At 45.4% G+C, this 114,344-nt stretch carries 108 protein-coding genes and 5 tRNA genes (2 of these 113 cut by a window edge); 73 read left to right on the top strand and 40 right to left on the bottom strand.

Going from position 1 to position 114,344, the window contains the following annotated elements; translation table 11 throughout:
- The 3 genes in view from phnC to ACLWOR_RS03395 are tightly spaced (at most 24 nt apart) and all read left to right on the top strand, a layout consistent with a single transcriptional unit that may run on beyond the window.
- A protein-coding gene (gene phnC / locus ACLWOR_RS03405) for a phosphonate ABC transporter ATP-binding protein (protein ID WP_413939262.1) crosses the window boundary here: on the top strand, positions 1-231 show its end. The gene continues 543 nt to the left of window position 1, outside the view; only the last 231 of its 774 coding nucleotides appear in the window; its start codon lies off the left edge, out of view; the stop codon is at positions 229-231.
- Positions 206-1,216, top strand: a complete 1,011-nt coding sequence (gene phnE / locus ACLWOR_RS03400) for a phosphonate ABC transporter, permease protein PhnE (RefSeq protein ID WP_413939261.1) — start codon at positions 206-208, stop codon at positions 1,214-1,216. The genes phnC and phnE overlap by 26 nt, the downstream gene beginning before the upstream one ends.
- Positions 1,217-1,240: 24 nt before the next feature.
- The gene (locus tag ACLWOR_RS03395; protein ID WP_413939260.1) at positions 1,241-1,648 is read left to right on the top strand and encodes an acyl-CoA thioesterase; all 408 of its coding nucleotides are present in this window, start codon (positions 1,241-1,243) and stop codon (positions 1,646-1,648) included.
- Here ACLWOR_RS03395 and ACLWOR_RS03390 read toward each other — a convergent pair.
- Positions 1,645-1,998, bottom strand: a complete 354-nt coding sequence (locus ACLWOR_RS03390; RefSeq protein WP_413939259.1) for a hypothetical protein — start codon at positions 1,996-1,998, stop codon at positions 1,645-1,647. The two genes, ACLWOR_RS03395 and ACLWOR_RS03390, sit on opposite strands and share 4 nt — an antisense overlap.
- 239 nt (positions 1,999-2,237) lie before the next feature.
- Here ACLWOR_RS03390 and ACLWOR_RS03385 point away from each other — a divergent pair, with 239 nt between their 5' ends.
- Positions 2,238-2,651 carry a DUF2388 domain-containing protein gene (locus tag ACLWOR_RS03385; RefSeq protein WP_413939258.1) on the top strand — a complete coding sequence of 138 codons (414 nt, stop codon included), beginning with the start codon at positions 2,238-2,240 and terminating at the stop codon, positions 2,649-2,651.
- Positions 2,652-2,744: 93 nt separating this feature from the next.
- Here the strand turns inward: ACLWOR_RS03385 and ACLWOR_RS03380 are convergent, their stop codons facing one another.
- Together ACLWOR_RS03380 and ACLWOR_RS03375 are read right to left on the bottom strand one after the other, a co-directional pair.
- Positions 2,745-3,023, bottom strand: coding sequence for a hypothetical protein (locus ACLWOR_RS03380; protein ID WP_413939257.1), 279 nt, complete (start codon positions 3,021-3,023; stop codon positions 2,745-2,747).
- 160 nt (positions 3,024-3,183) lie between these two features.
- Complete coding sequence (locus tag ACLWOR_RS03375) at positions 3,184-4,104, bottom strand: chemotaxis protein CheX (protein ID WP_413939256.1); 921 nt, start codon at positions 4,102-4,104, stop codon at positions 3,184-3,186.
- Between the two features lie 229 nt (positions 4,105-4,333).
- On the opposite strand from ACLWOR_RS03375, the gene ACLWOR_RS03370 reads away from it, so the two are divergent.
- Positions 4,334-5,122 (top strand): GYF domain-containing protein, encoded by a 789-nt coding sequence (locus tag ACLWOR_RS03370; RefSeq protein ID WP_413939255.1) that lies wholly within the window; start codon positions 4,334-4,336, stop codon positions 5,120-5,122.
- On the opposite strand, the gene ACLWOR_RS03365 is transcribed toward ACLWOR_RS03370, so the two are convergent.
- From ACLWOR_RS03365 to ACLWOR_RS03355, 3 genes are all read right to left on the bottom strand, one after another.
- Positions 5,103-6,884, bottom strand: coding sequence for an ABC transporter ATP-binding protein (locus tag ACLWOR_RS03365; protein WP_413939254.1), 1,782 nt, complete (start codon positions 6,882-6,884; stop codon positions 5,103-5,105). The genes ACLWOR_RS03370 and ACLWOR_RS03365 overlap by 20 nt on opposite strands.
- On the bottom strand, positions 6,877-8,547 hold the full coding sequence (locus ACLWOR_RS03360) for an ABC transporter ATP-binding protein (RefSeq protein ID WP_413939253.1): 1,671 nt from the start codon (positions 8,545-8,547) through the stop codon (positions 6,877-6,879). The genes ACLWOR_RS03365 and ACLWOR_RS03360 overlap by 8 nt, the downstream gene beginning before the upstream one ends.
- A 103-nt stretch (positions 8,548-8,650) precedes the next feature.
- A complete protein-coding gene (locus ACLWOR_RS03355; RefSeq protein WP_413939252.1) occupies positions 8,651-8,791 on the bottom strand; it encodes a hypothetical protein in 141 nt (46 codons plus the stop codon).
- Positions 8,792-8,893: 102 nt separating this feature from the next.
- Between ACLWOR_RS03355 and ACLWOR_RS03350 the strand changes: the two genes are divergently transcribed.
- A complete protein-coding gene (locus ACLWOR_RS03350) occupies positions 8,894-9,646 on the top strand; it encodes a helix-turn-helix domain-containing protein (protein WP_413939251.1) in 753 nt (250 codons plus the stop codon).
- 68 nt (positions 9,647-9,714) lie between these two features.
- On the opposite strand, the gene ACLWOR_RS03345 is transcribed toward ACLWOR_RS03350, so the two are convergent.
- Entirely contained in the window at positions 9,715-10,629 is a 915-nt protein-coding gene (locus tag ACLWOR_RS03345) for an HNH endonuclease (RefSeq protein WP_413939250.1), read from the bottom strand.
- 947 nt (positions 10,630-11,576) lie between these two features.
- Between ACLWOR_RS03345 and purF the strand changes: the two genes are divergently transcribed.
- From purF to purM, 9 genes are read left to right on the top strand one after another with little or no spacing between them, the layout of a single operon-like run.
- Positions 11,577-13,046, top strand: coding sequence for an amidophosphoribosyltransferase (gene purF, locus ACLWOR_RS03340; RefSeq protein ID WP_413939249.1), 1,470 nt, complete (start codon positions 11,577-11,579; stop codon positions 13,044-13,046).
- Positions 13,043-13,747, top strand: a complete 705-nt coding sequence (locus ACLWOR_RS03335) for an AIR carboxylase family protein (protein ID WP_413939248.1) — start codon at positions 13,043-13,045, stop codon at positions 13,745-13,747. The genes purF and ACLWOR_RS03335 overlap by 4 nt, the downstream gene beginning before the upstream one ends.
- Positions 13,744-14,769 carry a phosphoribosylaminoimidazolesuccinocarboxamide synthase gene (locus ACLWOR_RS03330; RefSeq protein ID WP_413939247.1) on the top strand — a complete coding sequence of 342 codons (1,026 nt, stop codon included), beginning with the start codon at positions 13,744-13,746 and terminating at the stop codon, positions 14,767-14,769. The genes ACLWOR_RS03335 and ACLWOR_RS03330 overlap by 4 nt, the downstream gene beginning before the upstream one ends.
- Positions 14,751-15,986 (top strand): phosphoribosylamine--glycine ligase, encoded by a 1,236-nt coding sequence (gene purD / locus ACLWOR_RS03325; protein ID WP_413939246.1) that lies wholly within the window; start codon positions 14,751-14,753, stop codon positions 15,984-15,986. The genes ACLWOR_RS03330 and purD overlap by 19 nt, the downstream gene beginning before the upstream one ends.
- Positions 15,983-16,591 (top strand): phosphoribosylglycinamide formyltransferase, encoded by a 609-nt coding sequence (purN, locus tag ACLWOR_RS03320; RefSeq protein WP_413939245.1) that lies wholly within the window; start codon positions 15,983-15,985, stop codon positions 16,589-16,591. Before purD ends, purN begins: the two co-directional genes overlap by 4 nt.
- Complete coding sequence (locus ACLWOR_RS03315; RefSeq protein ID WP_413939244.1) at positions 16,588-19,623, top strand: phosphoribosylformylglycinamidine synthase subunit PurL; 3,036 nt, start codon at positions 16,588-16,590, stop codon at positions 19,621-19,623. Before purN ends, ACLWOR_RS03315 begins: the two co-directional genes overlap by 4 nt.
- The gene (locus ACLWOR_RS03310) at positions 19,607-20,353 is read left to right on the top strand and encodes a phosphoribosylformylglycinamidine synthase subunit PurQ (RefSeq protein WP_413939243.1); all 747 of its coding nucleotides are present in this window, start codon (positions 19,607-19,609) and stop codon (positions 20,351-20,353) included. Before ACLWOR_RS03315 ends, ACLWOR_RS03310 begins: the two co-directional genes overlap by 17 nt.
- Positions 20,340-21,863: a bifunctional phosphoribosylaminoimidazolecarboxamide formyltransferase/IMP cyclohydrolase gene (purH, locus tag ACLWOR_RS03305; protein ID WP_413939242.1), complete on the top strand. Its 1,524-nt coding sequence runs from the start codon at positions 20,340-20,342 to the stop codon at positions 21,861-21,863. The genes ACLWOR_RS03310 and purH overlap by 14 nt, the downstream gene beginning before the upstream one ends.
- Positions 21,864-21,873: 10 nt before the next feature.
- Positions 21,874-22,872 (top strand): phosphoribosylformylglycinamidine cyclo-ligase, encoded by a 999-nt coding sequence (gene purM / locus ACLWOR_RS03300; RefSeq protein WP_413939241.1) that lies wholly within the window; start codon positions 21,874-21,876, stop codon positions 22,870-22,872.
- Here purM and ACLWOR_RS03295 read toward each other — a convergent pair.
- Positions 22,869-23,900 carry a matrixin family metalloprotease gene (locus ACLWOR_RS03295; protein WP_413939240.1) on the bottom strand — a complete coding sequence of 344 codons (1,032 nt, stop codon included), beginning with the start codon at positions 23,898-23,900 and terminating at the stop codon, positions 22,869-22,871. The two genes, purM and ACLWOR_RS03295, sit on opposite strands and share 4 nt — an antisense overlap.
- Positions 23,901-24,185: 285 nt before the next feature.
- Here ACLWOR_RS03295 and ACLWOR_RS03290 point away from each other — a divergent pair, with 285 nt between their 5' ends.
- Positions 24,186-24,935: a murein L,D-transpeptidase catalytic domain-containing protein gene (locus ACLWOR_RS03290; RefSeq protein ID WP_413939239.1), complete on the top strand. Its 750-nt coding sequence runs from the start codon at positions 24,186-24,188 to the stop codon at positions 24,933-24,935.
- Here ACLWOR_RS03290 and ACLWOR_RS03285 read toward each other — a convergent pair.
- The 4 genes from ACLWOR_RS03285 to ACLWOR_RS03270 all read right to left on the bottom strand — a co-directional run bounded on the left by ACLWOR_RS03285 (position 24,932) and on the right by ACLWOR_RS03270 (position 28,279).
- Entirely contained in the window at positions 24,932-25,699 is a 768-nt protein-coding gene (locus ACLWOR_RS03285; protein ID WP_413939238.1) for a putative DNA-binding domain-containing protein, read from the bottom strand. The two genes, ACLWOR_RS03290 and ACLWOR_RS03285, sit on opposite strands and share 4 nt — an antisense overlap.
- On the bottom strand, positions 25,668-26,522 hold the full coding sequence (locus ACLWOR_RS03280) for a DUF692 domain-containing protein (protein ID WP_413939237.1): 855 nt from the start codon (positions 26,520-26,522) through the stop codon (positions 25,668-25,670). Before ACLWOR_RS03280 ends, ACLWOR_RS03285 begins: the two co-directional genes overlap by 32 nt.
- A gap of 21 nt (positions 26,523-26,543) precedes the next feature.
- Positions 26,544-27,134, bottom strand: coding sequence for a YceI family protein (locus tag ACLWOR_RS03275; protein ID WP_413939236.1), 591 nt, complete (start codon positions 27,132-27,134; stop codon positions 26,544-26,546).
- 110 nt (positions 27,135-27,244) lie between these two features.
- Positions 27,245-28,279, bottom strand: a complete 1,035-nt coding sequence (locus tag ACLWOR_RS03270) for a putative zinc-binding metallopeptidase (protein ID WP_413939235.1) — start codon at positions 28,277-28,279, stop codon at positions 27,245-27,247.
- 136 nt (positions 28,280-28,415) lie between these two features.
- Here ACLWOR_RS03270 and ACLWOR_RS03265 point away from each other — a divergent pair, with 136 nt between their 5' ends.
- Entirely contained in the window at positions 28,416-28,922 is a 507-nt protein-coding gene (locus tag ACLWOR_RS03265; protein WP_413939234.1) for a hypothetical protein, read from the top strand.
- 2 nt (positions 28,923-28,924) lie between these two features.
- Here ACLWOR_RS03265 and ACLWOR_RS03260 read toward each other — a convergent pair whose 3' ends face one another.
- The 3 genes from ACLWOR_RS03260 to ACLWOR_RS03250 are packed head-to-tail and all read right to left on the bottom strand — an operon-like array spanning position 28,925 to position 30,795.
- Positions 28,925-29,842: a hypothetical protein gene (locus ACLWOR_RS03260; protein WP_413939233.1), complete on the bottom strand. Its 918-nt coding sequence runs from the start codon at positions 29,840-29,842 to the stop codon at positions 28,925-28,927.
- On the bottom strand, positions 29,805-30,245 hold the full coding sequence (locus ACLWOR_RS03255) for a FixH family protein (protein WP_413939232.1): 441 nt from the start codon (positions 30,243-30,245) through the stop codon (positions 29,805-29,807). Before ACLWOR_RS03255 ends, ACLWOR_RS03260 begins: the two co-directional genes overlap by 38 nt.
- On the bottom strand, positions 30,235-30,795 hold the full coding sequence (locus ACLWOR_RS03250) for a redoxin family protein (RefSeq protein ID WP_413939231.1): 561 nt from the start codon (positions 30,793-30,795) through the stop codon (positions 30,235-30,237). Before ACLWOR_RS03250 ends, ACLWOR_RS03255 begins: the two co-directional genes overlap by 11 nt.
- Positions 30,796-30,899: 104 nt before the next feature.
- Here ACLWOR_RS03250 and ACLWOR_RS03245 point away from each other — a divergent pair, with 104 nt between their 5' ends.
- From ACLWOR_RS03245 to ACLWOR_RS03235, 3 genes are all read left to right on the top strand, one after another.
- Positions 30,900-32,195 carry a sensor histidine kinase gene (locus tag ACLWOR_RS03245; protein ID WP_413939230.1) on the top strand — a complete coding sequence of 432 codons (1,296 nt, stop codon included), beginning with the start codon at positions 30,900-30,902 and terminating at the stop codon, positions 32,193-32,195.
- Positions 32,192-32,701 carry a response regulator transcription factor gene (locus ACLWOR_RS03240; RefSeq protein WP_413939229.1) on the top strand — a complete coding sequence of 170 codons (510 nt, stop codon included), beginning with the start codon at positions 32,192-32,194 and terminating at the stop codon, positions 32,699-32,701. The genes ACLWOR_RS03245 and ACLWOR_RS03240 overlap by 4 nt, the downstream gene beginning before the upstream one ends.
- A gap of 125 nt (positions 32,702-32,826) precedes the next feature.
- Positions 32,827-33,558, top strand: coding sequence for a class I SAM-dependent methyltransferase (locus ACLWOR_RS03235; RefSeq protein ID WP_413939228.1), 732 nt, complete (start codon positions 32,827-32,829; stop codon positions 33,556-33,558).
- A gap of 30 nt (positions 33,559-33,588) precedes the next feature.
- Here ACLWOR_RS03235 and ACLWOR_RS03230 read toward each other — a convergent pair whose 3' ends face one another.
- From ACLWOR_RS03230 to ACLWOR_RS03215, 4 genes are all read right to left on the bottom strand, one after another.
- Entirely contained in the window at positions 33,589-34,581 is a 993-nt protein-coding gene (locus tag ACLWOR_RS03230) for a BtrH N-terminal domain-containing protein (RefSeq protein WP_413939227.1), read from the bottom strand.
- A 67-nt stretch (positions 34,582-34,648) separates the two neighbouring features.
- Entirely contained in the window at positions 34,649-34,858 is a 210-nt protein-coding gene (locus tag ACLWOR_RS03225) for a hypothetical protein (protein WP_413939226.1), read from the bottom strand.
- Positions 34,855-36,294 (bottom strand): catalase, encoded by a 1,440-nt coding sequence (locus ACLWOR_RS03220; protein WP_413939225.1) that lies wholly within the window; start codon positions 36,292-36,294, stop codon positions 34,855-34,857. The genes ACLWOR_RS03225 and ACLWOR_RS03220 overlap by 4 nt, the downstream gene beginning before the upstream one ends.
- 2 nt (positions 36,295-36,296) lie before the next feature.
- Positions 36,297-36,803 carry an ankyrin repeat domain-containing protein gene (locus ACLWOR_RS03215; RefSeq protein WP_413939224.1) on the bottom strand — a complete coding sequence of 169 codons (507 nt, stop codon included), beginning with the start codon at positions 36,801-36,803 and terminating at the stop codon, positions 36,297-36,299.
- A gap of 384 nt (positions 36,804-37,187) precedes the next feature.
- Here ACLWOR_RS03215 and ACLWOR_RS03210 point away from each other — a divergent pair, with 384 nt between their 5' ends.
- A complete protein-coding gene (locus ACLWOR_RS03210; RefSeq protein WP_413939223.1) occupies positions 37,188-40,187 on the top strand; it encodes a hypothetical protein in 3,000 nt (999 codons plus the stop codon).
- A gap of 36 nt (positions 40,188-40,223) precedes the next feature.
- On the opposite strand, the gene ACLWOR_RS03205 is transcribed toward ACLWOR_RS03210, so the two are convergent.
- From ACLWOR_RS03205 to ACLWOR_RS03195, 3 genes are all read right to left on the bottom strand, one after another.
- Entirely contained in the window at positions 40,224-40,709 is a 486-nt protein-coding gene (locus tag ACLWOR_RS03205; protein WP_413939222.1) for a Dps family protein, read from the bottom strand.
- Positions 40,710-41,070: 361 nt separating this feature from the next.
- Positions 41,071-41,736, bottom strand: a complete 666-nt coding sequence (locus ACLWOR_RS03200; protein WP_413939221.1) for a hypothetical protein — start codon at positions 41,734-41,736, stop codon at positions 41,071-41,073.
- Between the two features lie 111 nt (positions 41,737-41,847).
- On the bottom strand, positions 41,848-43,275 hold the full coding sequence (locus ACLWOR_RS03195; RefSeq protein ID WP_413939220.1) for a S8 family peptidase: 1,428 nt from the start codon (positions 43,273-43,275) through the stop codon (positions 41,848-41,850).
- A 283-nt stretch (positions 43,276-43,558) separates the two neighbouring features.
- On the opposite strand from ACLWOR_RS03195, the gene ACLWOR_RS03190 reads away from it, so the two are divergent.
- Genes ACLWOR_RS03190 through ACLWOR_RS03165 form a run of 6 tightly spaced genes read left to right on the top strand, consistent with a single transcriptional unit; the run spans position 43,559 to position 49,617 of the window.
- Positions 43,559-44,080 carry an NADH-quinone oxidoreductase subunit B gene (locus ACLWOR_RS03190; RefSeq protein ID WP_413940746.1) on the top strand — a complete coding sequence of 174 codons (522 nt, stop codon included), beginning with the start codon at positions 43,559-43,561 and terminating at the stop codon, positions 44,078-44,080.
- The gene (gene nuoD / locus ACLWOR_RS03185) at positions 44,067-45,749 is read left to right on the top strand and encodes an NADH dehydrogenase (quinone) subunit D (protein WP_413939219.1); all 1,683 of its coding nucleotides are present in this window, start codon (positions 44,067-44,069) and stop codon (positions 45,747-45,749) included. Before ACLWOR_RS03190 ends, nuoD begins: the two co-directional genes overlap by 14 nt.
- Positions 45,750-45,766: 17 nt before the next feature.
- On the top strand, positions 45,767-46,240 hold the full coding sequence (nuoE, locus tag ACLWOR_RS03180; RefSeq protein WP_413939218.1) for an NADH-quinone oxidoreductase subunit NuoE: 474 nt from the start codon (positions 45,767-45,769) through the stop codon (positions 46,238-46,240).
- Positions 46,240-47,532, top strand: a complete 1,293-nt coding sequence (nuoF, locus tag ACLWOR_RS03175) for an NADH-quinone oxidoreductase subunit NuoF (protein ID WP_413939217.1) — start codon at positions 46,240-46,242, stop codon at positions 47,530-47,532. Before nuoE ends, nuoF begins: the two co-directional genes overlap by 1 nt.
- A complete protein-coding gene (locus ACLWOR_RS03170) occupies positions 47,513-49,096 on the top strand; it encodes a 2Fe-2S iron-sulfur cluster-binding protein (RefSeq protein WP_413939216.1) in 1,584 nt (527 codons plus the stop codon). Before nuoF ends, ACLWOR_RS03170 begins: the two co-directional genes overlap by 20 nt.
- Positions 49,093-49,617: a NuoI/complex I 23 kDa subunit family protein gene (locus ACLWOR_RS03165; protein WP_413939215.1), complete on the top strand. Its 525-nt coding sequence runs from the start codon at positions 49,093-49,095 to the stop codon at positions 49,615-49,617. Before ACLWOR_RS03170 ends, ACLWOR_RS03165 begins: the two co-directional genes overlap by 4 nt.
- A 262-nt stretch (positions 49,618-49,879) precedes the next feature.
- Here ACLWOR_RS03165 and ACLWOR_RS03160 read toward each other — a convergent pair whose 3' ends face one another.
- Complete coding sequence (locus ACLWOR_RS03160; RefSeq protein WP_413939214.1) at positions 49,880-50,593, bottom strand: hypothetical protein; 714 nt, start codon at positions 50,591-50,593, stop codon at positions 49,880-49,882.
- A 176-nt stretch (positions 50,594-50,769) separates the two neighbouring features.
- On the opposite strand from ACLWOR_RS03160, the gene ACLWOR_RS03155 reads away from it, so the two are divergent.
- The 3 genes from ACLWOR_RS03155 to ACLWOR_RS03145 all read left to right on the top strand — a co-directional run bounded on the left by ACLWOR_RS03155 (position 50,770) and on the right by ACLWOR_RS03145 (position 54,615).
- Positions 50,770-51,594, top strand: a complete 825-nt coding sequence (locus ACLWOR_RS03155) for a GNAT family N-acetyltransferase (protein ID WP_413939213.1) — start codon at positions 50,770-50,772, stop codon at positions 51,592-51,594.
- An 80-nt stretch (positions 51,595-51,674) separates the two neighbouring features.
- Positions 51,675-52,019 carry a DUF3995 domain-containing protein gene (locus ACLWOR_RS03150; protein ID WP_413939212.1) on the top strand — a complete coding sequence of 115 codons (345 nt, stop codon included), beginning with the start codon at positions 51,675-51,677 and terminating at the stop codon, positions 52,017-52,019.
- A 136-nt stretch (positions 52,020-52,155) separates the two neighbouring features.
- Complete coding sequence (locus ACLWOR_RS03145; RefSeq protein ID WP_413939211.1) at positions 52,156-54,615, top strand: alpha/beta hydrolase family protein; 2,460 nt, start codon at positions 52,156-52,158, stop codon at positions 54,613-54,615.
- A gap of 63 nt (positions 54,616-54,678) precedes the next feature.
- On the opposite strand, the gene ACLWOR_RS03140 is transcribed toward ACLWOR_RS03145, so the two are convergent.
- Together ACLWOR_RS03140 and ACLWOR_RS03135 are read right to left on the bottom strand one after the other, a co-directional pair.
- Complete coding sequence (locus ACLWOR_RS03140; RefSeq protein ID WP_413939210.1) at positions 54,679-55,500, bottom strand: hypothetical protein; 822 nt, start codon at positions 55,498-55,500, stop codon at positions 54,679-54,681.
- Positions 55,501-55,631: 131 nt separating this feature from the next.
- Positions 55,632-56,063 (bottom strand): hypothetical protein, encoded by a 432-nt coding sequence (locus tag ACLWOR_RS03135; RefSeq protein ID WP_413939209.1) that lies wholly within the window; start codon positions 56,061-56,063, stop codon positions 55,632-55,634.
- Positions 56,064-56,326: 263 nt separating this feature from the next.
- On the opposite strand from ACLWOR_RS03135, the gene ACLWOR_RS03130 reads away from it, so the two are divergent.
- Complete coding sequence (locus tag ACLWOR_RS03130; RefSeq protein ID WP_413939208.1) at positions 56,327-57,925, top strand: hypothetical protein; 1,599 nt, start codon at positions 56,327-56,329, stop codon at positions 57,923-57,925.
- 80 nt (positions 57,926-58,005) lie between these two features.
- Positions 58,006-58,566, top strand: coding sequence for a hypothetical protein (locus ACLWOR_RS03125; RefSeq protein WP_413939207.1), 561 nt, complete (start codon positions 58,006-58,008; stop codon positions 58,564-58,566).
- Here the strand turns inward: ACLWOR_RS03125 and ACLWOR_RS03120 are convergent.
- On the bottom strand, positions 58,563-59,315 hold the full coding sequence (locus ACLWOR_RS03120; RefSeq protein WP_413939206.1) for a hypothetical protein: 753 nt from the start codon (positions 59,313-59,315) through the stop codon (positions 58,563-58,565). The two genes, ACLWOR_RS03125 and ACLWOR_RS03120, sit on opposite strands and share 4 nt — an antisense overlap.
- A 150-nt stretch (positions 59,316-59,465) precedes the next feature.
- On the opposite strand from ACLWOR_RS03120, the gene ACLWOR_RS03115 reads away from it, so the two are divergent.
- Positions 59,466-59,852 (top strand): hypothetical protein, encoded by a 387-nt coding sequence (locus tag ACLWOR_RS03115; RefSeq protein WP_413939205.1) that lies wholly within the window; start codon positions 59,466-59,468, stop codon positions 59,850-59,852.
- Here the strand turns inward: ACLWOR_RS03115 and thpR are convergent, their stop codons facing one another.
- Both thpR and ACLWOR_RS03105 read right to left on the bottom strand, forming a co-directional pair.
- Positions 59,853-60,458, bottom strand: a complete 606-nt coding sequence (gene thpR / locus ACLWOR_RS03110; protein WP_413939204.1) for an RNA 2',3'-cyclic phosphodiesterase — start codon at positions 60,456-60,458, stop codon at positions 59,853-59,855.
- A 78-nt stretch (positions 60,459-60,536) separates the two neighbouring features.
- Positions 60,537-61,514 (bottom strand): TerC family protein, encoded by a 978-nt coding sequence (locus ACLWOR_RS03105; RefSeq protein ID WP_413939203.1) that lies wholly within the window; start codon positions 61,512-61,514, stop codon positions 60,537-60,539.
- An 81-nt stretch (positions 61,515-61,595) separates the two neighbouring features.
- Between ACLWOR_RS03105 and ACLWOR_RS03100 the strand changes: the two genes are divergently transcribed.
- Positions 61,596-62,480: a LysR family transcriptional regulator gene (locus tag ACLWOR_RS03100; RefSeq protein WP_413939202.1), complete on the top strand. Its 885-nt coding sequence runs from the start codon at positions 61,596-61,598 to the stop codon at positions 62,478-62,480.
- Here ACLWOR_RS03100 and ACLWOR_RS03095 read toward each other — a convergent pair.
- The 3 genes from ACLWOR_RS03095 to ACLWOR_RS03085 form a co-directional block, all read right to left on the bottom strand.
- Positions 62,477-62,845: a hypothetical protein gene (locus tag ACLWOR_RS03095; protein WP_413939201.1), complete on the bottom strand. Its 369-nt coding sequence runs from the start codon at positions 62,843-62,845 to the stop codon at positions 62,477-62,479. The two genes, ACLWOR_RS03100 and ACLWOR_RS03095, sit on opposite strands and share 4 nt — an antisense overlap.
- A 141-nt stretch (positions 62,846-62,986) precedes the next feature.
- Entirely contained in the window at positions 62,987-63,376 is a 390-nt protein-coding gene (locus ACLWOR_RS03090) for a hypothetical protein (protein WP_413939200.1), read from the bottom strand.
- Positions 63,364-64,710 (bottom strand): hypothetical protein, encoded by a 1,347-nt coding sequence (locus ACLWOR_RS03085; protein ID WP_413939199.1) that lies wholly within the window; start codon positions 64,708-64,710, stop codon positions 63,364-63,366. Before ACLWOR_RS03085 ends, ACLWOR_RS03090 begins: the two co-directional genes overlap by 13 nt.
- A 221-nt stretch (positions 64,711-64,931) precedes the next feature.
- On the opposite strand from ACLWOR_RS03085, the gene ACLWOR_RS03080 reads away from it, so the two are divergent.
- Positions 64,932-66,467, top strand: a complete 1,536-nt coding sequence (locus ACLWOR_RS03080) for a YiiX/YebB-like N1pC/P60 family cysteine hydrolase (RefSeq protein ID WP_413939198.1) — start codon at positions 64,932-64,934, stop codon at positions 66,465-66,467.
- 103 nt (positions 66,468-66,570) lie between these two features.
- On the opposite strand, the gene ACLWOR_RS03075 is transcribed toward ACLWOR_RS03080, so the two are convergent.
- Positions 66,571-67,677 (bottom strand): fatty acid desaturase, encoded by a 1,107-nt coding sequence (locus tag ACLWOR_RS03075; protein WP_413939197.1) that lies wholly within the window; start codon positions 67,675-67,677, stop codon positions 66,571-66,573.
- Between the two features lie 155 nt (positions 67,678-67,832).
- Between ACLWOR_RS03075 and ACLWOR_RS03070 the strand changes: the two genes are divergently transcribed.
- Positions 67,833-68,822: a hypothetical protein gene (locus ACLWOR_RS03070; RefSeq protein ID WP_413939196.1), complete on the top strand. Its 990-nt coding sequence runs from the start codon at positions 67,833-67,835 to the stop codon at positions 68,820-68,822.
- Here ACLWOR_RS03070 and ACLWOR_RS03065 read toward each other — a convergent pair whose 3' ends face one another.
- Entirely contained in the window at positions 68,823-69,638 is an 816-nt protein-coding gene (locus ACLWOR_RS03065) for a hypothetical protein (protein WP_413939195.1), read from the bottom strand.
- A 100-nt stretch (positions 69,639-69,738) separates the two neighbouring features.
- Between ACLWOR_RS03065 and recO the strand changes: the two genes are divergently transcribed.
- A complete protein-coding gene (recO, locus tag ACLWOR_RS03060) occupies positions 69,739-70,341 on the top strand; it encodes a DNA repair protein RecO (protein WP_413939194.1) in 603 nt (200 codons plus the stop codon).
- A 33-nt stretch (positions 70,342-70,374) separates the two neighbouring features.
- Here recO and ACLWOR_RS03055 read toward each other — a convergent pair whose 3' ends face one another.
- Positions 70,375-71,271 carry a tyrosine-type recombinase/integrase gene (locus ACLWOR_RS03055; protein ID WP_413939193.1) on the bottom strand — a complete coding sequence of 299 codons (897 nt, stop codon included), beginning with the start codon at positions 71,269-71,271 and terminating at the stop codon, positions 70,375-70,377.
- Between the two features lie 193 nt (positions 71,272-71,464).
- Between ACLWOR_RS03055 and ACLWOR_RS03050 the strand changes: the two genes are divergently transcribed.
- From ACLWOR_RS03050 to ACLWOR_RS03040, 3 genes are all read left to right on the top strand, one after another.
- On the top strand, positions 71,465-72,523 hold the full coding sequence (locus ACLWOR_RS03050; protein ID WP_413939192.1) for a sigma-54 interaction domain-containing protein: 1,059 nt from the start codon (positions 71,465-71,467) through the stop codon (positions 72,521-72,523).
- A gap of 75 nt (positions 72,524-72,598) precedes the next feature.
- Positions 72,599-73,735, top strand: a complete 1,137-nt coding sequence (locus tag ACLWOR_RS03045; RefSeq protein WP_413939191.1) for a hypothetical protein — start codon at positions 72,599-72,601, stop codon at positions 73,733-73,735.
- Between the two features lie 22 nt (positions 73,736-73,757).
- Complete coding sequence (locus tag ACLWOR_RS03040) at positions 73,758-74,222, top strand: helicase (protein WP_413939190.1); 465 nt, start codon at positions 73,758-73,760, stop codon at positions 74,220-74,222.
- Here the strand turns inward: ACLWOR_RS03040 and ACLWOR_RS03035 are convergent.
- From ACLWOR_RS03035 to ACLWOR_RS03020, 4 genes are all read right to left on the bottom strand, one after another.
- Positions 74,219-75,367: an aminotransferase class V-fold PLP-dependent enzyme gene (locus ACLWOR_RS03035; protein WP_413939189.1), complete on the bottom strand. Its 1,149-nt coding sequence runs from the start codon at positions 75,365-75,367 to the stop codon at positions 74,219-74,221. The two genes, ACLWOR_RS03040 and ACLWOR_RS03035, sit on opposite strands and share 4 nt — an antisense overlap.
- An 89-nt stretch (positions 75,368-75,456) precedes the next feature.
- Positions 75,457-76,035 carry a hypothetical protein gene (locus ACLWOR_RS03030; protein ID WP_413939188.1) on the bottom strand — a complete coding sequence of 193 codons (579 nt, stop codon included), beginning with the start codon at positions 76,033-76,035 and terminating at the stop codon, positions 75,457-75,459.
- Positions 76,036-76,358: 323 nt separating this feature from the next.
- Complete coding sequence (locus tag ACLWOR_RS03025) at positions 76,359-77,192, bottom strand: flagellin (RefSeq protein ID WP_413939187.1); 834 nt, start codon at positions 77,190-77,192, stop codon at positions 76,359-76,361.
- A gap of 536 nt (positions 77,193-77,728) precedes the next feature.
- Positions 77,729-77,989 carry a hypothetical protein gene (locus ACLWOR_RS03020; protein ID WP_413939186.1) on the bottom strand — a complete coding sequence of 87 codons (261 nt, stop codon included), beginning with the start codon at positions 77,987-77,989 and terminating at the stop codon, positions 77,729-77,731.
- A gap of 66 nt (positions 77,990-78,055) precedes the next feature.
- On the opposite strand from ACLWOR_RS03020, the gene clpB reads away from it, so the two are divergent.
- The 13 genes from clpB to ACLWOR_RS02955 all read left to right on the top strand — a co-directional run bounded on the left by clpB (position 78,056) and on the right by ACLWOR_RS02955 (position 92,650).
- Positions 78,056-80,641: an ATP-dependent chaperone ClpB gene (gene clpB / locus ACLWOR_RS03015; protein WP_413939185.1), complete on the top strand. Its 2,586-nt coding sequence runs from the start codon at positions 78,056-78,058 to the stop codon at positions 80,639-80,641.
- A gap of 115 nt (positions 80,642-80,756) precedes the next feature.
- Complete coding sequence (locus ACLWOR_RS03010; protein WP_413939184.1) at positions 80,757-81,476, top strand: substrate-binding periplasmic protein; 720 nt, start codon at positions 80,757-80,759, stop codon at positions 81,474-81,476.
- 103 nt (positions 81,477-81,579) lie between these two features.
- Entirely contained in the window at positions 81,580-81,918 is a 339-nt protein-coding gene (locus tag ACLWOR_RS03005) for a hypothetical protein (protein WP_413939183.1), read from the top strand.
- 86 nt (positions 81,919-82,004) lie between these two features.
- Positions 82,005-82,505 carry a hypothetical protein gene (locus ACLWOR_RS03000; protein ID WP_413939182.1) on the top strand — a complete coding sequence of 167 codons (501 nt, stop codon included), beginning with the start codon at positions 82,005-82,007 and terminating at the stop codon, positions 82,503-82,505.
- A gap of 106 nt (positions 82,506-82,611) precedes the next feature.
- Complete coding sequence (locus tag ACLWOR_RS02995) at positions 82,612-83,679, top strand: hypothetical protein (RefSeq protein WP_413939181.1); 1,068 nt, start codon at positions 82,612-82,614, stop codon at positions 83,677-83,679.
- Positions 83,680-83,746: 67 nt separating this feature from the next.
- Positions 83,747-84,346, top strand: coding sequence for a riboflavin synthase (locus tag ACLWOR_RS02990; protein ID WP_413939180.1), 600 nt, complete (start codon positions 83,747-83,749; stop codon positions 84,344-84,346).
- Between the two features lie 2 nt (positions 84,347-84,348).
- Positions 84,349-85,473, top strand: coding sequence for a 3,4-dihydroxy-2-butanone-4-phosphate synthase (gene ribB / locus ACLWOR_RS02985; protein ID WP_413939179.1), 1,125 nt, complete (start codon positions 84,349-84,351; stop codon positions 85,471-85,473).
- A gap of 3 nt (positions 85,474-85,476) precedes the next feature.
- A complete protein-coding gene (ribH, locus tag ACLWOR_RS02980) occupies positions 85,477-86,019 on the top strand; it encodes a 6,7-dimethyl-8-ribityllumazine synthase (protein WP_413939178.1) in 543 nt (180 codons plus the stop codon).
- On the top strand, positions 86,016-88,226 hold the full coding sequence (locus tag ACLWOR_RS02975; RefSeq protein WP_413939177.1) for an ATP-binding protein: 2,211 nt from the start codon (positions 86,016-86,018) through the stop codon (positions 88,224-88,226). The genes ribH and ACLWOR_RS02975 overlap by 4 nt, the downstream gene beginning before the upstream one ends.
- Positions 88,227-88,240: 14 nt before the next feature.
- Positions 88,241-89,608, top strand: coding sequence for a sigma-54-dependent transcriptional regulator (locus tag ACLWOR_RS02970; RefSeq protein WP_413939176.1), 1,368 nt, complete (start codon positions 88,241-88,243; stop codon positions 89,606-89,608).
- Between the two features lie 64 nt (positions 89,609-89,672).
- Positions 89,673-91,172, top strand: coding sequence for a proline--tRNA ligase (gene proS, locus ACLWOR_RS02965; RefSeq protein WP_413939175.1), 1,500 nt, complete (start codon positions 89,673-89,675; stop codon positions 91,170-91,172).
- Positions 91,173-91,420: 248 nt separating this feature from the next.
- Positions 91,421-92,116: a L,D-transpeptidase gene (locus ACLWOR_RS02960; protein WP_413939174.1), complete on the top strand. Its 696-nt coding sequence runs from the start codon at positions 91,421-91,423 to the stop codon at positions 92,114-92,116.
- Between the two features lie 66 nt (positions 92,117-92,182).
- Positions 92,183-92,650 carry an SRPBCC domain-containing protein gene (locus tag ACLWOR_RS02955; protein WP_413939173.1) on the top strand — a complete coding sequence of 156 codons (468 nt, stop codon included), beginning with the start codon at positions 92,183-92,185 and terminating at the stop codon, positions 92,648-92,650.
- Here ACLWOR_RS02955 and ACLWOR_RS02950 read toward each other — a convergent pair.
- Positions 92,647-93,747 (bottom strand): NADH:flavin oxidoreductase, encoded by a 1,101-nt coding sequence (locus ACLWOR_RS02950; protein ID WP_413939172.1) that lies wholly within the window; start codon positions 93,745-93,747, stop codon positions 92,647-92,649. The genes ACLWOR_RS02955 and ACLWOR_RS02950 overlap by 4 nt on opposite strands.
- A 174-nt stretch (positions 93,748-93,921) precedes the next feature.
- Here ACLWOR_RS02950 and ACLWOR_RS02945 point away from each other — a divergent pair, with 174 nt between their 5' ends.
- The 15 genes from ACLWOR_RS02945 to rplL all read left to right on the top strand — a co-directional run bounded on the left by ACLWOR_RS02945 (position 93,922) and on the right by rplL (position 102,049).
- Positions 93,922-94,941, top strand: coding sequence for an alpha/beta hydrolase (locus tag ACLWOR_RS02945; RefSeq protein ID WP_413939171.1), 1,020 nt, complete (start codon positions 93,922-93,924; stop codon positions 94,939-94,941).
- A 109-nt stretch (positions 94,942-95,050) separates the two neighbouring features.
- Positions 95,051-95,770, top strand: coding sequence for an orotidine-5'-phosphate decarboxylase (pyrF, locus tag ACLWOR_RS02940; protein ID WP_413939170.1), 720 nt, complete (start codon positions 95,051-95,053; stop codon positions 95,768-95,770).
- Positions 95,757-96,644, top strand: coding sequence for a TrmH family RNA methyltransferase (locus ACLWOR_RS02935; RefSeq protein WP_413939169.1), 888 nt, complete (start codon positions 95,757-95,759; stop codon positions 96,642-96,644). Before pyrF ends, ACLWOR_RS02935 begins: the two co-directional genes overlap by 14 nt.
- A gap of 57 nt (positions 96,645-96,701) precedes the next feature.
- A tRNA-Thr gene (locus tag ACLWOR_RS02930) sits at positions 96,702-96,777 on the top strand.
- 23 nt (positions 96,778-96,800) lie between these two features.
- Positions 96,801-96,886 (top strand) — tRNA-Tyr (locus ACLWOR_RS02925).
- A gap of 70 nt (positions 96,887-96,956) precedes the next feature.
- A tRNA-Gly gene (locus ACLWOR_RS02920) sits at positions 96,957-97,033 on the top strand.
- An 18-nt stretch (positions 97,034-97,051) separates the two neighbouring features.
- Positions 97,052-97,126 (top strand) — tRNA-Thr (locus ACLWOR_RS02915).
- A gap of 80 nt (positions 97,127-97,206) precedes the next feature.
- Positions 97,207-98,397 carry an elongation factor Tu gene (gene tuf, locus ACLWOR_RS02910; protein WP_413939168.1) on the top strand — a complete coding sequence of 397 codons (1,191 nt, stop codon included), beginning with the start codon at positions 97,207-97,209 and terminating at the stop codon, positions 98,395-98,397.
- Positions 98,398-98,661: 264 nt separating this feature from the next.
- Positions 98,662-98,737, top strand: a tRNA-Trp gene (locus ACLWOR_RS02905).
- Between the two features lie 47 nt (positions 98,738-98,784).
- Positions 98,785-99,162, top strand: a complete 378-nt coding sequence (gene secE, locus ACLWOR_RS02900) for a preprotein translocase subunit SecE (protein ID WP_413939167.1) — start codon at positions 98,785-98,787, stop codon at positions 99,160-99,162.
- 11 nt (positions 99,163-99,173) lie between these two features.
- Entirely contained in the window at positions 99,174-99,707 is a 534-nt protein-coding gene (gene nusG / locus ACLWOR_RS02895) for a transcription termination/antitermination protein NusG (protein WP_413939166.1), read from the top strand.
- Positions 99,708-99,775: 68 nt separating this feature from the next.
- A complete protein-coding gene (gene rplK / locus ACLWOR_RS02890) occupies positions 99,776-100,201 on the top strand; it encodes a 50S ribosomal protein L11 (RefSeq protein WP_413939165.1) in 426 nt (141 codons plus the stop codon).
- A 7-nt stretch (positions 100,202-100,208) separates the two neighbouring features.
- On the top strand, positions 100,209-100,919 hold the full coding sequence (gene rplA / locus ACLWOR_RS02885) for a 50S ribosomal protein L1 (RefSeq protein ID WP_413939164.1): 711 nt from the start codon (positions 100,209-100,211) through the stop codon (positions 100,917-100,919).
- A 180-nt stretch (positions 100,920-101,099) separates the two neighbouring features.
- Positions 101,100-101,627 (top strand): 50S ribosomal protein L10, encoded by a 528-nt coding sequence (rplJ, locus tag ACLWOR_RS02880; RefSeq protein WP_413939163.1) that lies wholly within the window; start codon positions 101,100-101,102, stop codon positions 101,625-101,627.
- 50 nt (positions 101,628-101,677) lie between these two features.
- On the top strand, positions 101,678-102,049 hold the full coding sequence (gene rplL / locus ACLWOR_RS02875; protein WP_413939162.1) for a 50S ribosomal protein L7/L12: 372 nt from the start codon (positions 101,678-101,680) through the stop codon (positions 102,047-102,049).
- Positions 102,050-102,115: 66 nt separating this feature from the next.
- Here the strand turns inward: rplL and ACLWOR_RS02870 are convergent, their stop codons facing one another.
- Positions 102,116-102,859 (bottom strand): hypothetical protein, encoded by a 744-nt coding sequence (locus ACLWOR_RS02870; RefSeq protein WP_413939161.1) that lies wholly within the window; start codon positions 102,857-102,859, stop codon positions 102,116-102,118.
- Positions 102,860-103,138: 279 nt separating this feature from the next.
- On the opposite strand from ACLWOR_RS02870, the gene rpoB reads away from it, so the two are divergent.
- From rpoB to fusA, 5 genes are all read left to right on the top strand, one after another.
- Positions 103,139-107,332 (top strand): DNA-directed RNA polymerase subunit beta, encoded by a 4,194-nt coding sequence (rpoB, locus tag ACLWOR_RS02865; RefSeq protein WP_413939160.1) that lies wholly within the window; start codon positions 103,139-103,141, stop codon positions 107,330-107,332.
- 28 nt (positions 107,333-107,360) lie between these two features.
- Complete coding sequence (rpoC, locus tag ACLWOR_RS02860; RefSeq protein ID WP_413939159.1) at positions 107,361-111,488, top strand: DNA-directed RNA polymerase subunit beta'; 4,128 nt, start codon at positions 107,361-107,363, stop codon at positions 111,486-111,488.
- A 141-nt stretch (positions 111,489-111,629) separates the two neighbouring features.
- On the top strand, positions 111,630-112,004 hold the full coding sequence (gene rpsL / locus ACLWOR_RS02855; protein WP_413939158.1) for a 30S ribosomal protein S12: 375 nt from the start codon (positions 111,630-111,632) through the stop codon (positions 112,002-112,004).
- Positions 112,005-112,017: 13 nt separating this feature from the next.
- Complete coding sequence (rpsG, locus tag ACLWOR_RS02850) at positions 112,018-112,491, top strand: 30S ribosomal protein S7 (RefSeq protein ID WP_413939157.1); 474 nt, start codon at positions 112,018-112,020, stop codon at positions 112,489-112,491.
- A 9-nt stretch (positions 112,492-112,500) separates the two neighbouring features.
- Positions 112,501-114,344, top strand: partial view of an elongation factor G gene (gene fusA / locus ACLWOR_RS02845; protein ID WP_413939156.1) — the 5' portion only. Its footprint extends 262 nt past the window's final position; only the first 1,844 of its 2,106 coding nucleotides appear in the window; it begins with the start codon at positions 112,501-112,503; its stop codon lies off the right edge, out of view.

Genomic DNA, 114,344 nt, shown 5'->3' with positions numbered 1-114,344 from the left:
GCTACCTGTCATGTGGTGATGAATTATCTTAAAAAGATTCAGAAAGAAATGGGAATCACAGTTATCGCGAATCTGCACTTCTTAGATTTAGTCAGACAATATGCCACACGCGTGATTGCTCTTCGTGACGGAGAAATTGTCTTCACAGGAAGACCTGGGGAAATCACGGAAGAATGGTTCAAACGTATTTATGGTGAGGAGGCTTATGCTTTGGCGCAGAACACTCCTTGATATTTTTAGCGGCAGTTTTTTGTTTTCGTCTCTCGCTATTCTTGTATTGGGATGGGGCGAAGAAGACTTGATCGCGAGTCCGACAAGTCTGTGGTATTTGCTTTGCTTTATCATTGTCAGTGCCGGTTTGAGTTTTCTTTTAAATTATAAAAAAATCCGTACCTGGGGCGAAGTCTTGTTTGGTCCGACGGTTTCTCAAGAGAGCCCTCCTTGGTATCGCACTTTTTGGGCTTGGCAGTTTCTGATTACCTTTGTTGCCGCCTTAATTGTCGCTTCGATTAAAACGGATTTTTCTTTTATCGAGATTTTGGATCAACAAGGATTCTCTGGCGCGATTCGATTATTTCAAGGCATGCTTGATCCAAACTGGAGTTTGCTCCCACGTGCGATTTTAAACATTATCGAGACAATTTTTATGGCGTTTCTCGCGACGACGCTGGCGATTCCATTTGCTTTCATTTTAAGTTTCTTTTGTGCTCGCAATATCATGCGTGGCCCTATGGCATTTTCGATTTACTTTGTTCTGCGAACCTTTCTCAATGTCGTACGCTCGATTGAGGCTTTGATCTGGGCGATTATTTTTTCAGTCTGGGTCGGTATAGGCCCGTTTGCGGGAATGTTGGCGTTGATGATTCACTCGATTGCTTCTTTAGCGAAACAATATTCTGAAATGGTAGAGTCCGTTGAAGAAGGTCCCATTGAGGCAATTGAGTCTACGGGAGCCAATAAACTCCAATGCATTTGGTTTGCGATTGTTCCTCAAGTGCTTCTGCCTTATATTTCATTTACGGTGTATCGCTGGGACATCAACGTGCGGATGGCAACCGTGATCGGCCTTGTCGGAGGCGGCGGTATTGGAACAATGTTGATTCAATATCAAGGTCAGGCGATGTGGCGCGAAGTAGGTTGTATTATCTTTGTGATTGCCGTGGTGGTGTGGGCGCTGGATCAAGCGTCTGCGTATATTCGTGAAGCCCTGAAATAGGTTTTCAAGCAGAAGGATTTTCTTATGTCGTCAGAGTTAACGCCTTATAAATTAATGATCAAAGAACATCACGTCGATTCCTTGGGGCATATGAACAATGCAACTTATTTGGCATTGTACGAAGAAGCTCGTTGGGAACAAATCACAGCACGGGGTTATGGCTTTAAAGAAGTTCAGCAACTGCAGCAAGGTCCTGTGATCATGGAAATTAAAATCCAGTTCCTAAGAGAGATCCGCTTGCGCGAAAATATTTCGATCACCACAAAAATGGTCAGCCAACAGGGTAAGATCAGTACATTGTTACAACAGATGATTAAGGAAGATGGAACCGTTGCCAGTGAAGCGACGTTTGTCTTTGGATTATTTGATATGAAAACGCGTCGTTTGATTGAGCCTACTCCGCAATGGAAGCAGGCTCTCGGAATGGACTAAAGAGGGAAGAACACCTGCTCTTTGCATACGAGAGTCTCGGGCTCTCGTCCTTCAACGTAAAGCGTTCCGGTTAAGTCGTTGCGATCGACTTTCAGAAGAATTGAAGTGCCATCGCTGGTTTCACCTTTAAACGTTTTAGGCTTCCAAAACTTTCTTGATGCTGTGACGTTTGCTTGCAGCGGTCTTGCATCCGCCACTAAGTAGTGAACTGTAAGGAAAAGATTTTCCTGATTGAGGAAATAAGCTGTATTAACAACTGTTTTACCGTTCGTGCATTGCAAGATATCATTCATCGCAAAAGCAGAGTTCACTGATAATAAAGTCATCGCAAATAGAAGCATTTTTTTCATAATTACCTCGCGCAATCGATGTCCTATATGCACCCTACGTTCCATATATGGATGCGTTTTATTGCGAGCTGAATGGTCTTTTGCTGTCGACGATGTAGACAACGTGACCAATCAGGGCGCCAGAAATTGTCATTGCAGGCGCATAATGCTTATAAAATCGAGGAGAGTCGGGGACAGCGTGGCCCCCGCTTTGCAATAAGGGCCTTCGTTAGAATTTTTAACTGACTAAGGAGATTCTCATGAAAAAATCTTTGATCGTACTTTCTGTAGTTGCTTTGGGTCTCAATGCATTCGCTCAAGAACAAGGTGGCGGCATTGAAGCGGCAGGTTCTTTCTCTCGCCCGACACAAACTATTTCAAACCTTCCTTGGGCAACTGAGCAAGCGATGAATGAACTTAAATTGGATCCAACTCTTGCACTAACAGCTCCTACATTGACGACTTTGATCGCTACTCACCGTGATACTGAACTTCAAAAAGTAGTTAAAATGGCTGGTGACGATGCGGCTTCTTACGTAGCTTCTGAAGGCCGTGTTAAAGGTGCTTACCTTGAGCAAGCTTTGAAAGTGATCCGCGAAATGTCGAACACAAAAGAATCTGACGCTGTTTTGGCAAAAGAGATTCTTCTTGTGAACGTTGCTATCGGTAGATAATTAATTTTAAAATTCGTACGTGCTCTCTCTTCTTCTTAGGCTGTGGCGCTTCTTCTCGCCACAGCCTTTTTTATTTCAAAATTTGAATAGCAGCTATTCTCTGCGTGGTTGATCCAGTGTGCCTGGGTTACCACCGGCAGGAGTGGTGCCTTCTTGTTTGGTGACGTCAGGTGTGTTTCTGCTGGTACGAATGCTATCGACATCTTGGTTCGATGCTCTTGCATCATAGTTCGGATTTCTGAGGCGTTCTTGCTCTTGAGTTCGTGTTCCATAAGGGTCATAAGTATTTCGGTCATTTGAATTCGGCATCGAAGATTGAGCCATCGCACCTGTTGATGCCAGAAGCACAGCCGCAAGCATGAGTGATTTCATATATCCTCCAAGTAATTCGGTTAGTCATTGCTCTCTTGGTTCTATTTTATACTCTGGCGTTTATTTTGGGATTTGCATTTCTGCACGGATCGATCGAAGGATGAATGTAATAGAACAGTAGATAGGATGAAGATCGAGGTTAAGCCGTATAGTTTTTAAACTATGCGGCTTTGGCGACGGGGAAGGCTGCAACAGTGATATAGAATTTTCCACGCGACGTGGAGAAAGGAATCAACATGCCCGCAGATCCTTTTTCACAGGCAATAACTTGGTTTGCTCCAATCAAAACCTTAGGTACAGTTAACTGCACACCAAAGTTCGACATTTCACTTTTTGCGTTACCAAAAATAATGTTATTGATCTCACCCACGGCATCTTGATTGTCGGGAGTAAGTTCTGTTTGTTCTTCCATTAACATGGTCGAAACAACTTCAAGGTAACTGCCTTTATCAAATGAAACGGCAAGGAATCCTTGGAATGCCGCACTTTTAATATCAACAATTGAAGACACTTCACCTAAAAGAGGATCGTGCGGAGATTTCGGTCCCGCTTTTTCCATCTTGACAGAGGTCACACCAAATTGACCCAATACACTCATCGTTGCTTTGATCACAGCGTTGATCACGCGCACGTCGACGGCATATTTAACTGCCGCTGCTTGGGTGGCAGCGGGTTCTTTGTTGGTCGCTCCATGGTGTTGAGCGTTCAAAACATCAATCATCGCACTGATCAGTTCTTGCGGTGAGACGGGCTTTTTAAAGTGTTTTGAATTTTTCAACGAGTCGGGAAGTTCAGTGAGATCGCGATTGGAAACGACGATTAAATCTGCATCTTGAGTATTCTTATATGACAGTAGTCCGTACACAAATCCTCCGTCCATCAGACGGGGGACTTCGGTATCAATAAGAACGACATCGAACTTTTGATTCTCAGATTTAATAGCGGCTTCTGCACCATCTTTGGCGCGGACAACGATCGGCGAGAGCTCTGAGTCCTTTAGTTCTTTCAACAGCGGACCCTTTACAATCTGCTCGAGTTCGCAGTTGTTATCTACAATGAGGATATTCTTGCGTAGTTTCATGTCCTTTTTCTGGGTAAACACCATATAATCAGTTTCTTCCGGTAAAATCCTAGGCGAACTCTTAACGCTCTGTAATTAACATATCGGGGAATTGTGAATCCGACTTAACGAGGAATTTTCGTTTAAAAGTTAGACGAAAAAATTGAAACAATGTTTAAGAAAATGTCTATTTTCCTACAGTTAAGTGTGGTCTAGCTCCTTCCGATAGAGATATTCGGGAGGCCCTAGGATGTCGAAACAGTACTATCTTTCCAATAGTGGAACACACATTGGTCCGTTCACACTTGAGACTGTCTTAAAAAAGGTCGAGAGTAATGAACATCAGTGGACTGATTATGTGTACGACGAAAGTATTGGGAAATGGTTGATGCTCATGGAACACCCTGAGTTTTCAGTGAGCTTCGGTCAAATGGGACAAATTATGGGAGACAAGAAGTCTCAGTTCGCAGAAGCGCAGCGTTTGCACGAAAAAGAATGGTTTATTCTGAGAGACGGAAACAACCTCGGTCCATTCTGTCGCCTGGAGGTCATCACGATGCTTCAGGAAAAAACTTTGTTCGAATACGACTTCATTTGGAAAAATAAAATGCAAACGTGGAAGCCTGTGGCCGAGGTCCCTGAGTTTTCGCCAGAAAAAATGCGCGAGCTCTGCGACTCTCAAGAAGTCTCTGTGAAGGAAGTCTTCTTCCGTCGTCGCCATCCGCGTGCTGCTTACGGAGCTTCGATCATCGTTCACAACAGCAAAATGGTTTTCAAGGGTCATGCTTTTGAGATCAGTGCGGGTGGTGCGGGGATCATGATTGAAAATAAAGAATTGCAACCAGGACAATCATTGTTCCTGCACTTTCAACCTGGCGACGGAGTGCCACCTTTTAATGCTGTCTGCCAGATCGTTAGCAAACAGCATGTCAGTGGCGTGAGTCGTGAAGAAGCACCGGTGAAATACGGTGTGAAGTTCACGAACCTCAGTCAGTCAGTTCGTGAAACGATTAAAAACTTTACGTCGAAGACGAGTTAAGTCCGAGTGAGACCAGTTGATGATAAAGTCCTTGCGACTTCATCAACTGGTTGTGAGATCCCACTTCTGCCAATTCCCCTTGATTTAAAACCGCAATACGATCGCAGTGTTCAATCGTTGAAAGGCGATGGGCAATAATGATGCTCGTGCGACCTTTGGTGATCTCGCGGGTGGCTTCTTGAATCAGATGTTCGCTTTCGGAATCAATATTCGCCGTCGCTTCATCTAAGATTAAAATGTCAGGATTAAATACCAAGATGCGCGCAAACGCGAGCAATTGGCGTTCACCGACAGATAAATTAGCCCCGCGTTCTTCAACCGGGCTTTGTGAGTGACGGCCTGTACGGGTCAATAGCTGCAAATAACCGGTTGTTTTAAGTGCCTGTTCAATTTGTTCTAAGCTGATACGCGGATCACGCAGACCTACGTTGTCGGCAATTGTTCCACGGAAAATAAAATTGTCTTGCTGAACGACGCCGACGTGACGACGGAGTTGTGGGCGTGGGATGTGTTCAATAGGGACGCCATCAATAAATAAACTCTCTGAAGGTGCATCGTAGAATCTTTGTAATAATGAGATAAATGTGGACTTACCGCTGCCGGTTCTTCCGACGAGGGCTAGTGATTCGCCGGAATGAATATGCAGAGAGATGTTTTTTAGAACGTCTGGCAATTGCTCTTCATAACGGAAGGTCAGATCGCGTAGTTCGACTTCTCCACGGAAAGGAGCAGGCACTTGCACATGACTGTCCTCTTTTTCAACGGGTTCATCCATTAAGGTAAAAATACGCTCGGCACTTGTCAGGGAATTTTGGAATTGTTGGTACTTTTCTAAAATCTCACGGAGTGGTGGGATAAAATCTTGGATGTTCATTAAGAACGCGACCAAGGCACCCAGTGCCAGGCTGTCTTGATGATTCAGCCAGCCACCAAAATACAATGCCGAAGTGATCGTCACCGCATTAAAGAGATTCATTATCGGCTGCATGAAAGCGTAAGCGCGGATCGAGCGCATATTCAGATCCCGATATTCGACCGACAAAGTCGCAAACCTTTTACGATTTTTTTGCACGCGATTATAGAGTTGAACAACCTTGATGCCATTGAGATTCTCTGCCAAGAAGGCATTGATCACAGACAGTTTCTTTTTCTGTTCACTTAACATTTCGCGAATGCGATTTGAAAGGTAAATCGAAGCACCAATAAAGATCGGCGCCCCGATAAGGCAGATCAGCGTCAATTTCCACGAGATTAACGCCATCGCTACGACGACGGAAATAACAATCACGCCTTCGGTAAAAACTGAAATCACGCCATCGGTGAAAAGTTCCCCGAGAGAGCCCACATCGTTCGTCAGGCGAGTGACGATACGACCGGTCGGTGTCTTATTGAAAAACTGCAACGGCAGCTTTTGCACGTGGCTCATTAAATGATCGCGCACGTGATAGAGCATGCGATTGCCGAAAACTTGGAAGATATATGCGTTGGCGAAAAAGAGCAGAGATCTGAGGATCTCAAGTCCTAAATAGACGAATGCGATGTTGGTAAAGACCAAGGCGTCTTTTTTTAGAACCCCGTGATCAATTGCATAGCCAATAAGAAGCGGGATCATCCGCGAAACAACCGCGACGCCCACGACTGCGAGCAAGGCTGTGATGAGCAGTCCTTTTTCTTTTCGTGCATAAGGCCACAGGCGTTTAAAGAGTTCGCGATAGGTAATCTTGGTTTTGACCAGATCTTCGCTCATGAATTTATCACTCATGGGAAGCCTCCTGTCCTTGGATGCGCACAATGGTTTGCAAGGTCGGACTTCGTTTTAAGCATTCGTCGAAAGTGCCAAAGGCTTCAACAGCGCCATCTTTAAGCACGAGCAACTTATCTGAATTGCGAACCGAAGACAGGCGGTGAGCCACGATGATACGAGTTAAGGTCGTGCGACTTTGACGAAGTTCAGATTCGATGGATCTTTCAGTCCGAGTATCCACTGCACTGAGAGAATCGTCCAAAATCAAAACCGGAGTTTTCATAATCAAGCCGCGCGCAATCGTCAGGCGTTGTTTTTGGCCACCAGACAAATTCACGCCGCGTTCGCCTAGTTGTGATTCGTATTTTGAAGGCAATGATTCGATCTCGTTATGCAGATCTACGATCTTTGTCATGCGTAAGACTTCTTCAGGGGAAATATTATCCGCAACCCCAAAGCCAATGTTGTCGGAAATAGAATCACTGAAGAGGAAAGGCTCTTGCGGGACAAGCAAGAAAATATTACGCAAAGACTCTTGCGTGTAAGTTTCAAGTGTTTGGCCGTTAATCAAAATGCGTCCCTCTGAGAGTGGATACAGACGAGTGAGTAAGTGTAGCAACGTGGTTTTGCCGGCGCCCACGGACCCCATGATGCCAAGGCTTTCGCCTGCGTGGATTTTGAAATTGATGTCTTTTAGTGTGTAAACACTGTTGCCAGGATATTTGAAAGACACATTCTGAAATTCTAAAGTTTCAAACTTATCCAGACGAACTGTGCCAGTGTTTGGAATGTCACTTTCAACCATCAAATGTTCTTTGATACGATCAAAAGAAGCATAACCCTTTTGGATCATCGAAAGTCCCATGCCGAGAGCTGACATCGGCCACACCATTTTTTGGATATACCGATGAAAGGCGACAAAGGTTCCGATCGAGATTGCTCCCGCAAGCAAATCATCACGTACAACAAACAAAAGAATCACGCTTCCCGATGTGACACCAAATTCCATCACCGGGCGGAAGAAGGCATCAACGCGCGCCACTTGATTGCCGGACTTCTCATAGGATTTGCTGACTTGGTTATAAAGAGCCAAACGTTGATCTTCTTGCGCAAAGCTTTTAATCACGCGCACGCCACCGATGGTTTCTTGTACAACTCCAGTCAGCTCGCTGAACCGCTCTTGCTGAATTTTGTAATTGGTGTGGATGAGCTTCATCACTTTCCAAATCAGGAAGGGAATCAGCGGAAGAAAAATCAAAGTTTTCCAAGTCCATTCCCAATTCAGAGAAATCATAATCGGCAAAACAACTGCGATGATGATCACTCCATCGGCCAAAATTAAAACTCCGGGGCCAATGGCTTGACGGAAGGATTGCACGTCATTGGTCACGAGACTCATCAATTCGCCAACTTGAGATTTTTGAAAGAAAGAAGGGCCTAGACCGGTGAGGTGGCGGAAAAGTTTTTGACGAATATGTTCAGCTGCATAGGTGTGGAACTTACCAAAATACACGCGCCAACCCAAGCGAGTGACCGCGAGGCTGGCCATGATAGCAAAGAACAAAACACAGGTGCGACCAATGGCTCCTAAATCCACTTGCGCTTCGATTTCGTCCAGCGCGCGTTTCATGATCAGTGGATAAAGCGCATCAAGGAAATTCGTCGCGAATAAAAAAATCATCCCCAGCGTAAAAGGCCGGGGATTGTTTTTAATATAGAACCAAAGTGGGTGCTTAAAGAGGGTCTTGTTTTCGGTGCTGTCTTGCATGCTGTCTCGACTCTAGTTAATCCCTATTGTGGCGGCAAGTGAATTGCGCCGTGAGAGAGCCTTGCTCGTGGTGTCTTTGAAATTTGCGTTCTTCCCACGCATAGTAGAAAGGTCTGCTATTAAAGATACGATCGAAGATATAACGGAACAGTGCCATGACGTCCTCCTTTACCTGTTTTCAGCATCGGATCTTTGGTGTTGCTATTCAATACCAGGTGTGAAAGTATTGAATGACGATACTTAGGTTTTGGGGGTTGGAATGTCACAGATTGACCAGTTTCTAACAGCTCTGAAAAGAGCTCTAAAAGCGAAGAATGTTCTCTATCGTGATCTCGCGAAAGCACTCGATTTGAGTGAGTCGAGTGTGAAGCGTATTCTCTCTAACAAAACACTCAGCCTCGATCGTCTTGAGGAAATCTGTCGTGTCGCTGATATCAGTTTCGCTGAGGTCGTAAAGTCGGCGCACTTAGAAGAAGGGGAGCAGGCGGTGCTGCTTTCGGATGAACAAGAAAGGGCGCTCGCTGAAAATCCACGACTGCTGCATTACTTTATGATGTTGCAAGACGGGAAGACCGCCCAAAAAATCGAACGCGAATACGACATCCAAAGTGGGGAGTCGAAAAAGTATCTGTTTCAACTGGATCGTTTGAATCTGATCGAACTGCATCCCCGCGATAAAGTAAAAATCAAACGCCAAGGTTTCTTGCGTTTCCGTCGTGATGGACCAATGGGGCGCGCTTTGTTTGAACAAACCAAAGCGAGTTACTTGAATTATGATTTCAGAAGCGAAGACTACATCCGCTTTACGATGTTGAAGATCAGTCCACCAACGCTTGCAAAGTATCGAGCAAAAATTGATCGTATCTTGCTTGAGATGCAAGAAGAGTCGCGCTTTGAAATCGAACACAACGTTCCAGTTGTCGATACCGGAATCTTGATGGCCTACCGCCCTTGGCAGTATTCCTATATGGGAGCAATCAAGAAAAAAGAAAAAGCCGAACTCGATTTCTAGAGTTCGGCTCTTGGCTTCTTGATTCTCCCCTGATGTCGCAACGACATCAGGGTGCGGCATCTCAAAATTTAGCACAAGCGGAGCTGAGCCTCTTTTCTGTATTTGAAGCGATTATGGTTGGCACAGAGGATTTGTAAATTTCCGAGCTCATGATTACCTCCCGCCCACTGAGACATCTTGTGGTCGGTTTGCAGTAAAAACCTGCTCCCACAGACTTGGCCAGTTTTTGGATCTTTAAATTGGCAACATTGGTCGCGCTCTAGAACTTCGCGCTTTGTTTTGGGGGTCAGAGTTTTATTTATCTTTGTGTTTTGGATCGAGGAATCAGCCGTCGGCTTAGGAGTATTTGCTGATATTTTTTTCTGCAAATAAAGGTCAGCTAAAATTTCAATAACTGACGCGAGCGTGTGATTCCCATATTGTTGCTGAATTTGATGCGACAAAAGATCACGACACTGATTAAGCTTCGCATGAAGCTCCTTCGAAGCAGTTAACTCTAGTCTGACGGATTCGTCTTTTTGCACTCGCTGAAATTCATAATCGCGGATTTGGATATCTAAAGCCTGCGCCAGTTGTTGCTGAGTTTCAGCGACAGATTTACCAGAAATCATCGCGACCAATTCTGTTTTTTGTGCTGCAGAGACTTTTTCCTGTGACGTACTTTCTTTTTCTTTGATAGCTCGATTCAGTTCACCAATCACACTCAAACAAAGAGATCCCTCCTGAATTTTTTCCGCCAGAGCAGGAACATCTTTTAGAATATTGGCAGCTTCCACACGTCGTCGTGCTGCGGGTTCGGAGTATCCGTACCTTTTCATGAGATATCTTTTTACATCCGGAAAGCCTTTTGCCAGATGCAACTCACGTCGAGAAACTTCTCGAATGTGATCAAGAATTATCTGCAAAGATTTGCGCTCACTCGTCACATGAAATTGAAGGCTAGATTCAAGTTCTTCGTCGCTCATCTTAGAAAAAGTATTCATGACAACTCCTTTAGAGAAGTTATAGCACGGCTTTTTTCAGAGGTAGATTTGCGAGATCGAACAGCGATGTAAAAGAGAGCGTTATAGTCTCTAGCGGGCTCTCTGTTGATTGATCAGTGAAAAGTTGATTTGTTCAAATAGAAGAGCCGTCGTTATTACGTCTAGCGCAGTCGTGCGAACACGAAAAGTTGGTCAAATAATTTATTGTTACAAATATTCTTTGCTGCACAAGGATGTCGTTCCGACATAAAGACGTTCGATTTCATTAATCTATGGTGGGCTATCCAGAGGGCAAAGACCACCAAACTACAAGATAGACTAGTTCTCGAAAAAGAAAAACTGGAGGGTGAGGCACATCAGTGATTGATGGCTTATCATTAATAAGAAAGACGTACTTAAATTGACAACGAAGATGGCTAAAAAGAATTCATCTCAGCAGAAGTTCAGTTAGAAAAAACATGCATTATCGAATATTTCGAACTCAGAAAAAAATATTGAATCCCAAACTACCAAAAAAACAAGCGAAGCGACGCTAAACGGACGAAGCAGATTTGCGGGAGAGGGGTGTGGTACTCTTGTGCGAACGACAACAAAGCCCGGACGGCGTGAAACAAATCATTCACCCGAAAACCCGAGCAGCGTGTTGAATTGTTAGGATTGTGTTAGGGGTCTTGACCGAGTTTTGATGAATTCGGTAGCGTCAGTTCATTCCGAACAATTGAGCCGAAGGACGCTGCATGATCCAGTTACAAAAATGGAGAGGCCTTTCGCCCGAAACAGGGCATCCGCCGGGGAAAGACCCGCATGAGGGTCTGTCGTGCAGTCGCAGTGTATCTGTGTACTCGAAGTGTCTCGTAAAATTGAATATTGCAAATCTAATTAAAGGCGTCCATGTGGCGCCTTTTTTATTTTCTGAATCAGTTCCTCCGTCTGAAAGGACAATATAAATGTGTGGTGTGGTTGGACTCATTGGAGAGAAGCAAGCCGGAGAAAAACTGTATCCCGCATTGTACGCTCTCCAACACCGTGGACAGGATGCGGCTGGTATCTTGAGTTATGACTTTGAGCGCACCGAGTATCATTTGGAGAAAGACCTAGGCTTGGTCTCCCAAGTATTTCCGGCAGATCGTTTGGCAAAACTGCGTGGGACGATGGCGTTGGGGCACACGCGCTACTCAACGATCGGGACGGTCGTTAAAGAAGACCTTCAACCATTAGTGTTCAGTTATCCAAGTGGCATCGGTATGGCCCACAACGGGAACGTGACTAATTATAATGAGATCTTAGAGTTCGTGCGTAATCGTCGCAGTCGCTGGACATTTACTCGCAATGATTTGGAAATCTTGCTGCATATGATGTCGATTGGTGTTTCGGATCGCATGTCACAAGGAATTTCCGGAACGACTCTGGCCGAGGCAGCTCGTGATGTTGTGACGAAGGTCAAAGGCGCCTATAGCGTGGTCGGCATGATGGCCGATCAAGGGATGTTCGCTTTTACCGATTCTCAGGGAATTCGCCCTCTATTAATAGGACGAAAATCAGTCGGGGAAAAATATAGTTACTGTTTTGCGTCTGAAAAACAGGTGTTCTTTGCTTTAGGTTATGAATACTGGCGCGATTTGAAACCTGGTGAGTTTATTTTTGTCGACCGGGATTTGAATTTACAAAGTTATGCGCTTTCAGAAAAGTCCGCTCGTCCTTGTATGTTTGAATGGATTTATTTCGCAGGAGCCGAGACTGAATGGCATGGACGTCCTGTCTATGAGGTGCGTTTAAGGCTTGGAGAGATTCTCGCTGAAGAAAGCCGTCGCATTCTTGCTGCAAAAAACTTGGATGTCGATGTGGTCGCTCCAGTTCCTGATACCTCTCGTGCAGCAGCTTTACGTTTGGCTGAAGTCCTTGGCACTCCTTACCGTGAAGTCCTCATGAAAAACCGCTACGTGCAAAGAAGTTTTATCGTCAACGAACCCGAACTTCGTCGTGCGATGGTAAATTTAAAACTCATGCCGGTAGAGAGTGAAATCCGCGGCAAAAAAATCCTTTTAGTCGATGACAGTATCGTGCGGGGAACAACTTCAGCCCGCATCATTCAGCTTTTACGTGAAGCGGGTGCTGAAAAAGTTTATTTAGCGAGTACTTGTCCGCCAATTCGCAACCCTTGTTTTTATGGAATCGATTTCCCAGAAGGCGAGTCGTTGGTTGCGCATAAAAAAACCGAAGATCAAGTCGCTGACCTCTTAGGTGTTGATGCCTTGATCTATTTGCCACTCACAAGGCTTAAAGAAGCCATCGGACTGCAAAGTCTGTGCAGTGCATGTCTCGACGGTGATTACCCAGTCCCAGTTTCAGAAAAAGATTTCTTAGAAGTGCGCGCCCGTAATATCGGTGGCGGCGGAAAAAATGAGGTGAACGTATGAAGATTCAAGTTCTATTCGGCAGTCAAAGTGATGAAAGAGTCTATGGACCCCTTTGCAGATCACTGGAAAGTGTTGCGGACGTCAAAATGGAAGTGGCGTCAGCCCACCGCCATCCTGCACGTGTGCGTGAAGTGATGACGACATCAGATGCGCAAGTTTTTATCGCCGGAGCAGGGTTGGCTGCGCACTTGCCAGGTGTGGTGGCATCTCTGACGCAAAAACCTGTGATTGGAATTGCGGTTAACGGTGCTTTTGGCGGTTTAGATGCCTTTATGTCAGTTGTGCAAATGCCAAAAGATATCCCCGTGATGGCAACGACTGAATCTCAGGTGGCGAAACTTCCAGCATTCCTTGCAAAAGTAAAAGCTTGGGAGAAAACATCTGAGCTGTTTCTTTCTTGGAATCAGAAAAAGACGGAACATCCACTTATAAAAAAGGCGCTTCAAGATATCGAAGAGAAAACGCAAAGAAAAATCCAATGGGTCGAGTCCACGGATCCTCGCAATCGTGGAAATCTGTGCCTTGCAACTGATGAAACAGTTTCCGAAGGTCTTTGCCTCTGGTTGATTGAAAAAGAAGAACTGCAAAAGCCAGAGCAGTCTTTGAACTTTTTCGCGCAAGCGCAAAAAGGTGGCTTCTGGGTCGGCGCTAATAATATTCAAAATTTCGTTCTACAAATTCAAAAAATGGAGGTCCTATGAATCTGATTTATCGTGGCTCCGTCAAAGACATCTATGAGAAGGGTCAATCGTTAGTTTTTAAATACAGCCATCGCTATTCCGTATTTGATTGGGGAGAAATGCCCAATGAAATCCCACAAAAAGGGGAAGCATTGGCAATAATGGCAGGACTTTTCTTTGAATACCTGAAATCTAAAAACGTTCATTCACACTTTGTGGCGCAAGAATCCTCAGACGCTATTTCTGTCAAACGCGTCGACGTAATCCGTCCCCTTTGGAGAAACGGTCGTTATGAATACACGGCCTATGCAAACCGTCCTCAACAGACCCTAGTACCTCTTGAAGTGATTTTCCGTTTCTTACTTGGGCAAGGTAACTCTCTGGAAGGTCGTCTTAAGAAAAACCCTGCTTATCTAGAAGATTTGGGTCTTGAGGATATTCCGAATTCAACACATAAGTTTTCGCCACCTTTAGTTGAGTTTTCAACAAAACTAGAAGCATCAGATCGCTATTTGACTCGCGCTGAAATTGAAAGTCTGCAAGTTGTCAGTCACGAAGAATTGTCTCGTATCCGCGCACTCACTCGCGAAGTGGCAACACATCTTGAATCTCTTTTCGCTTCATTCGGGGTAAAATTGTGGGACGGAAAATTCGAATATGCGTTCGGTCAACAAAGACCGGACGGCAATCGTGATTTATTCCTGGTGGATTCCATTGGTCCTGATGAATTGCGTCTGACATACGATGGACTCCCGCTATCAAAAGAATTCCTTCGTCAGATCTATACTAAAACTCCTTGGTACGATGCAGTTAAGAAAGCCAAAGAAATCGCGAATGAGCGTGGCACTGAAGAGTGGAAAGAAATCTGCATGAAAGAACTGGGTGAAAAACCACCAGCTCTAACGGCAGAACAAATTGAAACGGCTTCTTTGCTCTATAAATCGCTTGCGAATGAAGTGGCGATGGCAATGGGCCGTGAAAAACCGTTTGAAGCAATCGCAAATCTGAAAAACTGGAGTGCGAGATGCGCGTCCTTGTTGTAGGCAAAGGCGGGCGAGAGCACGCTATTGCAGACAAACTTTCAAAGTCTCCGCTTTTGCGGGGACTTTGGGTTGCGCCCGGGAATCCGGGTATGCAACTCCAAGGGCTCACCTGTGTGAATATTGAAAGCCCAGGTGCCCTTGTTGATTTTTCCGTTTCTAATAATATTGATTTGGTTGTCGTTGGTCCTGAGGCCATGATTCTCTCGGATCTCAAAGCCCGACTTGCAGAAAAAGCCATTCCCTGTTTTTCCCCTGATGCAACGGTGGCTCGTCTTGAAGCTTCCAAACTTTTCTGCAAAGAAGTGCTTATTCAAGCGGAAGTTCCCACCGCTCGGTTTAAATTAGCTCTGACTTTAGAAGAAGCACACGCCTTTATTTCGCAGCACAATTTTGAAAGTCCCCTGGTCGTTAAAGCCGATGGTCTTGCATCCGGTAAAGGTGTCAGTGTTTGTAAAACTCTCGACAGTACTCTACACGCGGCAAACGAACTTTCGCATGCCTATGGATTTCCGCTTCTTTTAGAAGAATGCTTAATCGGCCAAGAGCTTTCCGCATTTGCCCTCTGTGATGGCGAAGATTTTGTCGTTCTGGGAACGGCTTGCGATTACAAGCGAATCACTCCAGATCTTTTTAGCGCCAACACGGGCGGTATGGGCGCTTTCAGTCCCTGCGATTTCATTTCTGAAGAGGACACGCAAAAGATTGAATCGTATTTTGCTAGAACGCTGCAAGTTCTGAAAAAAAGAGGACAGCCTTACCAAGGTTTTCTTTTCGCCGGTCTTATGAAGACTCATAAAGACCTTTATGTTTTAGAATACAACGTCCGTATGGGCGATCCTGAAACTCAAGCTCTGCTTCCTCGTCTTGAAAGCGATCTCTTGGAAGTCATTTTAATGGCAACAAAACACCAGTTAAAAGATGTGAGACTTAAACATACGTCTCAATCTGCTGTGCATGTTGTAGTTGCAAGCCAGGGGTATCCTGACATTCGCATGAGTTTGGGACATAAAATCACGACTCCGACGACTTCTTCGCAAGCACAGCTGTATTTCGCGGGCGTGGCAAGTGACGGCAAGAATCTCATTAATAGTGGCGGCCGCGTTTTAGGAGTGACATCGCTCGGTGAAACTCGTCAGCAGGCACGTGAAAAAGCTTATTCGGTCGTTCAGCAAGTTCAGTTTCAAGGTCATTACTATCGACAGGATATTGGAGAATGAGAATAGCGATCTTTGCCTCAGGATCAGGTTCAAATGCAGAAGCTCTTATTCGCAAGGCTCAGGAGCTTTCTGATAAGATTTCTGTAGAATTCGTTCTTACCGATCGCCAAGACGCATTTGTTTTACAAAGAGCTCAAATTCACCAAGTTCGAAGCCACATCGTCGAACGAACTAGCACTCGAAAAGACCACGAGGATGCGATCCTCAAACATGTTGATGAGTATCGCATCGATTGGATTTTCCTAGCAGGCTACATGCGTCTCATTGGCGCGTCGTTTCTGCAAGCTTTACGTGAACGCCATCAAGGCGCCTCACAAATTCTCAATATCCATCCTTCATTGTTACCTGCTTATCCAGGCACGGATTCCATTGAACGCGCTTACAAAGACCAAGTTTCTAAGAGTGGCGTAACTATTCATCAAGTCGACGAGGGGATGGACACGGGCCCAATTATTTTACAACAAAGTTTGCCATTGCTCGCAGGTGAAAGTCTTGCTGACTTTAAAGCTCGCGTTCATCAATTGGAGCACAGTCTTTACACCCAAGTTTTGACCGACATTGCTTTTAATAAAATCCCGACTCAAAGATATATGAGGACATCATGAAAAGCCTAAGATTGGTTGTCTCAAATAAAATAGATAAAACTGCAGAGAATAATCTGCTTCAAGCCCTGCGCGTTCAAGGACCAGTCGAAAACCTTCGCCTCGAAAAGGTCTTCTGGCTTTTAGAAAGAGAAGCCGGTGTTTTTGATCGCCTGCAAATTGAAAAGCACACAGGAAAGATTTTTTTCGATCCGATCGCTGAGGATTTGTATATTGGACTCGGTGATATCGAAGAAGGCCAACAGTTTGCTGAAATTCGCTTTCTAGCGGGAGTGACAGACAATTGGGCACGCTCGGCGACTGAAGCTTTAGCTTTATTCTCAGACACCCCACAAATCCCCTGGCAGAACTTTGCAGTTGAAGTGCATAGCGGCTGGCAAGTCAAAATGACGTCGGACCTGGGGAAAGAACAAATCCAAAAAGTTTTATTCCAAGGACTTGCAAACCCTCTATTGCAGAAAGTTGAAATCACCCAATCCCTGACGAATGCTCATCATGGACAGTTCGAAAATTTCCAAGATTATTGGAAAGTTCCTAAGATGGCTGAGCGATCGCTGGCTCTTTTTGATTTGAACTTTGAGGTTCTGCAAAAAATCAATCTCGAACGGGGACTTGCTTTAAATGATGAGGAAATTAACACCATCATTCAGCATTTCAGTTCAACCAAAGATCGCCCGGCAAATTGGCAGGGGAAAATCACCGAAGTGGAGCTTGAGTGTCTGGCGCAAACGTGGAGTGAACACTGTAAGCATAAAATCTTTGCCGCTGAAGTGGATTACTCTGAAGACTCGTCTGAAGGTCCTTTGTTTGGTTCAAAGAAAATCACAAGCCTTTATAAGTCTTATATTCAAAAAGCCACCAAAGAACTCGAAGACTGCGGCTACTTGGTCTCAGTTTTTAAAGATAATGCGGGAATCGTCGATTTTGATAATAACATCAATGTGTGCGTAAAAGTTGAAACTCATAACAGTCCATCGGCATTAGATCCGTTCGGCGGCGCCATCACAGGAATTCTTGGAGTGAATAGAGACATTCTAGGATGTGGCCTGGGAGCAAAACCGGTGGCGAATATGGATGTGTTCTGTCTTTCGCACAAAAATCTGTTTCCAGGTGCCGACTCCGATAAACGTCCTTCACTTTTAAAAAATCCTGATGTGATTTTCCGAGGAGTGCATGCCGGAGTCGAAGAAGGTGGCAATCAAAGTGGCATTCCAACAATTAATGGCAGCTTCTGTTTTGCGAGTAACTTTTCAGCCAAACCTTTGATTTTCGTAGGCTCGGTTGGAGTTATGCCAAAAACGGTGAAAGGCGCACCCAGCGAAGTTAAAAATATCAAAGCAGGAGACAAGATTGTCGTGGCTGGCGGTCGCTTAGGTAAAGATGGAGTTCACGGTGCAACGTTTAGTTCTTTGGAACTTCACGATCAGGTCGCATCGAATGTCGTTCAAATCGGTGACAGTATCACACAAAAACGTCTTTTAGATTTTACGTTAATGGCCCGTGATCGCGGCTTGATCGCAGCCATTACGGACAACGGTGCTGGAGGAGTGAGCTCTTCAATCGGCGAGATGGCGACGATGTGTGGCGGTGCTCGTATGGATCTTTCGAAGCATCCCCTCAAATACCCCGGCCTTGAATACTGGGAAATGCTAGTCAGCGAGTCGCAAGAGCGTATGTCTTATGCGGTCGCACCGGAAAATCTCACAGAATTCCTTACTCTTGCGCAAAGCTTTAGCGTAGAAGCCACCTGCCTCGGAGAGTTTACGGATAGTGGTTACTTCGAAGTGCTGCACGGTCATACGGAATTAGCAAAACTGGATTTACATTTCCTACATGAGGGACTTTCTCGAATGAAACTCAAAGCTCATTTCGAGGGACCCAAACCCGAAAACGAATTCCATCGGGAAAAAATTAAACCAGCTGCTCCGAAAACAAATGCGGCTGGTATCACGGAAGCTTTAAAAAAGATCCTCTCTTCTCCGAATGTCGCTTCAAAAGAAGCTTTGGTTCGCTATTACGATCATGAAGTGCAAGCCGCGACCAGAGTAAAACCGTATAGCGGAAGCACTCAAAGCGCACCCAGCGACGCTGGTGTTTTAGATTTATCGATGCACGGAGGAGAAAAATACAATGGACTCGCAGTTTCAAATGGTCTGTGCCCTCAGTTCTCGGCGTACGACACATATTTAATGGCGCAACGAGCAGTCGACGAGGCTGTTCGCAATCTTGTCGCAACTGGAGCAAACCCTGAGAAGATGGCACTTGTCGATAATTTCTGTTGGCCAGACCCCACACCGAAAGCATCTAATCCAGACGCCAGTCACAAGATGGCCCAATTGGTTCGTGCCTGTGCGGGATTGTACGAAGCAGCCAAAATTTATCGCGCCCCACTGGTCAGTGGTAAAGACAGTATGAAAAATGATTTCATCGGAAAAACGCAAGGCGGAGAGACAGTTAAGATTTCAGTGCCTCCAACTCTTCTGATGACAGCTATTGCACAAGTTCCAGACACACGCTTGGTGACTCGTAGCTATTTCAATCAAGCCGGCGATCTGATTTATCTCTTGGGAAAAACAACGGAGAGCTTGTACGGTTCCGTCTTTGCAGATCAGTACCAAACACAAACTCAATCACCAGAATATCCAGATCTTCAAACGAACAAAGATCTTTATATCCGAATCTATGAAGCGCAAAAGAAAGGCCTTCTACAATCTTGCCATGATGTTTCGGACGGGGGATTGATTTCTGCCATCACCGAATGCTGCTTCGGAGAAATTCTCGGGGCAGATTTAAGCTTGAATTCATTCAAATGGGAAAATCTGTGGTCGGAAACAGGTTCAAACTTTGTTGTGAGTGTAAAACCAGAAAATCAAAAAACTTTCGAAGCTCACTTCACTGAAAGTGCAAGGCAACTGGGAACTGTTCAAAGTAAAACGACTTTGTCATGGACATTCAACGGAGAAAAAGCCGAAGCCACGCTAAAAGAGCTTTTCCAACTTTGGTCAGAAGGGGTGACGCATGTCTATCACGCCTAAGTTTCTTGTTTTATGGGGCGATGGTATTAACTGTGAAAACGAAACACAGAAAGCACTTATCGAAGCGGGAGCTGAGGCTGATAAAGTTCATATCAGTGAACTTGTCGCTGATGCCAAGCTTTTAAGAAGTTATCAGGGCCTGGTGATTCCCGGTGGTTTTTCATTCGGTGATCATCTTGGCAGCGGCCAGATCTTAGCTTTGAAACTTGAGCGTTTTGTCGGCGAAGAACTGCGAGAGTTTGTAAAGAAGTACCCGGTCATGGGAATTTGCAATGGCTTTCAAACTTTAGTTCGCTTGGGACTTTTGCCCGATGCCAATTTCCAAAAAACATGCTCACTGGTTAAAAACGAACAAGGTCATTTCATAAATAAATGGGTGGAGCTAGAAAGAAATCTTAATTCCCCGTGCGTTTGGACAAAAAACCTTCCAGAAAAAGTTTTCCTCCCAGCTCGGCATGGTGAGGGAAGATTTGTCTGTCAAAGTGATGATGTTCTGACAGGTTTAAAAGAAAAAAATCAAATCGTTTTCCAATATTCAGAAGACTTTAACGGAGCCACGGAACGAATCGCGGGAGTCTGCGATCCTTCGGGATTGGTGTTTGCCTTGATGCCCCACCCGGAAGCCGCCGTGCACGACTGGCAAATGCCGTTCGCAGGCAAATCTTATGGATTGGAATTTTTTAAAAGTGCTGTGCAGTATTTGAAAGGACAAGATCGTGCAACAAATTAAAAGAGCTCTCTTAAGCGTTTCAGATAAAACAGGTCTCGTAGATCTCGCAAAGGTTCTAGCAGCTAAAAACGTCGAACTCATTGCCAGCGGTGGAACAGCAAAATCACTTGAGCAGGCAGGCTTTAAAGTCACGCCGGTTGAAAAACTAAGCGGTAAGGGCGAGGCCTTTCAAGGCCGCATGAAAACGATCAGCTTTGAAATTGCCTCAGCTCTTCTGTTCCGCAGAGAAGATCCAAACGACGTCACGACCGCCAAAGAACTTGGCATTGATCCGATTGATTTGGTTGTCGTAAATCTTTATCCCTTCCATGAAACTTTGCAGAAAGGTGGAAGCTTCGCTGAATGCGTAGAAAACATTGATATCGGCGGTCCCACACTCTTAAGAGCTGCGGCAAAGAACCACGCTTCCGTTACGGTCCTCAATAATCCAGAAAAATATCAATCGTTCATACAAGAGTTCGCACAACATGACGGCGGAACTACTCCGGAGTTCCGTAAGCAGTGCGCACAAGAAGTGTTCGCGATGACAGCATTCTATGACCTCGCAATTGCCGGATACCTGCAACAACAATCGGGATCAGCTCTTCGCTATGGCGAAAATCCACATCAAAAAGCCAGCGTGCTCCCAGATCCTTTCACCAAAGGACTCGCGCACCGGAAATCACTTCAAGGCAAAGAGATGTCCTACAATAACTTCCTCGATGCTGACTTTGCTCTACAAACTCTGAAAGACACAGTCGCATGGCAGGGAAACTATGTTCATCCAACAGCAGTTGTCGTGAAACATAATACGCCTTGTGGGTTGGCGATCGCCGAGACTCCGCTTCGTGCAATCGATATGGCGTGGAAGGGTGACGAGAAAAGTTCCTTCGGTGGAATCTTGGCCTTCAGTTTCCCAGTCACCAAAGAGATAGCAGGATTTTTTGAAAATAAATTTATCGAAGTGATCTTGGCTCCGTCATTCGAGCCTGATGCCCAAATGATGCTTAAGAAAAACTGCCGATTGGTCGAAATCGATCTCACGCCCAAAAAATCCATACAAGTTCGCAGCATTGAAGGCGGGGTACTCCTTCAAGATAAAGATCAGTTCTCGACTGAAGGATTTAAAGTCGTGACTGATAAGACTTTCCCGATAGAAAAAGAAAAGCTGGCAGCTTTTGCAATGCTTTGTGTGAAAAATCTCAAAAGCAATGCCATCGCACTTTGCCGTCAAGAAGGATCCGAGTTTGAAATGGTCACTCTCGGAACAGGACAAACCAACCGTATCGACTGCATCGAAAAACTGGTGATCCCGCGCCTCCAAGACAAAGGCATCAAAGACGTTTCGCAAATGGTTCTAGCATCAGACGCCTTTTTTCCTTTCCCGGATTCCATCGAGGTCGCAGCGAAAGTCGGTGTGAAATACTTGGTTCAACCCGGTGGCTCCGTCAAAGATCCCGAAGTTATCGCCGAAGCCAACAAACGAGGCCTTGCGATGATGTTCACGGGTCGCAGACATTTTCTTCACTAAAGGAATGCATATGAATAAAGAATCACTCGATTATAAAAAAGCCGGTGTCGATATCGCAAAAGGGGACGCGTTTGTTGAGAGAATCAAAAAACTCGTTCCCACAACCTTTAATGAAAACGTGGTTGAAGGTATCGGTGGATTTGCGGCCCTTTATAAAGTTTCCCCGGATCGCCTATTAGCCTCATGTACAGACGGGGTGGGCACGAAACTAAAAATTGCACAAACGCTCGACAGCCACAAAGGTGTCGGTATTGATCTCGTCGCCATGTGTGTAAATGATCTTCTTTGTGTCGGCGCAAGGCCACTCTTTTTCCTCGACTACATGGCCTTTGGAAAACTCAATACAAGAATCAGTGAAGAACTGATCGAAGGCATGGTCGATGGTTGCAAACAATCAGGGATGGCTCTCATTGGTGGAGAAACCGCAGAAATGCCAGGCTTCTATCAAAACGATGAATATGACCTCGCAGGATTCTCTGTCGGAGACCTCACACCTGAAGAAATGTTCGATGAAAAAAACATGACAGCAGGGGATGTGCTTATCGGTTTGGCCTCAAGTGGTTTTCACTCAAATGGTTATTCACTTGTTAGAAAACTCGTGAAGCCCGAAGAAACAGAGCTGATGCAAGAACTCCTGACGCCTACAAAGATCTACGTCTCGATATTTCAAGCGATACGTAAGACCTTCCCACAAGCGCTCAAAGCCTGCGCTCACATCACAGGCGGAGGCATCCACAATATCCCGAGAATGAGCAGCAAATTCGATTATAAAATCGATTCGTGGCCAGCATTGAATGAAGTCGCGCCCGTGATTGGCAAAGTTACTGAGCGCGTGGATGCGACAAAGGAAGAACTTTATCGCACCTTTAATATGGGCATTGGTTTTGTGATGTTAGTGGAGAAGGCCGAAGCGGAACGCGTTCTTTCATTTCTGAAAGAACGCGGTGAAAAATCTTGGATCTTAGGTTCGATCCGTGAAGGCCGAGGAGAAGTGCTCGCTGCTTTCTAAGGGCACGGTGTTTTTGGAGTCGTGCCTGTTGTTCCGCCAGTCCCAGTTCCAGAGCCCGCTCCAGTTCCTGCACCAGAGCCCCCGCCTGTTGAAGGCGGCACTGTCGGAGTCGGTGAAGGACTTGGAGACGGACTTGGACTAGGCGATGGCGATGGTGACGGCGAAGGACTAGGTGATGGAGACGGCGTTGGCGTTGGTGCCGGCGTCGTTGGTGTCGACGCTACCGCTCCATACAGTCCTTTGCACCCATTGATATCATCATTTCTGAGAGTTAAAAGATAACTCACAGGATGATATGGATTTGCAAACATAATAGATTCAGAAATATTCGAGTGAGAAAGACCTAACATGTGGCCCAACTCGTGGTTCAACACACCTTCATAGGTGCGCGCATCACGCACATCATAGATGCTCATGTTGATATCAGATTCACCAAGTTCTAAGGCATTCGAGCCACGAACTGTTTTCCAGTAAGAGTAAGTCACGCCGGAAGCACCACCAGCGTCACCCCAACTGATCACATTCAATCCATCTTTTTGTCCTGCAGTCCACGGGGCATTGGATTCACCTAAATAAGTGAACTTAATTCCGCACACAGAAGTCCAACGACTGGTACTTGTTTTAATAAGGTTGATGACTTGTTCCTTCGTAAGAGTTGAAGGAGCATTGGCGTGATTATAGTAAAACTGAATCTCGCCGGTTCTCCATTTAGGTGCACCATTGGTGCTTGTGCTGTCATTAAGATAAACCGCAGTTTCGTGAACCAGACCTTCTGATTCCTCAACAATAGGAGTGTAGACAACGTGGTCTCCATCGACCAATTCATGAAGGTGACCGTCGTGATTTTCTTCCGACGCTTCATATTTGTTTGTGTCAACCGCACACTGTGAAGATCCAGTTGATGCGAGATCAACGCCGGTTTTTTCATCACCAAGTTGAACCATGTTACAGTTCACACAAAACAATAAAAAGAATCCGGAAAGTACAAGGCGTTCGGCTGTGCGACGCATACCTGATTGAGTAGTCACCCGTTCCCCCTTGCTAACAAAGGAACTGGAATTCAAGAAACAGTCCAGAGCTCAAATACAAATTATGGGCTGCTTATTTACAAAACGAGCTGAGATCGAATCTTGTGCTGTTCACCTGACAAGAATTCACCAAAGGTTCGACAGCAGCTAAAGTCGCTAAAACCTTTAAAGAAATTTGAACCCCGTTTTATGCCGAGACATGCAATGTCCAAGCATCTGACAATCACGGCGCGGGTTTCTGATTCGTAATTTGCCCCTCCTACGGTGATTCGAGACGCTGAACAGGTGAAAAAAATCGCTTCCATCTTAATATTGGTAACTGGAATTATTTGTGGGGGCTTGAGTGCCCATGCAGATTCACTCTTTGATCGGCGTCTCAACACGGGACAGCTTCTTTACGAAGCCCTTCTTGAAAAAGGAGTGGCTCGGCCGGCCTTGGATCTTCTCTTTCGCATGTTTGACTATAATGAAGGACGCATTCCCAACGTCGACTATGCGGTGATCGTTGATTATACAATGCGCTCAACAGAGAAAAGACTCTTTTTATTGAATTTCATTTCGGGACAAGTCGACAGATACTATGTCGCCCATGGAATACGTTCGGGCGTTGTGGAAGCTCGAAACTTTTCAAACCTCCAAGATTCGTGGAAAAGCTCTCTGGGCTTTTATTATGCCAAGGGTACCTACACCAGCCCTAAAAATGGACTGTCTTTATATCTAGAAGGAATTGATCGCTCTAACAATGCGGCGAAAGATCGCCAGATCGTTATTCATGGAGCCAAGTACGTGAGCGACGAATTTATTCTGAAAAATAAAAGACTGGGTTGGAGCGAGGGCTGCTTTGCCGTCGCTCTGGAAGTGGCTCCTTATTTGATTTCGACTTTGCAAACTGGCAGTTTGATATTGTCCTATCACCGAGATCTGATGGGTTATGCTCGGCAATATCCCTGGGAACAGTCTTTATTAGGTGAAGAACTTGTCCCACGCGATGTGAACCGCAATCGCACACCGGGAGAAGGCGGCGGAACCGATTAGGGTTCCGCGATTAAGACGTCTTCAATGATTCCAGCTCTTAATATCAAGTGAAATATCTGTTTGATCTTTTCAGAATTCAATTCGTTAGAGAACAATCCTAGTGTTGCGCTGACGGAATGACCCTTCTGCAAAGCTAAGATCACGCGTGCTTCGATCGGGCCAATCGGCATAATATGGATATGGTGATCTTTCTTATAAAGAAGAAGATGCTCCGGTTGTTCCCAAGGAATGTCTTCAAACATATAGGAAGGTTCTTTGCGGCGTGCCCAGATCTCAGAGACGGCATAAGGACTTTCAAATACTTCCATGGCATCGACAAACTTCAGACTGTAGTCCGTTGAACGCATAAAATCCTGAATTTGCTCAACTGGCAAAGGATCAGGGCTGGGACGATGATAGAGGTTTTTAAACATCCACTCAAAACGAGCGAGATCATAAAGAAACGGAATGCCTTTGGCGTCAGCGTTGATTTTCAAAAACTCCGGAAAGGTTTCTCCGTAATCAGAGAGGTTGTATGAAACTGACGGCTCGGTCTCAATAAATTTCTTGCAGATCTTGCGAAAGAGATCATTTCCTAAAGACCAGTTCACGGTCTCGTAAGTTTCATGCAGGGCCTCGGTCAGGCGACCAATATACTTTTGATGATAAATCTCAAAAGCATTCCGCACCGATATTTTTCCAGGCGGCTTAAGCGAAAGCCCTTCATCGGACGCAGGCATCAGAGTCATATTTTTAAACGAGTTCTGTGTTTCGCTGAGTTTCATAATTAGCCTCCAGTATTTGTACGGCCTTTTGCACTTCTTGTTCGAGTTCAGGGAAAGTCGGAATATTACGGTCACGTTCAATAATGATAGGAAGATGGCGAATCCGTGGCGCCACTGCTGCAAACAGCGACCAGAGCTCTTTGGTGACGGCTTCTGCGCGGCTGTCAATAAGAAGAGAATCTTCGATGGACCAGCCTCCTAGGTGAACTTGCGAGACATAAGAGAAATTCAATTCATTGAGGTATTGCAGAGGGCTGAAGCCATGATTGACCGAATTGATATACAGACTGTTAAGGTCTAGTAAAATCGTGCAGCCCGTGCGTCGGCAGAGTTCATCGATAAATTCCGTTTCTTTCAATTCGTTATCTTCGCTGACCAGGTAACTTGATATATTTTCAAGAGCTAATGGGCGGCGTAAATAAGACTGAGCCAAATCAATATTTGCTGACATGATATCCAGAGTCTCTGCCGTGTAGGGAAGAGGAAGGAGATTGTGCAGATGGTGAGTCGGCGTCCCGGTCCAACAAAGATGATCGGAAATTAGGAAGGGCTCAACTTGCTCCGCCAGTTTAGCGAGCTTACGCAGGAAATCCATGCGCACGCCATGGGCACTTCCGAGATTCAGAGACATGCTATGCAACGCCACCGGATATTGATTGCGCAACTGAATCAACATTTCAAAGGGACGGCCGCGAGAGTCTAAATAGTGTTCGGTCAATCCTTCAAGGCTTGTCGCGTGAGTCAGGGGCTTCTGCTCCAAATGGCAGAAGTGAGCAGGTCTGAGTCCCAGACCTACCTTATGGGATGCATGAGGGAAAAGCACAAGGCCTCCTTATAATTTCAATTATTTTTTAGGAGAGGGAACTTTTGCTTCTCCCTCGATCTCGATTTTTATTTCGTCGCCAACTGTAACGCCACCTTTATCAAGGGCTTTGTTCCAAATCATACCGAAGTCTTTGCGATTTACTTTTGTTTCAGCTTCAAACGTGACAACTCGGTTTCCCCAGGCGTCGGTGACAGCTCCGTTGTAATCGACATCGAGAGTGACAGGTTTCGTAACTCCGCGAATTGTTAAATCACCGTCCACTTTGTCAGGCTTGTCTTTGTCGTAGTGGACTTTTTTACTTTTAAAAGTCATATCAGGATATTTTGCGGAATCAAAAAAGTCAGGACTGCGCATGTGTTTGTCGCGATCCTTTTCATTTGTATTGATAGAGTCTGTTTTAATAGTGACTTGAATGTCACTGAGTTGCATGGTCTTTTCATCGAACTCGAAGCTGCCGTTGAATTTGTCAAAGCGACCTTTGACTTTAGAAACCACCAAGTGAGGAGCAGTGAACATCACATTCGTGTGAGCGGGATCGATTTCGTATTTTGCGGCAAGGGCCGAAGTTGCAAGTACGACAGATGCAAAAGTCAAAAGAAGTGCGCGCATAAGAATCCTTTCTAAGATAATTCAGTTAAGCAGCACTCCTTAATTTTTGAGATGAAGCCAATAATGACAAATTACGAGTTGGAAAAATTAACTTTTGTTAAAGCGCAGACTTAGCGACGACAAGAGTTGATGCTTAAGAAATCGCGTCCTTTAAAAATCACGTCTTTAAGGAATTGAAATTTCGCAGGATTTTGGCGTAGCAAAAGTTGGGGCTCATAAATGTAAGCCGTGAAGGATTCTGCGAAGTCTTCACGCGGGCTCGACATTGCATAATCAGAAACAAATTCTTGTCGGTTGGCACCACGCGAAGTATTCAGACTTGTGCCTTCGCGATGTATCCACTGAGAGAGCCCCAACCACTCTGGTTTCAATTCGATGTTGTGGAACTGGTGATCCGAGAGTGCATGCGCCACTTCATGAATAAGAGTTTCGCGCTTCACATCCGAAGCTGCGATTTCCCACAGGTCATAGAGCCGAATTTGATTGTCAGCCAGTGTGCAAGGGTGTCCACCGAGTTCTACAGTTTTTCCCCGTGTCAGACGAGTGAGTTGCATATCTTGAGTAATAGGTAAAAATTCAGTCGGGATGTCTTGCAGCGCCATCAAAACCTCATCGAGTTCGGCCACAGTAAAAGGCGAAGCATTGGGGTAACGTAAGTGCGAACCGTTCATATTAAACCGCGCGAGCATATATGCCAGTCTCAGTCCGACCTGAGCCCCGAAAACTTCTTTGATCGCGCAGAGAACTTTTTTGCAGTTGGGTTTGAAGTAAAAAGGAATATCAGGAGCCATCAGAATGACTTCTTGTCCTTTGACCTTAACGCCTTCTCCGCGAGTCGATTTTTGCAAAGTCAGCATTGAGTAAAGTCCCAAGCGAGCGGAAGACTCCTCAACGAAACGCACGCCATTGACTTCAGCCCAAGGCAAGACGTCCTCACCATATTGATCGAGCCATGTTTCCATTTCTTTTTCCGAGACTCGATGGCGATTTACACACGAGGCTTTGGAAATCTGAAAAGTCGGTTTTGAAAGATAAACTTGATCAGTAAGTCCTTCACCGGGATGGCGAATATCACTGCAGGACATCGCCCACGCATGAGAGCCCACGAGAACAAACAACAAAATGAACATAAACTTGCGGCCCATACTCGGATCCTTTCTGACTTTTTATATGAGAAGAGCTTCAATACTTATGCCAGTGTCTCATTCTGATACGTAGCATCTACGTTGACTCCGTTCAATACCCGAGCGAGCCTTAGATTATCAACATCAGGAGACGGCAATGAAACTCGTAGCAGCTTTGTTTCTCGGAATGGCTTTGGCCCTAACGGCATGTGTGGATGAAACTAAAAAAGAAGACGATAACGGCGGATATGAAAATATCACGAACTATTCCATCTGCGAGCAAGGGCGTCCTTTTTCTATCGAAGGCTCTTGGGTGATTTCGCAACGAAAAGGTGATGAGTATTCCCGCATGACCATGCAAATCTCTAAAAACTCAGTTCAGCTTCGAAACGAGTGTTCAAAACAAGGTCGTACGCTGACGGTGCAAACAAGTGGATCATCACGTTATGACGGTTTTAATTTACATTTCTTAAGTACAGGTCGCGATCATAAAGAAATCAATGAAGAGAGCTTTAAAATGACCTGCACGATTTCCGTTGAGCCGGGATCAATGCCGTACACATTCCGCGGACCTTGTTTGCAATTCTTAGATCAAGGCGACCAAGCTGGATTCACAATGGTGCCAGCCGGTTATGGTTTGCAATCATCTGAGGACAATCAATAAGTCTAACGACTCCAACGTTTCTGCAACATCACGCTGACAGTTTTTGAAAGTGTGGTGTTGCTAGGATCACCAAACAAAGTTTGATCAGAATACGAAAGCGTTCCGGCTAAGTTTTGTCGGAATGTGTAGCTCGCCAGAAGACTTCCGGTCGCATAACGCTCTTTCGCAAACGTATAAATGTTCTGATCACCATCTGAGATCGAATCTTCATTCACCCAAGTGATTGAAGCCCCCAAGCGCAAATCGCGAATATTATAACCGCCACCTAAAGACGCTGAATGGCCCCAACCCGGTGTCACAGTTCCCTTGAAGTGTTCGTTGTTCACATCTTTTTCGATACGTTTATGAAGTTCAATAGTGCCCAGAACATCCCATCGCACCCAAGTTTTCGTTAAGATCGTGCCAGCACCCAAAGTCCAAAAACCACGACCACGATTTGCATACAAGTTATCACTGTCGTATTGAGAACTTCCCGTCGGCGCGATCAAAGTTAAAAAGCCAATTCCTTTAGGGCGCCAAGGATTGTAATCCCAGTCGGGCAGATATTCGTAACCAACGAGAGCCATCGTATCGCCAAGACCTGAAGCTTGACCACCGGCGAGACCATCTTGATTTTTCATCATCAACGGAATTGATAAGCCCGCCTGATAACGATCGGCAAAAATATGTGCACCTTCCAAACGAAGTGTTTGTGTCAGGTCCGATTCTTTTTGTTTTTTCCAAACACCATCGGATTGCACGCGCGTATCCAGCGACGAGTAAGAATAAGAAGTGGTGAGTTGGGCTTTGTCGTCACCTGTGATGATCGAGGGCAAAGCAAAACCGCCACCGCAGCAAGCGGCGGCGAAAGACTGCTGAGCAAAAAGACTCAGCAATAAAAAACTAGATAGAGATCGGTTGAATAACTTCAGCAGTTTCATTTTTATCGTTTTTCAAACGAATACGAATTTCCCAGTCACCTGGCATCACGAAAAACACGTTGTACACACGGTAAACGCCGTCAGAAACTTTTTGAATCTTCACTGGTGAAGAACCATGTCCCATGTCTGGCATCCACAAAACAACCGCCAGTTGTGCTTGAGGATCAACGGCAACTTGTGGATCATTTGCCGAATAGAATTTCAAAAAGAAAGAACCCATGTCTGAATCAGTCGGTTGCTTTTCCCATTGAAGATCAACACAAAGACCATTGGCAAAAGCCAATGCGCAAGTTGCAGCTGGTTTGTTATCAGCAGTGCCTGTCACTTCATCTTGATAATTCGGATGAGCACAAGCGATTGTGGCAAATAAGAAAGTTCCCAGGAATGCCAATTTACCAAACATTTTTATTTTCTCCTTCGCGTGAAATCACGCAACCCAAAGTGCGACCTTCAGCCGTGCGCACCTTCTGACCTTTTGTAATATCTTGTAAAGCTTCGTCTAAATAATTTCGATCGGATTGATCCGCCATCGCGCTATTGGTAACGCCACCTTGATAGAGAACTTCTCCTTTAGGTGAAATCACAAAGCTGTGCGGAGTTTTAAATGCCTTTAACTGATCGGCGATTTTCGCGCTGTCATCTTGTAAAACTGGAAACGGTAGACCGATCAACTTAAAATAACTCTGAGATTCTTTAACTGTTTCATCCGAGTTTGAATGAACGGCCACAAAGCGCACGTCTTTGTATTTTTCGGCAAGTTTTGTGAGGACGGGGAAGTGGCTGTTAGAACAAGGGCAGCGAGCCGACATAAAAACCACAACCAGGGCTTTTTTATCAGAAAAATGAGTCGCATAGTGAGCGGGAGCCCCCTTGACGAGGTCTTTCCCCTGAATTTCTGAGGGAACTTCAGCCTTAGCCACACCCAAAAGGGCGCTCAAAATAAATATAAGCATCCCGGGATCTATACTCCAAACGTGAGGTCCCGGCAAAGGCAGCATAATGTTGCAGCGCTTTTTTCACGGTGACCGAGGAGGGGGAAGTGGGCTAGAACGGGCGCGTGAATCCGATTAAATCCATTTTAGGCTTTTTTAACTTTGGCAGTGGTGATCAATCCCCGGAAAAAGCACGTCTTTTCTGGCTGGTCCGCATGCGCTGGTTATTTATGGCCCTTGTGTTGATTCTCAGTCCGATTGGTTGGATGACGGGCTTTTTAGATCGTACCAGTTTCATCCTTTTTATGGGTGTGCTGGGACTTCTCTTTGTTTTAAACTTTGTCACGCAGGCGGTGTGGCTGGATAAAAGCCGCAAGGTGAGTGTGCTTGCGATTCACGGTCAACTGATGGTGGATCTGGTTGTTCTCACAGGTTTGCTTTTACTCAGCGGTGGTCTTACGAATCCTTTCTGGATTTTACTTTTTATCAATATCGTCTTAGGTGCCTTGTTATTATCGGCCGATATGGCTTTGCTTTTCCAAATTGCCTGCCATTTGTCGCTCTTTGTTTTGCAGATCGTGCCTATCACCGGAGATGGAAACGAAGATGTGCTGCTGAAAGTAAATGGCGGCCTTTATCTGGTGCAACATCTGGTTCTTCTCATGATGTGGGCTGCAAGCCGATCGTTTGGTCGTTACTTGCATCAACAACAAAAAAGTCTCTTACAGGTACAAGTATTTGCCGAAAAGATGGATCGCTTGCGCGCTCTCGGGGCCTTGACGGCGGGGTTCTCGCATGAGTTTGCAAGCCCCTTGAATACGTTAAAGTTGCGAGTGGATCGCGAAGTTCGCAATCAAGGTGAATCAACGAACTTGCAGGAGATGAAAAAAGCTCTGCAAGAATGTGAAGCCGTGATCCGCCAAATGAACAGCGCACAGATGGATCCCCGTGAATATCGTTTCCAAGTTTTTGATTTGGTTTCTTGTATGCAAGATCTTCTCGATGTTTGGAAACGCGATCACAAAGAAGCACAAGTGCAGATTCAATCCCTGCAAGCTCCTCACTGGGTGAAGCTTCCGCAGATTAATTTTGCGCAGATGTTTTTAAACCTATTGGACAACGCTTACGAAGCATCAGGAACCGCACCGATCACGATCGAGTTTACAGATCACAATGAATCTCATCTAAAACTCATCGTGAAAAATCAAAACTCGTTCTTTGATAAAGATGTGCTTGTACGCTTTGGCGAACCGTTCGTAACGACAAAAGCCACAGGCACGGGGTTGGGTCTTTACACGGCTCATCTCTTTATGCAGTCCTTGGGCGGCACGATTAAGCTTCAAAATCAGTCAGATGGCGCAGCCGTCGAACTTTTATTTCCTAAAACTCTCAGTGAAAAAACACCGGAGGCGTTGGTATGAGTAAAGGTCGTTTGCTTCTTTTAGATGACGAAGTCGGTTTCAGAAAAGCCTTAGCGGAAGATTTCGCGGAGCGCTCTTATGAAGTCGTTGAGGCGGGGAGCTTGCAAGAAATCAAAGGACAGTCTTTTGATTTCGCGGTCGTCGACTTGCGCCTCGTGGGTGAAAGCGGACTGGCATCAGTTGCGGAAATTCGCGCGAACAACTCCAATTGCCGCGTGGTGATTCTAACAGGCTACGGCAGTGTCGCAACGGCGGTAGAAGCGATGAAGTTAGGCGCAACCAACTATCTGCAAAAACCAGTCAGCTCCGACGTCATCGAAGCGGCCTTTAACCCAGAATTCAAAGCCAAAGAAACAAAGTCTGACGAGATCAAAACCTTGGATCAGAACGAACACGAATACATCGAGTTCGTCCTGACAAAAAACCAAGGCAACATCACTCAGACCGCAAAGCAACTAGGCCTGCACCGCCAAAGCCTCCAGCGAAAACTAAAGAAGTACCCCTAAAAAGTTCCTGCTTCTTTTTTCAGTCTACACTGCATCATCTTTGTGCATCTTGGTTGATTGTCACGCCAAAATTGCAAGGTGCGAATTGCCTTCCCTAAAATTTGAAAGCTCGCAATAATGTGGGGATGGGATATCCAATTGCCGACCTGTTAAATCTGACTTCATTTAAAAATGCGGGTTCTGACCTTGTTGGGCGAGAAGTCGTTGATAACTTGCTTTTAGCTTATTTACTGCCGCTGAGCGCTCGAGAGTTTCCAGCACTTGAAATCGGTGTTTTCGAGGGAGATTCCGCAGTTTTCATTGCTGAAGCTTTGCAAAACCAAGGTCGTCACCTGGTGTTGGTGGATAATTTAGGTTTTCTAACGACCGATGAAGAACGCCAAATATTTATCAAAGACGTCGTCATGAAAAAGATGAGCGAACATAAACTGGATTTGTCGCGGATCGAATTTATTTGCACTGACTCCACGAGCTACACCTGGCCTGCGCAAAAGTTTTCTTTTTTCCATATCGATGCCACGTCCCCTGAAGAAGATATTGAGTCCTGTTTGAAACTCTCAAACGGTGAAGCGATTTTTGCGATTGATGATTTTTTGATTGTCCCGCATCACCTAGAAGTTGTTGTCAAATTGATTCAAATAGGAAAAATCCATCCTTTTGCTATCGGCAATAAAAAGATCTTCTGCAGCGACAACAAAGAATTTGCTTCTAAAATCGCCTCAAATACAAAGATGTGGGATGAGTTGGGCGAAGTCCTTCGCACCGAGTCTGCCCGGTTCTTTGATCATCCGATCATAAAGATCTACACCCAAAGCAGTAAGTTCTACCACGCTCGAATGGCGAAATATCAGCTCTAAAACGAAGAGGTCTGGCCCTAATGGGAGCGCCTATATATCGCCGAGCTTTTGCATAGCTAATTTTTCTTTAACAGCCAACGCCTCACAAATTTTCGAAGCTTTCATCAAAGGTGGCGATGTTAAATTTTTTCCAGATTCTCCGATGAGCGTCGCGACCTGGCTCCAGTCTTCAGCTATTTCACGAAAAGAAACATGTGCGTCTTTAAGTTTTTTCGTATCCAGTATCTGTGAACTCTCTTGCAAGAAGTCTCGATAGAAACAACGGAAAATGGAACCCCCAGTTCCTGCACGTTCCATTAAAAGAGACTGCAGAGTTAGATCCTTCTCGGGATTCTTCGCATTCTCGAGCCATTTTGGAAGAGATTTTGCGAGCTTTTCAATTCCCAGATAGCTCATGCCCTTAAACTCAGGGTTTAGGTATGAATTTGCATTGTTTCGAATCGCTGATTGAATAGCTGAATTTAGGGACACTTTCTTAGAAGTTGCTTTGATCGTCCAACTTCGCGCCTTCGCCGACATCGGGCCTTTGGCAAAGCGTGCTTTTTTAAGATCGGAAAGTGCGATTTTGTGTTTGCCGCCTTGTTGTTTGGTGTCCATCACGAGCACGTGAGTTCCTTCAATACCGAAGCAGGCAATCGCATGACCTGCGAAATGAACTTTTGAGGAAAAATAATCTAGATAATAAGAATCAAGTTGGAGTCCGACTGGAAATCCGTCTTTAAGAGGTCCCAACAGATTTTCCCAAGCTTTTGATTCAGAGCTTGTTTCTTGCGCTTCGAGTTTCAAATTGAGGTTCGCGCAAAGTTTTTGGGTGATCTCGAAGGGCTTTGTTCGGCCTCCCACAAATGGCAAATTAAAACTCTTCAGGTTTAGAAAAATAAATCCCAAGCCTTCAGACAATCCAAACATCATCGGTTCAGACAGGGTGATGCCTTGATGGTACAAGAGATTCCCGGTTGCCGTCGTTTCGCAGTGTTGCCCCTCGAATAACTTGTACGTCACTAAGACATTATCATTCTTCATAAAGAACCCTCGCGGACTTAGAGTAATCCAACCCGCGTAGCTGGTCAGCAGAAGAATTATTTAGGGCCTAAAGCGAAAGTTGAAAAAGCACCCGCAACAGATCAAAGCTAGCGAACAGAGCTTTCACACCAAAAAGTGGGATCACAATATAAAGCAAAGTATCGCGAATCAGGTAATAACAAAAAATAGCGGCAAAAATTCTCCAGCCATAACGTGCCCGAAGGCCGCGAAGGCCACCTTCCATGTAGGTGGCCTTCACGTTTTGGAGGGTTCTCATAACTTGATTCCAACTTTACGAGCGAGTTCTGATCCATAGTGAGGATCACACTTCGCAAAGTTTTGGATATTCGGGCGAACGATTTCTTCAGGCAGACCTTTCATCGTGCCCGCAAGATTCGAAGTTAAGCGATCACGCTCGGCTGGAGATAACAAGCGATACAAGTCCCCAGCCTGCGTGAAATCATCATTTCCTGCATGAGAGTCATAGCGATCCGCGTCTCCTGAAATCGCTAATGGCGGTTCACTAAAATCACGTTTTTGCACAGGACCACCAAAACCATTTGGTTCGTAGTTGTCAGCGCGTCCGTCGTTTCCATCAAATCTCATCGCGCCGTCTCGGTGATAAGTATTCACTGCGCTCTGAGGGCGATTCACGGGAAGGGCTTGATAATTCACACCCAGGCGGTAGCGTTGAGCATCAGGATAGCTGAACAAACGGCCCTGCAACATTTTATCGGGAGAGAATCCAATTCCCGGTACAACGTTCGCAGGGGAGAACGCCGCTTGTTCAACTTCAGCAAAATAATTTTCTGGGTTGCGATTGAGTTCCAGAACCCCGACTTCAATCAAAGGATAGTCCTTATGCGGCCACACCTTCGTCAAATCAAAAGGATTCACGTGATATTTTTCCGCATCCTTCTCTGGCATCACTTGAACTTTCAAAGTCCAACGTGGAAATTCCTTGCGCTCAATAGCTTCAAACAAATCACGACCGGCATAATCTGGATCTGTTCCCGCAAGCTCAGTTGCTTTTTCAGGAGTTAAATTGCGAATGCCTTGCTGAGATTTGAAATGGAACTTCACCCAGTAGCGTTCGTTTTTCGCATTTAAAAGACTAAACGTGTGGCTACCAAAGCCATGCATAAAGCGATACCCATCTGGAGTGCCGCGATCACTAAAAAGGATAGTGATTTGGTGGAGAGCTTCCGGAGCAAATCTCCAATAGTCCCACATTCTGTAAGCATTTTTGTAGCCGGTACGAGGATCGCGCTTTTGCGAGTGGATAAAGTCCGAGAATTTAAGCGGGTCGCGCTCAAAGAAGACGGGCGTGTTGTTGCCAACAAGGTCCCAGTTGCCTTCGTCGGTATAGAACTTAATAGCAAAGCCGCGCGGATCGCGTTCGGTGTCAGCACTCCCTTTTTCTCCGGCAACAGTTGAGAAACGGAGGAAGAGAGGCGTCTTCTTCCCGATCTCAGAGAAGATGCTGGCTTTAGAATATTTTGTAATATCATGAGTGACTGTAAACGTCCCATAAGCACCGGATCCTTTCGCATGAACAACGCGTTCTGGAATTCTTTCGCGGGCAAAGTGTGCAAGTTTCTCAATCAGATGCACGTCTTGTAAGAGCAACGGTCCACGAGGCCCTGCACTTGCTGAATGTTGATTTTCTGGGATGGGATTTCCCGCTGCTGTAGTTAGTGTTTTGCGTGACATGATTAAAACCTCCACGAAAGTTTTTTGAAAAACGAACTAAAATAAAACGTACCTAAGGAAAGAAAAAAGCGGGCCTTTTGCAGAGTGCTGCGAACGGGGGAGAGATCACTTGCACCTAAGTAGTCCGCGACGTCCTTTCTTCCGAAAGCACGCGCAAAATCCAAAGCTGTCAGACCCGCGAAGTTTTTAAGATCAATATTGGCACCGTGACTGATCAACGTTTTCACGATCGACAAATGCCCTTTAAAAGCAGCCCCCATCAGAACTGTATTCCCACCGTGATCTTCATCATCGACGTCAGCGCCAGCTTCTAAAAGAAGAGCCGCGGCATCAAGGTGACCGTTGTAGGTCGCAAGCATCAATGCGGAATAACCTTTGTGATTCTTCTCATTCAGCTCAGCTCCGGCAAGAATTTGTCGAGCGATTTCACCGATGTCTCCTTGGCGAGCGGCCGTAAGAAGGGCGCTTTCAGTCTGTTGTGTTTTTAAGTAGTCATCATAGGACCTCATAAAATCCCTCTCCTTGATGGACCTAGGATCGGTGATTTTAGAGAAGAGTTCCAATATCGGATTTCGATAGTCGTTATAGGTAATATCTATAAAGTTTAAATAAGATATAGATTTTTATATTAAGGCTCCGTCTGGTCGGGTTCGTGGTTGTTCGTTGTTCGCAGGAGCCGTCGACTGTGAAAAAGCTCCGAGAATTGCCTCGGAATAACGTATCAGAGTGAGAAATTTGTATCGAAAAACACACGAAAATGTACATTGCATTTTTGAAATGTCGAAATATCTTTTTAATTACCTAGTCTTAGAAGCCGATAAGTCATGTGTACGATGAATCACTTTTTGTTGAGTGGGTATCTCTGGATGTTTCGGAATTTGTTCCTCGCCTTAATGGCAACATTGTTCAGTACGGGTTGTACTCTCGATGCGCGACTTATTAAAGGAGTCCTCGAGGAGGAGCCTTCTATTGAATTCCCGGCTGCCGTGAATGCAAACTTCGTCAATCAAAATTTGCCAACGTCACTCACAAAAACAAAGGCTCACTTCGGAACGATCTCTCCGCAAAAATATTATTTTATTCAACCCGGACCGATCTCTGACATCGTTCGCAAATTCGTGAAAATTTCGGGTGCGACAAAAACAGAATTGAGCCTGCCAACCAACGTTATTGCCCATCACTATGCATTTAGTACGGCTTCACGAATTTATTATTTTTCGGATGAGATGCTGACGCCGACAACTCACGCGGTTTTCTTGCGTGCGCTGGATAAAGCAACTTTCACCTTGGTGGATTTTAAATGTAACGGTTTCGATGTTGATTTGCTTGATCATAAGTCCTTCGTAGCATGGCAAGAGGGTGCGGAGGGTTTTTATTTCAGAGTGAATTCAGCAAACCCTGCTATTTCAGGATCAAACGGATATGTTTACTATTCAGATGGCACCAACTGTGTGAACACCAATGCTTACACAGAACAGTTTTATCGTGCCTCCAATAAAACTTATGCCATTCACGCCGACAATATTTATTCGGTTGTCGCAGGTGTCGGGACATTATTGCGCGATGGAACAAATCGCCCGTTGGGTTCTGGATTAGTTGAATATCAAGGTGACCTGTATTTCCGCGCGGACGTCGACGCGACCGCTGGAACAAACTATCGATTGAACCGCTTGCACGCATCGACCGATGACTCCGTGGAAGAAATTCTGACTGAAACGGCCGCTAATTTTCCAGCGAAGAGTATCGCGCCATCAACTCTGGATGGAATTCACTATTATTACTGTTCCGTTGCCGGTTGCGTGAATGCGGGGCAGGTCTACCACCTGGACATGACGACCAAGACAGCCACCGCGATTTATAACGGTGCGAATCTCACCGAGGGACGTGTTTTACCTTTTGATGCAAGTTGGACATTCCTTGAAAGAGGTGCTGGCGGACATTACTTCCAGTCGATCGATAGTTCCAACGGAGCCCTCTACACGAACGTGCAGACAAACGTGACATACGAATACGGTGGAACGGGAAGTCTTTTCACTCAAACGTATTTTCCACAGTACGCCTATCTCGGGGGAACCTATTTCATTTCTGGTTACAGCCCGGCTGATGGCCACTCAGTTATTCAGCGCTTGAATCCCGCGACTTTGTCGATGGAGCCCGCTCTGACGAATTTTATGAATCCCTATTCCATGCGCCAGCGTGGAGGCGAACTTTTCTTCCTTGCTGAGCAAGACAAAAAAATTAAGCTTTTCCGAGGCGACGGAACGAATGGCGGGACGACGGCTGTGACTGGGATCACAAGTGATGACTACCAGATGGGGCGAGATATTTCCGGCGGAGGCATTGCTGTACGCCGTACGATAGACCTCACGAAAGAGGGTACGGACCTTTACGTGATGCTAAGTGGAAAAGAAAAAGTTTACTTGGCAGAATACTCCAACGGCCAAGTCAAATATGTCGAGATTCCCGGAGCCGTGTTTGGGAGCGACACGACGACGATCCTCAGTGTACGCGATTCTCAAATTCTGATTGCCACTCCCGCGCACGGCCATACGGGTTGGCTCGATACAAATGGGGTCGGGCAACATCGCCAACAGCCACCGGGAGTTCAAATTGTCAGTTATGACGGAGCACAGTTTACATATTGGTTGAATGGGGAGTGGGCGCTGTCCAGTGCTCCGCCTTCGTATTACTATCAAAGTGGATATGACTACATTGCGGATGCCGATGATCACCTAGTGGCTTTTTTCTACTCACCGGTCAATAATGCGGGCGTGTACATGCGCCGTGTGCTTTCGGTGGATAAAACAACCATAACTGATTTATTCGGAGAAAGCTCTTATGCACGTTCATCGACGAATGGCACTACGGTTGCCATGTCAGTGAGTGCCGATACTCCTGCTAATAACGGATTTTATCTGCAGCGAGCAGGCGTTAATCAAAAGATAACGACGACAGCTCTAGATCCGGCAAACTTTAGATGGGACGGCGATATCCTTTATTTCATGTCCGAAGATTCGGTCGATAGTAACTTATATGTGTGGAAGGTTGATACGACTCAGGTCACGCCGGTGCCGCAAAAAATTTCGACGGCGGCTGCATTCGGAGAGATTCGCGAAGATGCCTGGACAAAGCGAGTCTTCAAAGTGGGAACTGACGACTATTTTGCATTGCCGTCACCGACAGGGGTGAGTGGCGGTTGGGTCACGCAAGAATTCAATCTGTGGAAAGTATCAGGTGGAGTGGCGACACTTCATTCGGCAGATTTGCTTGAAGAAATCGTACCTGTCGTTGGTGGATTTTATTATATCTCAAGACCAACAAGTGGACCTGACAATGGTAAACGCTGTGTCCGTCGTATCATGACAGACGGAGAAGCATCTTCGACTTGTGAGGACTTGTTGTTCTATTTGAAGCCGTCACCAAGGGGTCTCACTGTTTCAGACGGAAAATATCTGAAAGTTATTAAAAATGATATGAGCCTCACGAATCTTTCAAAAGTTTATTTGAGTATGAATGATACCGACTACGATGCGCTTTTAGCGGCTCTGGTTGGCAGCTATCCGATTCAAGCACTGATTGAGTACTACAATTATTCCGCAGCTGGCGGAAAGATATTTAACTTTGCCTTTGCCGATGTTTTTGGTAACGCAGCCTTAACATATCGCGATTCGACAGGCGCAAATATGGTGGAAGCACCTTTCTCAAGTTCAACAGATGTTGATGTCGGCGGAACTCATGCGGGGCCGTTGAGCGAAAGGGCGCGCAGATATGTCTATTATCCGTTCTATGCACCGCAGGCGAACTCATTGCTGTTTTCAGCGAAAAAAGATTTTAGAAATAAGTTTTATATTGTCGGTGTGAGTGGCCCGCTGGATGCTTCACCACCGCCATAGATCAAAAGAAAAAGGCCCTCAAGAGGGCCTTTTTAATTACTGAAGAAGACTTCTCAACATCCAAGCTGTTTTCTCGTGCAGTTGGATACGTTGAGTAAGAAGATCCGCTGTCGCTTCATCTTCAGCAGAGTCTGCCAAAGAGAAAATACCACGTGCCGTTCGTGCCACAGCTTCGTGACCTAAAACCAATTGTTCGATCATTTCAGTCGCATCAGGAACACCTTTTGCTTCTTTGATCACAGTCAATTTCGCAAAGTCCGCATAAGAGCCTGGAGCGAATACACCCAATGAACGAATGCGTTCTGCAACCAAATCCACAGCTAAAGAAAGCTCTGTGTATTGAGTTTCAAACATCAAGTGAAGAGTGTTGAACATTGGACCTGTGACATTCCAATGGAAGTTATGTGTTTTAAGATAAAGAGTGTAAGTGTCCGCCAAAAGATGAGACAAGCCGTCTGCGATTTTTTTGCGATCTTTTTCGTCGATGCCGATATTGATTTTTGGAGCTGATTTTTTAGCCATGGTTACCTCTTGAAGTAAACTCTAGCTAAAAGCGGGGAATTTGCCAAGGCGGGGATTTGATTTTTAAACCGCTTCGGTCGGCACGCCTTCCAGGCTCAAAGCCGCCGCCTTTGGCGGTTCGTGGATGCTTCGGGCTCCTGCCCTCAACCCCTTCGGGGCTGGCGCTCAAAAATAGCATTCTGCTATTTTTGTCCATGCGCCGGCTAAGGCCGAGCCTTCGGGTTTAAAAATCAAATCCCCGCCTTGCCAAATCGTTGCCATTTACAGTGTCTGCTTAGAAAGGTTTGTCGTTTGAAAAATGCAAAAAAAATGGGCTCTATGAAAGCCCATTCTTAAATAATTCAGATTTAGTCTTTTTGTATTAGAACGTAGCGCCAACGTAGAAGCGCAAAAGTTGAGCTGAACCGTTAGCAAGAAGAGTGTCTTGGTCTTCTTTGTTGTATTTCTTGGCGTTTGTATAGCTCGCGTCCGCGTACTCAGAGGAAATCGAGTGAGAAAGAGGAAGAGTCAAACCTACCCAGTCACAACCCAATGTGAAGCTTTCCCATTGCCATTGATTTCCGATAACGAAGCCCGCAGAAAGCATTGTCGCTTCAAAACCGTAAGCATCTTTGTTGCTAGAAGTTGTGAAAATATAGTCGTTATCATACTTAATAGTTGAGTAGTCGAGACCACCGTTTACATAGAAAGAGTTCGATACGAACTTTTTCGCATGAATGCCCACTGAGTTCGTCTTAAGTTCATAATTTTCAAAGATACCGTCTTTACGAACGCCAGAAAGAACTTCCAATTGAACAACTGTGTTGCGATCGAGGTGGTAACCAGCAACAACACCTTGGCCAGATCCTTGGGCAACACCGACGCCGAAAAGTTGTGCTGCAACAACGTACTTCTTACCCATACGATTGTGCTCGCTTGAGCTTTCTTCAACGACTGCGGAACGTTTTTGCACGATAACTGTTTCTTGTGCGTGAGCCGAAAGGGCGATCAAAGGCAGGACAGCTGCAACAAATAGAGCGCGGATCATGGAAACTCCTCTGAGGTTATGTTTATGAGGAGAAGTTATAACAGAGCCCTTAGGAAATAAAAAAGGGAAGGTCGCCGACCCTCCCTTTTTAATGTTCTCAATATATAAACTCTAGTATCTGACTAAAGCTTCGACATCGAGTTTGCCGCCAGAGACGGATTTATTGGCCAATGAGTTGATCTTTTTAGCAGAGCCCAAGATCGCGGCTTTTACTTCCTGCCAAGATTTAGAAGGATTTGCCGACCAGTAAAGGGCTGCAGCACCTGCTACGTGTGGAGTTGCCATAGACGTTCCATCCCAGAAAGCTTTAAAGCCCATTTTATCGATGACAACGTCGCTATAGCCTTGCTCAACAACCGTAGAGAATACCTTTACGCCAGGAGCGCCGATATCAACAGTTTTAGCACCCCAGTTCGAGAATGAACCCAAGTTGTTGTTCACATCAAGAGCTGCCACAGAAATAATGATGTCGTGGTCATACGATGATGGATAGCTTGGAGCTGCATCCGTGTCGTTATCATAACCAACACCTTTGTGACCGTTACCTGCGGCTGCGATGAACAAGACACCTTTGTCTTGAGCGTATTGAACAGCATCACGCAAAGCCTTGTTCTCCGGTGCACCCGCTTCTTCGCCTTCAGAGCCCCATGAATTGCTCATGATTTTTGCGCCATTATCAACAGCGTACATGATGGATTTAATCGCATCAGCAGTTGTGCCTTGGCCTTTTTCAGAGATAAAGCGGATTGACATGATTTTTACGTTTGGTGCAACGCCTGCGATACCTTTACCGTTATCGCCACGAGCTGCCACGTTACCAGCACAGTGAGTGCCGTGACCTGGGTTGCCGCCTTTGAAAAGGATTTCAAGTGGCTCCATCGCAAGATCATAAGGTTTGTTGTCGTTAGAGACAAAGTCCCAACCAATCACGTCGTCGATATAGCCGTTGCCATCATCGTCGATACCGTTGTTTGGAATTTCTTTTGAGTTTCTCCAAAGATTCGGCAAAAGGTCTTCGTGAGTGTAATCAACACCTGTGTCGATTACCGCAACGACAACGTCTGGATTTCCTTTTGTTACTTTCCAGGCATTTTGTACGTTGTTGTCAATCATACCCCATTGTTTTGAGAACAAAGGATCTGCGCCCGTTGTTGCATTTGGAGCATCTGGGATTGCAGGGTTGTCAACTTTTGCCAAAGTTCCAAGATTCAACTCTGGATTGCGAGAAACCATTTTTGCGAAAGCAGCACGACGAAGAGGATCTTCGATGCGATAGTCTTCCAGCAAAGAGATTTTATAGTTTGGCTGAACGTATTCAATAGAAGGGTCTTTAGCTAGAGTAGCCAGGCTTACGCGTGCTGGAGCCTGAACGCGGATCCAATCACCGCCCAAGCGTTCGACTTTAGAGTTGCCCATTTCGAAGGTTTGAATCGCATTCGGTGCTAGTTTAATGAGCAAATCTTGCGTTTTGCGTTGGGCTTGGGCGTTGAGAGCGAGACTCAATACGCCAGCTACAACCAGTAAAGTTGTCATTTTCATGCTGTTGTCCCTTCCAAGTTAGCTCACTTTTTGCCGGATGACAGAGAGCTTCCTCGACTGATGTTGAGTGGAAATTTAAGTTTGTGGGTAAAAGAGGACAGAATCAATTTCAATGGATTAATATAATGGGGCGCGTTGTAGAAATCCGACGCTGCTCCTATAATCCGTTATCTAGTTGTCAGGATTACAGATTTTCAGTAACTACTTAATGATAGCTAAATGAAATTACAGAGGTGTATTTATGCACAACGATCAAGTGCAGGGTTCTGTGTCCCATGATGGTATGACCGGGACGCAAGCTGTAGATGATTTATCAAGAAGCTTTGCTTTCACATCAAAGCTTGATGCTCTCGTCGCGTGGGGAAGAAAAAACTCATTGTGGCCAATGCCGTATGGTACTGCTTGTTGCGGTATCGAATTCATGTCGGTGATGGGACCGAAATACGACTTAGCTCGTTTCGGTGCGGAAGTAGCACGCTTTTCTCCACGTCAAGCAGACTTGCTTGTTGTTGCGGGAACAATCACAGAAAAAATGGCGCCGGTTATCGTGCGTATCTATCAACAAATGCTTGAGCCAAAATACGTTATCTCAATGGGTGCGTGTGCAAGCTCGGGTGGTTTTTATCGTGCTTATCACGTTCTTCAAGGCGTTGATAAAGTCATCCCTGTAGACGTTTACATTCCAGGTTGCCCTCCAACACCAGAAGCGGTGATGGACGGTATCATGGCTTTGCAACGTATGATCGCGACAAACCAACCTCGTCCTTGGAAAACAAACTGGAAGAGCCCTTATGAACAAGCTTGAGAATTTGAAACAATCCCTCGCGGGTAAATTCAATGTTGCGAATTACAAATTCACTCACGCCTTTGGTGATGATGTTTTGGAAATTCCAAAAGAAGACGTACCTGCGGTTCTAAAATATTTGCGTGACAGCGGCGCCTTCGATTTCTTGATGGACGTTTGCGGTGTGGATTATCCAAATCGTGAAAAACGCTTTGACGTCGTTTACCATCTTTTCTCTTCTAAAGATTCTTCTCGTTTGCGTATTAAAACGCAAGTAGGTGAAGGTGAATCGGTGGGAACTGCGATCCACGCTTACCGTGGTGCTGACTGGTTTGAGCGCGAAGCTTACGACATGTTTGGTATGAAGTTCGAAGGTCATCCAAATCTTCGTAAAATTTTGACTCACCACCAATTCGTGGGTCATCCGCTTCGTAAAGACTACGATGCGAATCAAAACCAAGCTTGTACAGCTTCATTGCCAATTCACTTCAATAACGAACCGGGCTCTCCGGGCGACGTATTGAATGATAAATATGTTCCTTTGAACATTGGTCCTGCCCATACAGCGATGCACGGAACTTTGCGTGTAATGGCTGAGATGGACGGCGAAACAATCGTTCGTGCAAATTGCGAAATCGGTTACTTGCACAGATGTTTTGAAAAAATGGCGGAAACTCATCCGTACAACCAAGTTATTCCATACACAGACCGTTTGAACTACTGCTCAGCTCCAATGAACAACATTGGTTACTGTAAAGCAGTGGAGCGTTTGTTGGGCGTTGAAATCCCACCAAAAGCCCAAGCAATGCGTGTGATCTTGGCAGAACTTTCTCGTATCATCGACCACACGATTGCTATCGGTACGGGCGCGATGGACTTGGGAGCTTTGACTTCTTTCTTCTATATGTTCGGCCTTCGTGAACAAGTTTACGGTTTGTTCGAAAAACTTTGCGGAGCTCGTTTGACTGTATCTATGACTCGCGTCGGTGGTATGGCTCAAGACGCGCCTGAAGGTTGGTTCGACGAAGTTTTGGCTCTTTGTAAAGAGATCCGCCGTGGAACAGACGAAATGGCGAGCATGGTTGTTGATAATAAAATCTTCATCCAACGTACTCGTGGTGTGTGCCCAGTTTCTGCAGCTGATGCAATTCAATGGGGTTACACAGGTCCTCTTCTTCGCGCGACGGGCGTGAGCTTGGATATTCGTAAAGCGCAACCATACTATGGTTACGACGCTTTGGATTTCGACATCCCAGTTGGTACATCAGGTGACATCTATGATCGTTACTTGGTTCGTTTCGAAGAAATGCGCCAATCTGTTCGTATCATTGAACAAGTCTGCAAAAACGTTCCTGGTGGCGATTACACAATCCGCGACAAAGGCATCGTTCTTCCAGAGAAAAAAGACGTTTACGGAAACATCGAAGGTTTGATGAATCACTTCATGTTGATCATCAAAGGTCTTCGCCCGCCAGTGGGTGAAGTTTACGATGCAACAGAAGCTGCCAATGGTGAGTTGGGCTTCTACCTTGTATCCGATGGTTCTGCGAATCCATATCGTTTGAAAGTTCGTCCACCATGTTTCGCGATTTATCAGTCTTATCCGACTGTCGTTAAAGGCGCGATGTTGGCGGATGCGATTGCGACGATTGCTTCTATGAACTTGATCGCCGGCGAGTTGGATCGCTAATTACGGGGACAGCAACTATGTTTAAATTATCAGAAGAAGGCTTGGCCGCTGTTAAAAAAGAACTCGCACGCTACGAAGCGCGCGAGTCTGCTATCATCCCAAGTCTTTATATTGCGCAAAAAGAAAACAAAGGCTTTATCACTCCGGATATCATCCGCCACTTGTCTCAAGTGATGGATCTTCCAGAGAGCCGCATCAATGAAGTTTTCAAGTTCTATACAATGTTCAATCAAGAGCCTGTTGGTAAGTATCACGTGCAAGTGTGCGCGAATATTTCTTGCGCTCTTGAAGGTGGTCGCGAACTTGCAAACCACATCTGCAAAGAACTTGGTGTGAAATACAACGAAGTGACTTCAGATGGCCGTTTCACAGTTTCCAAAGTTGAATGCTTGGGATCTTGCGGAACAGCTCCAATGATGCAAGTGAATGACACTTACCATGAGAAATTGACTCCAGAGACAGCGATGAATCTCTTAAGAGGTATGAAATAATGGCTGAATCAAAAGTACTGACAGAGTTTTATCACTTAGACGAGTACATCTCTTTGGCGGGTTACAAAGCCAAAGGTGGTTACGAGACTTTGAAAAAAGCTTTCGCAATGCAACCGCAACAAATCATCGACGAAGTGAAGGCTTCTGGTCTTCGTGGTCGTGGTGGTGCGGGCTTCCCAACTGGTATGAAATGGGGCTTCTTGCCTAAAAATGGCGAACCTCGCTACTTGCTTTGCAACGCCGATGAAGGCGAGCCGGGAACATTTAAAGACCGTATGATGATGGAGCGTGCTCCTCATCAATTGATCGAAGGTATGATCATCTCTGCTTTCGCTATCGGTTCTCATAAAGGTTATATTTACGTTCGTGGTGAATACGTTTACCCGATTGAAGTTTTGAATAAAGCTATCAAAGAAGCTTACGCAGCGGGCTTGCTTGGTAAAAACATCTTGGGTTCAGGTTTCGATTTTGACCTTGATGTGTACCGCGGGGCTGGCGCATACATCTGCGGTGAAGAAACAGGTATGATTTCTTCTTTGGAAGGCCTCAAAGGCCAACCAAAATTGAAACCACCATTCCCGGCGGTTCAAGGTTACTTGCGCAAACCAACAATCGTAAACAACGTGGAAACGTTGGCGGCTGTGACTTACATCATTCGTGATGGCGCTCAGGCTTACCGTAAACATGGAACTGAAAAATCTGCAGGAACTAAATTGTTCTCTGTATCTGGTAACGTGATGAAGCCAGGTAACTACGAAGTTCCACTCGGTTACCCATTGATGGATTTGATCAACAAAGAATGCGGCGGCATGAAGCCAGGTCGTAAATTGAAAGCAGTTATCCCAGGTGGATCATCAGCTCCAGTTTTGACAGCGGAAGAAGTGGCGAAAGCAAATCTCGATTACGAATCACTTGCAGGACTTGGCACAATGTTGGGTTCAGGTGCTGTGATCGTGATGGATGACTCTCAATGTATGGTTGATATGTTGGGTGTTTTGACTCACTTCTATGCTCATGAATCTTGCGGTCAATGTACTCCATGCCGTGAAGGTACGGGTTGGTTGAACAAGATTTTGCATTCCATTTTGGAAGGCCGTGGTCGTTTGCAAGACATCGATCTTTTGATCAAAGTCGCTGACAACATGAAAGGTAAAACAATCTGCGCTCTTTCAGATGCAGCTGCATTACCTGTTTTGAGTTTCGTAAGTAAATTTAGAGATGAATTTGAATTCTACGTTCGTGAAGGACGCTCGAAAGTAAAAGGAACGACATATGCCGAAATGCACCATTAATGGCAAAGAAGTCGAAGTAAAAGAAGGCACGTCGATTATCGAGGCGATGCAACAGTCTGGCGATCGTATCGCTCACTATTGCTGGCACCCAGGATTGTCTGTTGCCGGTGTATGCCGTCTTTGCATGGTGGAGATCGAAGGAAATCCACGTGTTCAGATCGCGTGTAACACAATGGTTACTGAAGGAATGAAGATCAATAACACGTCTGACAAAGTGAAAGACGCTGTGAAGTGGGGCTTGGACTTCCACTTGATCAACCATCCTTTGGATTGCCCTATCTGTGACCAAGCAGGTGAGTGCGGACTCCAAGATCAATACATGGAGTACGGTAAATACGATCCTGAAATGGCTGAACCAAAACAGAAAAAACACAAGGTCGTTGATCTTGGTCCAACTGTTGTTTTGGATTCTGAACGTTGCATCTTGTGCTCTCGTTGCGTGCGTTTCACAGAGGAAGTTTCTAAAACAAATGAATTGGGTCTTTTCAACCGTGGTGACCGTACTGAAATCGGTACTCACGATGGTCAGGAATTGAACAACAAATACTCTTTGAACACTGTTGATATCTGCCCGGTCGGTGCTTTGACTTCCAAAGACTTCCGTTTCCGTCAGCGCGTTTGGTATCTAAAAGATGCAGAAACAGTCTGTAACGGTTGCTCAACGGGTTGTAACGTTCGCGCTTACTACAACAAAGAAGGCTTCTTCCGTATCAAGCCTGTTTACAATGAAAAAGTAAACGGTCACTGGATGTGCGATGAAGGTCGCGATGTTTATAAGTTTGCGAATAAAGAAGTTCGTTACTTGAAAGCGCGTGTTCGTGGTGCTTCTGGCTGGTCCGAAGTGGCTCCAGGTGCGGCAGCGAAAGACGCTCACCAAGTTTTGAAATCGACAACTGGCGATGCTTTGGCGTTGGTATTGACTGCTCAATACACAGTTGAAGAGTTCGATGCGATTGTTTCGACTTTCGTAAATGAATTCAAAACGAAGAAAATCTTCTTCTGGCAAAACAACAAATCAACTTTCGATTCATTCGACGGTTTGCTCCTTCGTGGAGACAAAAACCCGAATACGAAAGGTTTGATGAAAGTGCTTGAGAAGCACGGTGTTTCTGCTCAATGGACAGAGTTGTCTTCGGGTCTTTCTAGCGGCGCAATTAAAACTGTGGTCGTTGCGGGTCCTGAAAACTTGGCTGTCTTCCCAGACTTTGCTGAGCGCATGAAAGAAATTTCTAAAGCTCACAACGTGATCTGGATGCAAGCAGCGAAACACGAAGCTTTGGAAAGCTTGAACACAGCTGGTAATGCATGGATCATCCCGGTGAAAACTTTCGTTGAAAAAGACGGAACATTCATCAACCACGCAGGCCTTGAACAAAAATTCAAAAAAGTAACAACTGTGGTGTCTGAGGCATTGACTCTGACTGAAGCAGCCTTGTTGCTTGCTGGTAAAAACTTGGCGATTCCGACAATGCCGGCATTCATGCCGACAAATCAGCGTCCTGACCAAGTTGAATTGGAAGCTCGTAAAAAGAACGAGTTCGTATTTAAGCGAGGTACTCTATGAGCGTAATGCAAAACAACTCGGAAAAATCCAAGTGGTACTTGCCGGGTATTCTAGGTGGCCTTGCGGTCACTATGAAGCACTTGCTTGGAAACTTGCTTAACAGAAAAAAAATGATGACTTTGAATTACCCAGAGGAGCAGTACGATTACTCTCCTCGCTTCAAAGGTAATCACATTTTGACTGTGAAAAAAGACGGCGCTCTTCGCTGCACAGCTTGTATGTTGTGCGCGACGAACTGTCCTGCTGAGTGTATCAAGATCACTGCAGCTGAACATAACGATCCATCAGTTGAGAAATTCCCAATTGCTTATGAGATCGATATGCTTCGTTGCGTGTTCTGCGGTTTCTGCGAAGAAGCCTGCCCAGTAGACGCGATCCGTTTGGGACCTGAGTGGCAAACACCAGGCGTGAACGGCGCAAACTTCATTTACGACATCAATCACTTGGCATACAGACCAAGCCTAAAAGGTGGAATTCAGTCGCATGTAGACGACGAAGAACGCCACAAGCAGGGGATTTAATTCCGGTCGATGAAAAGCGGCCATTCGACTGCGTCGGATGGTCCCGCGAATCGCTGCGACGTACTTGGAGTACGCCTCCGCGCTTCCCGGAACCCTCCTCCTTGCGCCTGACCACTTTTGATCAACCTCGGCTCTCGGAGCGCGGGAATAAAAAAAGCCACCATCTAGGTGGCTTTTTTTATTTGTGGGGAGCGCTGCCCCTTCGGGGTTCGCTTCGCAGGTACCTGCTTACTTTCGTGGTGATTTGGTACCAGGTGTGGCCCTAGTCGTAAACTTCAACGATAGAAATTCCACTCACCGTATCAGGTTTCGCTTTTTTTGCGAGGGCGATTGCTTTTGCCATGAAGGCAACAGGATCGTTGCGATCAACATTTCCGTATTCATTAGAGTTGAACGAAAAGTAGAAAGTTACGTGATTTGATCTTGCTTTCATGTCTTTAAATAGCGGGCTATAGATCTCGTTTAGCACCTTCAAGTCCGCTTCGCTTTCGCCGAGTACGACATCAAAAGTTGGCGGCACGGAGCCGTCGTCAACGACTCGAGTGAAGGAGAGACTCGCCTCATGTCCTGTGAAAGCGGACTCAACAACTTCACCTGTACAGTTTTCGAGATATGACTTCTTAAATTCAGGGAAATCACCTGTATTGAGAGGATCTTTAATAACGGTTTTGCCGACTACGTGAAAGGCCGAGATTTTCATTTTGTAGGTTCTAAACTTAGCGTCGAAGGTAGCCTGAAGTCTGTAAACCACTTGGTTAGACAGCGGCGAAACTTCTGGGTCGCCCATGAAACAGGTTCTACCATTTGGATAGCCTGCACCGGGATAGTCAGGCTTCCTCCATGCCCAGTGAGTATTTTCGAAATCAATGAAATGAACAGTGGGTTTATTGAAATCAACCGCCAGAGTCGTAGACGGGAGCCAGCAGATGAAGCTGCCCATAAAAACTAGAACCAAAAACTGAATTCGCTTTTTCACAGTAAACCCTCAATTCAAAGCATTAGTAAAAACTACCACCCGTGAATATGAATTAGACACCTTGATGTTCCCATCTAAGGCGTAAAACACTTAAGAATGATGTAAGGGGCGAATTTGCAACTAATGCGCCACTCGAAGGCCTAGCCAGAAGACACTAATCGTCATAGGATACGCGGATGGAAATTCAGTCTATTACTCTTGATGTGCTTCGGGAAATGCAGAACGTTCTTAGCGAATCTGCGGGATATACCGTTAGCATTGAAGATGAAATTGAGTATTTTGGTCCTAATGCCGCAAAGTCTTGGTATTTAATCCGCGGGGCTGATGGGCAAATTCTGGGGTTCATTAGAAACTTCACTCAAAATTCTGAATGGAGTTTAGCTGAGCTTTATATCCAGCCTAACATTGATAATCGTCGGCAGATCACCTCTTCGTTGCTGAATGTTTTTAAATCGACGACATCGTTTCCTGTGGGGCACAGACTTCGTTTCGATATTTCCAGTCATGATTTAGAAGTGAATGAGACTTTAAGAGAGGAAGGGTTTTCTGAAAAGTGTCAGACCTTTCTTTATTTTGAGCGATCATTGAATGATCGAAGTTACCCATTAGAATCAGATCTAGTTTCATTGGCAGATGCAAAGAGTGTTGCTGAAGTTCTCAATCATCTGCACCCAGTCTCAGTGGATGAAGCACAAAAGTGGATTGAATCGAAAACAATTCGAGGCGTGAAGTGCGATGGTGAATTTGTTGCGGCAGCGCAGATTTACGAATCCGATGAGGCTCTAGAGGTAAATCGATTTGCAACTCATGAACTTTTTCTTCGCAGAGGTTTCGCAAAAAAGCTCATGGAGCAAATCTTCGTTGAAGCCGCCGCTCTCCAGAAGAGAAGAGTCTATCTCAAGGTGGAAGACACTCGTCTTCCCGCAATTTCGTTCTATAAAAGCCTTGGATTCACAGAGAGTCAGGACAAGCGTCAGACTTGGCATTCGCGGTTTTATTGAAAGTTACAAGATGCCGACTATGTCGATTTTAATTTTCATCGTGATGTTTGCTTTAGCTCTTATTCATATTTATTGGGGACATGGTGGAAATTGGCCGGGAACCGATCGGCAAAGTCTTACTGATAAAGTATTTGGTCAGCGGAAATCAGTTTCCTTCGATTTATTCCTGTTATTTCGTTGCATCTATTTTAATTTTGGCTGGAATCGTGCCTCTTTTTACCGAAAACATTTTGTTTGGTACTCGGTTTAATAACTACTCATGGTTCAATTTTTTTATTGCTCTGCCACTCATGATTAGAGGGGTAGGAGGTAATCTTCCGATGATTGAGAAAAGATGGACTCAGGTTTTTGTGCGCAATAATCGAATCATTTATAGTCCACTCTGCATTGTGCTTGCATTAAGCTACATTTTATTCGGACTTTGATAGAAACAGGTACGCCGTACCTTCTTGGCGCGCAGCTAGTCAAAAGCCACTCGGAAACGGGTGGTTTTTTTTATTTCTAAAAATTCTTATGGTGTTACGATTAACGATGAAAAAAGATTCAACAATGGGAGCAGCCATGAATTTTCATTCACTAGTCATTGCAGGACTGATATTGAGTTCCTGCCTTGCGGGAGCCGCATCAGAATACAATCAACCACCAAAAGAAATTCTCGATATCATGCAGGCTCCGGCAACGCCGTATCCGATGATGAGTCCAACAGAAGATCGAATCATGCTTGTGACAATGCAAGAATATCCTTCCATTGAACGTGTGGCAGAACCTTTCTTGCGCCTTGCCGGTGTTCGCCTTCAACCGAAAAATTACAGCAAACACGACACTCCCGGAGGCTATGGAATTCCATCCTGTGCACGCGGCTATTCTATTGTGACTGTTGCCGACGGCAGTGAAAAAAACGTCGACATTTCCAAACTTGCTTGTACTGATCGACCTGTTTGGGCAAGGGATGGAAAGAGATTCTTTTTCAGAAACAAAACTAAAGACGCAGTTGAGCTCTGGATTGGTGATGCAAAAACGGCGAAAATTGCCCGTGTTCCTGGGGTAAAATTAAACCAGATGTTTGGAGATGATGCGCGCTGGATGCCGGACCAAAAAAGAATTTCAGTAAAATTAGTTCCAAAAAAATTGGGACCTGCTCCCAAGCTTGAAGGGAGCTCCATTGGACCTGTGATCCAAGAGTCGACCGGCGAAAAAGGTCAAAGCAGTACTTATGAAAAACGTGACACTCTCAACAATAAAAACGATGAAAAGCTTTTTGACTATTACGGTCTGTCTCAATTGGCGATTGTCGATGTTGAAAGTAAGAAGCTGACTCTTATTGATAAGCCCGCTCTGTATGATGATGTTTTAACGGCCCCAGATGGCGTGCATGTTTTTACAAGAACGATCGTCAGACCCTACTCATACATTGTCACTTACAGCCGGTTCCCCAGTAAGGTGGAAGTTTTAAATATTTCCAATCCCAAAAAGATCACGCGGGCTTTGATTGCGGATATTCCGTTGGCAGATCGTGTTCCCATTCATGGAGAACCGTTGGGGCCTCGCGATTTTTCTTGGCGACCTCATGGCGGAGCAACACTCATTTGGGCCGAAGCTTTAGATGGTGGTGATTGGAATGTGAAAGTTCCAGCCCGCGATAAGATCATGACATTGTCGGCACCTTTTACAGCCGCGCCGATGGAAGTTTTTAAAACGGAACAGCGTTATAATGGTTTCAGATGGCTTGAGAATAAAGAAATCGCGCTTTTATCAGAGTACGATCACAACAAACACTGGAATCGAACTTTTATCGTCAACTTTGATAATCCGAAACAAGAAAAGAAAATTTTGTGGGACCTTTCAAGTGACGAACTCTACGCCGATCCAGGCCAACCTGTCTTGCGCACATTGAGCAATGGGTTCGCAGTTATTCGCCAAGATAAGAATTCGATTTTTCTGGATGGTTATGGTTCTTCGCCAGAGGGTGATCGTCCATTCCTGGATAAGTTAGATCTCACTTCACTTAAGACAGAAAGACTTTTTCAAAGTGGAAAAACGTCTTATGAATATTTCCTCTCGTTCCCAGGCGAAGATGAACGTAACATTCTGACGTGGTATCAAACTCCGGATGATGTTCCTAATGTCTACAGGCGGGTTCTGGGAGTAGAATCAAAAACGGCCCTCACGAAAATCAAAGATCCAGTGCCGCAAGTGAGACAAATTAAAAAACGTCTAGTGAAGTACAAACGCGCCGATGGCGTGGATCTTTCATTCACGCTTTATACTCCTCCAGGTTACAAAGAGGGCACTCGAGTCCCAACGATCTTGTATGCGTATCCTCTTGATTATGCCGATGCTTCAAAAGCAGGTCAGGTTCAGGGGTCTGAATATACATTTACAAGATTGCGTGGGTATCGACTGCTCTTGATGGCGGGTTATGCAATTATTGATCGCGCGTCGTTCCCGATCGTGGGTGATCCTAAGAAAGCTTACGATACCTACACGGATCAACTGGTTGCAGATGCAAAGGCCGCAGTTGATGAAGCAGTCCGATTAGGAGTCGCAGATCCAGAACGCATCGGTGTAACAGGGCACAGTCATGGAGCGCTGATGACGGTGAATCTTTTGGCTCATACCAATCTTTTCAAGGCGGGTGTGGCAACCAGTGGCTCTTACAATAAAACATTAACGCCATTTGGATTTCAAAACGAGCGCAGAACTGTTTGGGAAGCACCTGATGTCTACAAGAAAGTGTCGCCGTTTTTCTATGCGGATAAACTCAAGACGCCACTTTTGCTTGTGCATGGCGCAGACGATGCAAATCCTGGGACAACACCGATGCAAGCAAGCTTTTTATATGAGGCGATTCGGGGCAATGGTGGCAAAGTCAGACTCGTTATGCTTCCCCACGAACCGCACTGGTATACGGCTCGAGAGACGAACGAGCAGCAGATTTATGAAATGCTGAGCTGGTTTGATAAATACGTCAAGAATGCGCCAACCCAATCCAAATCCAATCAGGAAGTTTCGAGTAAGTAGCATGTGGTCTACAACGGAAATAAAAACCCGCGCGAGCGGGTTTTTGCTTTTCATAAATCAAGATCACCGCTGTCCCAATTCCTTGCAGACAATGCGGTTACCTTGCTCTTGGCATTTAACTTTCTGTAAATACTCATGTCGATAGAATCGGTCCGGTTCATAAGAAACAGCTGGTTTACACTTTTGGACTTCTTGAACTATGCGAGCAGCGCTCGGTCTCTGATTTGCGAGAGTATAGGGCATCACGCTTTCTAAAAATCCTATCGCCTCGTAGAATTTATTGATCTCGGGAAGGGTCAGTCCTTGTTCCATAAGTTTACAAAAGTCAGAGTTGGCCAATAACAACTGACTGTTGACGAAGCCCGTGGCTTCCTGAAAAAGAACTTCTGCAGGGATCGTCTTTTTATTTATAAGTCCGAACATATATCCCCAGTTCATCTCGATATCGTCACCGAATTTCACTCTGCACTCATAGCGTTTGGTTACACAATCGACGAGGTCTGTTACATAGAAGGCAGCCAACGAACGAGGGCCGTTAATAGAATGAATCAAGCGCGCTTGATAGCCGGTATAGGCAAAGTACTGAGCGAGTTTTCTCCATGTGGAAAGTGGCATTGTGATTTTTTCGTAGTCGTCCGCGTATCGCAGATCAGTGATTTTATAAAGCGCAGGTACAGTGGATGATTCGATGATTTGAGTCACCTCATTGGGGCTTTGGGATTGATCCAACAAATTTAAGACTTCAGTGATCCCGGCGTCTTTAGCAAAACCACGATCATCAACATAGGTCAGGGCCTGAGCATATGAGGCCGCTGTCAATAGAAGAGACATGAGCCCCAAAGCGGCTTTTCTAAGCGTCAGAGATAGCGATAGTTTCGTTTTCATAGCTGAAGTTCCATTCTCGGCACAACAATGCGATTTAGATGCCGAATCTGGAATTCAAAATAGCGGGAACTGAAAGGAAAAACCCTTAATATCTCCTAACAAAACTGAGCCAATGCGATTTGATTGCGATTTTAGGGCTTTTTAGCTTTAGATTCAGCTTTAGATGCAGGCAATCTCCCAGAGAGGTCCTCTAGCTTTTTGCGCTGTTCAGGGGTCCAAGTTTTAAGAAAACCCTCTGGATCTTTTTGGGCTTGCTGAATAACTTGCATCATTTGCTCTTGCGTGAGTCCCTTCATATTTCCAAGGACATCAGAGGCTAGGCCATACATTTCCTGTTCGTTCGCTGAACTGCCAGCAAGTGATTTGATTTTTTCAGCAGCCTTGGTGCCCTCAGGAGATTCCTTCGCCATGTTCGCGCGAGTTTGCTCATTCAAAATATCTTTTTGTGTTTTCTCAATGGCAGCAGCCATTTCATCTGCCTCATCAGCGAAAGCGGCATTGGTGATGATGGTCGATAAAATAAAAGCGGCAGCATACAAACAACGTGTCATGAGCTTTGGCATCTCGGCACCTCTTATAGCAGTATGTTACAGCAAAGAATCCCTAGCTCCCAATGAAAGAGACTCAAATTTCCAGAATTGAAACAAAATATTTGTTTAGTGGTACCGGAGCGACGAATACCCGGCCGCAAATTTGCTCTCTCAGAACTATAAGAAAATGGCAATGCTCAGATTTTATTAAATGACTCTGAGAGCTTTGTTTTGCGAATGACTTTGACAGCGAATGGCCAAAACCGACGCTGTCTCATTTTGAGAAAAGAGATCACATGCTTCGCGCTTTCTTAGTTACGGCCTGGATTGGATTTCTGTCAGCAGTGGCTGGAGCAACTGTTTCCTCTGTGGATCACCCACAGGGCGTGATTTGGCGATTGCGTGAATCAGGTCGGGTGGTAGAAGCTCAGCAGTTCGAAGAACAACTGATCAAGATTTTAACCACATCCCCAGTGAACCGTGTTGCCCGCGTGAATACAAAAACATCACCGTCTTACCTTGTTGATTTTGGAAATAATATTTTTGGTTTCATGAAAGAAGCAGAATCAAAGGTGCCACGAAGTTTGCATTATGAATACGCTGCTTACGTGGTCGACCGAGTTTTAGGTTTGAATATGGTTCCGCTCACTGTTTTACGAGAGGTCAACGGCAAGCTTTTTTCAATCCAGTTGTTTTATCCGGCGCACTCTTGGGTCGGAAATCTTCCTAAGGATCATGAATACAATACGGCGCGAATCGGTGATATCCAAATTTTTGACAAGATAATTGCGAACAAAGATCGGGAAGTTTACAGCGGCCATAATGCCGTGATGGGAACAGATGGGCGTTTGGTCGCGATCGATCACTCGCGTTCATTTCAAGCTGATGCTTCGATCGGTCTTTGGGGAGTCAAAGTCATTTCTAGCAAGTTTAAAAAGACTCTCTTGAGCATTTCTCTGGCCGATTTTAAGGCGGCATTAAGTCCTGTTTTAACAATAAAAGAAATTGAAATTTTTGAAGAAAAAACCAAAGCAACAATTCAGCAGATTTCCAAACTTGAAGAAAAAACGTTGCCGGAAGTCGCAATCGATAGAAATTTTGAAATTCCGACGACCTTCAAAATTCCAATTGATCTAAGAGAATTCCGATTCATGGATTTCTTTGCCGTGCAAAGTGCCTTAGGCAGGAATGCCCGGAAACAACCAATTGAATCTGTTCGTCAAGTTATACAAAATGTCGGAGACAAAGAATACCTCTATCGAATGGCAATGGAGAACTGGGATTTTTATTCTTCAGAAGTTCGTGATCTCTTGTTGCCAGTTATCATTGCCCACGAAGGACAACAGGATCAAAGTTTTTTGGAAAAGCTCGCTGCCAGCGAGCCCCGTTATGTCTTGGAAATGATGAAGAACGCGCGTTTGATGCGAATGTATTCATATGTCGTTTTTTATGGACCGATGCACGCCAGCGCCAGCAAAATCACGCCAGAAATTTATCAAGGTCTTTTGCAGTATTTGGTTGAACGCCAACATGAAAGCCACGTTGGTATCAACTACGAAGAGCTATTCCGCGGACCGAATCAAGAACTGCGAAACAGATTTTTAAGAGATTTTTATCAAGCACTTATCAGAGAAGGCTTGGGCTCGGGACTAGCGGTGATCTTCCGCCTAACTCATGAGAAGAATATAAACTTACCCAAACTCTTGCTCGAACTGACACCACCTTCAGAGCGAAACGAAGTGCGCCAACAACTTCTCTCCAGTCTACAAAAAACGATGGAGGCAGGTTCTTTTAACCCAGACAAAGGTTCAGGCAAACTGCTTGTAGACCATATTAAATTTATCCAAGAACATTCGGGACCTGCGCCTCAGTGTTCATTAATTTTTGGGATTTAGTTCAGATTTTTTCGATGCATGATTGCGCTCCCGACTTTGAGCCCTTAGGATGAGAGGTGCTTTATAGAATCGAGGGGTGCATGAAGTATATTATCGTAGTATTGATGATTTTTTCCGTTCATGCGGAAGCAAAAAAACGCCGCAGATCTCGAGATCGTGAACGTCCCCCGGCTCCCAGCTTTCCTGCCGAACAAATGAAATCTCTCAAAAAAGACGGCGTGGAATATTCACTTAAGACAACAAAAACAAATTGCGAAGGCAGCACAGAGAAGTTTTGTCTGCTTAAATTGCAGATGATCTCCAAAGAAGATTCAGCGGAAAAAAATAAATGGGAAACGGATCTCTATATCAAAGATCTGAATCCAAACCTTGCTGTGGAAAATCAAGAAATCAAAGTCGAGTCTTTTGCTTTTGCAAAGGGTGATACGGTTTCAGTGGTAGATGAACGCGGTGTGAAATACGTGGTAGAAGCAGGGACGGGTGCTTTGCAAAAACCAGCGCGTGCCATCGTTTATCCAGCCTCTGGCACACCGACAACTTCAATCGCTGCTCCAACGGCGGCAACTGCTCCCGCAGCACCACCAGCTACAAGCGGAGCAACGATCGCTCCAGCTCCCGCGCCATCTCCGGCAGCAAACTAGTTTTCCGGCGCCCACCAACAACGTGGGCGTTCTTGTTTTAAAATTCCCGCAACCATTGTATCGATACGACATTGGGCTGACGGATAAAACGTCTGCTCATGATTGATTTCCGTCACTACAGTTGGATCTTTTACCTCATAAGAAGTTTCTTTACCCTGTGATCTGAATAAAAGGCGTTCCACTTCCAGGGCTTGAAACGCACGCAAACAAAAAGTCATCTCATCAGCTGAGCGCGAATTCATTCGGCAAAGATTTTCGACATATTCGCTGACCGCCGTGACTTTTGTAGCCGGCGTCATGCGCTTATAGATACGTTCGATGCAGGAGCGAGTGGCAAAATAATCAGATTGTCCTTCAGTGGAAATCGGTTCTGGTTCATTTTTCTTTTTGAGTGGTGTTCCGCCAATGCCGTGACCCAACTCATGACAGACAGTTGTGATCAAAGCATCTTGGGTCATGCCTTTGATCCGTGAGAATCCGCCAAAAATAAATAAATTGTGTTCCCGAATTTTTCCTTGAGTGTAGGTCGAGTAAGAAGCGTGCGTGTAATCCAGATCCCACCAGTAATTCGGAAGTTGGGGACTGGGAGGGCGATTGATAAATAAAACAGCGTTCTGAGCAGCCAACTCCGCATCGTATTCGGCATGAAAGGCTTTCGTGATTTCTTGAAACTCCGGCAAACTCACTTGCGCAAAAGAAAGAGATGAAAACAGGAGACTGGCTGTGACAGCGAAAAAGACATGTTTCATGGGGTACTTTTTAACAAAGAACGCCTTGTTTTCACAGGGGCGGAGACAATTTTACAAAGTGTTCGCAAAATGTCGCAGAGTCCTACCTGCGAATGAGGTTGATTCGCAAAAGATCTTCTCTCAGACTTTTAAGTATTGGAGGTAATTTCTATGAAACGCTTTATTTTAGCTATCGCATTGGTTTTGGCTCCGGCATTGTCTTTTGCGTCGCAGGCCGAAGGACTTTCTATTGATGTAAAACCATCTGCTGATCAGTATTATCAATACAGCTTCGGATCACGTTTTGTAAATTCAAGCTCGTACATGGATTTGACTTTGACGGCAAACGGACCGCAACCAACAAACATCCGTAACATCACTTGGACGGGAGTCGGCTGGCAAGTATACACAAACTGCCCCGTGGTTTTGAATCCGGGTCAGCAATGTACAACGCGTATGATTTTCCAACCACCTTGGGTAGGCAGCTACTATTCAGATCTGGTATTTGATTTGTACAGCAGCCGCATCATCGTTCGTTTCAGCGGCTGGGCTCGCTAATTAGAGCTCTGGCATCAACTCGATCTCTTGCGTAGGACCCGTCAGCGGGCAGCGCAAGAGAGGCGTGTAAACAGGGAAGGCTCCCTGCAAAGTCGATTCATACAAGACAATTTCTGATACTTGAATTTTTCCGAAGCTTTTTCTTTTAAATGGCGAGATCATATCTTTCACACTGCGAGGATTTCGCAGACGACCGAAAGTCAGATGAGGGCGATAATCTCGCATCTCTCCGCCAAAAAGTCCTTCCGCTTGCAGTTCCAGATCCAGCTTGTTTTTAAATTCATTAAGCGCACGTTTGTTTTGAATTCCCAACCATAAAACGCGGGCATCATGCTCATTTGAAAATGCACCGACATCTTCCACTTTGAGATCAAAGGGCGAAAACTCCGTGCAGACGCGTTTTAAAACTTCGGTGATCCGAGGAATGTCTTCGATATCCCTATCGCCTAAGAAACTCACCGTGATGTGAAAGTTCTCTGTAGGAACCCATTTAACAGAGATTTCTTTCTTATCCGCGTTGATTTTTATTTTCTTATAAATAGGAAGGAAGCTTTTAGAGAGAGGATCTGTGGCATTTAGAGCGAAAAACAGTCTTTTCGTCGTCATGCTTTTATTGTAGGGCATGACGACGATTTCACCTAAGACTTTTTAAATATTTTTTTAATTGTCGAGGAGGGACCCCACTTAAGAGTGGGGTTTTGGTTTAATAAGCAGTGAAGCAGCAACAGAGCCACCAATAAGCAGGGCGATGATTGCCAGGGACCACGTAATTGGGAAGTGGCCATCAAAGTGATCGTTCAGCCATACCATTTTAAGGCCGACAAAGATCAATACCAGCGCCAGTCCGTACTTTAACAGGTGGAACTTGCCAACTACGCCTGCCAACAAGAAGTACAACGAACGCAAGCCAAGGATGGCAAAGATATTCGATGTAAAGACAATCATTGGTTCTTTTGTGATGGCAAAGATCGCAGGAACCGAGTCGACGGCAAAAATAATGTCAGTGAACTCCAGGAATACCAATGACACAAACAGAGGTGTGGCATACTTACGACCATTTTCATGATGGAAGAAGTGGGGGCCATCAAGTTGATGTGTGATCGGGATGTATTTTTTAAGCAGACGAATCACCCAGTTTTTAGAAGGATCTACTTCTTTGTCTGGTTGGAACATCATCTTAAAGCCTGTGATCAACAAGAATATACCAAAGACCATCACGACAGCTTTGTACTGCATCAGGACTGAGCCGAGAGCAATAAAGATCGCACGGAAAATCAGCGCTCCAAGAATACCGTAGAACAAGACACGGTGTTGATATTTAGAAGGGATGGCAAAGAAGCTAAAGACCACCACAAAGACGAAGATATTGTCGATGGAGAGGGACTTCTCAATCACGTAACCGGTCAGGAACTCCAGACCCACCTGTTTGGCGACGGTCGGGCTTCCAAACTTGTCGAGGGTGTAATAGTAAAGGCCCGCATTAAATAGCAGCGCAATAGTCACCCAAACGAGAGACCAAATCGTCGCTTCGCGAAAACCTACAGTGTGTGACTCTTTATGAAAGACACCTAGGTCCAAGGCTAGCATCGCCATAACAAAGCCCACGAAGGCTAAATAAAACCACCAATATTCTGCAATGGGAAAAAGTAATGTTGTTTCCATGAGTCCACAATAAGCTCTTTTCAGTTATTCGAAAAATAGATAATCTTTAATAAGTTATTCGACAAAAACGATGAGGTAAATGTGAGCTGGCTTAACTATCACCATCTTCAGTATTTCTATGTGATTGCGACAGAAGGCAGTATCGCCAAAGCGGCGGAAAAGCTCCGTGTAGGACAGCCGTCCCTTAGCACGCAGTTAAAACAACTTGAAGAGAGCATTGGCCAAGAGCTTTTTGAACGCAAGAAGCAGCGTCTATTTTTGACCGAGGCAGGAAAAGTGGCTTACGAGTATGCCGATCAGGTGTTCCGTTTAGGGAATGAAATGGTAGAGGCGTTGTCGGATCGTTTGCAGAACAATCGTGTGCATTTTCAAATCGGAGCGCTTGATAGTGTGCCGAAGCATATCACACGCGAAGTGCTTTTGGCGGCCTACAAGGCGGGCAATTGCATGGTTTCGGTTCTTGAAGGCAAAGGGGAAGAACTCTTCCGGGAATTGACGGCGCACAAGATGGATCTGCTTGTTTCAAACTATACACCGTCGGTGGATTATCAAAAACTCTATGCACGTTCGATCGGCAAGCTGGATGTCGTCGTCTGTGGTTCAGAAAAATTCAAACAACTTAAAAGGAACTTTCCGGCGTCGTTGGAAGGCCAACCGTTTGTGATGCCAACGACTCACAGTAAGCTGCGCCGAGATCTGGATCATTTCTTTACAGTGAATAAACTGCGAGTGGATGTTGTTGCAGAAACTCAAGATTCAAGTTTGCAACTTCTTTTAGGGCAAGAAGGAGTGGGGCTGATCCCAGTAGCTCGTCACGCGGTGAACGAATTAGTTAAAGAAAAGAAGATCCAAATTATCGGAGACTTGCCAGGAGTGAAGGAAGAAATCTGGCTGACATCTGCTAGCCGCCGGATTGAAAATCCTATTGCGGCTAGCTTGATGAAGAACTTCAAGATCGAGGATTAATCTTGGTTTTTGTAGCAGTCCAATTGAGCTTTCACATCTGAAACAACAGGGCCAGCTACTGTTTCTTCTTTAGTTGTGAAAGAAACTTGTGACCAGCACACTTCAACAAGGTCTGATTTTTCCATGCGTTGGAAAGTGTAACGAATAGTTCCAGCTTCAGTGTTGACTGTCGCGCCAGCAAAAGAGAAAAGGCCCAATTCTGCGGAAGAAACTTTTTTAACTTCAGCGATGATTTTGTTCAAGTTGACAAAGTAGTTTTGAGTGCCAGCGCCAGAAGCCATGAACATATTGCTGTTCACGCCAATAACGGCTGCATGAGCGGAAAAATTGATAAGGGAAGCAACGGCAAAAATAGCGGCTTTCATAAAAATCCTTTCGTAGGGGGTGCGCCCTTTATAAAGAAATCGCACTGCAATATCAATACGCCTCTGTCAGGATTTTCTTAAGATTTGGTTGGAATTAGGACTTAAATGGCCTCCAAAGCAGGTTTGGAGGCTAAATGTTGCTTATTTGCAAAGGGCCGCAGAGATATGAATCGCCATTTTCGCTTCGGTCGCGACTTCTTCAGAGCCCGTGCTTAAGCGAATATCGCGCATCATCGAATCGCATTTTGCTTTATTGAGACCTGTGGTCTCGATCATATTCACATAGCCACTGAACTCGGTGATGCTTGCGTATTCCTCATCCTCTTCGGGAGTATTTGGTATCGGCATTGTGTTCAAAAGCTCAAAAAGATCGTTTTTAAATTCTTCAACTTTTTGAGTTCGTTGTCCTGGTGACATCTGCGGAAGCAACTCAACCAAAGCACGAGTTTTTTCATGCACGACAACATCTTTAAAAGCAGACGCTTGGAAAAATACTGAAAAGGTTGCAAGAGCCACGATTAATTGACGCATGAGCCGCCTCCGACATTGGTTTCGACTTTGTTAAGTAAATTTGTAATAGCAGGGAAGTATTTTGAAGTTTCCGTGCGGCGAGCATTGCTTCTGTTCGCGCGCGCCGGGAAGCGCTTCATATATTGTTGAAGTTGATCAATAAATTTATCAGCATTGGTCACTTTTTTATTTCTATATTCCGTATTCAGCAAAGTCATCGCTGGTGTCCATGTTCCTGCAGGGCCTGTATTGTGAGACCAAACCATCATCGCACGTTTCACTCGTTGCATGTCATATTTAGATAAATTAAATTTTTGCGCGTATTTTTTCTGATTAAAGACAGAACGGTCCATCGCATTTTTAGACCATTTCAAATAAGCGTAAGTATAAACCATATTCAAAAGTGGATTTCCTTTGCTGATCGAAACGCGATCACAAGAGTTGCTCTTAGCTGAACGCATGGGTTGTGCGCTGTCGAGGAACTCGTGAGAGATTTGACGGCAAACAGGATCTGCGTGGCCTTCTAAAGCAAAGCGTACTTTTTTCATTTCCGTATTGTTCGAATCAATAATCGCATCAGCAGTTAACTGACCGATGCCACCAGCACCAGTTCCGCTCATAGCATTGACGTGGAAACCAGATTCGATATTGATCATAGCGTATGCTGCGCGCACATCGAGCTTTTGTTCTTCTAGTGATTCGCCCGGACCCATATAGTCCATCATGCACGAGCTCACGATATCAAAGCTGTTGGTCACAAGTTTAAAGTAGTTTTCAGAGATACATGGACGGATCGCACGGCTCATTCCACCGTTTGCGTTACATTGACGGAAGGTACTGCTTGTCGGGCTGAACTTTGCTTCCATGCTCATGCGCATACAAGCAGGTTTAATAATCGCAGCTGGATTAAGATCTGCTTTCAGGATGCGACCTAAGAGCGAATTCTTTTTTGTTAAAGCTGTCATTTCATTTTCAAGATAACCATTTTGACGATTGCACTGCATGTATTTCATTTCGCGAATGCTATTGCAGACCGAATCATCACAGCGGTTTTCAGCCATATTGTGATATTCCATCAGCGTTGCGGGGCGATTGCCCTTTTCAATACGATCTAAAGAATAAATAATGGACGGCGCGGGTTGAGAAATATCGTCTTCCACCACGGTCGCCGGGACTTGGGGGAGTGTTTTAGGGTCTTCGCCTGGAATTCGGAAAGGTACAGAGAAAGAAGCATCATCAGATGTTGAAGAGAACTGACCTTCTTCAAAAAGATTTGATCCGCCACAGCCCCATACGAATATGAAGCAGCTATTTAATAATAGTAGTTTTAGATAGTCGTGTTTGTTGACCTTCATGGCATAGCTCCTTCTTCTCGTAAAACTAAAGAGCAAGAGGTCTGCCAATTGAACCTTCCTATTATTAGGTACTTAGAGGAGGAGGGGTGTCTCGCTCTGAGACACATGTCTTTTGTGCAAAAGAACGTCACTGTCGTGGATAACTTTTGAACAGGACTCTCTCTTTGTCTCGTTATCCAAAGTTCATTTATTCCGATCAGTGAACGGATAAGGAGCGAGCAATGAAAAAATCAGTTTTAGTCAGCCTTTGCTTGGCTGCGATCACAGCCTGTCAATCGCCTACAAAACCCACTCCCGAGGCAACCACTTTCCGTAAGCCTGCTAGTGCAGACGAGCTTATCGAGGGGAGCCGTAAAGTTTTAGCGGACCTTAGCAATCCGCAAATTTTTAATCCTGGAACTTGTGCGACTTTCGTGAATGGCTTGACGGATTATCTTTATAGATTGCCTGCTGATCATTTCGTTCCTAAAACGCCCCAGGAAATTGAAAAATTCAAAGCTGAAGGTGTGCAAATCGTCGATACGATTTTCCAAATTCGTGTGACTTTGCGTGAGCGCATGCAGGAATTTGATTCTCGCAATGAATTGCCTGCGGCATGTATTCAAAAAGTTCGCGAGGGTATTCAGTATGCCCGCTATGCTGAAGAATACGTTTTAGAATGGCTCTACCAAAACAAGGTTCTTGAATTCGTGGAAAAACCAATTCTGACGAACGAAAAACCAAACACATGGACCAACAGTCGTTTTGCAGGTTTCACCCTTAAAACCGGTGATGCGATGTTGATTCGTGGTAAGTCCCATGTTTCCGCGATGATCGCGCGAATCGGGGATGAAGAAGGAAACTTCTCGCACTTGGCGATCATTGGAGAAAACTCCAAAGGTGAAAAATACGTGGTTGAATCTTTGATTCAAAAAGGCGTTATCGTAACTCCATTGGAGAAATGGCGACAAGATAAAGATGCGCGTGTCGCTCTTTATCGTCAGCCAGATGAAGAGTTGGGTCGCAAAGCGGGTCGTAAAATTTATGAAATAGCAAAAGCAGCTTTGGATAAAGGCGCAGCAATTCGTTATGATTTTGCGATGAACGATGATGATTACTCAGCACTTTTTTGTTCTGAAGTGATCCGCATGGCCTACGATAAAGCAACCGATGGTCAGTATATTATTCCAAAGTACCGCAGTGGTGCGACAAAGTTTAAAGGCACTGACTATCTTAAGAGCCTCGGCGTTCTGAAGGACAGCTTGTTTGCGCCTTACGATATGGAAGTCGATCCACGTTTCGATTTCGTAGCGGAATTCCGTTATTATCCATTGCTCCGTCAAGTGCGCATGCAAGATGCAGTTTTGCAAAGTGTATATGATTGGATGATTCAAAAGAAATACAAATACACAGCAAGTCTTGGTCAAACGAGCAAGGCGTACTTAGCAAAATTCCTTCGTCAGTTCGGTGTCCTTGAAGACACTCTTCCGAAGTACATGCCAATGAATAGCATTAAAACAAATGTGCAATTCGAAGCTGTGGCAAAAGTTCTAGAAAAGAACATCTATGAAAAAGAGCAGATCTTCTATAAAGAAAAAGGCTATCTGCCAACGTTTACAGATATGCTAGCATTCAACGAGGATTTCCGTCGTTTCGATTGCAAACGTTACGAAGCGTATGAAGAGTTAAAACGCAAACATCTGCCGTTTATGCCACCGCCGCGTGACCTGTCTCAGATCCACTGGTTCTTCTCTCCAGAAGGCTCTTGCTCAAAATAGAGGTACGGGACAAGCTCTGCGACCGTACTTTTTTGGCGTGCGCTGCAATAAAAAAAGGCTCATTGGAAAACCAATGAGCCTTTTTGTTTTTACATTCGGATGATTAAACAGATCTCATGCAGACTTGCCATTGCTTCAATCCCATTTGGAATTCGAGTTTGGCAATTTCGATTTCACGCTTTAGCTCAGCTAATTTTAAATCGTAAGCTTCACGCATTTCTTCGCGTTTACGGGCCGCATCGACTTTGAATTGCTCGTAGTCTTCGCGCAATTTCTTCATCTTATTTTGTGCTTCGAGGATTTTCTCTCTCATCGCTTGCAGTTTTTCTTCTGCAAAACCATGTTTCGACAACACAGCTGCTTCCGCTTGCAAACGAGCTTTCAAGATCTCGACGTTTGAAATCTGGCGCAGTTTAGAAGCCAATCCCATAAAGTTCAGCGTGCGGATCACCCATTTCGTTGGATCCCACTGATACCACTTGATACCGTTGCGATAGTCGATTTGGAATTTGTGATGGAAGTTATGGTAGCCTTCACCGTGAGTAAGAACCGCAACAAACCAAGAGTCGCGAGCTGAAATCTCTTTCGAGTAAGTTTGCTTACCCAAAGTGTGGCAAAGAGAGTTCACAAAGAATGTACTTTGTTGAGTGAGGAAAATGCGAAGTCCGCCACCAATCACAAGGCCGCCAAGAGCCGAACCCATCGCCCAACCAATAAGCATTGGAACGATAAAGCCTGTGAAGATCGCAAGAGGCATGTAGTAGTTATGTTGGAACTGCACCATCCAGTCTTTTTGCAAATCAGGAGCTTGGATTTTTTGGTCGACAGAGTCTTTAAAGAACATCCATCCCATGTGCGCGTACCAGAAACCTTCGTTGATATTGTAAGGATCTTTTTCGCCATCAATATGCGTGTGATGGCGACGGTGATCTGAAGACCATTTCAAAGCTGAACCTTGGAATGCAGAAGCACCGACCAAAAGGAAAATAGCTTTGGCGATTGGATGGGCATCGTAGCTTTTATGCGAAAACAAACGGTGATAGCCCGCTGTGATGCTTAAGTTCGTAGCAGCTGCAAACACCAATGCGAAAAGCGCGATGTCCCACTGAAAGCCATAATAGTAAAAGTAAATAGGGGCTAGAATGAATGTCACCAGTGGATTCAGAGTCAGAAAAAGAGCGACTGGCCATTCGATACGTTTTTTAGTCATTTGAGAGCTCCTCTTAGGAAAAAGTCTATCAGAGGGACCCTCGTTTCGATACATAATTAAGTGAAGCGGGGTTCCAGATCTGCACAGCAGATTTTGCTCTCAAAATAAGACCTAAGTCTCAGGCAATTTGTGAAGGAATTTGATAATTTAATCACATGCTCATCGATATTGTACGGCCCGAAGCTTGGGACGAATTGAACGACGAAGTGCGAACTGTACTTGCATTGACGCCCAAGTTAAAAGCGCGCGTTTTTTCCGGATTGGGACAGGCCGTCTTTGAAATTGCTCAAGGAACTGCGCAATTTATGGCGCATAAAAAAGCAATTGGCGTCATACGCGGACAAACTCCTGTTTTTGAAAGTTTGCTTCCTTACTACTACAAAGAAACTTATGAAGTGAATTCTATTTCTCATTTGGCTCTTACCAACGTGAAAGAGTGGGTGGAAAATCTCAAGAAGGACACAAACTTTGTGTTATTCGCAGATGATCATCCGGTCACTGGTGAAGTCTATCCATGGGTGGATGAGCTGGATAAACTCCTTAACGAAAAAAGAATTTATTCCCTTCGTGTTTCGCACTCCAAACACTTTCATGACAAAGAAGAACTCCGCCCGTACACGGTTCGTATTTGCTCTTTTGCTCCAGATCTTGCGATCGCCATTTTAGGCGAAAGATTTCGCTCCCCATCGCTTGCGGCATTCACGCAAGCTTGGAATAAAGATCAGATCATTCGTCGTCTGCAAGAGTGTCTGGAAAAGCAACCTACCAATGAAGCCTTGGTGCGCTCTTTTGAATCCGAAATTGAAAAAAGTGTCCCGACTTACTTCACAAAAAATGAAAGCCGCCTTTTTGATCGGGCCGTTGTGCTCCTTCCAGATGTCAGCGCTGAAGCCGTGTCGCAAGTTCTTTTCAAGAAACTGAATTGGACACCCTCGCAAGGTTGGAACCACCTGGAAAGTACGAACCAATGCCATTGGTCGTCGGGGATGAAGACCTTTAAGAACTGGTGGGAACCTTCTCCGAGTTTGGAAAATCTACGAGGTCTTTTGATTATAGGTGTGGGCGCCCTTCAGACAAGAGATTTTGCGAGTCACTTGATTGCTTCTTATGAAGAAGTCAAAAAAATGCAAACGTGGACAGTTTAACTATCGATTGCATTCGCAAGAACTCACGCCAATAGATTTCAACGTACAATTTGCAGTCTGCACTAAAAGCGTTGTGGCTTCATACTTTTCAATTTTTTTCATAGCATAGTATTTTTTGGGAATGGTTCCTTCGATTAGGACTTCGTGATCCGTACGAGCGTGACGAAGACCATTAAAGATATAGCTATAAGACTTGTAGTCCTGTTCAGAAATACCTTCAAAAATTTCAGGATAATAAAAGCGAAGGGCGTTGACGCCGTTCCAGAAAAACGTGTCACATTCTTTGGCGGGACGCTTTTCAATGCGAACCATTTTGTAGTAAGCGCGTAGGTGTTTTTCTAAATCGCGATGAAAGGCCGTAACTTTGCCTTTATTTTTTCTGGAAAGACCCAGGATGGCATCCATTTCGGATTGGAGACTCTCGGTGATACTTTCCGTCGAGTGAACTTTTGTGTTGCGAAGTTGTCCTGTTGAGATGTCCTTTTGCAAAGTATCGAGGTCTACGGTGATTTTATGTCCGCCGTGATAGTAGTTGTCTAGAGAGGGCAATGTTGAAAACGAAGTGAATTGCGAATTGTCTTTTAATTGCCGTTGGCGTGAGCGTGCGATGTGATCCACGATCGTGATCTTTCCATGGATGTTAGCTGGATAAAGTGCACCGGTACGAAAATCGATATGAGATTTTTTGTTGTCGCCATTGCGGCTGATCCAATTGTTGGGCCGAGAGTCGACGCGGTAAAGTTCCGCAGCCTCAGTCGTCGCCATCACGAGCAATCCCCAAGCAAACAAAGTTACTGTTAGAAAATTAATTTTCATGGGGCCTCCTCTCATTTTGAGACTGTTTCGTCGCGCGTATTCAGGGAAATTAACTAGCAATTTCTTTGCCACAAACGTCAAACGTGCTAGATTCGGTCCAGTGAGCGAAGGTAAAGACAAGTTTATCATTTTAAGAAAAATCAAATACTCCGAAGCGGACTTGATTATTCATGCTCTTTCTCCAAAGGGCGAGAAGCTGGCCTTTATCGCCCGTGGTGCTTTGAAAAGCAAAAAGCGTTTTGGCGGTGGGATTTTAGAGCCTTCTCACTTCGTGACGTTTTCGTACAAGATCGCAAACGAACAGGGTAAACTGCATACACTCAACGAAGCAACGCTCATTAATGATTTCCCAGGTATTCGCAATGACTACGATCACCTTGAACTTGCGTTACAAGTTTTAGATTGTGTCGCCAAGGTCAGCCAAGAGGGCGATCAGAACTCAGAATTTTTGTTCAATCTTTTAGGTCATACTCTTAAGGCAATCGAAACAGCAAAAGATCCGCTCGTTTTAAAAATGCATTTCTATTTAAAGTTCATGCTCCAACAGGGTGTCATCAATGCCGAACCATGGATGGCGCCATTCCTAAGAGCAAATATTTCAGAGACAAACTCGCTGATCAATCACCGCCAACTTGTCGACGAAGAACTCCATAACGTCGAAGCCATGATCAGACACTACATCGCCAACGCCTCAATGCTTTAAAGGTTCCTGGTACCTATTCCAGTCCACAACGCGTTATTTTTTTCGAGGACCTTCACCAAGGGGGTGAAGCTTCTCCATAGTACGAGCCAATTGATCAATTCCTAAGTGCGTGTATTTTTCAGTCGCGGTGAGACTCTCGTGCCCCAGGAGTTCTTGCAGCGTGCGCAGATTCGCACCACTCGATAATAAATGAGTCGCAAAGCTGTGGCGAAGGGCATGTGGATGCAGTGGTTTTAAAAGGCCCGAACGAATACCACTCTGACGAACCATCTCGTAAGCTGTTCGCGAGTTCAAGGCGCTTTCCCCAAAAACATATTTTGTGAATGGCGTTTGTTTTTGCCACTCTTTTAAAGCTTCCATCGCAAGGGGAGGCAAAGAAACGACTCGTTCCTTAGATCCCTTTCCGATCACTCGCAACACTCGCTGAGACATTTGTACTTGTGACCACTGCAGTTCACAGGCTTCGCTTACCCGCAGACCACCGCCATATAATAAGAGAAATAAAGTCTTCTCTTTCAGCAGAGATTCTTTCGCCTCATCAAACGATTTCAAAACGGCAAGCGCCTCATCGACACTTAAAAAGTGGGGAAGCTTCTTTGGGACCTTCGGACAGATCACTTGAATAGAGAGATCCTTCTCTAAGAGGCCTTCTTGAAAGGCCCAGGAAAAGAAACTCTTTAAAGTAGCGGCTTTTCGGTTCCGGGAGGCTAGGGACAAACCCGCCCATCTTTGGAAGGCTCCGCGGACCGCAGCCATTAAATCGGCCTCCGAAAAAGCTTTTACGGGAAATTCCGAGTCTTTTTCGACTTCGAAAGCCTGGCGCAAATCGAGGGTATAATGACGTAAAGTCAGGGGGGAGGCTGATTGAATTAACTCCATATATTTCATGTACTTAGATATGGATTCTCGGAGCTTTAATGCCGTTGCCATAGCTTTGTAATCCTTACACGGTTTCCCGTGACCCTAAAAAAAATTTAACGCCATGCAAAAATTAACTGGAAAAAGTACAGGACCTTGGTTATAACTCAATGCGTCGACGCGGTGTATCAGGTTGAGATAATCATTCTGATACAGCCGCGAACCCTTTTTTAAAAAGAACGTATAGCCGAAAGGTGGAGCCCCCATGAACGATAATAACGTGAATCCTGTCCTTCCCTCTTCTCAGAATGCTAACCAAGTGATGTGGAACACAAACCAAACTTCTAAAGTGGTAGAAAACAAGACTATCGTCTACCAATCTGAAGTTATGGGTACGTTGATGAAGATGATCGAAAGAGTCGCTCCATCAAATGCAAACATTCTTGTTCTTGGTGAATCTGGTACGGGTAAAGAATTGATCGCTCGCCAAATCCACGAGCGTTCAAACCGTAAAAACAAACCTTTCGTAGCAATCAACTGCGGTGCTCTTCGTGAGACGTTGCTTGAGTCAGAACTTTTCGGACACGAGAAGGGTTCTTTCACTGGCGCTTACAACCGCAAAATCGGTTTGGCTGAAGCTGCTTCTGGTGGTTCTTTGTTCCTTGATGAAATCGGTGAGTTGGATCCAGCGATCCAAGCTAAACTTCTTCGTTTCATCCAAGAAGGTGAGATCTATCGCGTTGGCGGTAAAGAGCCAATCAAAGTTGATATCCGTTTGATCTGTGCGACAAACCGTGAATTGGATCAAGAAGTGACTCGCGGTCAATTCCGTGAAGACCTTTTCTATCGTATTAACACAATCGTCGTAAGTGCTCCACCACTCCGTCGTCGTAAAGAAGACATCCCAGTGTTGGTGAACCACTTCTTGAACAACTCTCAACACGCTTACTTGAACCGTGGTCGTACGGTTTCTGAAGACGCGATGAAGTCACTTGTTCGTTATGATTGGCCAGGTAATATCCGTGAATTGCAAAACGTGTGTGAGCGTCTTCAGATCTTGTCTGAAGGTCACATGATCATGATCAACGACATCCCTGAGAACATCCGCAACCCGGAAACTCAAGTCGATGTTATTGAATACGATCCAACTATGACTCTTCACGATCTTGAAAAACGTTATATCCTAAAAGCTCTTGCACACTTCGGTGGAAACAAAACGCAAGCTGCTAACAACTTGGGTATCACGATCAAGACTCTTTATAACAAACTCCATGAGTACGGTGAGTTTGAAAAGTTCGCGGTTCACTCTAAACCGATGAAGTAATTTTAGTTTCTGTAACAGGGTCTTATGTGGTTCTCTCTCTCCCCACATAAGGCCCTTTCTTTTCTGAGGCTGACCATGAAAACCTTGTTTGGAACATTGATCGCGATCTTGATGTTAGGAACTAGCTCTGCTTTTGCGGGTGGTTCACTGATGTCGACGGAAGACTGTCGCGACACTCTCTATACTCAAGGTGGCGCTCGTACTTGGAATGATGCTACAGCTATCTGTAAACAGCGCAGTGACGAACAGTTCGTCAATTGCGTGACTTGGAACTACCAAGACTCTTATCAATCTCACTCTTTTGAGTCTGCCGTAGCCGTTTGCCGCGTTCGCGTGCCAGGCGGGGGCAGCGTTGAATCTTGCCAATTGAACTTGGTTCGTAAGGCCGGAATTCCATTTAATCTTTCCGGTCGTGCATGTGTCGAAGGCCGCGCGTCTTCACTTCTTTCTTGCGTGCAGAACTTGGATAAAAATCTCGACTTCAATCCACAACGTGCCGCTCAACTTTGTGAGTGGACAACAGATCGCTCTTTGTATGCTTGCGCAGAACGCAACTATCGCAAAGGAAATATCTCAAACGAAAACGCGATCCAACTTTGCTATCGCCAATACAATAACGATGAGTTGACTGCAAACGGTGAAAATAAGCGCGAAATCGAAGCCGCTCGCCAAGAAGCGCGTCGTCGCCAACTTGAAGAGCAACGCCGTCGTCAGGTAGAAGAACTGCGTCGCCAGGAAGAACAACGTCGTCAGCAGTACGAAGCGGAACAACGCCGCCAAGCCGAGCAACGTCGTCAAGAAGAGCGCCGTCAAGAAGAACAACGTCGCCAACAAAATCCTCCACCAGCTCCGCCACCACCAGTTCGCACAACGCCAACTGCTCCGACGAAGCCAGCGCCAGCTAAGCCAGCGCCGGTAACACCTGTAAAACCAAGTGTTCCTGCGCAGCCAGCTAAGCCAACAGTGCCGGCAACTCCAGCGAAGCCTGCAACTCCAAGCAAGCCTGTGCAAGAGCCTGCGAAACCGGTGAAACCAGTTGAACCAGCGAAACCTGCTCCGGCGAAACCAGCAGAGCCCGTGGTTGTAAATCCTGATCAACCGGTAAAACAAACTGAGCCGACTCAGCCATCACAACCGCAACCGACAACAGGTCAGTGTGCGGATGGTTCAAACGATTGCGATGGCGTGATCGTCGATTTACCAAATCTCTAGGAGACCTGCAATGAGAGGTCGGATGTTGTTTCTTTCATTTCTTCCATTCCTGCTTGTCAGTGCATTTGCTTTCACGGCAAATGCGCAATCGTCTTCGCAAGAGATACTCAAAGATTTTACGTCCGACGGTTGCAGCATGAGTCCTGATGGTTGGATCATTGGCCAAACTCATTATGTACAGTGCTGCGTTGAACATGATGTGGCTTATTGGCGCGGTGGCACTCGCCAAGAAAAATTGACGGCGGACCTTGAGCTCAAACAATGCATCAAAGAAAAAAGCAATTCAGTTGTGGCAGAAATTTATTATCGTGGAGTTCGCGTTGGCGGAGTTGAGAGCCTCCCGACCAACTTCCATTGGGGCTACGGTTGGACGAAGCGCCGCAACTACCGTGCTTTGTCTGAACAAGAGCAACAAATGGTTGATGAAAAGCTCTCTCAAGTTGACTGGCAAGCTCTCTATAGATCACTCGGAATAGACGTGCCTTAAATAAGGCGCACCGCTTTCGTCACGGAATCGGTGTTGTGATAAAGTCCAAAACCAAATCTTAAACGAGTTCCGCGAGAATCAACCAAAAGCCCGCGGCTCTTAAAGTCCTTCACCATATTTTGTGTGATTTCGACGGATGGTATTTCAAAAGTTAAAAAATGCCCGTGATTGCTTAAATCCTCACAGATTAAAGTTCTGTCGTTGAGCAAAGCATTGTTCTTCTTCTTAAGCGCCATCATAAAAGTCTTTTGATTTTGTTGAATCCAGGCATGGATTTTATCAACCGTGATGTTTTCTTTCTTAAACAGATCCAAAACAGCCGTCAGGCGATAAAGCGCTGAAAAATCCATAGTGCTTCCCGCATATTGAAGTGCATCGGGAGGATAGGGCACCTTGTTACCGACACTGGAAAGATGCGAAAGCTCCGCGAACCAACCCGTGTAAAACGGACGGTGGCGTACACTAGATGGAACATACAGAAAGCAGCAGCCTTCGCCACCTTGAGCGTATTTATAAGACCCCGCCAAATAAAACGCGCGCTCTTCAATCGACGACAAATCTGTAGGGACTGCCATAAACCCATGATACCCATCAATCACAAAGGTCGCTGAAGCAGGAGCATTCTTGACGAGCCGTTGAATATCAGCAACCAGACCAGAGTTGAAAAAGACATGGGATATAAATATCAAATCCCAGAGACCCTTTTTCATCTCACTCTCAAAGCGTTCATGAAAATCATGGAACGGCAAAGTCGGCACCTTTACGACTTCAAACTGCGAGAACTCATTCAGACGATTGATTTGACGGTCAAAAGAATAAAACTCAGAGTCCGTGGTCAAGATACGAACGGGTTTGTTCCAATCAAGTGATGTTAAAAGGCGAAAAACAAATTCGTGCGTATTCGGTGCAAACACCAGCTGAGTCGGGGAGGAAAGTTTTAAAATCTCAGCGATCAAGTTTTGTGTGTGTGGAATTTTTTGTGAAAACAGGTATTCCCATTTGTTGTCGACATAACGGCAAGAATCATCCCAATAGTGCAGGTGAGCGTCGCGAGTTACATCTGGCCAGTAGTGATGGCTGTGACTGGCAAAGTGAAGTTCTTCAGAGTGAGCCGCTAAAAATCGGGAATAAAGTTTTTGATACATCCCTCGATGATAATAAAAAAGGGAGCTTTGTCAGCTCCCTTTTTACTTGTGCCTCGCGGCTCAAGAGTGATTCGAATTTGAATCAGAGACTAGAAGTAACCTTCGTCGTCGCCGAAGTCTTCATCGTCTTCGTCATCTTCATCGTCGTCATCACTGCCACCTTTATCTTGTGGCTCGTCTTCATTGTCTTCATCTTCCATGTCTTCGAAGCCGCCTTCATCAGACTCTTCTTCGTCAGACCATTCATCAGATCCAGCTGAAGTTTCGTCTTCGATATCAACCATGCTATCCAATTCTGCTTCGTCGTCGAAATCAGACGCAGCTTCTTCGAATGAAGGTTTGATTACTTCTGCTGCAACTGGAGCAACTGCTGCTGCTTTCGTTGTTTTTTCAGCTTTAGGAGCTTTGGCTGCTTTTGGAGCCGCGGCTTTCTTCGCTGCAGGTTTTTTAGCGGCTTTTTTGGGAGCGGCTTTTTTAGCTGCTGCCTTTTTTACCGTCGCCTTTTTAGCAGGTTTAGCTGCTTTTTTAGTCGCGGCTTTCTTGGCAGGCTTCGCTGCTTTTTTCGCAACTTTTTTAGTTACTTTTTTTGCAGCTTTCTTAGCTGCAGGTTTTTTTGCTGCTGGTTTCTTAGCTGCTTTTTTCGCAGGTTTTGCTTTTTTCTTTGCCATGATTTGCTCCCTAAAATGTCCTGGTTCAAAATTTACGCTTTCATAGACTAGCAGATTTAAAAAAGCTGGCAAATCAAAATGGAATTTCTCATTCAGAGGTCGTGATGCTTCGCTCTTGTCATCTTCATCAACGCTGTAACGTTTCCGTTATTCTTATGTAGGATTTTTGTAAGGGAGCCTCGACCGCAAAGGAGAAGCGGGTAGGAGTGTATCATAACTATTGGTAAATACTTGTAAAAAACAAAAAGCCCAGGATTTCTCCTGGGCTTCGATAATCTCTTAAGAACCCGAAGATTTTATCTCCGGGCTATAGACTCTTACAATTAACCGATTAGTTTCAAAGCCAATTGGTTAGTTTGGTTAGCTTGAGCCAATGTTGAAGTACCTGCTTGCAACAAGATGTTGTTACGAGTCATCTCAGAAGAAGCCTGAGCTACGTCTGTATCACGGATACGGCTGTTAGCTGCAGACAAGTTCTCTTGAGCAACACCCAAGTTATCAACTGTCGACGTCAAACGATTTTGAAGAGCACCAAGGTTAGCGCGAGTACCAGATACTGAAGTTTGAGCAGCATCTAGAAGACCAAGAGCATCTTGAGCACCTTCTTTAGAAGAGTAGTCAATACCAGACAATCCCAAAGCGTCCAAAGTCGCAACGTTTTCGCCAGCGTTGAAAGAGATACGATCTTCTTCAGCGTTATTGAAGATACCTACTTGGAAATCGAAGCTTGGTGATGAACCATCCAACAATTTCGTAGTACCCCAAGTTGTAACCGCAGAGATACGTTGAATCTCAGATTTCAACTGTTGAACCTCTTTATTCAACATGCCACGCTCTGTTTCACCAACAGTGTCAGAAGCAGCTTGGATTCCCAACTCACGAAGACGAACTACGATGTTTCCGATTTCGTTCAAGCCACCCTCAGCAGTTTGAACCATTGAGATACCGTCGTTCGCATTTCTTTGAGCTTGAGCAGCAGAACGGATCTGAGCTTTCAAGCCTTCAGAGATCGCAAGACCGGCAGCATCGTCAGCCGCTTTATTGATACGGCTACCAGAAGCCAATTTCGCCATTGAGTCGTTGATCAAACGTTGAGAACCTACTAGGTTTCTTTGTGCATTGATCGCGCCGATGTTTGTAGTTACTCTCATTCCCATTTTAAATTCCTCCGTTAATTTTTATTTTTCATATTCATTACCTTCCTTGATTTGTTTTTGTTGGCATTTGCAGAACCTACTTCTGCTTTGCCGGCACCGACATCCGAGTCTGTGCTTTAATGGCCTTTGTATTTAGAAAACCTTACTCGGCGAAAAGTGTGCTTTGTTGGAACCATTCCTTAAAGCAACTCGCGCTGAGCGCTGAACAATCTGTTGTTCTTTTTATGTCATCCTTGAAGGCCCTCCTTTCGGGTTATCTACAAAGAGAGTGACCGCTCTCTTTGACTCCTTCTGAGTACATTCGTGTTAGGCTATTGATCGGGATTTGAGACGATGTCTTGACAGGACATGAGGCTGGATTTGTCAGATTTAAACAATACTGGCCCAAGGGCAGAACTCACTCTCTGGACGAAGAGAGGACCTGCATCAGAAATACACAATACTTTCAGAGGGAAAAACGTCGATTTCTCGACTGAAGAAGGGTCAATTTCTTGATCTACCAGGCGGCTGGCGCCCTAGGTCGGGACTAAAAAAAATTAATCGATTTCTAAGAAACGGCAAAAGGCCATGTTCCCCGAGAGCTCATATTGATGAGTCTGCACAGCTTTCAAGTGATGTTGGGGATTGTAGCCGAGTGTGCAGACAACTTTTTCTCCATCAAAGTGGGAGCAGTCTTCACAGGAAAAACGGGTGTCATACTTCATATAATCGCGGGCGTTGACAGTCTCTTTTCGAATAGAGGCATGGAGGCGCGGGGCCGACTTTTCTTTCGATTTTGGATTAACAATTCCAGCCATTATTTTCAGGTCCTTAGATTGACAATTACGGAATAAGACTCATCCTTTAAATCAGAAGGAGAGTTTATGGGCAACGATATTGAAAAAATGACGCGAAAAAGCCAAGAGGCCATGCAGGCCGCGGCTCGTCTAGCAGAACGTAAAAACAATCCCTCTGTCGAACCCGAACATTTGCTGACCGAACTTCTCCAGCAATCAGAGGGGATCATCCCTCGCATTTTTGACAAACTTCAGGTCAATCAGGCTCAGTTTCTAGCTGACCTGCGAACACGTATTGATAAATTCCCTCAGGTGACGGGTGGAGGCCAAAAGCTTTTCGCCAGCCCGCGCTTGGAAAAGATCTTTAGTGGCGCCGACAAAGAAGCGGCCGAAATGGGTGATGCCTATATCTCGACTGAACACTTTGTATTGGCGATGCTTCAAGCGGGCGACTCTGAGCTTAATACGCTTTTTAAAAAGAACAAAATTAACCTGGATGCTTTTAAAGCATCTTTGACAGAAATGCGTGGCAGTCAACGAGTGACAGACGACGAACCGGAAAATAAATATGAAGTTTTAAACAAGTATGCTCGTGATCTGACGGCACTTGCGGCCGAAGGCAAACTTGACCCGGTAGTAGGACGTGACGAAGAAATTCGCCGTGTGGTCCAGGTCTTGTCACGTCGTACGAAAAACAATCCGGTCCTTATCGGGGAGCCGGGAGTTGGCAAGACAGCCATTGCCGAGGGTTTGGCATTAAGAATTATCAAACAAGACGTGCCTGATAATTTGATTGGCAAAAAATTAATGTCATTAGATATGGGTGCGTTGATTGCTGGTGCGAAATACCGTGGTGAGTTTGAGGACCGCTTAAAAGCTGTCATCAAAGAAGTCACTTCCAGCTCGGGCCAAATCATTTTGTTCATCGACGAGATCCATACCTTGGTGGGTGCTGGAAAATCCGAAGGTGCGATGGATGCTGGACAATTGTTAAAACCCGCTCTCGCGCGTGGAGAATTGCGCTGTATCGGTGCAACTACTTTGGATGAGTATCGCAAGTACATCGAAAAGGATGCGGCTCTTGAACGTCGTTTCCAAACTGTGATGGTCGAAGAGCCAAGTGTCGACGATGCGATCACGATTTTGCGGGGTCTTAAAGAAAAATACGAAGTTCATCATGGTATTCGTATCACAGACTCAGCTCTGGTCTCGGCTGTGAAGCTGTCACATCGCTATATCACCAATCGCTTCTTGCCAGATAAGGCCATCGACTTAATCGATGAGGCAGCAAGTAAGCTTGGGATCGAGACACGCTCAGTGCCGGAAGAAATCGATAAAATTGAGCGCGAACTGATGCAGCTTCGGATCGAAAAAGAAGCTTTGAAAAAAGAAAAAGACGAAGGTGCAAAAGATCGACTTACGGTGATTGAAAAAGAACTTTCGGAGCTGAACGCCAAAAATCAACTTTTGCGTGAGCAATGGGAATTTGAAAAAGGCGGGATTGAGCAAATTAAAAAACTCAAAGCCGACATTGAAGATTTGAAGATCGCAGTTGCCAGAGCTGAACGCGAAGGTGACTTAGGCAAGGCTGCCGAATTGAAATACGGCAAACTTCCTGAAACGGAAAAGAAACTTAAAAATCTTGAAGAGCGCAGCAAGGAGCAGCAAAAAGCTTCTGAGTCGCGCATGTTAAAAGAAGAAGTCGGCCCTGAAGACGTCGCCGAAGTTGTGGCGAAGTGGACAGGTATTCCGGTTGCAAAAATGCTTGAGAGCGAAACACAAAAACTTTTGCAAATGGAAGACGAACTAAAAAAACGCGTTGTCGGACAAGATCATGCATTGACGATTGTGGCTGATGCGATTCGCCGCGCCCGTGCGGAGATCTCAGATCCCAACCGTCCGATCGGCACGTTTATGTTTTTGGGACCAACCGGCGTTGGTAAAACAGAAACAGTGAAGGCCTTGGCAGAATTCCTATTCGATGATGAGCAAGCCGTTGTTCGCATCGACATGAGTGAATATATGGAAAAGCACGCGGTCTCTCGTTTGGTCGGTGCGCCTCCGGGCTATGTCGGTTATGAAGAGGGTGGGCAGTTAACGGAAGCTGTTCGTCGTCGTCCCTACAGCGTTGTGCTCTTGGATGAAGTCGAAAAAGCACATCCGGATGTGTTCAATATTTTATTGCAGGTCTTAGATGATGGTCGCTTGACTGATGGACAAGGTCGCACAGTGGATTTTAAAAACACGGTGTTGATCATGACCTCCAACGTCGGCTCGCAATCGATCTTGGATCCAAGCATGTCGGATGAGAAAAAGCAGGCGGCGGTAACGTCGGCTTTGCGTGATCACTTCCGACCTGAGTTCTTAAACCGTATTGATGAAGTCGTGATCTTCCATTCTTTAGGCGAGAAACAAATTGCCGGAATCGTGAAGGTCCAGCTTGATCTCGTGAAAGAGCGCTTGAAAGCTAAAAAGATTCAGATCGACTTCGACGAGAAGTCCATCGAATTGCTGGCTAAAAAAGGCTACGATCCGATCTACGGAGCGAGACCGTTGAAACGAGTCATTCAGACTGAACTTCTCAATCCGCTCTCTAAAGAGATCATTGGCGGCAAAGTGAAGTCCGGTGATGTGGTGAAAGTCAGTGCGGCTGACGGGCATCTCACTTTCTAACAGGACCTTCTAAAAGTGAGACTCCCTTAACAAGGGAGTCTCATAATTCCTCGTACTATACTGTCTCTGTACTTGTAATTTGTGTTCGAAGAATGAACGGGAGATAGTGACTAAGGTGACAAAATTCTTAGTTGTCTCATTCTTACTCTTCGGAAGTTTGACCGCGCAAGCGCAAGCCCAGGACATTCTGACCATTCACTATGCCCTTCGACCTCCTTATGTCGTGTCCACTCCCGAAAAGACTATTGGTGGACTCGTTGGCGGGCCCATCATCCGCGCTTTGGAAAAAGCGAAAATTCGTTATCGTCTGCAACAAACTCCAACCAGTCGACAAATTGTTTTGGTTAAAAATAATCAGGGCACTGATTGTGCAGTCGGCTGGTTTAAAAATGAAGAGCGAGAACAGTTCGGGCAGTTTTCAGACGCGATTTATACAGGCGGAAAAATGGTTCTTATCGCCAACAAAAAAGCATCTTTGAATTTAATCGAAGACTTTTCAAAGATCGTTCACGAGAGATCACTGCGATTACTTGTGAAAGATTTGTATTCGTATGGTCCCTATATCGACGCCGAAATCAATCGCCGCACACAAATGAGAGTCGACCGCAGGGTCGCAGAAGCAGATGCGATGGTTAAAATGGTAGCGGCAGGCCGAGCTGACATGATGTTAGCCTCAGAAGAAGAGGCGGCCCTTTTGTTTGGAAATCCGGGAACGGCGCCTTTGCAAATCGTTCGTCTGTCTGACGTTAAAAACGGCGAGAAGCGCTATTTGTTGTGCACTCGTAAGGTCCCCGAGGTTTGGTTGACCGAATTTAATGCCGCACTTGGGAAATAACAGTCGTCCTTGCCACTTCCTTTTCATTTAAAAATTCTTTGCCTTGAGCACTTGCGTTTCCTGATCCTCAGGACTATCAGAGGGGACTCATTGAGGAGGTCCCATGCTTTCATTTCTTCTTGCTGCAACAATGGCTCAGGCCGCTAATCTTAAGGTGAACTGCACGATCACGGAAGGTGGTAAGGAAACTAAAGTGACAAACGTACAACACGTTATCACAGACGATCCCCACGCTGCGATCACGCATTTTGAAACAGCTTACACGACAGGTTTTGTTTCAAATCAAAAAGGCTACACTGTTGTGAACTTTGTTTTGAAAGATTCAAAACAAGTGATCAGTTTTTATGGTGATGCTCTTCATGGCCGCGCTTCAGGCGGGACATTTTACGTTGATGGCAGCTTGTCTTCATACGTAACCACAGAGTGCTTGATCCAGTTCTAATTTTATATGGGGTCTAGAGGAAAACTTCTGGACCCGCTCTTGTCATTCTGTTGACGGGCTTTGTCTTCGCAATTCAAAATTAGAGCATGAAAAAAATCATTCTCGCTCTTTCAATCACATGGTTGTCTTCCGTTTCATTCGCGCAATCCAAGCCGACATTCACCTATGATGTTTCCGGTTCGTCTGGCACATACAACGACAGATCGTACACAGAAATCCACTTAGGACTGAACTGGAACATGACGGAGTGGTTCAACTGGCGTAACTCCGTGTTCACGCAGTTCGGTTCGGACCTCAACACGGTTTGGGGTTTGGATACGACAGGCTTATTTAGAACCGAGTTCTATACTCAAGGGCGCGATTTAGGAATTGAGTTTTTTGCCGGTCCTGGTTTGCGTTTAGCGAACGAAAAATCAAGTGCGGCCTTGGGAACAGCTGGTATCACTCTAGCTCTGGGCGGTCTTCGTATCGGGGGCGGCGCTACGTACTTGAACTATTTCGAAACTCGCCAAGATAAGCTTGATCAAGATCTTCCTAAAGATGAAGTTCAATACTTTATCACGCTCTCAGGCGGAGGCAGTTTCTAGCCTGAAAGTTTAAGAAAGAGTCGAAGTTTTCGACAGCTCCCACGCTAGCTAAAGGTCTAGTCTAGTTCCTCCGTAAGAGTGCCTGAAGCTTACGAAGGAGTTTCTTGTGGGCGTGAAGGACGTGACGAAAATTTTATTACTCTGCACGGGGGCGTTGCTCACGATGGGCAACCAAAAGTGCGAACAAAAAAGAAGTCTTAAAAAGATCATTCAGATGGATGGCATCACTTCTCGCCAAGTGCTTTTGCCCGGCGGTGGCAGCTTTGATTTTCAAGCTGTCGCCAATCAACAAATCTATGCAGTATTGTCAGAGAGCGAAGATTTCACTTTTCGCTATCTTCCTCCCGTGGTCGTACCGCCGGAGGGAGCGCGTCTCGCGGCTGTTGATCCACTCGCGAATTTAACAGATTCGGATCAGGTGGCGATGAAAGTCTTCGCCAGCCCCGAACCTGTGTACGAAGAAACCGCTTGGTGTATGGTGAATTTGCCGCAAGCGAAAATCTCAGGAGCGGTGAACTCTTTCGAACTCATCGGTGGCGGAGGAGCGACAATTGGTTACAACCCTGCTGGAGATCATTTGCCGAATGGATTGGCTTCAGTTGGATTTAACGTTGAATTTGCGCAAATGGATTTTTCAATGCGCGCTCTTCGCCCACTCACCGAAAAAGTTTTAGCGGCGACGAACGTGACTTCGAAACAGACGAAAACTCGCGTGAATGCGAGTATTAATATCGGCGAATTCGCAGTGGGCCCGTCGGCTTACTATCAAACTCCGCTGGCCAAAGTCACAAAAAATGCCCTGACCAAGGCCGTAAAAAATTTAGCGGAACAGCTCAAAAACGAAGAATGGTCGACCCGGGTTTTATCCAGCCAAGACACGCATCTGGTGGTCGTTGGGGGCCGGGATGTGGGTTTAGAAGAAGGCGACCAACTGCTGGTTTACAACGAGCAGTATTATTGGGAAGGCGAACCCTGTAACTCCCGTTATCTTGGAGGCGGCGCATCTGCGGGCTCAGCTGTGGCTAAAATCGAGATCGAGTGGGTGGGCGATGAGATTTCCCGGGGGCGGGTGATCGAACATACAGCGAACGATGCTGTTATTGGAGCCAAAGTGAAGCTCTTTAAGTTTCACGACCCCAAATACCAGGGGCAAAACCCCGGCGTAAAGCCCTAATTTCCGGGCACCTTTTCTTGCCAATTTTCCTCTAAAAGTGTAGGGTCTCGAGCAATCGAGGCCCTATATGTTTTCAGGTATTGTCGAATCTGTTCAGCCCATCGTTCATTCTCAGGAACTTCCGAATGCTTATCGCATTCAAATCACGAAGCCTGAGGAATTCAATGACCTCAAACTTGGTGACAGCGTTGCGTGCGACGGCGTCTGCTTAACTGTGGAAGCGTTCGATAATAAAACCATCACCTTTGCTCTGGCGGCTGAAACCATCCGTGTTTTGGAATGGAAGCCCGAGAAATTTCTTGGCAAAAAAGTAAACTTGGAACGCTCCCTGCGTTTTGGTGATCGCATTCATGGTCATCTCGTCACAGGCCACGTGGACAGTTTGGGTGAAGTCACTCGTTCTGACTTGCAAGGTGAGTCTTTGTTTTTAGATGTGAAGGTTGCTGATTCTATTTTGCCGTATGTATGGAAAAAGGGCAGCGTCACGCTTAACGGTGTGAGCCTCACGGTGAATGAACTGAATGGTTCCACAGTGTCTGTTTGTTTGATTCCTGAAACAATCAAGCGTACCAACTTGGCTTTATTGAAAGTTGGTGATCGCATCAATGTCGAGCCAGATTACATGGCTCGCGCCATCCAACGTTCGCTGGAAGTAAGAAAGGACTAACGATGGAGTTCAATACAATTCCTGAGATTATTGATGATGTTCGCGCCGGTAAAATGGTGATCTTGGTTGACGATGAAGATCGTGAAAACGAAGGTGATTTGATTTTAGCTGCCGACCACGTGAGCACTCAAGGTATCAACTTCATGGTGAAGGAAGCACGCGGTCTTGTCTGCTTGTGCTTAACCTCACAACAGGTCGAGCGTTTGCATTTGCCACTTATGGTTCGCGATGATTTGAACTTTGCTCCGAACAAAACAGCGTTCATGGTGAGCATTGAAGCCTCCGAAGGTATTTCGACAGGCATCTCGGCCGCCGATCGTGCTCAAACAGTTCGTGCAGCTGCAAATCCTCATGCAAAACCAACCGACATCCATATGCCAGGTCATATCTTTCCAATCCGCGCTCAGCAGGGTGGTGTGCTCAAGCGTGCTGGTCACACTGAAGCCAGCGTCGACTTGGCTCGTTTGGCAGGCTTAAATCCAGCGGCCGTGATCTGTGAAGTGATGAACGACGACGGCAGCATGGCTCGTGTTGGCGACCTGAAAGAATTCGCTAAAAAACATAAAATCAAAATCGGCACCATTGTTGATTTGATCGCCTACCGTTTGGCGAATGAAACTTTGGTGGAAGAATTGGCAAGCATGCCTCTTCCAGCGTCTTTCGGTGAAAACATGAAAGCGCGCGTTTTCAGAAGCACGGTCGACGGACTTGAGCACTTGGTCATCCAAAAAGGCGAAATCCAAAAAGACCAACCAACATTGGTTCGTGTGCATGTTGACAACTTTACTCGTGACTTTATGGCGGCTCTTCAGCGCAAGGCTTCGTCTGTGGTTGAAAGTCTGAAAATGCTCGACAAGGAAGAGAGCGGTGCTTTCGTTCTTTTGCGCGGAAACAATCGTACAGCCGGTTTGACTCAAGAACTGCAGGTCTTGATGGGTATGGAAGATCTTCGTCCACCAACGCCATTAATGGACGAACGTGATTACGGCATTGGTGCACAAATCCTTCGTGAAATCGGCGCTAATAAAATCCGTCTTTTGACGAACAAGCCGGAAAAGAAAGTCGGCCTTAAGGCCTTTGATATTGAAATTGTTGAAATCGTTTCTATTGATAATTTGAAGGGGTAAGTAATGGGAAAATTGAAAATCGGTATCGTGACAGCGCGTTTTAACAGCGACATCACACAAAAACTGGAAGAAGGCGCAATCACTTATTTGGAATCTTGCCCTGATGTTGAAATCCTTGCGGCTCTGGTGCCGGGCGCAGTCGAAATCCCACTTGTGTGCCAATCTTTCCTCGAAGCGGGTTGTGATGGTGTTGTGGCATTGGGTGCCGTGATCCGTGGTGAAACTTCTCATTACGATTATGTCTGCAACTCGGTAACAGATGGAATCACTCGTTTGATGCTAGATTATAAAAAACCAATTGGCTTTGGCGTTCTGACGACTGAGAATGAAGAACAAGCTTTGGATAGAGCCGGTGGTAAACATGGCAACAAGGGCGAAGAAGCTGCTCAAGTTGTGATGGAGATGATCGGTTTGGTCCAAGAAATTCCAGCAGCATTGAAAACAATCGCGTTGGAAGAAAAAGCAGGTGGCGCAAAAGCTTCTGCTAAAACTAAAAAACCAGCGCCGAAAAAATCGGCAGCAAAGAAAACTAAAAAGAAGAAATGAGTTTAGACAACACACCACTTAAGGACGAATTTCAACCACCTGGCCCGCAAGAGTTTAAAAAACGCCGCCGGGAGATTTTTATCGTCCTTCTGGTGTCGTTTCTCTTCGGTCTTCTGACTTGGTTTGAAATCCGTCTTTTTGCGACGAGCCAGCAACTTCCGTTCGTTCACAGTATTTTCTTCTTCGGGCTCGTCAACTTTAATATCATTTTACTTTTGCTCTTGCTGTTCATGATCTTCCGCAATGTCGTGAAGGTCTTTGTAGAGCGACAAGGCAAGGTCTTCGGTAGCAGTCTAAAAGCTAAACTGATCGCAGCCTTTGTTGCGTTCTCGTTTATCCCGACCGTGCTGATGTTCATCATCTCGGTCTTTTATATTAACTCCAGTTTTGATAAGTGGTTCAGTGCGAAGATGGCGGGGGTTTTGAAATCCTCTATCGAAGTTACGAACGCTTATTACTTTAATGCCAAAAAGAAAAACTATCACTTCGCCCATCAGGTCGCTGATGCGGTTCGCCCGCTTGCTTCTCAAGACGCGGTTAAACGCAAAGTTGAAAATCTTCGTAAAGAATTTGCGCTTGATGCGGTTGAATATTATCCCTCACTTTTTGGCCGTCGTATTGTTTCAACTGCAGAAGAAGACAATGTTCCTACGGTTCCAGCTGTCTCGCTTGAATTCCTGCAAAAAGGGATCAAGCTTCAAGCTGAAGCCAGTCTGATCCATCAATTCGGTGATGGAAACTTAGTTCGGGTTATTGTGCCGGTGCAAGAGGGTGCCAATAAAGGGGCAATCGTCGTCTCTAGTTTCTTGCCATTATCACTCATTTCAAAAATGAACGATATCTCAACGGCCTACGACGAGTTCCGAGATATCAACCCGCTCGAGTACCCGCTAAAATCCATTTATCTCTATATCCTGGTCTTGATGACCTTTGTGATCTTGTTAGCTGCTACGTGGTTTGGTTTCTATTTGGCAAAACAGCTTTCAGTTCCAATTGTGCAATTAGGTCGCGCCACTCGCCGAGTTGCCGGCGGGGATTACACACCTTTGCAGATCCGCGCGGGTTCTGAAGAAATCAATGACCTGATTTCAAGCTTTAACTCCATGACGACAACTCTGGAAGACACTCTGGAAGAACTTGATCAACATGCTCGTTACACCGACACCGTTCTTCGTAACGTCAATACCGGTGTGATCTCGGTTGATAAGGGTGGTACGGTTACAACAATCAACCGTCACGCTGCTCAACTTTTAAAAATCGAACCAGAAAAGTACATTGGTCATTCCGTTCGCGAACTTCTCACGATGGAATACTTCCGTACTTTTGCTGAACTTTTGAAAACGATGCAAGATCACCAGATCGAAAGCATTCAAAAAGAATTGCGATTGAACATTCAAGGTGAAGGCACGCCGCTTTTGATGAATCTTTCTATCCTCAAAGATGAAAAAGGCGAAGAGATTGGTAAGATCCTCGTATTCGACGACCTAACGCCGATTGTAAGCGCACAAAGGGCCGCCGCATGGACAGAGGTGGCTCGTCGTATCGCACATGAAATTAAAAATCCTCTGACTCCAATTAAGCTTTCCGCCGAACGCTTACAAAGAAAATTCGGCGGAACGATCACAGATCCGGCATTCTCTGAATGTACAACCATGATCGTGAAACAAGTAGATGGTCTTAAAAATCTGGTAAATGAATTCAGCAATTTTGCGCGCCTTCCACAAGCTCGTCCGGTGATCGCGAATCTGAACAGTGTTGTAACGACATCGTTACAGCTTTACCGTCAGGCGCATCCCAACGTGACTTTTGAATTCCAGGGCGATCCTGAACTTCCAGAGTTTAAATTCGATCCGGATCAAATCGAACGCGTTTTGGTGAATTTGATCGACAATGCGGTCGCGGCTGTTGCAAAAGAGCCACAACCGCGTATCCAAATCGTGACTCGTTACGACAGGGACATCAAAACACTGCGTTTAACAGTGGCCGATAATGGCGAAGGTATTCCTGCATCGGATCGAAGTCGCATTTTTGAGCCTTACTTCTCTACAAAAGAAGGCGGAACTGGGCTAGGCTTAGCCATTGTGAAGAGAATCATCGAAGACCATAACGGCTTTATTCGCGCCACTGCGAATGATCCAAAAGGTGTGAAGATGATCATGGAATTTCCTGTGAATGAAGTGGGCGCTTGGAAGCCTGCTGGAGAATAGAAAGAAGGTTTGTCATGACAACACTATTGACGCCTAAAATTTTAATTATCGACGACGAAGCACCGATTCGCGACGTGATGTCAGCCTCATTGAAAGATGAAGGCTATGAAGTTTCATTGGCACACGACGGAGAATCAGGACTTAAAGCGCTTAAAGAAGTTCAACCCGATGTATGCTTCCTCGATATCTGGATGCCGGGAAAATACGACGGTATCGAAGTCCTCACTCAAGCGCGCAAAGAATTTCCGCGCGTTGAGTTCGTGATGATTTCAGGTCATGGAACAATTGAAACGGCAGTTAAAGCAACCAAGCTTGGGGCCTGGGACTTTATCGAAAAGCCTCTTTCAATGGATAAGATCCTGATCGTGATCTCAAACATCTTGAGCTACCAACAGGAAAAAGAAGAGAAAACGATGCTTTTGAACAAGCTTCGTAAGTCGATTGCTTTGATCGGGGAAGCTCCTGCGATCATGGCGACAAAACAAATCATTGCTCGTGTAGCGCCGACAAACTCTTGGGTTTTAATCCAAGGTGAAGCGGGCACAGGCAAAGAATTGGCGGCTCAAAATATTCACTATATGAGTTCTCGCGCAGGCCGTCCTTTTGTTGAAGTGAACTGCGGTGGTATTCCTGAAGACCTCCTTGAAGGCGAAATTTTTGGCATCGAGCGTGGCGCTATGCCGGGTGTCGAGCGCACTAAAAAAGGTAAATTGGATCTGGCTCAAGGCGGAACTTTATTCATCGCTGAAATTTCAGAGATGAACAAAGAAGTTCAAGGCAAGTTGCTCGCGTATCTCAACGATAAAAAATATCATCGTGTGGGAGGGGCTGAGTCCATCGAGCAAGACGTGCGCGTGATTGCCGCTTCTTCAAAAGATCTTGAAAAAGAAGTCAAAGAAGGCCGCTTCCGTGAAGATCTTTATTATCGTTTGAATGTGATTCCTTTCCGCGTTCCCGCTTTGCGCGAACACCCAGAGGATATCGCGGTTCTTGTTTCTTATTTCTCTGACAATGTGTCTCGTGAAAGCGGTTACCCGAAAAAAGTTTTTTCAGAAAAAGCTTTGGAGAAATTGACGTCTTACCAATGGCCAGGAAATGTGCGCGAGCTTAAAAACTTTATCGAGCGCGTGTATATTTTGACCCCAGGTGAGTTCGTTGACGTTCATGATGTGCGTTTTGCAGGATTGATTGATCAAGCAGATGAAGCGGCAGTTGAAAGCTCAGACCTTTCGACCTTCCGTGAGGCACGCGCCGCTTTCGAACGCGATTATCTTCTCAGAAAAATCGCAGAGAACAACGGAAACATCAGTCGCACAGCCGAAGTCATCGGCCTTGAGCGCAGTTATTTACACAGAAAAATTAAAGCATACGGCATTGAATAGCCGCGGATGCGGGCAGTGTGGAGCGCCCCGCGCGGAACTGAAGTAGCACAAAGGAATTTAGAAAATGGCAGATACAGCAATTACACCGACACGTTCAGAAAACTATCCAGAGTGGTACCAACAGGTGATCACAGCCGCTGATATGGCGGAAAACTCTCCTGTCCGTGGTTGCATGGTGATTAAACCCTGGGGTTACGCTGTTTGGGAAAACATGCAGGCCGTTCTCGATCGCATGTTCAAAGATACAGGTCACGTAAACGCTTACTTTCCGTTGTTAATTCCACTGAGCTTCTTGGAAAAAGAAGCTGAACACGTAGAAGGTTTCGCAAAGGAATGCGCCGTCGTCACTCATCACCGTTTGAAAGGTGATGGTAACGGCAAGCTCGTTCCAGACGGTGAGTTGGAAGAGCCACTTATCATCCGCCCTACTTCAGAAACAATCATCGGACATCAATTCGCAAAATGGGTGAAGTCATACCGTGACCTTCCTGTTTTGATCAATCAATGGTGTAACGTCATGAGATGGGAGATGCGCACGCGTATGTTCCTTCGTACAGCAGAATTCCTATGGCAAGAGGGTCACACGGTCCACGCCACGGCGAAAGAAGCGCAAGAAGAAACTCTGCAAATGCTCGACGTTTACGCTGACTTCGCTGAGAACTACATGGCAATGCCTGTGATCAAAGGGATGAAAACCACAGACGAGCGTTTCCCAGGTGCGGTTGACACTTATACGATCGAAGCCATGATGCAAGATCGTAAAGCGTTGCAAGCCGGAACGTCTCATTTCCTAGGTCAAAACTTCGCTAAAGCGTCTGGTATCAAATACCTCAGCGCTGAAGGAAAAGAAGAAACAGCTTGGACAACGTCATGGGGTGTTTCGACTCGTTTGATCGGTGGTTTGATCATGACTCACTCGGATGACAACGGTTTTGTTGTTCCACCAAAAATTGCTCCATTGCATGTGACTATCAGCCCGATCTACCGCAACGACGAAGAGAAAAAACAAGTTCTCGAGTACGTACAAGCCTTGGCCAAAGATCTGAAAGCTCAGACATTTGCCGGTGGCGCAGTTCGTGTAAAAATCGATGATCGTGATATCCGTGGTGGCGATAAAGCATGGCAATATATCAAACAAGGTGTGCCAGTGCGTGTAGAAGTCGGTCCTCGTGATATGGCAAAAGGTGAAGTTTTCGTAGGTCGCCGCGATCGCGGTCCAAAAGAAAAAGCCGGCCAATCACGTGATTCATTCGTTCAAGGAATCTCGGCGTTGTTGCAAGAAATCCAAGATGGCTTGCTAGCAAAAGCAAAAGCTTTCCGTGACGAGAATATCAAAAAGATCACTTCGTTGTCTGACTTCGAAGCTTACTTCAAAGGCGATGAAACAAGTGCTCCGGGGTTCGCAATGGTTCCTTGGTGTGAAGAAGGCATCGGCCACGAGATCTTGGCTCGCCTAAAAGTCACTCCACGCTGTATCCCATTGAAGCAAGACGCAGTAACAGGAAACTGCATCTTCTCGGGCAAACCAGCGACTAAATGGGTGTTGTTCGCAAAGTCTTATTAAGATCGCAGTTCAGTTGAATAAGTTAGGCCACTGAGAATCTCGGTGGCCTTTTTTATTTCAGAAAATTCTCGCGTATTAGCGGATCTTTCTAACGTCCTCAAATAAAAATAAACTGCAATGTTTTCTACCAAGGGAATAGGCCGAAACGGAGGGGAAAAGGCGGTGCTATGCCTTTTCTCTTTGTACAATTTTTTGCTCGCATTAGATTGGAATCGGGAACAGTGAGTGAAGATATCTGAGGAGGCCTTATGGGAAAATCTATTTTAAGCTTCATGCTTCTTGTTTCAATGTGGTCATGGCCAGCGTACGCGAACAGCGAAATTCCACTAGATGATTTAATGTCGCCAGATGAAATCGCAGAGGAAGCTGGTTTTCCAAGAACTGAAATGACCGAAATACCGGTTATCAAAAATTTTGAAGAAATCAACGAAGTCGATGGTGTAAGCCTGATCAACAGCTTCGCGATTGTTCTGATCATTAATAAGCGCGCTGCCGGCCCAGGTGCCCAAACCATGCAGGTTTATGAAAATGGTGCGCTGACAGCGGTTTGGCCTGTATCGACCGGCCGTGAAAATTGGGAATTTGCAAAAAGCGGCCGTTACTATTTCACCACAACTCCGAAAGGCTATTACTATCCAAAAACTATCAAGCGCATCCACTGGTCGAATACGTGGGACGCAAAAATGGAATATGCCGTATTCTTTAACGGTGGTGTTGCGGTTCATGCGACCACACCAGATCACTACAAGCAATTAGGTACGCGAGCTTCAGGTGGTTGCGTCCGTTTACATCTCGACAACGCAGCCTATATTTACAATCGAATCTTAGCAGAAGGTAAGGGGTTGGTTCCTCGCGTAGGTCGTGATGGTACAATAAAACGCGATCGTCGCGGAACACCTCAATATTTTACAAATTGGAAAACGCTCATAGCAGTTGTCGAATAAGAACCCGTCTGTGATGATCAAGGTGCTGAAGTCATTTTAGCACCTTGATTTTTATATGGAGGTTTTATGATTCCAAAATTTGAAGTTTCCATCATCATTCAAAAACCGATCGCCGAAGTTTTCGACTCCGTCTACAATCCAAAAAAACTTGCGGGCTATTTTACAACAGCGGGGGCTTCAGCTCCTCTGAATGAGGGCGCAACTGTGCAATGGGAATTCGCTGATTTTCCAGGTCCATTCCCGGTTCACTGCAAACAAATGACTCAAAATAAATTAATAGTTCTCGAGTGGGAAGCTTCAGAAGGGGGCTACAACACGCAAACGGAATTTGTCTTTGAAGCGATTAATTCGAACGAAACCAAAGTGAAAGTTTACGAAACCGGCTGGAAAGAAACCGAAAAAGGAATTTTAAGTTCCTACCAAAACTGCATGGGGTGGTCACAAATGGTCTGCGCTATGAAAGCATACCTCGAGTACGGCATCAATCTTCGCAAAGGCGCCTATAAGCCCCTCTCAGAACAAACGACTGCTTAGTGCAGTCGTCCTAAGTCTTCGCGATTAAAACCTTTCAGCTCGTCAAATCGTCCTTCTTTGATTTTCAAAACCCACTCTGGGTCCGTCAATAATGGGCGGCCAACCGCGACGAGATCAAACTCTTCGCGTTCAAATCGTTCAATTAAATTATCAAACGAAGCGGGGTGTGCACTTTCGCCTCTAAACGCGCGAGTAAATTCATCTGATAAACCCACAGAGCCAACAGTGATGGTCGGTTTGCCAGTCAGTTTTTTTGCCCAGCCAGCGAAGTTCAAATCTGAATCGGGAAACTCTGTTTCCCAAAAACGACGTTGCGAACAGTGGAAAATGTCGACTCCCGCATCAACCAATGGGCTTAACCAAGAGTTCATCTCGCCTGGAGTATCCGCATTGCGAGCGGCATAGTCCTGTCCTTTCCATTGGGACAGACGCATGATCACCGGGAACTCGGAACCAACCAGAGCGCGAATGGCTTTTACAACGTCCACCGCAAAACGAGTGCGTTCGCCAATGGTTTTTCCACCGTATTGGTCTTTACGCCTATTCGTGCCTTCCCAAAAAAATTGATCAATTAAGTAACCATGAGCCCCATGAATTTCAACTGCATCAAAGCCTAACTTTTTTGCTTCATTGGCAGAGTGTGCAAAGGCTTCAATAGTTTTAAAAATATCGGTCTCACTCATTTCCACACCCAAGGCTTCATCGGACTTGCGCAATCCAGAAGGACCTTCAAAGGCTCCATTGGGCTTCCATCCTGATTTGTGCTCCGGCACAACACCCATATGCCAAATCTGCGGCGCCATTTTTCCGCCGGCTGCGTGAACAGCATCAATCACATCGCTCCATGCTTCCAACGACTCACCATGAAAGCGTGGAACATCCGGATCATTGGAAGCAGCGGGGCGGTCAATCACAGTTCCTTCAGAGAGAATCAAACCAACGTCTGCTGTTGCACGACGTGTGTAGTAATTGACAACATCACGGGTTGGAATCCCTCGCGGAGAAAAGGACCGAGTCATCGGAGCCATGACAAAACGATTTTTAAGGTTCAAGGATTTGAATTGAAACGGTTTAAACAAAGCATGCGCATTCTTCATGGGGCCTCGCAGTTCAAATTAATCTGATCGTACACCCCATGATGCCTATTGGGAAGAAAGAGAATTCTGTGAACGGTAAGGCGAGTGTGAACATACAAATGAAAACGCATTCAAGAACCTAAAAACATAGGCTTCAATTTTATTTCCACCGTTAGATTAACAAAGGAAGTAAATATGGAGTCGCAAAAGACAAGTCAGAGAGACATCGAGCGTATTCGCCCAACCGAATCCAACAAACCTGTGCTCGATCGAATCGCACAAAGCTTTCTTGATCAAGTTTCAGCAGCCGGGGGAAAGCCCATTTACAAACTGGCTTATGCGGAAGCCAGAGAGGTGCTGGAAAATGAGCAAAAAGGAAAAACATCTCCGGTCCCTGTTGATATCGAAGACCGCGTGTTTCCAGTCGGTCCATCTAAAGAAGTTTCAGTCAGAATTTTCCGTCCTCGCAATGCGAAGGGCTCCTTGCCAGCGGTAATGTACTTTCATGGGGGAGGATGGGTTCTTGGAAGTAAAAACACACATGATCGTTTGGTTCGAGAACTCACAGATCAAACGCAAGCTGCCTTTGTCTTCGTCAACTACACGCCGTCACCCGAGGCACAATACCCTGTTCCGCTCGAAGAATGTTACGCGGCAACTTTGTATGTAGCGGAGCATGGAAGTGAATTCGGGCTTGATGGCAGCCGCTTGGCGGTAGCAGGGGATAGTGCGGGAGGAAATCTCGCCGCCGCAGTCGCTATTCTTTGCAAACAAAGAAGCTCACCGCAACTTTCTTTCCAAGCTCTTCTTTACCCTGTCACCGATGCGGATTTTGAAACTGAATCTTATCAAAAATTCGCGGACGGTTATTGGCTCAGCAAAGCAGCAATGGAATGGTTCTGGGATGCCTACGTTCCTCGCATCGAGGACCGGGATCAAATCACGGCATCACCACTCCGAGCGGATCTTAATCAACTCAAAAATCTACCTCCGGCACTCGTTATCACGGATGAAAACGATGTGCTGCGAGACGAAGGTGAAGCTTATGCTAGAAAACTGATCGAAGCAGGCGTCAGCGTCACCGTATCTCGCAGTCTTGCGACCATTCACGATTTCGCCATGCTCAATGCTTTAGCGGAAACCACCGCTACACGAAGCGCTATCAGTTTGATGGCCGGGAACTTGCGCGCAGCACTTTCAAGATCCGTACACTAATTTTGAAAAGGGAGCCTTGCAGGTGCTAATGCGAGGTTCCCAAATCTCATCTTCTTTGCTTCTCTTTGGAAGAAATGAAATAGTAAGGAAACCACTTCCAAGGATCCGCATGAATAAAAACAATCGTTCTACTCCGATGAGAAATCCCCTGATTCTCGCTCTCGATGTCGACACTCGCGATCAAGCACTCAAAATCGCAGATGATCTAGCCGATGTCGTCGGCGGATTTAAGTTAGGACCCCGCCTGTGTCTGCGCTATGGAATGGATTTCGTTAAAGAGATAGCGCAAAGAGGACCCATTTTTCTCGATAACAAACACTTTGATATTCCCTCAACAATGGAAGCCGCCGTTCGTGCAAGTTTTGACGCCGGAGCCTCTCTCGTTACCATTCACGCGCTCAGCGGAAGTGAAGCATTGAAAAGAATGGCAACCGTAGAAAAAGAACTGAATGCGATTCGTCCTTTCAAAATTTTGGCAGTGACGATTCTGACGTCGTGGGATGAAAAGTCCTTTCCAATAAACATGAAAGCACAACCTGTCTCACAACACGTCGTGGATCTTGTGGAATTAGTGCAGAGCTCAGGGCTTTCAAGTATCGTTTGCTCTCCTCACGAATTAAACCTTTTACAAAATCGGGGCCTCTACCTTGTCACACCGGGAATTCGCTTTAGTATGCAGGATTCCGGCGATCAAAAGCGTATCATGGGCCCGAAAGAAGCACTTCATGCAGGAGCTTCGGCTCTCGTCGTAGGACGTCCTATTCTTGAGGCGAAAAATATCAAGGAAACAGCAACAGATTTCGTAATGGCAGTGTATGAAGAAAAATAATTTCCGCTCTAAAAATGAATCTCGTCATCAAGGTCCTAATCAAGGCGGCAACCGCTCTCAAGCAGCGGCTCGCAATCAACAATCAAATCGTTCCTCTCGCAGTGAAACTTCTATTCCTAAAGAGTGGCGCGTAGTCATTGGGACACACGCAATTAACGAAGCCATTCAAGTGCGTCCTCGTGAAGTGAAGGGCATGTGGCTTCGTCAAGGATGGGAATCATCAGGTGATCTTGTTGCGATGGAAGCTCTCGCAAAAAAACATAGAATTAACTATGAAGTGAAATCTCCAGCAGCGATTGAAAAATTCGGATCCTCTCAGCAGGGCGCAGCTTTGTTTGTTGATGGCGCTCCGACTTTGGACCTGAACAAATTAGACGAATATAAAAAATCATCCGTACTTATATTAGATGGTATCGAAGACCCTCACAATTTAGGAGCAATCCTCAGAACTTCATGGTTGGTAGGATCTCATGGTGTGATTATTCCAGAAGATCGCGCGGTGGGTCTAACTCCAACTGTTCATAAAGTAGCTTGCGGAGGCGTTGAACACGTTCCCGTTGAAGAAACGACAAATTTTTCTAAGTATGCGGAAGAGCTTAAGAAAAAAGGCTATTGGATCTTCGGTCTCAGTCCTCGCGGAACAAAATCTATCTTTGAGCTTCAACTCCCAGAAAAAGTAGTTTGGGCAATTGGCTCTGAAGATAAGGGTTTAAGAGTGACAACAGAAAGACTTTGTGATGAATTAGTTTTCATTCCGCAGGCTAGTAACTCCGCAAGTTATAATGCCTCGGTGGCCACGGCGATGGCCTTAACGGAAACGTTAAGACAGCACTCTTCGCGGCCCGATGCGAAAAAATCGCGACCTGTCGAATAAAATACCTTTGACGGATGTAGTTTTTTTCACGTACAACACTTCGGTTATCTCAGCGATGCTGGCTTAGCTCAATTGGTAGAGCAGCTGATTTGTAATCAGCAGGTTGCGGGTTCGAGTCCCATAGCCAGCTCCATTTTTTAGTTGAACACTCAAAGAGGACAGGTGCCCGAGTGGCTAAAGGGGACGGACTGTAAATCCGTTGACTCGCGTCTACGAAGGTTCGAATCCTTCCCTGTCCACCATTTCTTTGTTCAATCTAAAATTTGGGAAAGAGAAGTAAAATTCTCTTTCGGGCGTTTTCTGATGTGATGGGCGGGAGTAGCTCAATTGGCTAGAGTATCTGCCTTCCAAGCAGAGGGTTGCGGGTTCGAGACCCGTCTCCCGCTCCAATTTTCAGAAAAACCAACGCCCATGTAGCTCAGTGGTAGAGCACACCCTTGGTAAGGGTGAGGTCGTCGGTTCGGCTCCGATCATGGGCTCCACTTTGAATAACTAGTTTTTGCATAATTTGATTGTGTTTTGAATTTTAGGAAACTTAAAATAAATCTCTTCAGGAGGAATAATGTCTAAAGAGAAATTTAACCGTACGAAGCCGCATGTAAACATCGGCACAATCGGTCACGTTGACCATGGTAAAACAACTTTGACTGCTGCTATCACTACTACTCTTGCAGCTGCAGGTAAAGCTCAGGCGATGTCTTACGACCAAATCGATAAATCTCCTGAAGAAAGAGAACGTGGTATCACTATCTCTACAACTCACGTTGAGTACGAAACTGACAAACGTCACTACGCTCACGTTGACTGCCCAGGCCATGCTGACTACGTAAAAAACATGATCACTGGTGCCGCTCAAATGGACGGCGCGATCCTAGTTGTTTCTTCAGCTGACGGTCCAATGCCACAAACTCGTGAGCACATCCTTCTTGCACGTCAAGTAGGTGTTCCTGCTCTAGTTGTGTTCATGAACAAAGTGGACATGGTTGATGATAAAGAACTTCTTGAGCTAGTTGAGCTTGAAGTTCGCGAACTTCTTTCTAAATACGAATTCCCTGGCGATGAGATCCCTATCGTAAAAGGATCTGCATTGAAAGCTTTGGAAGGTGATACTTCTGAAATCGGTCGTCCAGCTATCATGAAATTGATGGACGCTTGTGATGCTTACATCCCAGAACCAGTTCGTGCTACTGACAAAACTTTCTTGATGCCAGTAGAGGACGTATTCTCTATCTCTGGTCGTGGTACTGTTGTTACAGGCCGTGTAGAGCGTGGTATCGTTAAAGTTGGTGACGAGATCGAAATCATCGGTATCCGTCCAACTCAAAAAACAACTGTAACTGGTATCGAAATGTTCCGTAAGCTTCTTGATGAAGGTCAAGCAGGGGACAACTGCGGTGTTCTTCTTCGTGGTACTAAAAAAGAAGAAGTTGAACGTGGTCAAGTTTTGGCTAAACCAGGTTCAGTTAAACCTCACAAAAAATTCAAAGCTGAGGCGTACATCCTAACTAAAGAAGAAGGCGGACGTCACACTCCATTCTTCAATGGTTACCGTCCACAGTTCTACTTCCGTACTACTGACGTAACTGGTGTTTGTACTTTGAAACAAGGTACAGAGATGGTTATGCCTGGTGACCGCGTTGAGATCTCTGTTGAGTTGATCGCGCCAATCGCTATGGAAAAAGAATTGCGTTTCGCTATCCGCGAAGGCGGCCGTACAGTTGGTGCGGGCGTTGTTGTTGAGATCCTTGAGTAGTCTTGATAACGCAGTATAACTGTTAAGTATAATCACCCGGGGGACTCCTTGACAAAAGGGTCCCCCTCGGTGTTTCTTGGCAGAACGTTTTTTGCGAATTCAACGGCACGCGAAGCGAGCCGGAACAGCAAAAAAAGAGAACGTGGTAAAAGGTTTTTCTAACGAGAATTAGTCAGATGCAAGGAGCGACCGAGGAGGGTATACAAATGTATCCCGACGACGGAGCGACGCAGTCAGCTGGCTAATTGTCGTTAGAAAAAATGCAGGGGTGTAGCTCCAGCGGTAGAGCGAACGACTCCAAATCGTTAGGTCGTGGGTTCGAATCCCTCCGCCCCTGCCAATTTTATCTAAAAAATCAAATTTGATTGCATCGATGCACGAGGAACTATGGAAAAAGCAAATTCTAAAATCCTGACAGCCAGTTTTGCAATTGCCGGTATGTTGGTTGGTCTAACAACGTCTCTTCTTATCAAAGCATTCGCAGGCGCATTCGGTGTAGTTGCAAGAGCAGCTGACTCTGATTTTGTTCGTCACGGTTTGCCAGTTGTTTTGGGATTCGCAGTATTCGCAGTTCTTCAATTCAGCCCAAAAATTCATGTTTGGGGCGAAGAAGTTGTCAGCGAAATTCGTAAAGTTGTATGGCCAACTCGTAAAGATGTAACTGCAATGACTATTGCATGCGTTGTGATGGTTTTGATCTCGAGTGTGATCATCAGCTCTTTCGATTTGCTTTCGGGCTTTTTCATTAACTACCTCATGAAGTAAGGAACGGACACATGGAAAAAAAGTGGTACATCGTTAACGTTCAGACGAGCTGTGAAAACACAGCAAAAAAGGCCATTGAGGAAAAAATCAAAACTGCAAAGATGGAAGATTTCTTTGGTGAAGTTTTGATCCCTGCTGAAAGCGTAGTAGAGCTCGTAAAAGGCCAAAAACAAGTTAAATCGCGTAAATTTTTCCCGGGTTATATCTTTGTTCAAATGCATTTGAACGATGAGACTTGGCATTTGGTAAAAAGTGCGTCAAAAGTTACGGGTTTCGTTGGTGGAGCTAAAACTCGCCCTCCGGAAGTTCCAGAGGCTGAAGTTTTCCGCGTGACGCAACAAATGGCTGGAATGGCTGAAAAACCAAAACCAAAAGTAAAATTCTCTATCGGAGAGAATGTAACTGTGGTAGATGGTCCGTTCAGTAATTTCCAAGGGACTGTAGAAGAGGTGAACGAGGACAAAGCGAAGCTTAAAGTTCTTGTGAGCATCTTCGGTAGACCGACTCCAGTTGAGTTGGACTACATCCAAGTTGAAAAGAACTAATTAATTCGAAAGCTACATAGGGTGGCAATCGAAATTTAAATAACTATAACCTCTTGCAGGAGTGGGTCATGGCAAAAAAAGTTACCGGAATGATCAAGCTGCAGATACCGGCAGGGAAAGCGAATCCAGCTCCTCCCGTTGGACCGGCGCTCGGACAGCATGGGGTAAACATCATGGAATTCTGTAAGCAGTTCAATGCTCGTACGCAAGCATTGGGTGATAGCATTGTGCCTATCATCATCACTGTTTACCAAGACAGATCGTTTACTTTCATCACGAAAACGCCTCCAGTGTCGTCTCTGTTGAAAAAGGCTGTAAAGATCGAATCAGGATCTAAACAACCTCAAAAAGATAAAGTGGGCAAAGTGAAAATGGATCAAGTTAAAACGATCGCAACTACAAAGTTGCCTGACTTGAACTGTTTGAAAGTTGAATCTGCTATGTCTCAAGTAATTGGCACTGCGAAAAGCATGGGCCTAGAAGTACAAGAGTAGGTGGAATATGGCAGGTAAAAAATTCGCAGCGGCTGCTAAAAAAGTCGACTCTGCAAAAAAATACACTGTTGATGAAGCATTCAAATTGGTTGTTGATACAGCTCCAGCTAAATTTGATGAATCTGTTGATGTTGCGATCCGTTTGGGTGTTGATCCTAAGCAATCTGACCAACAAGTTCGTGGTGCTATCGCTCTTCCTCACGGTCTTGGTAAAGATGTAAAAGTTGTCGTTTTCGCAAAAGGCCCGAAAGAAGCTGAAGCGAAAGCTGCTGGTGCTGACTTTGTTGGCGCTGACGACCTTGTGGCTAAAATCCAAGGTGGATGGCTTGATTTCGATAAATGTATCGCAACTCCAGATATGATGGCGACTGTTTCTAAAGTTGCTAAAATTCTTGGACCTCGTGGTTTGATGCCAAATCCAAAAATCGGCACAGTGACTATGAACGTTGGCGAAGCTGTAACTGCGGAGAAAAAAGGTAAACTTGATTTCCGTGTTGATAAAGCTGGTATCGTTCACGCTGGTGTTGGCAAAAAATCTATGGGCGATGCAAAACTTCGCGATAACTTCCTAACTTTGTTGGGCGCTATCGTTAAGGCGAAACCTGCATCTTCTAAAGGTATCTATCTTAAAACTATCTCTGTAGCTTCAACTATGGGTCCTGGTGTTAAGATTGAACCAAATGCAGCAGCTACAGCAGCTGGTGCAAGTTTGACATAATTTTTTAAGTTTTTATTGCGATCAGAGACAGTAGGTTTTCTTTTGTGGATCTAATCCCATGTTTGTGTGGGGCCTACCGAGATAAGGCAAAAAGGTTCTTCAACAACCTCCAAACCCGACCTGAATCGCACGAGCGCCTCGCAAGGGGCGTTCAAGAATCTAACGAAAGGAGGCTCACTTATGATCACTCGCGCAGATAAAGAGCAAGAGATTAAGCTTATCACTGAGAAATTCGGTAAAGCTAAAGGGGCTTTCATCGTTGACTTCAAAGGCATCAAAGTTGAGCAAGTTACAAGCTTGCGCAAAAAATTGAATGCATCTGAATCAGAGATGAAGGTCGTACGTAATACTCTTGCAAAAAGAGCATTCAAAGATCATCCAGCCATTGAAAAAGCTTTTGCTACTTCAATGAAAGGAACGAACGCCATCGTATTCTCATACGGTGAAGTGAATGCGACTGCAAAGACACTTGCTGATTTTGCAAAGGACGTTGAAGTTCTTCAAATTAAGTCAGGTGTTATGGATGGCGAAGCTTTGGACGATGCTAAAATCAAATTTTTGGCAACTCTTCCTGGCAAAGACCAACTCCGTGCTATGTTCCTTGGCGTGCTCAACGCTCCGGGCTCAAAATTGGCTCGTTGCTTGAACGAATACGCGAAGAAACTAGGTGGTGGCGATACTGCTGCCGAAGCTGCTCCACAAGCTTAATATTAGTGGAATAACTAAACTGAATTAATTTAATTTTGGAGGATTTCAAAATGTCTCTAACTAACGATCAACTTGTTGAAGCATTGTCTGCTAAAACAGTTCTAGAAATTGCTGAGCTTGTAAAAATGCTCGAAGAAAAATGGGGCGTTTCTGCTGCAGCTCCTGTTGCTGTAGTTGCTGGTGGCGCTGGTGCGGCTCCTGCTGAAGAAAAAACTGCTTTCGACGTTATCCTTGTCGATGCAGGCGCTAACAAAATCAACGTAATCAAAGAAGTACGTGGTCTTACTGGTCTTGGTCTTGCTGAAGCGAAAGCTCTTGTTGAAGCAGGAAACAAAGCAGTTAAAGAAGGCGCTACTAAAGAAGACGCTGAGAAAATCAAAAAAGCTCTTGAAGCTGCAGGCGCGAAAGTTACTGTTAAGTAGTTTTCGTTCTCAATCGAGAATTTCTCAAAAGCCTCTGGTCACCCAGGGGCTTTTGTTTTTTAAGGCCTACCAGGCGAATCCCAGTTTTGCGCCCATGGCGTCCTGCCATTCTGAATCCCAGGCGTTTTTCCAATCAAGATAGATTCGATTGTATTCCAGACCGAAGCGAAGTCCCTTTTGATAAGTCGTAATTCCGACTGAGTAATACTGATGAGTTCCGCTGTTTTCGTAAGGTCCGAAAGCCCCATGAGTATTCGTCACACGCGTCGACGTCTCATGTTTTTCGTGAATATATGAAACATAAGGAATAACGGCTGCGAATTTATATCCAACGCTGACTCCAAGCTGAGTTGTTTTCACTTCTGATTTGGCTTCCGAAGTGTTGCCGCCGGATTCTTGGCTATTTTTCACATCGCGATTTCCCATCGCTCCGTGAATCGCGGCAACCCAATTATCAGGCCCGCTTCCATGATTTAAAACCTGCACCCGCAAACCCAAGAGTGAGTTATCGACAATCAAATCCAGCCGCTTAAAAAGTGTGAGGCTAGCGTCAAATCCAATATAATTCACTCCCACAACATCTCCAGCGTCGATATCGGCATTGATGCGCACGGGGCTCGTGTTGGGTGGGTTAGAAGTCATATCGTTCACAACCGTCACTTTGCTAATGGATGTGCCGGTGGCAGCGACATGGCCACTCCACTGATCTTCACCGGTTACTGGAATTGCGAAGTGGGAGGCGCGAAAATTAATCGTGTGCGAGCATGCGGAAAGCAACAAACCAAACAAAAGAATGGGTAAGAATTTCAAATTTTCCTCCGTGAAAAACTTAGTTTGTCCTGCGAACTAACAAACGACAAGCGTGAGGACGACTTTTCGATTCCGTGTGGATTCGTGTGGAGCGACACGCAGCAACGCAATGCGAAAATAGTACAGATTTCCAGAGTGGAAAATAGTGCCAAAAACCACCGGAATTCCTTGATTTATTCACAACTTCCGGTAGTTTGAATTGCTTATCCATTATTTAATGTGGGCCTTGGAATATTCCCCCCGAAGCGAATATCCGATTTTCTTATTACGGAGAGTACATTGGAAAAAACTCCAGTTACGGCTTCTAACATTCGCGTTAGAAAGTCTTTCGCAAAAAATAAGCAAGTCATTGATATCCCAAATCTGATTGAGTTGCAGAAGTCTTCTTATGAAGCTTTCATTCAAAAAGATATGGATCCAGATCGCCGTGGCGAAGCTGGTCTCAATGGCGTTTTCAAATCTGTGTTCCCAATCACAGACTTCAACAACACTGCAAGCCTTGAGTTCGTGTCATACACTCTTGAGCCAGCAAAATACGACGTAGATGAGTGTCGTCAGCGCGGAATGACTTTCGCTGCTCCGATTAAAGTTACTCTTCGTCTTATCGTGTTTGATGTTGATGAAGAAACAGAAGCACGTTCTATCCGTGACGTAAAAGAACAAGAAGTTTACTTGGGCGAAATCCCATTGATGACTGCAAACGGTTCTTTCATCATCAACGGTACTGAGCGCGTTGTTGTATCTCAGTTGCACCGTTCTCCAGGCGTTTTCTTTGACCACGATGGTGGTAAGAACAATGCTTCTGGTAAATTGATCTACTCTGCACGTGTTATTCCATACCGTGGTTCATGGTTGGATTTCGAATTCGATCAAAAAGATTTGATCCACGTTCGTATCGATCGTCGCAGAAAATTCCCTGTCACTATCCTCTTGAAGTCTCTAGGCTACAACGCTGAACAACTTCTTGAATACTTCTACGATCTTGATGAAGTTTATGCGAAAGGTAACAAGCTTTACCGTAAACTTGATATCGAGAGAATGTCTGGTCAACGTGCCTTGACTGACATCATCGATCCAGCATCTGGTGAGGCGCTTGTTAAAGCAGGTCGTCGTATCACTCGTGCGATCGTAAAAAAGATCAAAGACTTGAACATCACTGAACTTGAAGTTCAACCTGAAGATCTAGACAGCAAAGTATTGGCGAAACCACTTATCGACGAGTCGACGGGTGAGATCATCGCTGATGCGAATGCGGAATTGAGCCCAGCTATCATCCGTCGTGCGATGGATGCGGGTATCGATCGTTTCTTCATGATCTTCTTCGACGGATTGACTGTTGGTCCTTACCTTCGCAACACATTGCTTGTTGATAAAGTAACGAACAAAGAAGAATCACTTGTTGAGATCTACAAACGTCTTCGTCCTGGTGAGCCTCCAACTTTGGAAGCGGCTACGACGTTCTTCGGTCGTTTGTTCTTCGATCCAGAGACTTATGATTTGTCTGAAGTGGGTCGTATTAAAATCAACCACAGATTCAACATCCCGATGGAGGAGTGCCCTCCTTCGCACAGAACACTGACTCATAAAGATATCTTGAGCACAGTAAAAACATTGATCGATCTTAAAAACGGTCGCGGTGTTATCGACGATATCGATCACTTGGGTAACCGTCGTGTTCGTTCTGTAGGTGAGTTGCTTGAAAACCAATACCGCATCGGTTTGGTTCGTATGGAAAGAGCGATTCGCGAGCGTATGTCTCTTCAAGATGTTGAGACAATGATGCCGCACGACCTTGTCAATGCGAAACCAGTGAACGCGGTTGTTAAAGAATTCTTCGGTTCTTCTCAATTGTCACAGTTCATGGACCAAACAAATCCATTGTCTGAGATCACTCACAAACGTCGTTTGTCAGCTCTTGGACCTGGTGGTTTGACTCGTGACCGTGCAGGTTTCGAAGTACGTGACGTACATCCTACGCACTACGGTCGTATCTGCCCAATTGAAACTCCAGAGGGACCAAACATCGGTTTGATCGCTTCCTTGGCGACTTACGCGCGTATCAACAACTACGGTTTCATCGAGACTCCGTACCGTAAAGTTGATCAAGGTTCCGTTTCTAAAGACATTAACTACTTGTCAGCTCTTGAAGAAGCAGGTCACTACATTGCTCCTGCCGCTCGCGATGAAGCTGGTAACAAACAAATCCAAACTGCAACGACGATCACTCGTCGCGACGGTGAGTATGAAATCGTAGATAAAGACAAAGTTGGTTTGATGGACGTTTCTCCATCTCAGCTCGTTTCTATCGCCGCTTCATTGATTCCGTTCTTGGAGCATGACGATGCCAACCGTGCCCTGATGGGTTCGAACATGCAACGTCAAGCGGTTCCATTGTTGCGTTCACGCGCACCACTTGTTGGTACGGGCGTTGAGCGTTTGGTTGCTCGTGACTCTGGTACATCTGTCGTTGTTCAAAACGACGGTATCGTTGAAGAAGTCGATGCATCTCGTATCGTGATCCGTCGTTTCGCTAAAGGCGGCGAGTTGGGTGCGAACGTAGACATCTACAATTTGACGAAGTACCAACGTACGAATCAAAACACGTGCTTCAATCAAAAGCCTATCGTGACTGTTGGTGATAAGGTTTCTAAAGGCGACATCGTTGCTGACGGACCTTCAACTGAGCTTGGTGAGTTGGCTCTAGGTCAAAACATCCTAGTAGCGTTCACTCCTTGGCAAGGTTACAACTTCGAGGACTCTATCTTGATTTCTGAACGTTTGTTGAAAGACGACGTTTACACGTCTATCCACATCGAAGAGTTCGAGTGCGTAGCGCGTGATACAAAACTTGGTAAAGAAGAGATCACTCGCGATATCGCCAACGTTGGTGAGGAAGCCCTTAAAGATCTTGATAGCTCTGGTATCATCCGTATCGGTGCTGAAGTTCGTCCAGGCTTCATCCTAGTTGGTAAAGTTACTCCAAAAGGTGAAACGCAACTTTCTCCTGAAGAAAAACTCTTGAGAGCGATCTTCGGTGAAAAAGCTGGTGACGTACGTGATACATCACTTCGCGCTCCATCTGGCGTTTACGGTACAGTTATCGATGCTCAAGTTTACTCTCGTGAAGGTGCAGACCGTGACGAGCGTTTGGCTTCCATCATCGAAGACAAAAAACGTAAATTGGAAAAAGACTTGGCTGTTGAGCAAAACGTTATCAAAAATAACGCGATCTCTAAGCTCCGTGACATCCTTGTTGGTAAAACAACAACGGGCGTTCTTTTGAACGAAGACGGAAGCCAAAAACTATTGAACAAAGGTCAAATTTTGACTGTGGCTGATCTTGAGATCATCCCATTCGAACTTTTGAACTACATCCCACTTGAGCAAGACCTTGAGTTCCAAGTGAACAAGATCATCGACAATGCTCGTAACCAACTTGACGCTGTTAAATTGGTATTCAACGAGAAAATCGACCGTCTCCGTAAGGGTGACGAATTGCCTCCTGGCGTGATCAAAATGGTCAAAGTTTACGTTGCGATCAAACGTAAAATGCAAGTCGGTGACAAGTTCGCCGGCCGCCACGGAAATAAAGGTGTCGTCTCTAAAGTCTTGTCTGTTGAAGACATGCCTTACCTAGCTGACGGTACACCTGTTGACATGGTCTTGAATCCACTGGGCGTACCTTCCCGTATGAATATCGGTCAGGTCCTAGAGGTTCACTTAGGTTGGGCTGCTCATAACCTTGGTAAGCAATTGAGTGCATATCTTGATAACTGGAATGCAGAAAACGCTCGTAAAGATATGAAAGATATCTTCAACGACGCTGACATCTCAGCAAAACTTGATAATGCAGACGATGCTTCTTTGAAACAAATCGTGACTCGCATGAAGGGTGGTATCCACGTAGGAACTCCAGTCTTCGACGGTGCTCGTGAAACGGATGTAAAAGGCTTGCTCACTAAAGCGCAAGTTCCAACGTCTGGTAAATCTGTATTGTTCGACGGACGTACAGGTGAGCCATTCACGAATCCTGTAACTGTGGGAATCATGTACATGCTGAAACTTCACCACTTGGTTGAGGAGAAGATTCACGCTCGTTCTATCGGACCTTACTCTCTTGTTTCGCAACAGCCTCTGGGCGGTAAAGCTCAATTCGGTGGTCAGCGTCTCGGGGAGATGGAAGTTTGGGCGATCGAAGCATACGGTGCCGCATACTCACTACAAGAATTCCTCACTGTTAAGTCTGACGACGTGGCAGGAAGAACTCGTATGTACGAAAGCATCGTAAAAGGTGAAAACATCCTTGAACCAGGTTTGCCAGAGTCCTTCAACGTTCTTGTGAAAGAGCTTCAATCTCTTGCATTGAATGTTGAGCTTATGGAGTCTGACATCCTAACAGATGAAGAATCTGAAGAGGGCGTTGAAGAAGAAGTTGTAGTTCCAATGGTTCAATCTGAACCGGAACAACACTAAGATTAATTTTTAACAACAGGGGTGTTCTTTGAGAGACTTGTTGAATTTTTTCGATAAACCAAAAGATCCACTTTCGTTTGACGCCGTACGAGTATCGTTGGCGTCACCTGAAATGATTCGTGAATGGTCATTTGGTGAAGTTAAGAAGCCTGAAACTATTAACTATCGTACATTCAAGCCTGAACGTGATGGCTTGTTCTGTGCGAAAATCTTCGGTCCTATTAAGGATTACGAGTGCTTGTGCGGTAAGTATAAACGTATGAAGTACCGTGGCGTCGTCTGTGAAAAGTGCGGCGTTGAAGTAACACAAACGAAAGTACGCCGTGAGCGTCTTGGCCACATTGAGCTTGCAACTCCAGTTGCGCACATCTGGTTCTTGCGTTCATTGCCTTCTCGTATTGGTAACTTGCTCAACCTTTCTTTGAAAGACGTTGAAAAGGTTCTTTACTGTGAAGCTTACGTGGTGACTGATCCAATGGAAACAACATTGGAAGAAGGCCAAGTATTGACTGAAGAAGCTTACCAAGCCGCTCTTAATGAGTTCGGTCCAAGCTTCAAATCTGGCATGGGCGGTGAAGCAGTTCGTGAATTGCTTCGTAAAATCGACCCTGAGTACTTGTCTCGCAAACTTCGTATGGAAGTTAAAGAGACGAAGTCTGAAGCTGGTATCAAAAAATTGACGAAACGTTTGCGCGTTGTTGAAGCCTTCAAAGGTTCTATCAACAAGCCTGAATGGATGATGTTGGAAGCACTCCCAGTATTGCCTCCTGATCTTCGTCCGTTGGTACCACTTGATGGTGGTCGTTTCGCGACTTCAGATCTAAATGATCTCTATCGTCGTGTTATCAACCGTAACAACCGTTTGAAACGTCTTCAGGAGCTAAATGCTCCAGACATCATCATCCGCAACGAAAAACGTATGTTGCAAGAAGCGGTTGATGCCTTGTTGGATAACGGCCGTCGCGGTAAAACGTTCACGGGTCCTAACAAACGTCCTCTTCGTTCACTTTCTGACATGCTCAAAGGTAAACAAGGTCGTTTCCGTCAAAACCTTCTTGGTAAACGTGTCGACTACTCTGGTCGTTCTGTTATCGTCGTTGGTCCTACATTGAAACTTCATCAGTGTGGTCTTCCGAAGAAAATGGCACTCGAGTTGTTTAAACCATTCGTTTACAACAAACTTGAAGAAAAAGGTTTGGCGACAACGATTAAGCAAGCTAAGCGCCTTGTTGATCAAGAGACAGTCGAAGTATGGGATATCTTGGCAGACGTGGTTAAAGAACATCCAGTTCTTCTCAACCGTGCACCAACTCTTCACAGACTTGGTATCCAAGCTTTCGAACCAGTACTTCACGAAGGTAAAGCGATTCAGTTGCATCCGCTAGTCTGCGGAGCGTTCAATGCCGACTTCGACGGTGACCAAATGGCGGTTCACGTTCCATTGTCAGTTGAAGCTCAAGTTGAAGCTCGCGTTTTGATGATGTCGACTAATAACATCCTTTCTCCTGCTTCTGGTAAACCAGTCATCAATCCATCTCAAGACGTTGTCTTGGGCTTGTACTGGATGACTCGTATCCGTCCTGGAGCTAAAGGAACTGGTAAATCATTCTCTAACGTTCAAGAAGCGACTTACGCTTACGAAACAGGTCTTGTTGACTTGCAAGCGGCTTGTAAAATCCGTTTGAACGGCAAAGTTCAAGAAACTTCCGTTGGTCGTGCGATTCTTTCTGACGTTGTTCCTAAAGAGGTTCCATTCTCTGAAGTGAACACTGAGATGAATAAAAAACAAATTGCAGCGTTGATCGATAAAACGTTCCGTTTGGCTGGTGCTAAAGCGACTTGTATCTTGGCTGACAAGATCATGGAATACGGCTTCAAGTACTCAACAGCTGCGGGTATGTCTATCGGTATCGACGACATGGTTATCCCTGCGAACAAATCAGCATTGATCGCTGACGCTGAAAAACAAGTTACTGAAATTCAGCAACAGTACGATGAAGGTTTGATCACAGACGGTGAGCGCTACAATAAAGTGGTCGATATCTGGGCCCAAACGGGTGATAAGATCGCTAAAGAAGGTATGAATGCCATCGAAAAACAAACTTTCGTTGTTGATGGTAAAGAGATCGTAGGTCGTTCATTCAACCCGATCTTCATCATGGCCGACTCCGGAGCCCGTGGATCTGCGACTCAGATCCGTCAGCTCGGTGGTATGCGTGGTTTGATGGCGAAACCATCAGGCGAAATCATCGAAACTCCTATCACGGCGAACTTCCGTGAAGGTTTGACAGTTATCCAGTACTTCATTTCAACTCACGGTGCGCGTAAAGGTTTGGCCGATACTGCATTGAAAACAGCGAACTCTGGTTACTTGACTCGTCGTCTCGTAGACGTGGCTCAAGACGTTGTTGTGACTGAAACTGATTGCGGCGTTCAAGACAGCCTTGAGATCACTCCGGTTTACGAAGCGGGTGAGATCATCATGAATATCGGCGATCGTATCTTGGGCCGTACACCGTTGAAAGACGTTGTGAACCCAACGACAAACGCTGTGATCGTGAAAGCAAATCAAGAAATCACAGAAGCCGATGTGAAACGCATCGAAGAACAAGGTGTTGATAAAGTCGACATCCGTTCGGCTCTTTTGTGTAAAGCAAAACGTGGCGTGTGCGTGAAGTGTTACGGCCGTGACTTGGCTCGTGGTGCGACGGTGAACCTTGGTGAAACTGTTGGTATCATCGCAGCTCAATCTATCGGTGAGCCTGGTACTCAGTTGACGATGAGAACGTTCCACTTGGGTGGTGCGGCTTCTCGTGCGGTTGAACAATCAGTTCACACTTCTCGTTACGACGGTACTATTAAATTTGACAACGTTCATGCAGTGACAAACCGTAATGGTAAATTGACTGTGATGAATCGTAACGGTTCAGTCCTTGTTATCGATGACACTGGTCGCGAGAGAGAAAATTTCAAACTCGTGTACGGTGCTGTGGTTAACTTCAAAGAGGGCGACAAAGTTAACAAAGGTCAAACTGTAGCTGAGTGGGATCCATATTCGAATCCAATCATCGCAGAGGTTTCTGCGAAGGTTCAATACCAAGATATCGAAGAAGGTTCTACAATGCAGGAGCAAGTCGACGCGGTAACTGGTTTCGCGACTAAAGTTATCATGGAGTCTAAATCTTCTGACATTAAGCCGACAGTATTCTTGACTGACGGAAACGGTAAAGTCTTGAATCTTCCAGGCCGTGAAATCCCTGCTCGTTACTTGATCCCAGTTGGGGCTCAGTTGCTAGTGGCGGACGGTCAAGAGATTCATGCCGGTGACGTTATTGCGAAGATGCATCGTGAAGCTTCGAAAACGAAGGACATCACGGGTGGTCTACCGCGCGTTGCTGAATTGTTTGAAGCTCGTAAACCGAAAGAAGCAGCTATCATCTCTGAGATCGATGGTTATGTGACATTCGGTAAAGACGTGAAAGGTAAACAACGTGTGATCGTAACTCCTGAAGTGGGTGAGCAAAAAGAATACCTCATCCCTAAAGGTAAGCACGTTGCTGTAAGAGAAGGTGAGTACGTAAGAGCCGGTGAGGCTTTGATGGATGGTCCAACAAATCCTCATGACATTCTGGCGGTTCTAGGTGCGAAGGCCCTATCTGCATACCTTGTGAATGAAATCCAAGAAGTTTACCGACTTCAAGGGGTTGTCATCAACGACAAGCACATCGAAGTGATTGTTCGTCAAATGCTCCGTAAGGTTGAAATCCGCGATCCAGGCGACAGCCGTTTCTTGGCTGGCGAGCAAGTCGAAAGATACGCTTACGAAGAAGAAAATGATCGTTTGAACCGCGAGGGTGGCCAACCTGCAACTTGCAGCCCACTTCTTTTGGGTATTACGAAAGTTTCTTTGAGCACAGACAGCTGGATTTCTGCAGCTTCCTTCCAAGAAACTACGAAAGTTTTGACAGAAGCAGCGATTAATTCTCGTACAGACTTCTTACGTGGTCTGAAAGAGAACATCATTATGGGTCGCTTGATCCCTGCGGGAACAGGTTTGACTTCATACAAACGCTGGAAAGTAGCTGTAGCTGAAGACGACGACACTGAATACGTGGCATTGCCAGGTATGGGATCGTCTGCTCATCCACAGGGCTAATTCGATGTAAAAAGCACAGGGAGAGGACCTCACGCCTTTCCCTGAATGTAAAAATTAACAACAAAGTCTTGACCCGGGCGGATACGGGCTGTAAGTTCCACCGTCCAGGACTCTGAATAATTGTTTTATAGGGGTATTAAAGTGCCAACAATTAACCAGCTCATCAAAAGTGAGCGTATCGTTCAAAAGAACCAAACAAAATCGCCAGCATTGGCGAATTGCCCTCAACGCCGTGGTGTTTGCACTCGTGTATACACGACAACTCCAAAGAAACCGAACTCCGCTCTTCGTAAAGTAGCAAAAGTTCGTTTGTCTAACGGTTTTGAAGTTATCTCTTACATCCCAGGTATCGGACACAACCTCCAAGAGCATAGCGTTGTTCTTATTCGTGGTGGTCGTGTGAAGGACTTGCCGGGTGTTCGTTACCACATCGTTCGCGGTGTACTTGATCTTCAAGGTGTAAACGGACGTCTACGTGGTCGTTCTAAATACGGTACTAAGAGACCTAAGAAATAAAGGAAATTGACACATGTCACGTCGTAAAAAGACCTTTAAAAGAGAAGTAATTCCAGATCCAGTTTTCAAAGATCTAGTTATTGCTAAATTCGTTAACAAAATGATGATTCAAGGTAAAAAGGCAACTGCACAGAAGCTTTTCTACGGAGCTCTTGAAGAGCTTAAAGGAAAAGTTCCTAATGAAGAGCCTCTTGCTATCTTCAAAAAAGCGATCGAGAACGTAAAACCTTCTATCGAAGTTCGTTCACGTCGCGTAGGTGGAGCTACTTACCAAGTTCCTGTAGATGTTCGTCCATCACGTCGTTTGGCTTTGGCTATGCGTTGGTTGGTTGAATACTCTCGCGAGCGCGGTGAGAAAGACTTCTCTAAACGTTTGGCTGCTGAGTTCATGGACGCGTACAACAATAGAGGTAACTCTATTAAGAAGAAAGACGACGTTCACAGAATGGCTGAGTCTAACAAGGCATTCTCTCACTACAATTGGTAATCTAGTTTCATGTCAGCTAAAGATCCTAAAGTTGTAGCTGATCTGAAGTACACTCGTAATATCGGCATCATGGCTCACATCGATGCCGGTAAGACGACCACCACCGAACGAATCCTTTACTACACAGGTAAAAGTCATAAAATCGGCGAAGTTCATGATGGCGATGCCACCATGGACTGGATGGTTCAAGAGCAAGAACGTGGTATCACTATCACGTCTGCCGCGACCATGGCGTTCTGGAAAGATCATCGTATCAACATCATCGACACTCCCGGGCACGTTGACTTCACTATTGAAGTTGAGCGTTCTTTGCGCGTTCTTGATGGTGCGATTGCGGTTTTCGACGGTGTGAATGGTGTAGAGCCTCAGTCAGAAACAGTTTGGCGACAAGCTGACAAATACAAAGTTCCACGTATCTGTTTCATCAATAAGATGGACCGCGTGGGTGCAGACTTTGTGATGTCTGTTGGTACAATCAAAGACAAACTCAATGGCAATCCAATCCCAGTTCAAGTTCCAATCGGTATGGAAGATTCTTTCCGTGGCGTTGTGGATTTGCTTGAAAACCGTGCTTACGTTTGGGACGTATCTGGAAAAGGCGATCAATTCGAAGTTACCGATGTTCCTAATGACATGCAGGCGGACGTACAGCGTTTCCGCACTGAAGTTATTGAGAAGATCGTTGAGTTCGAAGACGCTCTTATGGAGAAATATTTGAACGGTGAAGAAGTGTCTGTGGCAGAGCTAAAAGCAGCTTTGCGTTCAGCAACTCTTTCATTGAAAGCTGTTCCGGTATTTTGTGGTGCGGCCTTCAAAAATAAAGGTGTTCAGCCTTTGCTTGATGGGGTTATTGACTATCTTCCATCTCCGATCGAAGTTCCTGCAATCGTGGGTCACGACCCAGAAAAGCCGGAAAAAGAAATCGTTTGTAAAACAGATTTCGATGCTCATGTTGCTGCATTGGCGTTCAAAATCGCCAATGATCCTTTTGCCGGCACATTGACGTATATTCGTGTGTATTCAGGCGCGGTCAAAGTTGGCGATCAACTTTTGAATCCACGTACTCAGAAAAAAGAGCGCATCCAAAAACTTGTGAAAATGCACGCTAACTCGCGCGAAGAAATCACCGAGCTTAAAGCGGGTGATATCGGTGCTGTTGTAGGTTTAAAATTCACAGGTACAGGTGACACTCTTTGTGAAACATCACATTCAGTTGTTCTTGAATCTATTACTTTCCCAGAGCCAGTGATCTCGGTTGCGATTGAAGCGAAGTCTTCAGCGGACCAAGAAAAAATGCTCGCAGGTCTTGCGAAACTTGAGAAGGAAGACCCTTCTTCGCGTTTGCGTACAGATCCAGAGACAGGACAAATTCTTTTGTCTGGTATGGGAGAGCTTCACTTAGAAATTCTCGTTGACCGTCTTTTGCGTGAACACAAGGTTCAAGCGAATGTCGGTAAGCCGCAAGTTTCCTATAGAGAAACAATCACTGTCCCGGCAACAGCGACTCACACTTATGAGCGCGAAATTGCAGGTGAGGCGAACTATGCTCAGGTCACTCTTTCGATCGAGCCGGTTCATCAAGGTGAAGGTGTTGTATTTGTAAATAAAGTTTCCCTTACTAAAGACTTCACAGCTCCGTTGCTAAAAGCCGTTGAGAGCGGTTTCAAAGAAGCGGCAGAGGTAGGTCCTTTGGCAAGTTACTCAATGATTGGAATCAAAGGAACTCTCACTTCCATTGATATCCGTCCGGAAGCCGCCCATGAGATGGCCTTTAAAGCCGCATCTTCATTGGCATTCCGAGATGCTGTAAAAAATGCAAATGTTGAGTTGTTGGAACCTGTGTTCAAAGTGGA

Source organism: Bdellovibrio sp. HCB2-146, assembly GCF_047345725.1.
In the GTDB taxonomy this organism is placed as follows: domain Bacteria; phylum Bdellovibrionota; class Bdellovibrionia; order Bdellovibrionales; family Bdellovibrionaceae; genus Bdellovibrio.
This window is presented reverse-complemented; position numbering and strand designations above follow the sequence as displayed.

What these genes read in the sequence shown, in the direction of transcription:
- ribB (WP_413939179.1), top strand. Translation starts at nt 84,349, where the DNA reads ATGGAGTTCAATACAATTCCTGAGATTATTGATGATGTTCGCGCCGGT.
- ACLWOR_RS03285 (WP_413939238.1), bottom strand. Translation starts at nt 25,699, where the DNA reads ATGAAACTCAGCGAAACACAGAACTCGTTTAAAAATATGACTCTGATG.
- ACLWOR_RS03205 (WP_413939222.1), bottom strand. Translation starts at nt 40,709, where the DNA reads ATGGCTAAAAAATCAGCTCCAAAAATCAATATCGGCATCGACGAAAAA.
- ACLWOR_RS03115 (WP_413939205.1), top strand. Translation starts at nt 59,466, where the DNA reads ATGAAACGCTTTATTTTAGCTATCGCATTGGTTTTGGCTCCGGCATTG.
- ACLWOR_RS03370 (WP_413939255.1), top strand. Translation starts at nt 4,334, where the DNA reads ATGTCGAAACAGTACTATCTTTCCAATAGTGGAACACACATTGGTCCG.
- ACLWOR_RS03040 (WP_413939190.1), top strand. Translation starts at nt 73,758, where the DNA reads ATGTTGTTTCTTTCATTTCTTCCATTCCTGCTTGTCAGTGCATTTGCT.
- ACLWOR_RS03065 (WP_413939195.1), bottom strand. Translation starts at nt 69,638, where the DNA reads ATGAAAATTAATTTTCTAACAGTAACTTTGTTTGCTTGGGGATTGCTC.
- ACLWOR_RS03330 (WP_413939247.1), top strand. Translation starts at nt 13,744, where the DNA reads ATGAATCTGATTTATCGTGGCTCCGTCAAAGACATCTATGAGAAGGGT.
- ACLWOR_RS03075 (WP_413939197.1), bottom strand. Translation starts at nt 67,677, where the DNA reads ATGACTAAAAAACGTATCGAATGGCCAGTCGCTCTTTTTCTGACTCTG.
- secE (WP_413939167.1), top strand. Translation starts at nt 98,785, where the DNA reads ATGGAAAAAGCAAATTCTAAAATCCTGACAGCCAGTTTTGCAATTGCC.
- ACLWOR_RS03070 (WP_413939196.1), top strand. Translation starts at nt 67,833, where the DNA reads ATGCTCATCGATATTGTACGGCCCGAAGCTTGGGACGAATTGAACGAC.
- ACLWOR_RS03315 (WP_413939244.1), top strand. Translation starts at nt 16,588, where the DNA reads ATGAAAAGCCTAAGATTGGTTGTCTCAAATAAAATAGATAAAACTGCA.
- ACLWOR_RS03025 (WP_413939187.1), bottom strand. Translation starts at nt 77,192, where the DNA reads ATGGGAATGAGAGTAACTACAAACATCGGCGCGATCAATGCACAAAGA.
- ACLWOR_RS03050 (WP_413939192.1), top strand. Translation starts at nt 71,465, where the DNA reads ATGAACGATAATAACGTGAATCCTGTCCTTCCCTCTTCTCAGAATGCT.
- ACLWOR_RS03020 (WP_413939186.1), bottom strand. Translation starts at nt 77,989, where the DNA reads ATGGCTGGAATTGTTAATCCAAAATCGAAAGAAAAGTCGGCCCCGCGC.
- ACLWOR_RS03220 (WP_413939225.1), bottom strand. Translation starts at nt 36,294, where the DNA reads ATGTCACGCAAAACACTAACTACAGCAGCGGGAAATCCCATCCCAGAA.
- ACLWOR_RS03385 (WP_413939258.1), top strand. Translation starts at nt 2,238, where the DNA reads ATGAAAAAATCTTTGATCGTACTTTCTGTAGTTGCTTTGGGTCTCAAT.
- nuoD (WP_413939219.1), top strand. Translation starts at nt 44,067, where the DNA reads ATGAACAAGCTTGAGAATTTGAAACAATCCCTCGCGGGTAAATTCAAT.
- thpR (WP_413939204.1), bottom strand. Translation starts at nt 60,458, where the DNA reads ATGACGACGAAAAGACTGTTTTTCGCTCTAAATGCCACAGATCCTCTC.
- purN (WP_413939245.1), top strand. Translation starts at nt 15,983, where the DNA reads ATGAGAATAGCGATCTTTGCCTCAGGATCAGGTTCAAATGCAGAAGCT.
- ACLWOR_RS03095 (WP_413939201.1), bottom strand. Translation starts at nt 62,845, where the DNA reads ATGAAAGCCGCTATTTTTGCCGTTGCTTCCCTTATCAATTTTTCCGCT.
- ACLWOR_RS03210 (WP_413939223.1), top strand. Translation starts at nt 37,188, where the DNA reads ATGGCAACATTGTTCAGTACGGGTTGTACTCTCGATGCGCGACTTATT.
- ACLWOR_RS02945 (WP_413939171.1), top strand. Translation starts at nt 93,922, where the DNA reads ATGGAGTCGCAAAAGACAAGTCAGAGAGACATCGAGCGTATTCGCCCA.
- ACLWOR_RS03105 (WP_413939203.1), bottom strand. Translation starts at nt 61,514, where the DNA reads ATGGAAACAACATTACTTTTTCCCATTGCAGAATATTGGTGGTTTTAT.
- purF (WP_413939249.1), top strand. Translation starts at nt 11,577, where the DNA reads ATGTGTGGTGTGGTTGGACTCATTGGAGAGAAGCAAGCCGGAGAAAAA.
- ribH (WP_413939178.1), top strand. Translation starts at nt 85,477, where the DNA reads ATGGGAAAATTGAAAATCGGTATCGTGACAGCGCGTTTTAACAGCGAC.
- tuf (WP_413939168.1), top strand. Translation starts at nt 97,207, where the DNA reads ATGTCTAAAGAGAAATTTAACCGTACGAAGCCGCATGTAAACATCGGC.
- ACLWOR_RS03140 (WP_413939210.1), bottom strand. Translation starts at nt 55,500, where the DNA reads ATGAAAACGAAACTATCGCTATCTCTGACGCTTAGAAAAGCCGCTTTG.
- ACLWOR_RS03235 (WP_413939228.1), top strand. Translation starts at nt 32,827, where the DNA reads ATGGGATATCCAATTGCCGACCTGTTAAATCTGACTTCATTTAAAAAT.
- ACLWOR_RS03200 (WP_413939221.1), bottom strand. Translation starts at nt 41,736, where the DNA reads ATGATCCGCGCTCTATTTGTTGCAGCTGTCCTGCCTTTGATCGCCCTT.
- phnE (WP_413939261.1), top strand. Translation starts at nt 206, where the DNA reads ATGCTTTGGCGCAGAACACTCCTTGATATTTTTAGCGGCAGTTTTTTG.
- ACLWOR_RS03035 (WP_413939189.1), bottom strand. Translation starts at nt 75,367, where the DNA reads ATGTATCAAAAACTTTATTCCCGATTTTTAGCGGCTCACTCTGAAGAA.
- ACLWOR_RS02955 (WP_413939173.1), top strand. Translation starts at nt 92,183, where the DNA reads ATGATTCCAAAATTTGAAGTTTCCATCATCATTCAAAAACCGATCGCC.
- ACLWOR_RS03355 (WP_413939252.1), bottom strand. Translation starts at nt 8,791, where the DNA reads ATGGCACTGTTCCGTTATATCTTCGATCGTATCTTTAATAGCAGACCT.
- ACLWOR_RS03085 (WP_413939199.1), bottom strand. Translation starts at nt 64,710, where the DNA reads ATGAAGGTCAACAAACACGACTATCTAAAACTACTATTATTAAATAGC.
- ACLWOR_RS03250 (WP_413939231.1), bottom strand. Translation starts at nt 30,795, where the DNA reads ATGCTTATATTTATTTTGAGCGCCCTTTTGGGTGTGGCTAAGGCTGAA.
- ACLWOR_RS03215 (WP_413939224.1), bottom strand. Translation starts at nt 36,803, where the DNA reads ATGAGGTCCTATGATGACTACTTAAAAACACAACAGACTGAAAGCGCC.
- ACLWOR_RS03375 (WP_413939256.1), bottom strand. Translation starts at nt 4,104, where the DNA reads ATGAAACTACGCAAGAATATCCTCATTGTAGATAACAACTGCGAACTC.
- ACLWOR_RS03240 (WP_413939229.1), top strand. Translation starts at nt 32,192, where the DNA reads ATGAGTAAAGGTCGTTTGCTTCTTTTAGATGACGAAGTCGGTTTCAGA.
- ACLWOR_RS03000 (WP_413939182.1), top strand. Translation starts at nt 82,005, where the DNA reads ATGAAAAAAATCATTCTCGCTCTTTCAATCACATGGTTGTCTTCCGTT.
- ACLWOR_RS03195 (WP_413939220.1), bottom strand. Translation starts at nt 43,275, where the DNA reads ATGAAAATGACAACTTTACTGGTTGTAGCTGGCGTATTGAGTCTCGCT.
- ACLWOR_RS03190 (WP_413940746.1), top strand. Translation starts at nt 43,559, where the DNA reads ATGACCGGGACGCAAGCTGTAGATGATTTATCAAGAAGCTTTGCTTTC.
- ACLWOR_RS02935 (WP_413939169.1), top strand. Translation starts at nt 95,757, where the DNA reads ATGAAGAAAAATAATTTCCGCTCTAAAAATGAATCTCGTCATCAAGGT.
- ACLWOR_RS03225 (WP_413939226.1), bottom strand. Translation starts at nt 34,858, where the DNA reads ATGAGAACCCTCCAAAACGTGAAGGCCACCTACATGGAAGGTGGCCTT.
- ACLWOR_RS03155 (WP_413939213.1), top strand. Translation starts at nt 50,770, where the DNA reads ATGGAAATTCAGTCTATTACTCTTGATGTGCTTCGGGAAATGCAGAAC.
- ACLWOR_RS03350 (WP_413939251.1), top strand. Translation starts at nt 8,894, where the DNA reads ATGTCACAGATTGACCAGTTTCTAACAGCTCTGAAAAGAGCTCTAAAA.
- ACLWOR_RS03120 (WP_413939206.1), bottom strand. Translation starts at nt 59,315, where the DNA reads ATGAAACATGTCTTTTTCGCTGTCACAGCCAGTCTCCTGTTTTCATCT.
- ACLWOR_RS02950 (WP_413939172.1), bottom strand. Translation starts at nt 93,747, where the DNA reads ATGAAGAATGCGCATGCTTTGTTTAAACCGTTTCAATTCAAATCCTTG.
- ACLWOR_RS03395 (WP_413939260.1), top strand. Translation starts at nt 1,241, where the DNA reads ATGTCGTCAGAGTTAACGCCTTATAAATTAATGATCAAAGAACATCAC.
- ACLWOR_RS03255 (WP_413939232.1), bottom strand. Translation starts at nt 30,245, where the DNA reads ATGTTTGGTAAATTGGCATTCCTGGGAACTTTCTTATTTGCCACAATC.
- nusG (WP_413939166.1), top strand. Translation starts at nt 99,174, where the DNA reads ATGGAAAAAAAGTGGTACATCGTTAACGTTCAGACGAGCTGTGAAAAC.
- ACLWOR_RS03260 (WP_413939233.1), bottom strand. Translation starts at nt 29,842, where the DNA reads ATGAAACTGCTGAAGTTATTCAACCGATCTCTATCTAGTTTTTTATTG.
- ACLWOR_RS03005 (WP_413939183.1), top strand. Translation starts at nt 81,580, where the DNA reads ATGCTTTCATTTCTTCTTGCTGCAACAATGGCTCAGGCCGCTAATCTT.
- ACLWOR_RS03275 (WP_413939236.1), bottom strand. Translation starts at nt 27,134, where the DNA reads ATGCGCGCACTTCTTTTGACTTTTGCATCTGTCGTACTTGCAACTTCG.
- clpB (WP_413939185.1), top strand. Translation starts at nt 78,056, where the DNA reads ATGGGCAACGATATTGAAAAAATGACGCGAAAAAGCCAAGAGGCCATG.
- rplK (WP_413939165.1), top strand. Translation starts at nt 99,776, where the DNA reads ATGGCAAAAAAAGTTACCGGAATGATCAAGCTGCAGATACCGGCAGGG.
- ACLWOR_RS03360 (WP_413939253.1), bottom strand. Translation starts at nt 8,547, where the DNA reads ATGATTTTTTTATTCGCGACGAATTTCCTTGATGCGCTTTATCCACTG.
- ACLWOR_RS03265 (WP_413939234.1), top strand. Translation starts at nt 28,416, where the DNA reads ATGAAACTCGTAGCAGCTTTGTTTCTCGGAATGGCTTTGGCCCTAACG.
- ACLWOR_RS03380 (WP_413939257.1), bottom strand. Translation starts at nt 3,023, where the DNA reads ATGAAATCACTCATGCTTGCGGCTGTGCTTCTGGCATCAACAGGTGCG.
- ACLWOR_RS02975 (WP_413939177.1), top strand. Translation starts at nt 86,016, where the DNA reads ATGAGTTTAGACAACACACCACTTAAGGACGAATTTCAACCACCTGGC.
- ACLWOR_RS03055 (WP_413939193.1), bottom strand. Translation starts at nt 71,271, where the DNA reads ATGGCAACGGCATTAAAGCTCCGAGAATCCATATCTAAGTACATGAAA.
- proS (WP_413939175.1), top strand. Translation starts at nt 89,673, where the DNA reads ATGGCAGATACAGCAATTACACCGACACGTTCAGAAAACTATCCAGAG.
- rplA (WP_413939164.1), top strand. Translation starts at nt 100,209, where the DNA reads ATGGCAGGTAAAAAATTCGCAGCGGCTGCTAAAAAAGTCGACTCTGCA.
- nuoE (WP_413939218.1), top strand. Translation starts at nt 45,767, where the DNA reads ATGTTTAAATTATCAGAAGAAGGCTTGGCCGCTGTTAAAAAAGAACTC.
- ACLWOR_RS03080 (WP_413939198.1), top strand. Translation starts at nt 64,932, where the DNA reads ATGAAAAAATCAGTTTTAGTCAGCCTTTGCTTGGCTGCGATCACAGCC.
- rpsG (WP_413939157.1), top strand. Translation starts at nt 112,018, where the DNA reads ATGTCACGTCGTAAAAAGACCTTTAAAAGAGAAGTAATTCCAGATCCA.
- ACLWOR_RS02960 (WP_413939174.1), top strand. Translation starts at nt 91,421, where the DNA reads ATGGGAAAATCTATTTTAAGCTTCATGCTTCTTGTTTCAATGTGGTCA.
- pyrF (WP_413939170.1), top strand. Translation starts at nt 95,051, where the DNA reads ATGAATAAAAACAATCGTTCTACTCCGATGAGAAATCCCCTGATTCTC.
- ACLWOR_RS03390 (WP_413939259.1), bottom strand. Translation starts at nt 1,998, where the DNA reads ATGAAAAAAATGCTTCTATTTGCGATGACTTTATTATCAGTGAACTCT.
- ACLWOR_RS03150 (WP_413939212.1), top strand. Translation starts at nt 51,675, where the DNA reads ATGGTGGAAATTGGCCGGGAACCGATCGGCAAAGTCTTACTGATAAAG.
- ACLWOR_RS03365 (WP_413939254.1), bottom strand. Translation starts at nt 6,884, where the DNA reads ATGAGTGATAAATTCATGAGCGAAGATCTGGTCAAAACCAAGATTACC.
- rplJ (WP_413939163.1), top strand. Translation starts at nt 101,100, where the DNA reads ATGATCACTCGCGCAGATAAAGAGCAAGAGATTAAGCTTATCACTGAG.
- ACLWOR_RS03090 (WP_413939200.1), bottom strand. Translation starts at nt 63,376, where the DNA reads ATGCGTCAATTAATCGTGGCTCTTGCAACCTTTTCAGTATTTTTCCAA.
- ACLWOR_RS03345 (WP_413939250.1), bottom strand. Translation starts at nt 10,629, where the DNA reads ATGAATACTTTTTCTAAGATGAGCGACGAAGAACTTGAATCTAGCCTT.
- ACLWOR_RS03135 (WP_413939209.1), bottom strand. Translation starts at nt 56,063, where the DNA reads ATGCCAAAGCTCATGACACGTTGTTTGTATGCTGCCGCTTTTATTTTA.
- ACLWOR_RS03145 (WP_413939211.1), top strand. Translation starts at nt 52,156, where the DNA reads ATGAATTTTCATTCACTAGTCATTGCAGGACTGATATTGAGTTCCTGC.
- ACLWOR_RS03130 (WP_413939208.1), top strand. Translation starts at nt 56,327, where the DNA reads ATGCTTCGCGCTTTCTTAGTTACGGCCTGGATTGGATTTCTGTCAGCA.
- rplL (WP_413939162.1), top strand. Translation starts at nt 101,678, where the DNA reads ATGTCTCTAACTAACGATCAACTTGTTGAAGCATTGTCTGCTAAAACA.
- ACLWOR_RS03170 (WP_413939216.1), top strand. Translation starts at nt 47,513, where the DNA reads ATGCCGAAATGCACCATTAATGGCAAAGAAGTCGAAGTAAAAGAAGGC.
- ACLWOR_RS02970 (WP_413939176.1), top strand. Translation starts at nt 88,241, where the DNA reads ATGACAACACTATTGACGCCTAAAATTTTAATTATCGACGACGAAGCA.
- ACLWOR_RS03045 (WP_413939191.1), top strand. Translation starts at nt 72,599, where the DNA reads ATGAAAACCTTGTTTGGAACATTGATCGCGATCTTGATGTTAGGAACT.
- ACLWOR_RS03310 (WP_413939243.1), top strand. Translation starts at nt 19,607, where the DNA reads ATGTCTATCACGCCTAAGTTTCTTGTTTTATGGGGCGATGGTATTAAC.
- nuoF (WP_413939217.1), top strand. Translation starts at nt 46,240, where the DNA reads ATGGCTGAATCAAAAGTACTGACAGAGTTTTATCACTTAGACGAGTAC.
- purD (WP_413939246.1), top strand. Translation starts at nt 14,751, where the DNA reads ATGCGCGTCCTTGTTGTAGGCAAAGGCGGGCGAGAGCACGCTATTGCA.
- purM (WP_413939241.1), top strand. Translation starts at nt 21,874, where the DNA reads ATGAATAAAGAATCACTCGATTATAAAAAAGCCGGTGTCGATATCGCA.
- ACLWOR_RS02990 (WP_413939180.1), top strand. Translation starts at nt 83,747, where the DNA reads ATGTTTTCAGGTATTGTCGAATCTGTTCAGCCCATCGTTCATTCTCAG.
- ACLWOR_RS03125 (WP_413939207.1), top strand. Translation starts at nt 58,006, where the DNA reads ATGAAGTATATTATCGTAGTATTGATGATTTTTTCCGTTCATGCGGAA.
- ACLWOR_RS03270 (WP_413939235.1), bottom strand. Translation starts at nt 28,279, where the DNA reads ATGGGCCGCAAGTTTATGTTCATTTTGTTGTTTGTTCTCGTGGGCTCT.
- ACLWOR_RS03230 (WP_413939227.1), bottom strand. Translation starts at nt 34,581, where the DNA reads ATGAAGAATGATAATGTCTTAGTGACGTACAAGTTATTCGAGGGGCAA.
- ACLWOR_RS03335 (WP_413939248.1), top strand. Translation starts at nt 13,043, where the DNA reads ATGAAGATTCAAGTTCTATTCGGCAGTCAAAGTGATGAAAGAGTCTAT.
- ACLWOR_RS03030 (WP_413939188.1), bottom strand. Translation starts at nt 76,035, where the DNA reads ATGGCAAAGAAAAAAGCAAAACCTGCGAAAAAAGCAGCTAAGAAACCA.
- ACLWOR_RS03165 (WP_413939215.1), top strand. Translation starts at nt 49,093, where the DNA reads ATGAGCGTAATGCAAAACAACTCGGAAAAATCCAAGTGGTACTTGCCG.